General features: G+C 41.8%; 98 protein-coding genes and 6 pseudogenes (2 of these 104 cut by a window edge). 43 read left to right on the forward strand and 61 right to left on the reverse strand.

Features of this window, described 5'->3' with window-relative positions; translation table 11 throughout:
- From HWQ39_RS09050 to HWQ39_RS09075, 6 genes are all read right to left on the reverse strand, one after another.
- Positions 1 to 373, reverse strand: partial view of an RluA family pseudouridine synthase gene (locus tag HWQ39_RS09050; RefSeq protein WP_366932242.1) — the 5' portion only. Its footprint begins 641 nt before the window's first position; 373 of the gene's 1,014 nt are visible here — the first part of the coding sequence; its start codon is at positions 371 to 373; its stop codon lies beyond the left edge, outside the window.
- Between the two features lie 131 nt (positions 374 to 504).
- Positions 505 to 1,164 (reverse strand): Uma2 family endonuclease, encoded by a 660-nt coding sequence (locus HWQ39_RS09055; RefSeq protein ID WP_292843565.1) that lies wholly within the window; start codon positions 1,162 to 1,164, stop codon positions 505 to 507.
- Positions 1,165 to 1,473: 309 nt separating this feature from the next.
- A complete protein-coding gene (locus HWQ39_RS09060) occupies positions 1,474 to 1,824 on the reverse strand; it encodes a DUF952 domain-containing protein (protein ID WP_292843749.1) in 351 nt (116 codons plus the stop codon).
- Between the two features lie 153 nt (positions 1,825 to 1,977).
- Positions 1,978 to 2,514 (reverse strand): HAD family hydrolase, encoded by a 537-nt coding sequence (locus tag HWQ39_RS09065; protein WP_292843566.1) that lies wholly within the window; start codon positions 2,512 to 2,514, stop codon positions 1,978 to 1,980.
- Positions 2,515 to 2,695: 181 nt separating this feature from the next.
- Positions 2,696 to 3,118, reverse strand: a complete 423-nt coding sequence (locus HWQ39_RS09070; protein WP_292843567.1) for a KGK domain-containing protein — start codon at positions 3,116 to 3,118, stop codon at positions 2,696 to 2,698.
- Positions 3,119 to 3,405: 287 nt separating this feature from the next.
- Positions 3,406 to 4,923: a thioredoxin-like domain-containing protein gene (locus HWQ39_RS09075; protein WP_292843568.1), complete on the reverse strand. Its 1,518-nt coding sequence runs from the start codon at positions 4,921 to 4,923 to the stop codon at positions 3,406 to 3,408.
- 359 nt (positions 4,924 to 5,282) lie between these two features.
- Between HWQ39_RS09075 and HWQ39_RS09080 the strand changes: the two genes are divergently transcribed.
- From HWQ39_RS09080 to glsA, 3 genes are all read left to right on the forward strand, one after another.
- Complete coding sequence (locus HWQ39_RS09080; protein ID WP_292843569.1) at positions 5,283 to 6,155, forward strand: HAD hydrolase family protein; 873 nt, start codon at positions 5,283 to 5,285, stop codon at positions 6,153 to 6,155.
- A 140-nt stretch (positions 6,156 to 6,295) separates the two neighbouring features.
- The gene (locus HWQ39_RS09085; protein WP_292843570.1) at positions 6,296 to 6,994 is read left to right on the forward strand and encodes an HAD family hydrolase; all 699 of its coding nucleotides are present in this window, start codon (positions 6,296 to 6,298) and stop codon (positions 6,992 to 6,994) included.
- A 29-nt stretch (positions 6,995 to 7,023) separates the two neighbouring features.
- Positions 7,024 to 7,938 (forward strand): glutaminase A, encoded by a 915-nt coding sequence (gene glsA, locus HWQ39_RS09090; RefSeq protein WP_292843571.1) that lies wholly within the window; start codon positions 7,024 to 7,026, stop codon positions 7,936 to 7,938.
- Here the strand turns inward: glsA and HWQ39_RS09095 are convergent.
- Entirely contained in the window at positions 7,903 to 9,570 is a 1,668-nt protein-coding gene (locus HWQ39_RS09095) for a hypothetical protein (RefSeq protein WP_292843572.1), read from the reverse strand. The genes glsA and HWQ39_RS09095 overlap by 36 nt on opposite strands.
- A gap of 809 nt (positions 9,571 to 10,379) precedes the next feature.
- Between HWQ39_RS09095 and psaA the strand changes: the two genes are divergently transcribed.
- From psaA to HWQ39_RS09120, 5 genes are all read left to right on the forward strand, one after another.
- Positions 10,380 to 12,638, forward strand: a complete 2,259-nt coding sequence (gene psaA / locus HWQ39_RS09100) for a photosystem I core protein PsaA (protein ID WP_292843573.1) — start codon at positions 10,380 to 10,382, stop codon at positions 12,636 to 12,638.
- 127 nt (positions 12,639 to 12,765) lie between these two features.
- Positions 12,766 to 14,997 (forward strand): photosystem I core protein PsaB, encoded by a 2,232-nt coding sequence (psaB, locus tag HWQ39_RS09105; protein WP_292843574.1) that lies wholly within the window; start codon positions 12,766 to 12,768, stop codon positions 14,995 to 14,997.
- A 152-nt stretch (positions 14,998 to 15,149) separates the two neighbouring features.
- The gene (locus HWQ39_RS09110; protein ID WP_366932249.1) at positions 15,150 to 15,314 is read left to right on the forward strand and encodes an ATP-binding protein; all 165 of its coding nucleotides are present in this window, start codon (positions 15,150 to 15,152) and stop codon (positions 15,312 to 15,314) included.
- Positions 15,315 to 15,367: 53 nt separating this feature from the next.
- The gene (locus HWQ39_RS09115; protein WP_366932243.1) at positions 15,368 to 15,721 is read left to right on the forward strand and encodes a response regulator; all 354 of its coding nucleotides are present in this window, start codon (positions 15,368 to 15,370) and stop codon (positions 15,719 to 15,721) included.
- A 198-nt stretch (positions 15,722 to 15,919) separates the two neighbouring features.
- Positions 15,920 to 17,098 (forward strand): HAMP domain-containing sensor histidine kinase, encoded by a 1,179-nt coding sequence (locus HWQ39_RS09120; RefSeq protein ID WP_292843575.1) that lies wholly within the window; start codon positions 15,920 to 15,922, stop codon positions 17,096 to 17,098.
- A gap of 64 nt (positions 17,099 to 17,162) precedes the next feature.
- On the opposite strand, the gene HWQ39_RS09125 is transcribed toward HWQ39_RS09120, so the two are convergent.
- Positions 17,163 to 17,882, reverse strand: a complete 720-nt coding sequence (locus HWQ39_RS09125) for a DUF4079 domain-containing protein (RefSeq protein ID WP_292843576.1) — start codon at positions 17,880 to 17,882, stop codon at positions 17,163 to 17,165.
- A gap of 302 nt (positions 17,883 to 18,184) precedes the next feature.
- On the opposite strand from HWQ39_RS09125, the gene HWQ39_RS09130 reads away from it, so the two are divergent.
- Positions 18,185 to 20,425, forward strand: coding sequence for a glycosyltransferase (locus HWQ39_RS09130; RefSeq protein WP_292843577.1), 2,241 nt, complete (start codon positions 18,185 to 18,187; stop codon positions 20,423 to 20,425).
- Between the two features lie 52 nt (positions 20,426 to 20,477).
- On the opposite strand, the gene HWQ39_RS09135 is transcribed toward HWQ39_RS09130, so the two are convergent.
- Positions 20,478 to 22,076, reverse strand: a complete 1,599-nt coding sequence (locus tag HWQ39_RS09135; RefSeq protein WP_292843578.1) for a glycosyltransferase family 39 protein — start codon at positions 22,074 to 22,076, stop codon at positions 20,478 to 20,480.
- 59 nt (positions 22,077 to 22,135) lie between these two features.
- Complete coding sequence (locus tag HWQ39_RS09140) at positions 22,136 to 23,797, reverse strand: glycosyltransferase family 39 protein (protein WP_292843579.1); 1,662 nt, start codon at positions 23,795 to 23,797, stop codon at positions 22,136 to 22,138.
- A gap of 443 nt (positions 23,798 to 24,240) precedes the next feature.
- On the opposite strand from HWQ39_RS09140, the gene HWQ39_RS09145 reads away from it, so the two are divergent.
- Positions 24,241 to 25,002 carry a peptidylprolyl isomerase gene (locus HWQ39_RS09145; RefSeq protein WP_292843750.1) on the forward strand — a complete coding sequence of 254 codons (762 nt, stop codon included), beginning with the start codon at positions 24,241 to 24,243 and terminating at the stop codon, positions 25,000 to 25,002.
- Between the two features lie 8 nt (positions 25,003 to 25,010).
- Positions 25,011 to 26,429, forward strand: a pseudogene (locus tag HWQ39_RS09150) (ABC transporter transmembrane domain-containing protein); the annotation flags it as partial.
- Between the two features lie 479 nt (positions 26,430 to 26,908).
- On the opposite strand, the gene HWQ39_RS09155 reads toward HWQ39_RS09150, so the two are convergent.
- The 10 genes from HWQ39_RS09155 to groES all read right to left on the reverse strand — a co-directional run bounded on the left by HWQ39_RS09155 (position 26,909) and on the right by groES (position 36,554).
- Complete coding sequence (locus tag HWQ39_RS09155; protein ID WP_292843580.1) at positions 26,909 to 27,703, reverse strand: GNAT family N-acyltransferase; 795 nt, start codon at positions 27,701 to 27,703, stop codon at positions 26,909 to 26,911.
- A 380-nt stretch (positions 27,704 to 28,083) separates the two neighbouring features.
- Positions 28,084 to 29,004 (reverse strand): NAD(+) kinase, encoded by a 921-nt coding sequence (locus HWQ39_RS09160; RefSeq protein ID WP_292843581.1) that lies wholly within the window; start codon positions 29,002 to 29,004, stop codon positions 28,084 to 28,086.
- A gap of 6 nt (positions 29,005 to 29,010) precedes the next feature.
- Positions 29,011 to 29,316 carry an NADH-quinone oxidoreductase subunit NuoK gene (gene nuoK / locus HWQ39_RS09165; RefSeq protein WP_006199065.1) on the reverse strand — a complete coding sequence of 102 codons (306 nt, stop codon included), beginning with the start codon at positions 29,314 to 29,316 and terminating at the stop codon, positions 29,011 to 29,013.
- 59 nt (positions 29,317 to 29,375) lie between these two features.
- Positions 29,376 to 29,990: an NADH-quinone oxidoreductase subunit J gene (locus HWQ39_RS09170; protein WP_292843582.1), complete on the reverse strand. Its 615-nt coding sequence runs from the start codon at positions 29,988 to 29,990 to the stop codon at positions 29,376 to 29,378.
- Positions 29,991 to 30,087: 97 nt separating this feature from the next.
- Positions 30,088 to 30,672: an NAD(P)H-quinone oxidoreductase subunit I gene (gene ndhI, locus HWQ39_RS09175; RefSeq protein ID WP_292843583.1), complete on the reverse strand. Its 585-nt coding sequence runs from the start codon at positions 30,670 to 30,672 to the stop codon at positions 30,088 to 30,090.
- Between the two features lie 94 nt (positions 30,673 to 30,766).
- Positions 30,767 to 31,885 carry an NADH-quinone oxidoreductase subunit NuoH gene (gene nuoH / locus HWQ39_RS09180; protein ID WP_292843584.1) on the reverse strand — a complete coding sequence of 373 codons (1,119 nt, stop codon included), beginning with the start codon at positions 31,883 to 31,885 and terminating at the stop codon, positions 30,767 to 30,769.
- Positions 31,886 to 32,231: 346 nt separating this feature from the next.
- Positions 32,232 to 33,368 carry a citrate synthase gene (locus HWQ39_RS09185; protein ID WP_292843585.1) on the reverse strand — a complete coding sequence of 379 codons (1,137 nt, stop codon included), beginning with the start codon at positions 33,366 to 33,368 and terminating at the stop codon, positions 32,232 to 32,234.
- Positions 33,369 to 33,476: 108 nt separating this feature from the next.
- Complete coding sequence (gene sixA / locus HWQ39_RS09190; protein ID WP_292843586.1) at positions 33,477 to 33,971, reverse strand: phosphohistidine phosphatase SixA; 495 nt, start codon at positions 33,969 to 33,971, stop codon at positions 33,477 to 33,479.
- Between the two features lie 491 nt (positions 33,972 to 34,462).
- A complete protein-coding gene (gene groL / locus HWQ39_RS09195; RefSeq protein ID WP_292843587.1) occupies positions 34,463 to 36,100 on the reverse strand; it encodes a chaperonin GroEL in 1,638 nt (545 codons plus the stop codon).
- Between the two features lie 142 nt (positions 36,101 to 36,242).
- The gene (gene groES / locus HWQ39_RS09200; protein WP_012407590.1) at positions 36,243 to 36,554 is read right to left on the reverse strand and encodes a co-chaperone GroES; all 312 of its coding nucleotides are present in this window, start codon (positions 36,552 to 36,554) and stop codon (positions 36,243 to 36,245) included.
- 1,100 nt (positions 36,555 to 37,654) lie between these two features.
- Between groES and HWQ39_RS09205 the strand changes: the two genes are divergently transcribed.
- The gene (locus tag HWQ39_RS09205) at positions 37,655 to 38,332 is read left to right on the forward strand and encodes a response regulator transcription factor (protein ID WP_012407592.1); all 678 of its coding nucleotides are present in this window, start codon (positions 37,655 to 37,657) and stop codon (positions 38,330 to 38,332) included.
- A 103-nt stretch (positions 38,333 to 38,435) separates the two neighbouring features.
- On the opposite strand, the gene HWQ39_RS09210 is transcribed toward HWQ39_RS09205, so the two are convergent.
- The 5 genes from HWQ39_RS09210 to HWQ39_RS09230 all read right to left on the reverse strand — a co-directional run bounded on the left by HWQ39_RS09210 (position 38,436) and on the right by HWQ39_RS09230 (position 41,782).
- Positions 38,436 to 38,717 carry an NIL domain-containing protein gene (locus HWQ39_RS09210; RefSeq protein WP_292843588.1) on the reverse strand — a complete coding sequence of 94 codons (282 nt, stop codon included), beginning with the start codon at positions 38,715 to 38,717 and terminating at the stop codon, positions 38,436 to 38,438.
- 407 nt (positions 38,718 to 39,124) lie between these two features.
- Positions 39,125 to 39,466, reverse strand: coding sequence for an ATP-binding protein (locus HWQ39_RS09215; protein WP_292843589.1), 342 nt, complete (start codon positions 39,464 to 39,466; stop codon positions 39,125 to 39,127).
- Positions 39,467 to 39,558: 92 nt separating this feature from the next.
- A complete protein-coding gene (locus HWQ39_RS09220; RefSeq protein WP_292843590.1) occupies positions 39,559 to 39,903 on the reverse strand; it encodes a response regulator in 345 nt (114 codons plus the stop codon).
- A 122-nt stretch (positions 39,904 to 40,025) separates the two neighbouring features.
- Entirely contained in the window at positions 40,026 to 41,417 is a 1,392-nt protein-coding gene (gene asnS, locus HWQ39_RS09225) for an asparagine--tRNA ligase (protein ID WP_292843591.1), read from the reverse strand.
- A 2-nt stretch (positions 41,418 to 41,419) separates the two neighbouring features.
- Positions 41,420 to 41,782 carry a hypothetical protein gene (locus HWQ39_RS09230; protein ID WP_292843592.1) on the reverse strand — a complete coding sequence of 121 codons (363 nt, stop codon included), beginning with the start codon at positions 41,780 to 41,782 and terminating at the stop codon, positions 41,420 to 41,422.
- Positions 41,783 to 41,826: 44 nt separating this feature from the next.
- Here HWQ39_RS09230 and HWQ39_RS09235 point away from each other — a divergent pair, with 44 nt between their 5' ends.
- Entirely contained in the window at positions 41,827 to 42,102 is a 276-nt protein-coding gene (locus HWQ39_RS09235; RefSeq protein WP_041565907.1) for a DUF6439 family protein, read from the forward strand.
- Positions 42,103 to 42,164: 62 nt separating this feature from the next.
- Here the strand turns inward: HWQ39_RS09235 and HWQ39_RS09240 are convergent, their stop codons facing one another.
- The gene (locus tag HWQ39_RS09240) at positions 42,165 to 42,614 is read right to left on the reverse strand and encodes an anti-sigma regulatory factor (protein ID WP_179068619.1); all 450 of its coding nucleotides are present in this window, start codon (positions 42,612 to 42,614) and stop codon (positions 42,165 to 42,167) included.
- A 391-nt stretch (positions 42,615 to 43,005) separates the two neighbouring features.
- A complete protein-coding gene (rlmD, locus tag HWQ39_RS09245) occupies positions 43,006 to 44,412 on the reverse strand; it encodes a 23S rRNA (uracil(1939)-C(5))-methyltransferase RlmD (protein ID WP_292843593.1) in 1,407 nt (468 codons plus the stop codon).
- A 176-nt stretch (positions 44,413 to 44,588) separates the two neighbouring features.
- Between rlmD and apcD the strand changes: the two genes are divergently transcribed.
- From apcD to purF, 5 genes are all read left to right on the forward strand, one after another.
- The gene (gene apcD, locus HWQ39_RS09250; RefSeq protein ID WP_292843594.1) at positions 44,589 to 45,074 is read left to right on the forward strand and encodes an allophycocyanin subunit alpha-B; all 486 of its coding nucleotides are present in this window, start codon (positions 44,589 to 44,591) and stop codon (positions 45,072 to 45,074) included.
- A gap of 808 nt (positions 45,075 to 45,882) precedes the next feature.
- Positions 45,883 to 46,197: a hypothetical protein gene (locus tag HWQ39_RS09255; RefSeq protein WP_292843595.1), complete on the forward strand. Its 315-nt coding sequence runs from the start codon at positions 45,883 to 45,885 to the stop codon at positions 46,195 to 46,197.
- 5 nt (positions 46,198 to 46,202) lie between these two features.
- Positions 46,203 to 46,481 carry a type II toxin-antitoxin system death-on-curing family toxin gene (locus HWQ39_RS09260; protein ID WP_292843596.1) on the forward strand — a complete coding sequence of 93 codons (279 nt, stop codon included), beginning with the start codon at positions 46,203 to 46,205 and terminating at the stop codon, positions 46,479 to 46,481.
- Positions 46,482 to 46,621: 140 nt separating this feature from the next.
- Complete coding sequence (purL, locus tag HWQ39_RS09265; RefSeq protein WP_292843597.1) at positions 46,622 to 49,006, forward strand: phosphoribosylformylglycinamidine synthase subunit PurL; 2,385 nt, start codon at positions 46,622 to 46,624, stop codon at positions 49,004 to 49,006.
- A gap of 523 nt (positions 49,007 to 49,529) precedes the next feature.
- On the forward strand, positions 49,530 to 51,029 hold the full coding sequence (purF, locus tag HWQ39_RS09270; protein WP_292843598.1) for an amidophosphoribosyltransferase: 1,500 nt from the start codon (positions 49,530 to 49,532) through the stop codon (positions 51,027 to 51,029).
- 256 nt (positions 51,030 to 51,285) lie between these two features.
- Here the strand turns inward: purF and lysS are convergent, their stop codons facing one another.
- Complete coding sequence (lysS, locus tag HWQ39_RS09275) at positions 51,286 to 52,803, reverse strand: lysine--tRNA ligase (protein ID WP_292843599.1); 1,518 nt, start codon at positions 52,801 to 52,803, stop codon at positions 51,286 to 51,288.
- A gap of 337 nt (positions 52,804 to 53,140) precedes the next feature.
- Between lysS and HWQ39_RS09280 the strand changes: the two genes are divergently transcribed.
- On the forward strand, positions 53,141 to 53,374 hold the full coding sequence (locus tag HWQ39_RS09280) for an EF-hand domain-containing protein (protein ID WP_292843600.1): 234 nt from the start codon (positions 53,141 to 53,143) through the stop codon (positions 53,372 to 53,374).
- A 283-nt stretch (positions 53,375 to 53,657) separates the two neighbouring features.
- Here the strand turns inward: HWQ39_RS09280 and HWQ39_RS09285 are convergent, their stop codons facing one another.
- From HWQ39_RS09285 to HWQ39_RS09305, 5 genes are all read right to left on the reverse strand, one after another.
- Positions 53,658 to 54,083 carry a hypothetical protein gene (locus HWQ39_RS09285; RefSeq protein ID WP_292843601.1) on the reverse strand — a complete coding sequence of 142 codons (426 nt, stop codon included), beginning with the start codon at positions 54,081 to 54,083 and terminating at the stop codon, positions 53,658 to 53,660.
- A gap of 76 nt (positions 54,084 to 54,159) precedes the next feature.
- Positions 54,160 to 55,281, reverse strand: coding sequence for a geranylgeranyl reductase family protein (locus HWQ39_RS09290; RefSeq protein WP_292843602.1), 1,122 nt, complete (start codon positions 55,279 to 55,281; stop codon positions 54,160 to 54,162).
- Between the two features lie 133 nt (positions 55,282 to 55,414).
- Complete coding sequence (frr, locus tag HWQ39_RS09295; protein ID WP_179068605.1) at positions 55,415 to 55,963, reverse strand: ribosome recycling factor; 549 nt, start codon at positions 55,961 to 55,963, stop codon at positions 55,415 to 55,417.
- Positions 55,950 to 56,678 (reverse strand): UMP kinase, encoded by a 729-nt coding sequence (pyrH, locus tag HWQ39_RS09300; protein ID WP_069074277.1) that lies wholly within the window; start codon positions 56,676 to 56,678, stop codon positions 55,950 to 55,952. Before pyrH ends, frr begins: the two co-directional genes overlap by 14 nt.
- A 71-nt stretch (positions 56,679 to 56,749) precedes the next feature.
- Positions 56,750 to 57,304 carry a thioredoxin family protein gene (locus HWQ39_RS09305; RefSeq protein ID WP_292843603.1) on the reverse strand — a complete coding sequence of 185 codons (555 nt, stop codon included), beginning with the start codon at positions 57,302 to 57,304 and terminating at the stop codon, positions 56,750 to 56,752.
- A 471-nt stretch (positions 57,305 to 57,775) separates the two neighbouring features.
- On the opposite strand from HWQ39_RS09305, the gene HWQ39_RS09310 reads away from it, so the two are divergent.
- A complete protein-coding gene (locus HWQ39_RS09310) occupies positions 57,776 to 58,675 on the forward strand; it encodes an alpha/beta fold hydrolase (protein WP_292843604.1) in 900 nt (299 codons plus the stop codon).
- A 98-nt stretch (positions 58,676 to 58,773) separates the two neighbouring features.
- On the opposite strand, the gene HWQ39_RS09315 is transcribed toward HWQ39_RS09310, so the two are convergent.
- Both HWQ39_RS09315 and HWQ39_RS09320 read right to left on the reverse strand, forming a co-directional pair.
- Complete coding sequence (locus HWQ39_RS09315) at positions 58,774 to 58,953, reverse strand: hypothetical protein (protein ID WP_229486196.1); 180 nt, start codon at positions 58,951 to 58,953, stop codon at positions 58,774 to 58,776.
- A gap of 151 nt (positions 58,954 to 59,104) precedes the next feature.
- Positions 59,105 to 59,806 carry a diacylglycerol/polyprenol kinase family protein gene (locus tag HWQ39_RS09320; protein WP_292843605.1) on the reverse strand — a complete coding sequence of 234 codons (702 nt, stop codon included), beginning with the start codon at positions 59,804 to 59,806 and terminating at the stop codon, positions 59,105 to 59,107.
- 61 nt (positions 59,807 to 59,867) lie between these two features.
- Here HWQ39_RS09320 and yidD point away from each other — a divergent pair, with 61 nt between their 5' ends.
- The 3 genes from yidD to ychF all read left to right on the forward strand — a co-directional run bounded on the left by yidD (position 59,868) and on the right by ychF (position 61,626).
- On the forward strand, positions 59,868 to 60,104 hold the full coding sequence (gene yidD, locus HWQ39_RS09325; RefSeq protein WP_292843606.1) for a membrane protein insertion efficiency factor YidD: 237 nt from the start codon (positions 59,868 to 59,870) through the stop codon (positions 60,102 to 60,104).
- Positions 60,105 to 60,291: 187 nt separating this feature from the next.
- The gene (locus HWQ39_RS09330) at positions 60,292 to 60,489 is read left to right on the forward strand and encodes a hypothetical protein (RefSeq protein WP_292843608.1); all 198 of its coding nucleotides are present in this window, start codon (positions 60,292 to 60,294) and stop codon (positions 60,487 to 60,489) included.
- 45 nt (positions 60,490 to 60,534) lie between these two features.
- A complete protein-coding gene (gene ychF, locus HWQ39_RS09335; protein ID WP_292843610.1) occupies positions 60,535 to 61,626 on the forward strand; it encodes a redox-regulated ATPase YchF in 1,092 nt (363 codons plus the stop codon).
- A gap of 168 nt (positions 61,627 to 61,794) precedes the next feature.
- On the opposite strand, the gene HWQ39_RS09340 is transcribed toward ychF, so the two are convergent.
- The 3 genes and pseudogenes from HWQ39_RS09340 to HWQ39_RS09350 form a co-directional block, all read right to left on the reverse strand.
- A complete protein-coding gene (locus HWQ39_RS09340; RefSeq protein WP_292843612.1) occupies positions 61,795 to 62,706 on the reverse strand; it encodes a hypothetical protein in 912 nt (303 codons plus the stop codon).
- A 202-nt stretch (positions 62,707 to 62,908) separates the two neighbouring features.
- Positions 62,909 to 64,714 (reverse strand): annotated as a pseudogene (locus HWQ39_RS09345) (ATP-binding protein); the annotation flags it as partial.
- Positions 64,715 to 64,785: 71 nt separating this feature from the next.
- Positions 64,786 to 67,366: pseudogene (locus HWQ39_RS09350) on the reverse strand (GAF domain-containing protein); the annotation flags it as partial.
- Positions 67,367 to 67,473: 107 nt separating this feature from the next.
- On the opposite strand from HWQ39_RS09350, the gene HWQ39_RS09355 reads away from it, so the two are divergent.
- Complete coding sequence (locus HWQ39_RS09355) at positions 67,474 to 67,827, forward strand: hypothetical protein (protein WP_179068595.1); 354 nt, start codon at positions 67,474 to 67,476, stop codon at positions 67,825 to 67,827.
- Positions 67,828 to 68,707: 880 nt separating this feature from the next.
- Here HWQ39_RS09355 and HWQ39_RS09360 read toward each other — a convergent pair.
- The 3 genes from HWQ39_RS09360 to HWQ39_RS09370 all read right to left on the reverse strand — a co-directional run bounded on the left by HWQ39_RS09360 (position 68,708) and on the right by HWQ39_RS09370 (position 70,488).
- A complete protein-coding gene (locus HWQ39_RS09360) occupies positions 68,708 to 68,944 on the reverse strand; it encodes a DUF4327 family protein (protein WP_094347157.1) in 237 nt (78 codons plus the stop codon).
- Between the two features lie 795 nt (positions 68,945 to 69,739).
- The gene (rbfA, locus tag HWQ39_RS09365) at positions 69,740 to 70,159 is read right to left on the reverse strand and encodes a 30S ribosome-binding factor RbfA (RefSeq protein ID WP_292843615.1); all 420 of its coding nucleotides are present in this window, start codon (positions 70,157 to 70,159) and stop codon (positions 69,740 to 69,742) included.
- Between the two features lie 122 nt (positions 70,160 to 70,281).
- Positions 70,282 to 70,488: a DUF751 family protein gene (locus HWQ39_RS09370; protein WP_292843617.1), complete on the reverse strand. Its 207-nt coding sequence runs from the start codon at positions 70,486 to 70,488 to the stop codon at positions 70,282 to 70,284.
- A 165-nt stretch (positions 70,489 to 70,653) separates the two neighbouring features.
- On the opposite strand from HWQ39_RS09370, the gene HWQ39_RS09375 reads away from it, so the two are divergent.
- Entirely contained in the window at positions 70,654 to 71,511 is an 858-nt protein-coding gene (locus HWQ39_RS09375) for a DNA adenine methylase (RefSeq protein WP_292843619.1), read from the forward strand.
- Here the strand turns inward: HWQ39_RS09375 and HWQ39_RS09380 are convergent.
- The 3 genes from HWQ39_RS09380 to HWQ39_RS09390 form a co-directional block, all read right to left on the reverse strand.
- Positions 71,483 to 71,959 carry a PD-(D/E)XK nuclease superfamily protein gene (locus tag HWQ39_RS09380; protein ID WP_292843621.1) on the reverse strand — a complete coding sequence of 159 codons (477 nt, stop codon included), beginning with the start codon at positions 71,957 to 71,959 and terminating at the stop codon, positions 71,483 to 71,485. The genes HWQ39_RS09375 and HWQ39_RS09380 overlap by 29 nt on opposite strands.
- 451 nt (positions 71,960 to 72,410) lie before the next feature.
- On the reverse strand, positions 72,411 to 73,631 hold the full coding sequence (locus tag HWQ39_RS09385; protein ID WP_292843622.1) for a HetZ-related protein: 1,221 nt from the start codon (positions 73,629 to 73,631) through the stop codon (positions 72,411 to 72,413).
- Between the two features lie 405 nt (positions 73,632 to 74,036).
- The gene (locus tag HWQ39_RS09390; protein WP_292843624.1) at positions 74,037 to 74,696 is read right to left on the reverse strand and encodes an L-threonylcarbamoyladenylate synthase; all 660 of its coding nucleotides are present in this window, start codon (positions 74,694 to 74,696) and stop codon (positions 74,037 to 74,039) included.
- Positions 74,697 to 74,832: 136 nt separating this feature from the next.
- Between HWQ39_RS09390 and larC the strand changes: the two genes are divergently transcribed.
- Positions 74,833 to 76,119, forward strand: coding sequence for a nickel pincer cofactor biosynthesis protein LarC (gene larC / locus HWQ39_RS09395; RefSeq protein WP_292843625.1), 1,287 nt, complete (start codon positions 74,833 to 74,835; stop codon positions 76,117 to 76,119).
- Between the two features lie 51 nt (positions 76,120 to 76,170).
- Here larC and HWQ39_RS09400 read toward each other — a convergent pair whose 3' ends face one another.
- Positions 76,171 to 77,721 (reverse strand): NAD(P)H-hydrate dehydratase, encoded by a 1,551-nt coding sequence (locus HWQ39_RS09400; RefSeq protein WP_292843627.1) that lies wholly within the window; start codon positions 77,719 to 77,721, stop codon positions 76,171 to 76,173.
- 60 nt (positions 77,722 to 77,781) lie between these two features.
- Positions 77,782 to 78,771: a hypothetical protein gene (locus tag HWQ39_RS09405; protein WP_292843628.1), complete on the reverse strand. Its 990-nt coding sequence runs from the start codon at positions 78,769 to 78,771 to the stop codon at positions 77,782 to 77,784.
- A 272-nt stretch (positions 78,772 to 79,043) separates the two neighbouring features.
- Here HWQ39_RS09405 and mnmA point away from each other — a divergent pair.
- The 3 genes and pseudogenes from mnmA to HWQ39_RS09420 all read left to right on the forward strand — a co-directional run.
- Positions 79,044 to 80,111: pseudogene (gene mnmA / locus HWQ39_RS09410) on the forward strand (tRNA 2-thiouridine(34) synthase MnmA); the annotation flags it as partial.
- A gap of 86 nt (positions 80,112 to 80,197) precedes the next feature.
- Positions 80,198 to 80,542 carry a hypothetical protein gene (locus tag HWQ39_RS09415; RefSeq protein ID WP_292843630.1) on the forward strand — a complete coding sequence of 115 codons (345 nt, stop codon included), beginning with the start codon at positions 80,198 to 80,200 and terminating at the stop codon, positions 80,540 to 80,542.
- Positions 80,532 to 80,933 (forward strand): hypothetical protein, encoded by a 402-nt coding sequence (locus HWQ39_RS09420; protein WP_366932244.1) that lies wholly within the window; start codon positions 80,532 to 80,534, stop codon positions 80,931 to 80,933. Before HWQ39_RS09415 ends, HWQ39_RS09420 begins: the two co-directional genes overlap by 11 nt.
- Before the next feature lie 5 nt (positions 80,934 to 80,938).
- Here the strand turns inward: HWQ39_RS09420 and HWQ39_RS09425 are convergent, their stop codons facing one another.
- The gene (locus HWQ39_RS09425; protein WP_292843632.1) at positions 80,939 to 81,592 is read right to left on the reverse strand and encodes a Uma2 family endonuclease; all 654 of its coding nucleotides are present in this window, start codon (positions 81,590 to 81,592) and stop codon (positions 80,939 to 80,941) included.
- 192 nt (positions 81,593 to 81,784) lie between these two features.
- On the opposite strand from HWQ39_RS09425, the gene sat reads away from it, so the two are divergent.
- Complete coding sequence (sat, locus tag HWQ39_RS09430; RefSeq protein WP_292843634.1) at positions 81,785 to 82,963, forward strand: sulfate adenylyltransferase; 1,179 nt, start codon at positions 81,785 to 81,787, stop codon at positions 82,961 to 82,963.
- 156 nt (positions 82,964 to 83,119) lie between these two features.
- Positions 83,120 to 85,279, forward strand: coding sequence for a caspase family protein (locus HWQ39_RS09435; RefSeq protein ID WP_292843636.1), 2,160 nt, complete (start codon positions 83,120 to 83,122; stop codon positions 85,277 to 85,279).
- A 21-nt stretch (positions 85,280 to 85,300) separates the two neighbouring features.
- Here HWQ39_RS09435 and HWQ39_RS09440 read toward each other — a convergent pair.
- Positions 85,301 to 85,492, reverse strand: a pseudogene (locus HWQ39_RS09440) (hypothetical protein); the annotation flags it as partial.
- Between the two features lie 655 nt (positions 85,493 to 86,147).
- Between HWQ39_RS09440 and HWQ39_RS09445 the strand changes: the two are divergent.
- Positions 86,148 to 86,981 carry a DUF4114 domain-containing protein gene (locus tag HWQ39_RS09445; protein WP_292843638.1) on the forward strand — a complete coding sequence of 278 codons (834 nt, stop codon included), beginning with the start codon at positions 86,148 to 86,150 and terminating at the stop codon, positions 86,979 to 86,981.
- Positions 86,982 to 87,101: 120 nt separating this feature from the next.
- Here the strand turns inward: HWQ39_RS09445 and HWQ39_RS09450 are convergent, their stop codons facing one another.
- The 3 genes from HWQ39_RS09450 to HWQ39_RS09460 all read right to left on the reverse strand — a co-directional run bounded on the left by HWQ39_RS09450 (position 87,102) and on the right by HWQ39_RS09460 (position 91,664).
- The gene (locus HWQ39_RS09450; protein WP_292843640.1) at positions 87,102 to 88,370 is read right to left on the reverse strand and encodes a tetratricopeptide repeat protein; all 1,269 of its coding nucleotides are present in this window, start codon (positions 88,368 to 88,370) and stop codon (positions 87,102 to 87,104) included.
- A 533-nt stretch (positions 88,371 to 88,903) separates the two neighbouring features.
- The gene (locus HWQ39_RS09455) at positions 88,904 to 89,572 is read right to left on the reverse strand and encodes a 2OG-Fe dioxygenase family protein (RefSeq protein ID WP_292843642.1); all 669 of its coding nucleotides are present in this window, start codon (positions 89,570 to 89,572) and stop codon (positions 88,904 to 88,906) included.
- Positions 89,573 to 89,873: 301 nt separating this feature from the next.
- Complete coding sequence (locus HWQ39_RS09460) at positions 89,874 to 91,664, reverse strand: WD40 repeat domain-containing protein (RefSeq protein ID WP_292843644.1); 1,791 nt, start codon at positions 91,662 to 91,664, stop codon at positions 89,874 to 89,876.
- A gap of 331 nt (positions 91,665 to 91,995) precedes the next feature.
- On the opposite strand from HWQ39_RS09460, the gene HWQ39_RS09465 reads away from it, so the two are divergent.
- On the forward strand, positions 91,996 to 92,241 hold the full coding sequence (locus tag HWQ39_RS09465; RefSeq protein ID WP_292843646.1) for a hypothetical protein: 246 nt from the start codon (positions 91,996 to 91,998) through the stop codon (positions 92,239 to 92,241).
- Here HWQ39_RS09465 and HWQ39_RS09470 read toward each other — a convergent pair.
- The gene (locus tag HWQ39_RS09470; protein ID WP_292843647.1) at positions 92,238 to 92,633 is read right to left on the reverse strand and encodes a hypothetical protein; all 396 of its coding nucleotides are present in this window, start codon (positions 92,631 to 92,633) and stop codon (positions 92,238 to 92,240) included. The two genes, HWQ39_RS09465 and HWQ39_RS09470, sit on opposite strands and share 4 nt — an antisense overlap.
- A gap of 220 nt (positions 92,634 to 92,853) precedes the next feature.
- Between HWQ39_RS09470 and HWQ39_RS09475 the strand changes: the two genes are divergently transcribed.
- Together HWQ39_RS09475 and HWQ39_RS09480 are read left to right on the forward strand one after the other, a co-directional pair.
- Entirely contained in the window at positions 92,854 to 93,126 is a 273-nt protein-coding gene (locus tag HWQ39_RS09475) for a hypothetical protein (protein WP_292843648.1), read from the forward strand.
- Positions 93,127 to 93,137: 11 nt separating this feature from the next.
- Positions 93,138 to 93,815: an SDR family oxidoreductase gene (locus HWQ39_RS09480; protein ID WP_292843649.1), complete on the forward strand. Its 678-nt coding sequence runs from the start codon at positions 93,138 to 93,140 to the stop codon at positions 93,813 to 93,815.
- A gap of 1 nt (position 93,816) precedes the next feature.
- Here the strand turns inward: HWQ39_RS09480 and HWQ39_RS09485 are convergent, their stop codons facing one another.
- The 6 genes and pseudogenes from HWQ39_RS09485 to nrdJ form a co-directional block, all read right to left on the reverse strand.
- On the reverse strand, positions 93,817 to 94,866 hold the full coding sequence (locus HWQ39_RS09485) for an aromatic ring-hydroxylating dioxygenase subunit alpha (RefSeq protein ID WP_292843651.1): 1,050 nt from the start codon (positions 94,864 to 94,866) through the stop codon (positions 93,817 to 93,819).
- 288 nt (positions 94,867 to 95,154) lie between these two features.
- Positions 95,155 to 95,592, reverse strand: a complete 438-nt coding sequence (locus HWQ39_RS09490; RefSeq protein ID WP_292843652.1) for a secondary thiamine-phosphate synthase enzyme YjbQ — start codon at positions 95,590 to 95,592, stop codon at positions 95,155 to 95,157.
- Positions 95,593 to 95,669: 77 nt separating this feature from the next.
- On the reverse strand, positions 95,670 to 96,839 hold the full coding sequence (locus HWQ39_RS09495) for a pyridoxal phosphate-dependent aminotransferase (protein ID WP_292843653.1): 1,170 nt from the start codon (positions 96,837 to 96,839) through the stop codon (positions 95,670 to 95,672).
- Between the two features lie 53 nt (positions 96,840 to 96,892).
- A pseudogene (locus HWQ39_RS09500) lies at positions 96,893 to 96,979 on the reverse strand (RNA-binding protein); the annotation flags it as partial.
- Between the two features lie 100 nt (positions 96,980 to 97,079).
- Entirely contained in the window at positions 97,080 to 97,298 is a 219-nt protein-coding gene (locus HWQ39_RS09505) for a hypothetical protein (RefSeq protein ID WP_179068568.1), read from the reverse strand.
- A gap of 152 nt (positions 97,299 to 97,450) precedes the next feature.
- Positions 97,451 to 100,726: a ribonucleoside-triphosphate reductase, adenosylcobalamin-dependent gene (gene nrdJ / locus HWQ39_RS09510; protein ID WP_292843654.1), complete on the reverse strand. Its 3,276-nt coding sequence runs from the start codon at positions 100,724 to 100,726 to the stop codon at positions 97,451 to 97,453.
- Positions 100,727 to 100,945: 219 nt separating this feature from the next.
- Here nrdJ and tilS point away from each other — a divergent pair, with 219 nt between their 5' ends.
- The 3 genes from tilS (at position 100,946) to HWQ39_RS09525 (ending at position 103,474) form a co-directional block, all read left to right on the forward strand.
- Positions 100,946 to 101,938, forward strand: coding sequence for a tRNA lysidine(34) synthetase TilS (tilS, locus tag HWQ39_RS09515; protein WP_292843656.1), 993 nt, complete (start codon positions 100,946 to 100,948; stop codon positions 101,936 to 101,938).
- Positions 101,939 to 102,078: 140 nt separating this feature from the next.
- A complete protein-coding gene (locus tag HWQ39_RS09520; RefSeq protein WP_292843658.1) occupies positions 102,079 to 102,819 on the forward strand; it encodes a Uma2 family endonuclease in 741 nt (246 codons plus the stop codon).
- A gap of 319 nt (positions 102,820 to 103,138) precedes the next feature.
- A complete protein-coding gene (locus HWQ39_RS09525; protein ID WP_292843659.1) occupies positions 103,139 to 103,474 on the forward strand; it encodes a hypothetical protein in 336 nt (111 codons plus the stop codon).
- Here the strand turns inward: HWQ39_RS09525 and HWQ39_RS09530 are convergent.
- The gene (locus tag HWQ39_RS09530) at positions 103,464 to 107,768 is read right to left on the reverse strand and encodes a tetratricopeptide repeat protein (protein ID WP_292843661.1); all 4,305 of its coding nucleotides are present in this window, start codon (positions 107,766 to 107,768) and stop codon (positions 103,464 to 103,466) included. The two genes, HWQ39_RS09525 and HWQ39_RS09530, sit on opposite strands and share 11 nt — an antisense overlap.
- Positions 107,769 to 108,095, reverse strand: a complete 327-nt coding sequence (locus HWQ39_RS09535; protein ID WP_292843662.1) for a hypothetical protein — start codon at positions 108,093 to 108,095, stop codon at positions 107,769 to 107,771.
- Positions 108,096 to 108,414: 319 nt separating this feature from the next.
- On the opposite strand from HWQ39_RS09535, the gene HWQ39_RS09540 reads away from it, so the two are divergent.
- Complete coding sequence (locus tag HWQ39_RS09540; protein WP_292843664.1) at positions 108,415 to 108,816, forward strand: hypothetical protein; 402 nt, start codon at positions 108,415 to 108,417, stop codon at positions 108,814 to 108,816.
- Between the two features lie 53 nt (positions 108,817 to 108,869).
- Here HWQ39_RS09540 and hmpF read toward each other — a convergent pair whose 3' ends face one another.
- Positions 108,870 to 110,633 carry a pilus motility taxis protein HmpF gene (gene hmpF / locus HWQ39_RS09545; RefSeq protein WP_292843666.1) on the reverse strand — a complete coding sequence of 588 codons (1,764 nt, stop codon included), beginning with the start codon at positions 110,631 to 110,633 and terminating at the stop codon, positions 108,870 to 108,872.
- Between the two features lie 378 nt (positions 110,634 to 111,011).
- Here hmpF and HWQ39_RS09550 point away from each other — a divergent pair, with 378 nt between their 5' ends.
- From HWQ39_RS09550 to HWQ39_RS09565, 4 genes are all read left to right on the forward strand, one after another.
- Complete coding sequence (locus HWQ39_RS09550) at positions 111,012 to 112,190, forward strand: response regulator (protein WP_292843668.1); 1,179 nt, start codon at positions 111,012 to 111,014, stop codon at positions 112,188 to 112,190.
- A 318-nt stretch (positions 112,191 to 112,508) separates the two neighbouring features.
- Positions 112,509 to 112,874, forward strand: coding sequence for a response regulator (locus HWQ39_RS09555; protein ID WP_069073698.1), 366 nt, complete (start codon positions 112,509 to 112,511; stop codon positions 112,872 to 112,874).
- A 13-nt stretch (positions 112,875 to 112,887) separates the two neighbouring features.
- Positions 112,888 to 113,418: a chemotaxis protein CheW gene (locus HWQ39_RS09560; protein ID WP_194045023.1), complete on the forward strand. Its 531-nt coding sequence runs from the start codon at positions 112,888 to 112,890 to the stop codon at positions 113,416 to 113,418.
- A 14-nt stretch (positions 113,419 to 113,432) separates the two neighbouring features.
- Positions 113,433 to 115,343: the 5' portion of a methyl-accepting chemotaxis protein gene (locus tag HWQ39_RS09565; RefSeq protein WP_292843669.1), read on the forward strand. It continues 1,020 nt past the right edge of the window; 1,911 of the gene's 2,931 nt are visible here — the first part of the coding sequence; it begins with the start codon at positions 113,433 to 113,435; the stop codon falls past the right edge of the window.

Consider the following 115,343-nt stretch of genomic DNA (forward strand, 5'->3'; position numbering starts at 1 on the left):
AACCTGCGGGTTTGTTGAGAATAAGTAACTGGTCGTCTTCGTAGAGGATATCTAAAGGGATATCTTCTGCAAGCAATTCTAAGGGTTGGACTTCTGGTATTTCGAGAGTGATGCGATCGCCTAACTTGACATTGATCTTCTTAGATGTGCAGACTTGATCGTTAAGTTGCACATTACCCTGTTCAATTAACTGTTGGATGCGGGAACGAGATAAATCTGGTAATTCTTGGGAAAGGAAGCGGTCGAGGCGATCACCTTTAGTATTGACGCAGTGTATCGTATTACTGGAGGGAAGTAGGCTAGGTGCTGCATCCTCCATAACAGAAGACAAGCGATCGCTATTTTCTTGGATTTGTAAATTAAATTCAGTCACAATTGCTCTAGATTAATTCCCCTTCTTTAAGTAAAGCGCGGAAATGCTTTAAAAGAGGAGTTAGAAACTGCGTTTACACAAGCAAAAGCTTGATTCTACCTTACGGATGAGAGTTTGTATAAAGGCGAATTCTATTCGGCTTGACTGTCTTGTATTTGTTCTCTTACCGATTGTCGAAACGCTCTAAGGGCTGAACTCATTCCTGTAGTTCGCGCCATTTGCACAAACTGGGGAATGAGTTCCGTGATAGAAAAAGTAGGAAATGTGGGGCTGATGAGAGACTTCACATATTGCTCACCTTGCAGTAAGCTAATTTCTAGCTTTTTGCTTTCATATTGCCAGATTTCAGGTACTCTCAAAGCTTCGTAGGCACTAATTTGGGTTTTAGAGGTGACATCAATTTCAATCGCCAAATCAGGAGGAGGATCAACAGTTAAGTCGATCCTATCTTTCCCAATCATTAGCTTATAGTTTTGAATACAAAAACAATCATCGGGTTCAATACCTGCACTTATCTCTTTTCGCTTAAAGGTAGTTGAACCTAAAGATTCCCAATTGAGATCGAGTTCATCTAGCAAAGCTTTCACCAAGTCTCCGATGATTACCTTAGATCGCTCATGTTCTGGTAATGGAACCATAATTTCTAACGTTCCTTGGCTGTATGCTACTCGACTCCCGCGATGCTCTCCTAACTCGTTGAGAATTGCTTCAAATACTTGCCAACTCACATTTTTCAGTATTATTCTTTGCCCTGGTGGAACTCGAATTTGTCTGAGTTTAAGAGTAACCATCTGATGTTAGTTGTTAAATAATTTCATTTTTACTCAAGTTTCACATGAGCGAAAAGGGAATTTGGGAAAATTCGATGTAGCAAATGCCCTAGCCAAAAAGCGATCGCTTAAATTCCAATACAGTTCACTTAGAGGATGTTTGAAAAGTCCTGTTGTTGGTAGCAAAAAGTTTTAGATCCCCCTAAATCCCCCTTAAAAAGGGGGACTTTAAGAAGTTAGCCCCCCTTAAAAAGGGGGGCTAGGGGGGATCAATAAGTACCTAAAATCACACCTAACCACTTTTCAAACAACCTTTTAAGCTTGTCTACTTTATTCTAAATCTATAACTTCTTGCGGCAACTCAAATAAACCATCTTCCCCAGCTTCAAAATCAATCACCTGATACACAGCATCAATATTTAACTCACCATAAATATGAGGAAATAATTCGCCTATTTCAGCAGGTTCATAGCGAATTTCAGCTTGTACTTTTTCCGAATCAATAAAAAGTACTACCAATTCTTTTTGATTATCAAAAAACCTCTTAGCAACTTTGAGTATCTGCGTTGATTTTGAGCAATGTATAAAACCTTCACTCTCTAACGAATCAGCACGATATTTACCGAGATTTTTTGCTTGTTCCCATTGTTGGCGTTTGGTAATGTGGAGGATAGTATTCATAGGAAATCTAGGAATTTCTGCGGATTGTAATATTTTCGAAAAATCTTCTAAATTTGTAAAGTCTTTAATTACTTGGGTAGCGCCTACATTTGTTAATTTATTATCACCTATTCCAATAAAGGCAATATTCAACTTATAGGCTGCTTTTACATCCTAAACACCATCACCGACAAAAACAACTTTCTGAAAATTTTCAACTTGATAAGCATTCTCTGCTTTGATAATAGCTGTTTTAATAATATCTTCTCGTGAAAGTGCATCATTAGCTGAAGCCAACGGAATACCTTCTATTTGGATGTTAGATTTTTGAAGTTTTAGTTTAGCAGATTCACGCCAACCACCAGTTGCGATCGCAATGCGCCAATCAGATTCTAACTGCAACTTAGCTAATACATTTGCAGAACCAGAAATTTCGCTGAATAAATCTTGGTTGTTGATAAATGCTTCCTGAAGTAGACTAACAAAACGTGCTTTGAGTCTGACTAACTCTTCATTTGAAGGAAGACGTTCTAATTTTTCTTGGAAAATTTGCTGGGTAATTCCAGAATCCGTGGTGTATGCGTATTCAGCCCAGTTTGTATTTATACCAAAAATACCAAATTCAAGTGCAAAAGCACGTACAAAACAATTTTCATCAATTTTGTTGGTATTAGTCAGTGTACCATCAATATCAAAAATTACTAACTGCATACAAGCGATCGCTCTACAAGATTATTCTTAAAAATTTCATATCCAGAGGCTAAAGCTGTAATACAGCCTACTTAAGACTTACTTTATAAATTCTCTCTTAGAAACGAGTCAATCAGTGCGATCGCAGCCTATTTTTTTGCTTATTACCATTATTCGCGTTTCGTGATATGAAGGATAATATTCATGTTGCTTCTATCATTTTACGAATATCATCTAAAGAAGATTCAGGTTTAGCAGATTCATCAGGATAAAATTCCAGATATAATCTATATTTATCTATAGTGGCATTTGATATATATATTTTAATTTTTAGTTTGCCTTTTTGCCAGCCTCTACTGCTAATTTTAAGTATCTGGCAATCTATAACTAAATTTAATTTAACTTCATCTATTTTGATAATCTCTTGACTAACAGATAGTTGCTTGAAAAATTCAGAAATTTGAGTGTTAGCATTTTGAAGTGAGTATAAATAAGAAGCACTATGACGTTCCCACTTGCTGTAAATCTGTTCCTGAACTAATTCCTTTAATCTGCTGACTTTAAAAGTATCTTTCTCTAAAAGTACAACATCATCACAGTCTAGAGTAATGAATTTATTCTTCATATCAATGTAGTCAATTTAGAGTGGACAATAATGGCTTGATAATTTAAGCTTACTCCTAGCTTATTATGCAATTTTGTTTACATCAAGTTAGTGAAAATACTTAAGTAGCTTGTAGAAAAATATTGTTGAGTATTTATCTAGCGATCGCTCAACAACATTCCTAAATAAGTTACGAACAAAAAGATCCCCGACTTCTTCAAGAAGTCGGGGATCTGAGCCTCTGGATTTTTGCAAAATTACGCGCAGACACAGAGCTTTATTTTGCATCTTTGCGTGAGGTTATCATTCTATAAATTCTGCGGAATACAAACATCCGGCGCACATAAACCTGGAAATTGCAGCGTCGTCACCTCAAACGTATTCAAATCTACACGGCGAATAGCATGGTTATTAGTATCAGCAATATATAAATGTGAACTCAAAACACTCAATCCTGAAGGTTCAAAAAAGCGGCTATTCTTAGCTTTGCCATTTTGTAAACCAGCAGAACCATCTCCTAAAACTGTTTGACAATTCCCTGTACTGGGACTAACTAATTTAATTTTATGATTATAGGTATCTGCCACCCACAGAAAATTATCAGCATATTCCACTCCTAAACAGTGTTGTAAACGGACATCTTCACCTTGTCCATCTATATCACCAAAACCAAATAAACTCCCACTACCGCAAACAGTTCGCACTTGGTACGGTTCTACAATTCCCACACCGCGAATTGAACTAACTTCACTGTCAGCAATATATAACTCTTGTCCATTATTAGTAATACCGCTAGGTTGAGCAAAGGCAGATTCGGTAAGTGAACCATCAATACACCCTTCTGCACCAGTACCAGCATAAGTTTTGATGATGCTGGTTTCCAAATCCATTTGCCAAATTTGATGTGGCCCAGCCATTGCAATAAACAGAATATTTCCCACTTTTACTAAATCCCAAGGGGAATTCAGCGCGGTTTCTAAACCAGCACCGCTATGAGGATGAATATTGCGGCTTTGTTCACCAGTTCCCGCGATCGCTTCCACAACTTGACGCTTTAAATCAACTCGCCGCAGGGTATGATTTTCTGTATCAGCAACATAAAGAATCTGATTTTCAGCATCATAAGCCATTCCCTGGGGTGCAAAAAACTGCGCTTCGTTAAAAGCACCATCGGTTAATCCGGGTTTTCCAGTACCCATTAAATGTAGAATTTCTCCGTCGAAGCTACTCATAACTAGGCGGTGATGTCCAGAATCAGCAATGAATAAACCTGTTGGAGTAGCTAGAACTTTACCAGGAAAAGCTAGGGGTGTGATTAATGGTTGTCGTTGTTTTTCTAAAGTCAAGCTGATTTCTTGGAAATTAATTGTGCCTTTATTTTGGTGTTGTTGAATTAACTTTTGAATCAACTCGTCTAAAGTGTCACGGTTTCCTTCACCAGAAATCTGACCAATCACGTAACCTTCTGGATCAATAATTATTAATGTTGGCCAAGCACGCACAGCATACTCTTGCCAAATCTGAAAACCTCTGTCAACTACAACTGAATGTTCAATGTCGTAGCGCAGAATAGCTTGGCGGATATTTTCTGTTTCTTTTTCATTTTCAAATTTGGCAGAGTGAACGCCGATAATAGTAAGACTATCTTTATATTTTTGTTCTAAATATTTTAGATTTGGCAGAATATGCAGACAATTGATGCAACAGTATGTCCAAAAGTCTAAGATTACGACTCTACCTTTGAGTTTTTTAATAGATAAAGGTTTATCGGTGTTTAGCCAAGAGTAATTTTGTGGTAATTCTGGCGCTCTAACACGGGGAATCATAAAGTATCCTTTGCTAAAGTTAGCTCATCACTTTAACTTTAAATTCAGAGGGGTTTTTATGCAGATTTTACTGTCTTTATACACAATAAAAGGTAGACAATGCCTTATAGGTTGTTTGAAAAGTGGTTAGCCGTGATTTTAGGCACTAACTGATCCCCCCTAGCCCCCCTTTTTAAGGGGGGCTAGGGGGGATCTAGAACGTTTTGTTACCGAGAAGAAAACTTTTAAAACATCCTCTTAGATTACTTAAACTAAAGTCTGCAAATAGTCAAATTTCATTCTTCTATATTACAGTACATCTATCGATTTATCATAATTTAAAGTATAATTATCCTCTCAATCAATGTCAGCTAAAGTTTATGAACACTCTCTATGTTTCCGATTTAGACGGTACATTGCTTGGAGATAATGCAATTCTTTCTTCGTTCAGCAAAAAAATCCTTTCTGAACTCTTGCATCAAGGACTCCAGTTTACTGTAGCTAGTGCGCGTAGCGTTGTTTCTATGCAGGCTATTCTGAAAGATTTGAATCTTCGTCTCCCAATTATCGAATTTAATGGTGCTTTTATTTCTGATTTAGATTCTGGTAGACATGAAATCATCAACTCTATTTGTCCTTCTGTTGTTGAAAGCATCTACAAACTTATCTTGGAGTTTGGTTGTGTTCCGTTTATATCTAGTTTTAATGGCACGGAAGATTGTGTTTACTATAAAGATGTAATGAACGATGGAATGATTTGGCATATTAACGATCGCCTAGCCAGCAAAGACCGAAGGTTGCGATCAATTGAAGATTTGACGCTTTCTTTTAGCGATCAAATTGTTTGTTTAACAGTGATTGGTCACGCACACGAATTACTCGAACTTCAAGGCGCGATTATTGAAAGACATGAAACTAACGTAGAGACACACTTGATGGAAAACCAATACTCTCCAGGATGGTATTGGTTAACAATTCATGACTGCAAAGCGACAAAAGGCCAAGCTATTCGGACTCTGGTAGAAAATTATGGATTACAGGAAAGTGAGATTGTAGTTTTTGGCGATCAAATTAATGACATAAAAATGTTCAAGATTGCTAATCATGCTATTGCAGTTGCTAACGCAGATGCGAAACTCAAGCGTTACGCGACATTATTAATTGGTTCAAATATAGAAGATAGTGTTGTTAAATATATTCATCAAGATTGGTCAAATAGATATGCTTTGAAATCTGAGTTTGATATTGGCTAGTAGTCTGTCCCTTTAATTCCCACGGTTAGAGAGACACGATAAATCGCCGTCTCTACAGAAAATTTATTCATCAATTATTTATTGACAGACTGCTAGTAGTATAGGGATTGAAATTGCTTAGTTTCTTTTAGGAGTTATATATGCTTGGGGTAATATTTGATCTAGATGGAACTCTTTGGAATATATCTAGTATATGTGCAGATGCTTGGAATCAAGCAATTAAGATTGCTAATATTCCGAGAACTCCTATTACTGAGGATGATATTAATGGGGTAAGTGGTCTTCCATTTATAGAGTGCATAAAAAATATTTTTTCAGACATAGAAGAGGGAAATATTGATAAATTTTCTCTTTTAATAGAAGACTGTGAAAAGCAAGAGATAAAAACTAGAGGTGGAACTTTATACAAAGGAGTTTTAGAATATTTAGATACTTTGTCCGGTCAGTTTCCCTTGTTTTTAGTCAGCAATTGTGAATATTGGTACTTACAGGTATTTCTTTCTATGTCTTTAAATACTAATAATACAAACAAAACTTTTAGGGATATATTTGTAGACTCAGAGTGTTTTGGCAGAACTCAAAAACCTAAGGCTGAAAATATTATTGCAATCTGTCAGCGTAATAGCTTGAAAAAGGCAATTTATATTGGAGATACAGAAAGTGATAGATTAGCGGCTATGAAAGCAGGGGTTGATTTTATTCACGCCTCCTATGGATTTGGTTATGTAGAATCAGCAAATTTAAAGAGTGCAGCTTCTTTTAGTGAAGTTGTCGATATACTGTTAACTCTTATCAATCCACCATCAGTAGCGATAGAAAATATTACAACGAGTTTATAAACTAGAAATGGTTTTAGCGGATATCACTTTTGAAAAGACTTGACAGACTAACGACTACAGAGGTGTCAGCTTGGGTACAACAAGCGAAAAATAAAGCCGAACACGGAAAAGTTATCGATCGCATTCCGCAATTAGCTAAAGCTTATCCTAGTTGGTTTGCAGTTCACATCTGCTGTAAATCGGGCAAAACCATCAGTTTTGGGGATACAGCTTGTGTTTTCCCGCTAATGAGCGTGATTAAGACATTTTCCCTACTTTATCTGCTAGAACATCTCGGAGCAGAAACAGTTTTTGGCTGGGTTGGGGTGGAACCATCGGATGCACCCTTCAATTCTTTAGAACAATTAGTTAGCGATCGCGGCCGCCCCCGCAACCCTATGATTAATAGTGGGGCAATTACCTTGTCTGATAAGTTACCAGGAAAGGATGCTAATCAACGTACTTTTTTATTTTGTCAATGGCTTAACCAATTAGCCGGTTGCCAACTAAGCTTAGATGAGATAATGCTGGCTTCAGTGCGATTAACACGCTCAAAGGTTAATGAAGCGATCGCAAACTATCTTGGCGAAGCCGGTTATCTCGAAAATATTGAAATAGCACTTGACACATACGAGCAAATATGCTCTATGTCTGGGCGAGTTGAAGATTTAGCCCTGTTGGGAAAACTGTTAGCTTTTGACAATGGCTGTATATCACCACAAAACCGCCGAATTGTCAATGCTGTGATGTTAACTTGTGGATTGTACGAAGCTTCTGCCGAGTTTGCAGTCAGAATTGGTCTACCAATGAAATCAGGCATTGGTGGTGGACTTGTAGCAATAGTACCAGGTGAGGGAGCGATCGCTTGTTACAGTCCCGCCTTGGATAATATCGGAAATCCTGTAGGTGCGATCGCATTTGTTGAGGTTTTAGCGCAAGAGTTGCAGTTGAGTGTCTTTGGTTGATTTTGTTGTAGGTAACGGCGTTGATTCAGGAGTTGGTGTTACCTCTGGCTGTGCTTCTGGTGTCGGAGACTCAATAATCTCTGGCAGCGTGGGTGGCAAACTCGGAGATGGCGCAGCTGTTACTTGTGGGGTAGGAACTTTACCAGCCTCACGGTTGAAATATCCACTAAATCTAGATTTAGTTGATTTAGGCGCAACTTTTTCAGGTAACGGCGTTGACTCAGGAGTTGGCGTTACCGTTGGCTGTGGTTCTGGTGTTGGCGTAATTATTTCTGGTGCTGGAGACTCAATAATCTCTGGCGGCGTGGGTGGCAAACTAAGAGATGGTGTAACTGGTGTTTGTGGGGTAGTGACCTTACCAGCCCCACGGTTGAAAAATCCGTCCAATCTAGGTTTTGTTGGTTTAGGCGCAACTTTTTCAGATAACGGCGTAGATTCAGGAGTTGGCGTTACCGTTGGCTGTGGTTCTGGAGACTCAATAATTTCTGCTGGTGTCGGGGACAAGCTAGGAGATGGTGCAGCCGTTGGAACTTCTAATTTTGGTTTTTCTGGCTGTGTTTTGGATTCTTTGGGAATTTTCGTTTCAGGAATGGGCTGTTTTTCTACCTTGGGTTGTATTTGGGGTGTTTTTTCAACAGAAGGTGTAGGTATGGGTTTAGGTACAGGTCTATAATTCTGGTCTACAATAGGGCGCACTTCCGCTACTGTGAGTTCTCCTCTAATAATTCTCGATAGAGTATCTTTACCCTTTGGCTGGTAGTCAATTAATGTAACTGGGGTATTAAAGGCATTTTTGACAGCATTTCCCTGATTATCGAGAAATTCCAGTTTTACCCAATTTTTTCCTGGATGGAAGCCTTTAAGGTAAACTGCCTGCCAGCGATCGAAAATAAAGCTTTCACCATTAATTGTGACGCGAATCCGCCAATCACTAAATCCTTCGTTAGCGTTTTCCTTCAGGGCGAGATGTAGGGGCGCGTTAGTTAGGTAAAAGTCCAGTAAGATTGGTTCTGTTCCGTAGTTACCTTGAGGATTGCTGTAAGTTAGCAGAGGTAATTTGGAATCTGGATTGTTATCGTCAGTTTTTGTGAAAACGTGAAATGTTGTCTGGGCATAAGCGCCTTCATTTTTGAAGCTTTCATCCCAAGGACGAGAGGCAAAGACGCGCAGGGTATGAGTACCTGGAGACAAGTCTGGCAAAACCAAAGGCTGATTCAGGTCGTAAACAGCTATATGAGGTTGATTATCCAGAATTACGTGTAGATGGGGCCCTAGTTGTAATTGTGGATCTTTAAATATTGGTAGATCCTTTACCTGAAAACTGGCTGTAACTTCATTATTTTGGAAAACTTCATCAGGCTGTGGAGTAACAATTGTCACTTGTGGCTGATAAACTTCCAAAATTGGACGCAGTTCTTGGATAACATCTGGTGGGGAAACTTCCGAAAACTGCTTAGAAATTTGAGAAATCTGAGGAGAGTTTTCTTTATAGATAGTAGATACTTCCTGGCTAGCGACTTTCTCGCCGCAACTGGTCAAGCTTAATACCAGCACCAATGTCATTACCCACCTGAGAATCGAGAACCTCTCAGGGAGAAATTTCTCTAACACCCTTTTCAGCCACGAGTTCATGTGTTGTACCCAGTGATAGTCTTCGATAATTGACAGATTTATTTTGGCTCAAACTGTCCATCTGGAACTATAGCCCAAAAGGTGAAACCTGCCTCATATCGCATGGTTTTCTTGTGTATCTCAGGAAATTTTAACGGGTTGCGCTGATTCCTCTGGAACTTTTCTCAGATGAAGTTGGGGACTGGGAACTGGGGATTGGGCAAGAAATTCTTTTAAGATTCTCTGGGGGTATGAATCCCTGACTTTCCACATAACGTGAAAAGTCCACCAAAAACTTAACCCCCTAACCCCCAACTCGTCGCGGGAAGGGGGAAAATTCAAAGTCTCTCTCCTTTTTCCAGATGCCGTGAAAAGTCAGGTATTGAATCCACATACCTGTATTCCCAATATCCATTCCCGATTTTAAAAAAAGTCATATTACTTACAGCGTTTTACTTAATAAAATTGAAAGATGACATAAATGTTCATGAGTAATCGTAGTAAAAGCTGGAACATTGGCTATGTAGAGCCAAACCATAAATCTTACGAATTGTTATCCTTTGTAAATTAAATAGATAATCTATTGACTTTTGGACAAAAAGTTTGAAGTTAAAAGCCAGTTAAGGCAGGAATTCCAGCAATATTTGGGCAAGTTTGAATTATTGTTAAAATATCTCTAACAATGTACAAGTGAAGACTCTATAATTCAACGAGAAACAACTCTCCACATGGGGTCTTCATCGGAGCTTCAGTAAAATTCTGGAGTAGTCGGTAATGGTTCATTTTGTGGTATTAATGATTCCTCATTCCTTATCAAGAGAGGAGGTCGAATGACAATAAGTCCTCCGGAGCGAGAGGAAAAAAAGGCAAGAGTAATCGTCGATAACGATCCAGTTCCAACCTCATTCGAGAAATGGGCGCAACCTGGACACTTTGACAGATCCTTAGCCAGAGGTCCCAAAACCACCACATGGATTTGGAACCTGCACGCACTCGCCCATGATTTTGATACACATACAAGCGATTTAGAAGAGATATCCCGCAAAATATTCTCAGCCCACTTCGGCCACCTGGCTGTAGTGACCATCTGGTTGAGCGGGATGATTTTCCACGGTGCGAAGTTTTCTAACTACGAAGCTTGGTTAAGCGATCCGTTAAACGTTAAGCCAAGTGCCCAAGTTGTTTGGCCCATTGTCGGGCAAGACATTTTAAACGCTGATGTCGGCGGTGGTTTCCACGGGATTCAAATCACCTCCGGTTTGTTCCAAGTATGGCGTGGCTGGGGGATTACAAACTCCTTCCAACTTTACGTAACTGCGATCGGTGGCTTGGTATTAGCAGGCTTATTCCTATTTGCCGGCTGGTTCCACTACCACAAACGCGCTCCCAAACTGGAATGGTTCCAGAATGTGGAATCAATTCTCAACCACCACTTACAAGTGTTGCTAGGTCTTGGTTCCTTGGGATGGGCTGGTCACTTGATCCACGTGTCCGCACCGACCAACAAGCTTTTGGATGCAGGCGTTGCCATCAAAGACATACCCTTGCCTCACGAGTTCATCTTGAACAAAGACTTGTTGACCGAGTTGTATCCCGGCTTTGCTGCTGGTTTAGCACCTTTCTTCACCTTGAACTGGGGTCAGTATGCTGACTTCCTTACCTTCAAGGGCGGTCTGAACCCAGTAACAGGCGGCTTGTGGTTGACTGATATTTCTCATCACCACTTGGCGATCGCAGTTCTCTTTATCATTGCTGGTCATCAATACCGTACCAACTGGGGTATTGGTCACAGCATTAAAGAGATCCTAGAAAACCACAAAGGCCCTTTCACTGGCGAAGGTCACAAAGGTCTCTACGAAAACCTGACCACATCTTGGCACGCTCAATTGGCTACTAACCTAGCCTTCTTGGGTTCGCTGACCATCATCATCGCGCATCACATGTACGCGATGCCCCCCTATCCATATTTGGCAACTGATTACGCTACGCAGTTGTGCATATTCACTCACCATATTTGGATCGGTGGATTCTTGATTGTTGGTGGAGCAGCTCACGCTGCTATCTTCATGGTGCGGGATTACGATCCAGTTGTGAATCAAAACAACTTGCTCGATCGAGTGCTTCGTCACCGGGATGCGATTATTTCCCATCTAAACTGGGTGTCTATTTTCCTCGGCTTCCATAGCTTTGGACTTTACATCCACAACGACACAATGCGTGCATTGGGTCGTCCTCAAGACTTGTTCTCTGATACAGGGATTCAATTGCAGCCAGTATTTGCCCAGTGGATACAAAATATCCACGCCTTGGCTCCTGGTACAACTGCACCCAATGCCCTAGAACCAGTTAGCTATGTCTTTGGCGGCGGTGTCTTGGCTGTTGGTGGCAAAGTGGCAGCTGCACCCATTGTTTTGGGCACAGCGGACTTCTTAATTCACCACATTCACGCTTTCACCATTCACGTCACCGTCCTAATTCTGCTCAAAGGTGTGCTGTTCGCCCGTAGCTCTCGTCTGATTCCAGACAAAGCAAACCTGGGCTTCCGCTTCCCCTGCGACGGGCCTGGTCGTGGCGGTACTTGTCAAGTGTCTGGTTGGGATCACGTATTCCTCGGACTCTTCTGGATGTACAACTCCCTGTCTATCGTAATTTTCCACTTCAGCTGGAAGATGCAATCAGATGTCTGGGGAACCGTAGATGCAGATGGTACTGTGACTCACATCACTGGTGGTAACTTTGCTCAAAGTGCAATTACCATCAACGGTTGGTTACGGGACTTCTTGTGGGCACAAGCTACACAAGTCATCAATTCCTATGGCAGCGCGCTATCTGCTTATGGACTACTCTTCTTAGGCGCTCACTTTGTCTGGGCATTCAGCTTAATGTTCCTGTTCAGTGGTCGCGGCTACTGGCAAGAACTGATTGAGTCCATAGTTTGGGCGCATAATAAACTGAAGGTAGCTCCAGCAATTCAGCCTCGCGCTCTGAGCATTATTCAGGGTCGGGCTGTAGGGGTAGCTCACTACCTCTTAGGAGGAATTGCCACAACTTGGGCATTCTTCCACGCACACATCCTTTCAGTAGGGTAGCAATCAGTTGTGGAGTGCTGAGTGCTGAGTGCTGAGAAAATACTCAAAACTCAGAACTCAGGACTCAAAACTCAGGACTCTAGACGCTGGTATTTGATGGCTAAAGGTCAGAGGATTTATTAAACCTATGGCGACAAAATTTCCGAAATTTAGCCAGGATCTCGCACAGGATCCGACGACTCGTCGGATATGGTATGCGATCGCTACAGGCAACGACTTTGAAACCCATGATGGCATTACAGAGGAAAATCTTTACCAAAAGATTTTCGCTACTCACTTCGGTCACTTGGCAATCATCTTCCTGTGGGCATCCAGCCTCCTGTTCCACGTAGCCTGGCAAGGTAACTTTGAACAGTGGATTAAAGATCCCCTTCACATCCGTCCCATCGCCCACGCGATTTGGGACCCCCACTTTGGTAAACCAGCGATCGAAGCTTTTACCCAAGCGGGCGCTAGCAATCCAGTAAACATTACCTACTCTGGTCTCTACCATTGGTGGTATACCATCGGTATTCGGAATAACGGCGAACTGTACAACGGTTCAGTGTTCTTGCTGTTATTCGCAGCTGTACTGTTGTTCGCTGGTTGGCTACACTTGCAACCCAAGTACCGTCCTAGCTTGGCATGGTTTAAGAGCGCGGAACATCGCCTAAACCACCACTTAGCAGGTTTGTTTGGTGTTAGTTCTTTGGCTTGGGCTGGTCACTTAATTCACGTTGCTGTCCCCGAAGCTCGCGGTCAGCACGTAGGTTGGGATAACTTCCTGAATACCCCACCCCACCCAGCAGGTTTGACACCATTCTTTACAGGCAACTGGGGTGTTTACTCTCAAAACCCTGACACTCCTGGACATATCTTCGGGACATCGCAAGGTGCTGGAACTGCAATTCTGAGTTTCTTGGGTGGTTTCCATCCCCAGACAGAAGCTTTGTGGCTGACTGACATCGCTCATCACCACTTAGCGATCGCGGTTATTTTCATAGTTGCCGGTCACCAGTACCGGACTAACTTCGGAATTGGTCACAGCATCAAAGAAATGCTGAACTCCAAATCCGGTTTAGTACCTGGTACCACCAGTGAAGGTCAGTTCAACCTGCCTCACCAAGGGTTGTACGACACCTATAACAATTCGCTGCACTTCCAGCTGGGTATTCACTTAGCTGCTCTGGGAACGGTCACCTCTCTGGTAGCGCAGCACATGTACGCCATGCCTTCCTACGCATTTATTGCGAAGGACTACACGACTCAGGCAGCGCTATACACGCACCATCAATACATTGCTGGTTTCCTGATCCTTGGTGCTTTTGCTCACGGAGCAATCTTCTGGGTACGTGATTACGATCCAGAGCAAAACAAGGGTAACGTTCTTGAACGTGTACTACAGCACAAAGAAGCGATTATTTCCCACCTCAGCTGGGTATCCCTTTTCTTGGGCTTCCACACCCTTGGTTTGTACGTACATAATGATGTAGTAGTTGCTTTCGGCACTCCTGAAAAGCAAATCTTGATTGAGCCAGTATTTGCTCAATTCGTCCAAGCTGCTAACGGTAAAGTACTGTACGGTTTAGACACCTTACTATCTAACCCCGATAGTATTGCTTACACAGCATGGCCCAACTACGCTAACGTGTGGTTGCCAGGCTGGTTAGATGCCATCAATGCTGGTACTAACTCCCTGTTCTTGACAATTGGCCCTGGCGACTTCTTGGTACACCATGCGATCGCCTTAGGTCTGCACACCACCACCTTGATCTTGGTCAAAGGTGCTTTGGATGCCCGTGGTTCTAAGCTGATGCCCGATAAAAAGGACTTCGGCTATGCCTTCCCTTGCGACGGCCCCGGTCGTGGCGGTACTTGCGACATCTCAGCTTGGGATTCCTTCTACCTCGCTACATTCTGGATGCTCAACACCCTTGGTTGGGTTACGTTCTACTGGCATTGGAAACATCTAGGTATTTGGCAAGGCAACGTAGCTCAGTTCAATGAGAACTCTACATATCTCATGGGCTGGTTCCGCGATTACCTCTGGGCTAACTCTGCTCAGTTGATTAACGGTTACAACCCTTACGGCGTGAATAACCTGTCTGTCTGGGCTTGGATGTTCCTGTTTGGACACCTAGTTTGGGCTACTGGCTTCATGTTCTTAATCTCCTGGAGAGGTTATTGGCAAGAGTTGATTGAAACCCTTGTTTGGGCACACGAACGCACTCCTCTCGCTAACCTAGTTCGCTGGAAAGACAAGCCCGTGGCTCTGTCCATTGTTCAAGCTCGTGTAGTTGGTCTAGCTCACTTCACTGTTGGCTATATCGTAACTTACGCCGCATTCTTGATTGCTTCTACTGCTGGTAAGTTCGGTTAATTCGGCTGCTAGTTTTGTAGATAAGTAATAAAAATCCCCTGCCGGAAGGTGGGGGATTTTTTTTTGGTTTTGGGTGCAGAGGATGGGAAAAATAAAGAAGGGGCGGGCAAGATGCCATAGGTGTCAAGTTAAAGTCTTAGTATCTTGAGCGGATTTTTGAGGTTTTCCGCCGTCTTCATACTCGCCGAGAATTTCCTGGTACAGGCATTGGTCTAGCTATCTGCAAAAAAATCCTTGAGCGGTATGGTGGTCGCATCTGGGCTGAGTCGGAACCAGGCGTAGGAACAGTTTTCTATCTTACCCTCAACGCAAATTAAGGTATCTTTAGTATATATACTATATATCCGCCTAATAACTCTATAATAACTGCATGATTCCTCGTCAAGCATTGCGACCTATTGAAGTTTTGCTAGTTGAAAATTCTCCTAGTGATGCTAACCTAACCATCAAAGGCTTTTCAAATGCTCAAATCGCCAACAATTTGCACAGGCTTGAAGATGGTGAAAGTGCTATGAACTACTTACGGGAGCAAGAAGAGTTTACTAATGTTCCCCGTCCAAATTTAACCTTACTCGGTCTAAATCTTCCCGGAATGGATGGGCGTGAAGTGTTAACAGAAATTAAATCAGACCCAAATCTTAAGTCCATTCCTGTTGTCATAATTACTACCTCAAATGATGAGCAGGATATCCTACAATCCTATAACCTCAGTGCTAATTGCTAGGTCACAAAACCCATTGATATCTACCAGTTTATTCAAGTTGTGCAGCTGATAAAAGATTTCTGACTGATAGCAGCAAGATTACCACAAAAGTAATTGGGTTGGAAATTTTAACTGTTATTTATAAAACTAGACAATTAACCCCTGTCTAACAAATAGAAAATCAGGTGATTATCTAACAAATTGATATAACCCTGTACTATGGAAAAGCTCATAATTCACATTCTATTAGTAGAAGATAGTGCCAGTGATGCCCATCTGCTACACCAGATATTTTTACATGCAGATCAAGAACAATGGCAGATGTTACATGTTGAACGGCTATCTGAGGCAATAGATGCTAGCAGAGAAAACTCCGCATCCACCCTTGATAATTCTCAGATAGTGAGTCGAAGACAACGTAGATTCGACCTAGTTTTGTTAGACCTCAGCCTCCCAGACTCTATTGGATTGGATACGTTGAAAGAATTTCGGGCAGCAGTACCCGATATTCCAGTAGTGGTGTTAACAGGTCTTGATGATGAAGACTTAGCAATGCAAGCATTAGCAGAAGGCGCACAAGACTATCTAGTTAAAGATCAAATCACTATACAAAGGCTAGTGCGTGCTATTCGCTATGCCATTGAAAGGAGCGAAATTCTTAACCAACTACGGGAAAGTGAAGAACGCACCCGTCAAGCCCTAGCAAAGGAACAGGAACTCAACGAGTTAAAGTCAAACTTTGTTGCAATGGTTTCCCATGAGTTTCGCACCCCTATGACTACAATTCGGACGGCTGTAGATATCCTGGAATATAACAGTGATAAACTAACTAATGACCGGAGAACTAAATATTTTAATCGTATACAAAATGCTATAAACCAAATGCTTCATCTCTTAGATGAGATATTGTTTTTGAGTAAAACAGAAGCAGCAAAACTCGAATATAAACCTACACTTTTAAATTTAGAAAATTTTTGCAGCGAACTCACAGATATCCTTCAAATTAATGCAGGTAGTCAGCACACTATTATCTTTACTTGTGAAGGAGAATCTACCCAAGCCCAAATGGATGAAGACCTACTAAATTGTATCTTAACCAATTTGATTTCTAATGCCATCAAATATTCTCTTCAACATAGCACTATTTGGTTTGATTTAAATTGCAAAGATAGCCTTGCAATTTTCCAGATAAGAGACACGGGAATGGGCATTCCCCTCAAAGACCAAGCCCGTCTGTTTCAAACCTTCTATCGCGCCAGTAATGTAGGTGTAATTCAAGGAACAGGACTAGGCCTCACTATAGTTAAAAAATGTGTGGAACTACATGGTGGTCATATTCAATTAGAAAGTGAGCAGGGTATTGGCACAAGAGTAATTGTGACTTTACCACTGGAATGATTCGACATTGATCAGAAGTTTTTTAATTTTTAATTTTTAATTTATTTCTCCCCCATTCCGCACCCTATTTTCCTACTTGAGGATTTGACGTTGGACAAGTTTTATTAGCAAAATCGCACTGATAAATATAGGGTTCTTGCCAACTCAGAGGAATTTCTAATAAGTCTCGTGTGCCTGTCATTCCTTGTCCAATAAATAGTAACAAAGCAATACAGTTTAAAATCGTATGAATGATACGCCAGCGATTGGATTTATCTTGATAAATATCTTGAAAAATTGCTAATGAAAAAATCATCAGTAGTGCTGCGGTAATTCCAATATAATAATGTGACCAATACCACTCATTAGTACGGCGATAGACTCCATCCTGACAGCCTAAAATGACTAAACCTGCACCAGCTAAAGTTGCAAAAACTGCTCGCCATACGCGCTGTTTTGCCCGATAAAGAAATACTAAAGAGGCGATTGTGGCAGCAAATAGTAACAGTATAAAAACAACTTGAAAAGGTGTTTTATTCCACAATTGATTTGTGATAATATTTTTGCCAATAGGATAGCTTAATCCAATTAAAGTTAATCCAACAACTGCACTTGTTAGTTTTTCACCTAACTGCTTATGTTCTCCACCCACCACCGGAGGAATTTTGCTCTTACTCCCAGCTAACATTTGCAATCGGCGTTGCCGTGTTTGCCAAGCAAAATTCACTACTGTACCGATAAGTGGAAACACAAATATGATTGCGATCACTGGATGTACAAGACTAAGAAAATCTGTTATTTGCATACAACACCTTTAAATGAATCATTGAATTCATCTCAAAGGATAATCTAGGTCATCGTACCATCATTTAAATTAATTTGAGATGAGAATTTGTTTAATATTTATTTCTGTTATTTTTAGCTGATTTTAATCAAGCAAATATTTGAATATCTTATAAAAGATTATGACTCTAAAAAATATTACTGTGTATTAAAAAATACATTAATCAGCATTAAAAATGTTTTGTTACATTTTTTAAAAAAAATATGCTACAAAAATGGGTGAAATGCTTTTTCGCAGAATAGTTTTAGGTGGAAAAGGGCAAAATGTCAGGATCAAAGTTTAGCTATAAACTATCTCAAAATACTGTTTTTAAGAGAGTTATTCAATTCCACACAGCAACGCTAATTTTATTAGGCATTGTTTTATTTTCTGGCATCATTATAGCAGGATGGTTCGCTGGTGAAAATAGAATTAGTGGAATTTTTGCTCAAATCAATTACTGGCAAATGCACCCACCAATGTGGTTAGAAGTTCCAAGAATGGAGGGGAAATATTTACTACTACCCACTGTTGGATGCTTGTTAACTGTGTTTATCGTGATGAAAATATCTCCAATACCACGGATTTGGTCGCAACGGTTAATAGTGGTAATTTTAATCATTTTAACTTTGCGGTATGTTCTGTGGCGATCGCTCTCTAGCTTAAATTTAGTAGATCCGTTGAATGGGGTATTTAGTCTAGGGTTATTTTTTGCAGAGATGTTAGTGATAGTCAATAGCACTATACAGCTATTTTTTATGTTGAATATCAAAGAACGCCACCGAGAAGCAGACATGAAATCATTAGCTGTACTCAGTGGTAGCTTTGTACCAACTGTTGATATTTTTATACCAACTTATAACGAGCCAGTTCTTATATTACGGCGGACAATTATTGGTTGTCAAGCCCTAATTTATGCAAGTAAAAAAATCTATCTTTTGGATGATACTAATCGTTTAGAAATGAGGGATTTGGCAGAAGAATTAGGTTGTTATTATATAACGCGACCTGATAATAGTTATGCGAAAGCAGGTAATTTGAATCATGCGATCGCTAAAACTAATGGAGAATTAATAGTAGTTTTTGATGCTGATTTTATCCCTACTAATAACTTTCTCACTCGCACTGTTGGATTTTTTCAAGATGCAAAAGTTGCCCTTGTACAAACACCTCAAAGCTTTTATAATGCTGATACCATAGCCCGTAATCTAGGTTTAGAAAATGTTCTCACCCATGAAGCAGAACTATTTCATCGGCAAATTCAGACAAGTCGTGATTCTTCAGGTAGTGCCATCTGTGCTGGTACATCCTTTGTTGTTCGCAGAAGTGCTTTAGAGAAAGTTGGGGGTTTTGTAATTGAATCTTTAAGTGAAGATTATTTCACAGGAATTCGCTTATCTGCTCAAGGCTATCGTTTAGTTTATTTAAACGAAAAGTTAAGCGCTGGTTTAGCAGCAGAAAATATCGTCGGCTATGCAATTCAACGATTAAGGTGGGGACAAGGTACACTCCAGGCGCTATTTATTAAATCTAATCCTTTAAAAATTCCTGGGCTAACTCTTATGCAGAGATTAGCTTGTTTAGCAGCATTGCTATATTGGTTTGGCAATATATCGCGCATTTATTTTCTGCTTATCCCATTAGCATATTCATTTTTTCATGTGATTCCCATCCACTCAACAGCAGCAGAATTATTATTTTTTTTCTTGCCTTACTATTTAGTAAATTTAGCAACATTTTCTTGGTTGACTTATCGTTCCTGTTCAGCCTTACTCTCAGATATTTATTCACTAATAATCTGTTTTCCTTTGGCAATAAATACCCTACAAGTGATGATTTATCCTTTTGCCAAAGGATTTCAAGTTACACCAAAAGGTATAGTAAAGAATCGTTATACTTTTAATTGGAATTTAGCCATACCTCTCATAATTTTGTTTATTGCTACTGGTATTAGTTTGTGGCTAAATCTAAATATTGCACCAGAAACTACGCAAAAAATGACAGGTATTAATTTAGGTTGGCTGTGGAATATTTATAATTTGATTATGATTGGTATCACCATTTTAATTTTAGTAGATGCACCAAAAGCAGATATGTATGAATGGTTTAATTTGCGGCGAATAGTGCAGTTAAGAGTTGGCGATCAGAATTTGTGGGGTGTGACTACAATGATTTCAGAAGCAGGTGTTGAAATCGCTCTGACTCAGAAATTACCCATCTATTTATTTGCCCATCAGCTAATAAATATAGGAATTATAGAAGAAAATTTGTGGCTAACTGGTGAGCTTGTGAGTACTGGGTTTAAAGATGAATCTTTCACAGTGCGTCTTAGGTTTAAATCAGTAAGTTTAAATCAACATCGCCGCCTTGTAGAAATGCTCTTTTGTCGTCCTGGACAGTGGAAGCGCCAGAATGCACCAGGAGAATTACATTCGTTATTATTAATATTTAAAATTTTCCTGAAACCACGAATTCTATTTGATAAAAAAGTAGATGTAAGAGCGATGATAGTTTCTCAAATCTGAAATTTTAGTTTTCTCAAGTACTGAATAATTTTCCCAAACTTAGTATATCATGCTAGTGCAATGAGTGAGGGTTTTCTACTTTCCAGAGCAAGTAATGATTGTCACTATATAAAACATTTGTTTTATACTGGTAATTGCTTTCTATTTGCTTACGCCAGCTATCTGAAGGATTTAGTAAAAAAATATCAGTGAACTCATCAGGAATATTGGGGATAGTTTGGTCTTGTACTAATTGAAACTGTACCTTTGGTTGTAAAAGATAGCTGAGGGAAAAGATGTTTCCATAATTAATACCAGAATCATTACTAATCAAAAGTGGATGAGCAGCCTGATTAATAATTTTTGCAGCTTGTGGATTACCATAGCTAATCACCTTACTCCACCAAGTTTCAGCTTGGGAACTCACTCCATAAGAAACTAAGCCACAAATAATCACTAATCCTGTAATTGTCTGCCAAATGTTTCGGCGTACAAGACTCTCATTATATAGCTGCGTAGTCAGGAGATAAGCAACAGCTAATTGAATGCCTAAATAAGAAGGCAATAAATAACGCTCGGAAAGCGAGCGTATACCCCCCAAGATTAAATCTGGTAGCACTAAAGGTAGTGCAGGAATTATAATCAAGGTGACGACAAATAACCAGATTTTATAGTTAGTTGTTTGACAAATAAAATAAATAGAATATCCAATAAGTATTAAAAAAAATGGTGTAATTATATAGCTAATGGGATTTTCAAAAGCAAAGTTTAAATCAAGAAAAATCCGGTTCAACTGTAAAAGCCAAGATTTAATTAAAATCTCTAAGGGAAACTGCATTTTTGTCCAGGCTGTTGAACTGTCAAATTGCCAAAAGTTATCTATTACAACTAATATCCAAGGTGTGAAGGCGAAAAACCCTGTTAAAGATGCTAATATATATGCTTTAACTGTCCGATTTAACCTAAATCTGGCAGTCGCAATTACATAAATTGCATGAGCGAATGCTACCAATCCACTCAATAAAAATGTGTAGAGGCTGAGTGCTAAAGTGACTGCATAGATTCCCCAATTTAACATGCGTGGTGCTTTATCTTTTGATTCCAGCCGTAATGCTCGTAGCAATGAGGCACTAGATAGTAATATAGTTACTATCCAGAGAATGTATTCTCGTGCTTCTTGGGCGTATACTAGGTGAATAGGGGAGATTGCCATAAGTGCGATCGCAACCTCCGATACCCACACCGATGCTTTAAATAATTCTCGACATAGCCAATAAATACTCGGAAAAATCAACAAGCTAATAAAAGCAGATAAACTTCTGATTGCCGTCACCGAATTACCAAAGATTCCCACCCAAAACCGAGCGATTATATAATACAGGGGTGGATGCTGTGGATCTTCTGTTTTCAAAGACATAATTGTGTCAATTAAGCCCTTTTCCATATTAGGACTTTGGAATTTGGCAAAACTTTCTTTAGTAATTATGCGACCATTAAATATTTGCTGCTTTACTTCATCTGCCGTATAACCAGAAATCCGTAATGAAGTAAAAGTCTCATCATGCCAATAAACTTTGCCGTCAATGTTAAAAAAGCGAAAAAATATACCAACCATTAACAAAACGACAATGAGAAACCGCAACCTATTTGGAGTAAGTTTGAGACGCCGCATAACTAAATTTCACAATAACTTGTAGACAATTATGATGTACTCGAAACATCTGATGAAAATTAAATATTATTAGGCGACATATTACGTCGGCGCAAATTACGATTTTTAGTAAGTTTCCAGATCGAATAATAGTCATCACTATAAACGATATCTGTCTTTAGCTTATATTTGTTTTCAATTGTTTCGCGCCAAGTGTCTGAAGGATTAAGTAAAAACACATCAGTAAACCCATTAGGGATTTTAGGCGTTTTTTGATTATTCACCAACAGAAATCGCACTTTTGGTTCCAAAAGATAGCTGAGAGAAAAAACATCCCCATAATTATTGCTTAAAGAATCACTAATCAAAAGTGGACGATTCGCCTGATTAATGATTTGGGCAACTTGTGGATTGCCATAGTTCATACCTTTATTCCACCAAGTTTCTGCCTGGGAACTCACCTTAAAAGAAATTAGACCACAAATAATTACTAATACCATGATTGTGTGCCAAATGCTCCGGCGTGACACGCTCGCATTACATATTTGTGTAGCTAGCAGATAAGCAACAGCTAATTGGATTCCTAAATAAGCTGGTATTAAATATGGTTCGATAGATGATCGTATAACCCCAGCAATTAAATCTGGCATTATTAGGGGTAGTACTGGTACTATAATTAATGTGATGATAAAAGACCAGACTTTATAGTTAGTTGTTTGACAAAGAAAATAAATTGCATATCCTACCAAAGTTAAAAATATTGGTGTAATTAAATAGTTTAGAGAATTTTCTGAAGTAAGGTTGATATCAAAAAAAATCCGGCTTAACTGCATTATTAAAAATGGAAACACAGTCATTAAAGATGACTGTGAGGTTGTTTTATCTGCTGAAATCAAAAATTGAAAAAAGTTACCGATTACAACTGTTATCCAAGGCATGAAGGCTAAAAAACCTACCATTGATGCTATCAGATAAGCTCTGGCAGTTTCAGTAAACTGAAATTTGACGACGATCATCACATAAATGCCGTGAGCAAGTGCTACAAATACACTCCAAAGAAATGTATAAAGACTAATGGCTAAAGTTACTGCATAAATGCTCCAGATAGCAAATAAATCTGGTCTTTGTCGTTCTTTTGCTAGCTCATCTTCTACCCGCATAGCTCGCAACAGAGACGCACTGGATAGTAAGATCGTGACTAACCAAAGAATATATTCTTGTGCCTCTTGGGCGTATACTAAATGAATGGGAGAGATAGCCATGAGTGCGATGGCTACGCCCGCCGCAGGCATCGCAACACCAGAAACCGATAATGGCACATTAAATAATTCTCGGCATAGCCAATAAATACAAGGGAAAACCAGCAAACTAATACAGGCAGATAAACTTCTTATCGCCGTTACCGAATTACCAAAGACCTCCATCCACAATCTGGCTATGATGTAATATAACGGTGGATGCTGTGGATCTTGTTTTGCCAAAGACATAATTGTGTCATTTAAGTTTTTTTCTGGATTTGCACCTTGAAACTGAGTAAAACTTTCTCCACCAATGACACGATTATTAAAAAGTTGCTGTTTTACTTCGGTTTTTGTGTAACCAGAAATCCGCAATGAGGCATAAGTTTCATCATGCCAGTAAACTTTGCCATCAAGGTTAAAGAAGCGAAACAAAATACCCATCGCCAATAAGAAAATAATTAAAAATCGCAACCAACTCGGAGCAAATTTGAGATGGCGCATAAGTAGGTTTCCTAAGAATTTGTCTAAAATAATTCAGTCACGAGCAGATAAACACCGCCAAGTCAAGGCTTTTATGGTGATGGGTTAGACCCTGCGGTTAATTATGCTACAGCATCATGAATTCCCAGGCGGTTGTTATGACAGGTGTAAGACATCAGCTAACCGTACATTGAGGGTCATCTGATTTTGGAGATTGGCGATGAACACCTCTCCTCTATTAACTCTGAAAAGAATTGGGTAAGGTTGTATCAAATCCGGCAAAACTGGTTCAAACTGCAAGTTTTGTCAGCAGCCACAGACAATCTCTTTTAGTCAAGTCCGAAATTATGCGACTATATCTTGTAGGTACTTATATTACGCACTCACGAACAAGAGCAATATTGGCAAACAGACGACCTGCGGAAATCTGGTTAGATTTATAAGCTATAAAAATACCTTCAATGATCGAGTCTACTATATTTTTAACAGCCGATGACCAGCCTATTTCTCTAGGTCAAGCATTAAGATACCTGGAGTCTTCCGATAGACTTAACTCTGTCATCTGGGAAATTCTTAGCCAGTATATCATCGAGCAAGAACTACAAGCCATAGAAGAACTTGATATTGGTGGTGATTTAATCGATCAACTAGTAATGGATTTTCGATTAGAGCATCAGCTGACTGACTACAGAAGTTTCCAAGAATGGCTTGCAAATAAGGGTATAGATTATGCTACCTTTCGCAGACAAATCGGTTCTAACCTCAAGTTGGAAAAATTGAAAGCTCAAATTACTGAACCAAACCTTCAGGAATATTTTATTGAACGTAAGATATTTTTAGATAGAGTAGTTTTGTCGCGCTTAGTTGTAGAAGATCAAGCACTGGCTGAAGAATTGAAAAGTCAAATTGTCGAAGATGGGGCTAGATTTGAGCAGCTAGTCCAGGAATATTCTGTTGAAGATGACCGAATTTTTAATGGAATGATGGGAGCAATCAGTCGGGCTACAATGCCAGATGTACTCAGAGCAAGTCTTGATTTAGCCAATACTGGTGAGTTGATTGGGCCACTAGAAATTAATGGACTTTGGTATTTAGTCCGTGTGGAAAAACTTTTAGAAGCTTCGTTAGAAGAACAACTGAAGCAAGAACTAGAAGATGAGCTTTTCAATCAATGGCTAGAAGAGAAAATTCAAAAGATTAATGTCAAGCTTCAGGTAAAGTTCTAAGGTTAATTATGAACTTACAAATCTACTTAAAATGGGAAAGTTTGCCACTGTGCTTACTAACTACAGAGCAGCAAATTCAATTTAAAACCCAAAGCGAAATTCGTCGATATAAGACAGGAGAAATAATTTGGTCTACGGGTATTCCGGGAAAGCAATTCTTAATTGTTTCGGGTAAAGTGCGTCTCAAAGAAAATGGAAAACCTAATTCATTAGGAACTTTAGAAGCAGGAGATTGGTTTGGGGATTTACTAGAGCTTTCTGGAGATTTGAAAGCTGTAGCATCTAAAAATGTGGAGGTAATGCGCTGGGATGCAGAACTGTGGCAAAAAGTTTATTCTCTAGAATTAAATCACTTTTGGCAGCAAGAGCGATCGCGCTATCAGTCAATAGACATTAATTTACCTCAACCAGTATCAGGTTATCCATTTGTTTTGAGTCCTAATACTGCGGCTGCTTGCTTAACAATGGCGGCGCAATATCTCCAAAATCCGATCCCATTTGATTCGGTACAGCGTCAATTGCGGGGAGAACGCCCTCACGATGTCATGGAAGCCGGGGAAAAACTCGGACTGCAAGTGCGACAGCTACAAGTTACCTCGAATGATTTGCGCTCATTAACTTTCCCGGCTTTGTTGCTTTGGCGAAGGGAAGAGTGGATTGTTATCTATGGCGTTAGGGGCAATCGCTTAATTATCGCATTTCCTACCAACCTCAGTCAAACTTGCCAAAGCATTCCCCAAAAAATGCTTGAAGAAAATTGGGATGGACAACTTTGGCAAGTTGAATTAATTCAAGAGCAGGATAATCAGCAGAAGTTTAACCTGAGTTGGTTTGTTCCTGCGGTTTGGAAACATTGGAAGTTATTAGGAGAAGTACTATTACTTTCTTTGGCGCTGCAATTGTTGGGGTTAGCAACGCCAATTATCACTCAGTACATCATTGACAAAGTAATGGTGTTTGGTAGCCGTAATGCTTTGGATGTGATGGCGATCGCTCTTTTGGGTGTGGCGATTTTTGAAGCAATTTTGGGCATCTTGCGGCTATTCATTTTTACCCACACTGCCAATCGCCTTGATTTAAGTTTATCGTCTCAGCTATTTCGCCAACTGATGCGTCTACCCTTAACTTATTTTGAGTCGCGTCGGGTAGGCGATACTGTTGCAAGAGCGCAGGAACTCGAAAATATTCGCTCTTTTCTCACAGGTACAGCCTTAACTGTCATCCTTGACAGCATCTTTTCTGTAGTCTATCTCGTACTCATGTTTGCTTACAGTGTCACCCTCACTTGGGTGGCTTTGGCTGTAATTCCCCTGTTCGTCGTTTTAAATTTAGTCGCTACACCGATACTACGCCATTGCCTAAATGAAACTTTTAATCGCGGTGCCGATAACCAATCTTTTTTAGTAGAAACTGTTACCCTTTTATACCTGTTGACCTTCTTTTACCCTGGTTTCATTGATATCTTTAATTTTGCCAGCACTAAGCGATCGCACTGGCTGCACTTCATCACCTGGAATCAACTTACCATGAGCCTCAGCTACATCATCTACTTTACTCAACCCTGCCCAGGCGATCGCACCAAATACTGCCACACTTAAGATTATCCCTACTAATCTTGTATAAAGCGGTGGTAGTTCTTGCACTGCCTTACCCAATTCATAATCTAAGTAAGTATCTGGGTTAGCAAATTGCTCTCTAGTCTGCCTAGATTGAGTTGGAGATGAACTTAAAGGCAGTTTCATATCTTTATGTTTAGATTATTACTTTACATACTTTTACTTTATAGTAAAAGTATATTTCTACTTACAATTTTAGAATAAAAACCTATACTAAGTAACGTTTTTTGCCTGTGAGACGAACACCTGTCTAGCATCATCCAGACAATCGTTCGGACAAAAGTGAATTTTTACAAAATTTGGTAACGCCATCTAGCAAAGTCTTTACTATTAGATATAGTTAAAAAATCAATAGTCTTAAACTGCGAATCAATAGCTGGAACACTGCATATTTTAGCCCCAATATTCAAATATGCCTGCAAAATTTTAGGAATTTCAAAATTAGATGAATCTGGACAATCTTGAGGCAGTTGTAGAGAAGATTTTGAATTTGGATAGACCAAAATACTCGGATGCATCAAGCCATTCTGCCGAAAATAATCATAAGCGCAAGTAGCTTGCCAAGAACATTGTGTTAGTAACGATGCACATCCAAATAAATATTGGTTTTTACTCCAGATCAGATAATTTGCTAGACCTTCCCAAAGTAATAAAAGTGCCTGACTATTGCGATATTCTCTAGCTATACATGCACGTCCAACTTCTACAGATACTCGCAGCACAGAATCAGGAATTCCATTAAGATTAAATATATCAGCAGCATCAAAGCCTAGTCTTTGAGAAGCCATTGTATAGGTTTGCATCCGATAAGTTCCAATTGTTTTACCCGTTTGTTTAGAGAACAAGATTAAATGATGGCAAACCGCATCAAACTTATCTATATCCATCTGGGTAAAGTTAGAAGTAGAGAATCCTAAGCCTAGTTCAAGATTAAAAACTTCAAAGCGCAACCGAAAAATTGATTCTAATTCTTCTTCAGTTGACGCCAGCCGTAGGGTATATTTTTCAGTTTGAAGGACGGGAAAATCTTCAAGAGGCGGAAGAGGATTCAGTGGGTAATTGATGTGGCGTCCAGAAACTTCCATCTATCTTCCTACTTAGATTTGCGAAAATATCCTACTAGGATTTAGGTACTATAAAAATAGCTCACATTATGCATTAATGTGTCGAAGGATAATTGAGACGGTTTTCGATAAAAGATCCTTGAGAAAGCTTTTTTACTTTCTGGGATTAGAGGTAGAGTGCTTTTATTATGGGCATTAATTCCTAAAAAATCTGGCAATAAGATACAAAATTTTTCTTTGATATAGGCTATAAATGCAAGTCAGTTAAAAGAATTAAAATCAGGCAGAAAGCCCCCGGATGAATCCAGGGGCTTGGATGGTTTTGGTTGCGTTGGCGTAGCCCGTCGTAGACATTGCCAACCCGATCGCCATCTGCGGTAAATGCACTCTAAAATACTTAATTAATTACGATGATTATTGCTGTAGTGAACCCTTGTACCTGCCCACAGCAACTTCTCCCGTAACGTCTGATAGTAGGAATTGTTCTCGCGTAAAATAATAAATTTAGCCCGACACTCTGCCATCCGCACATCAACGCGGTGTCCTGGCCAAATTGAAGTCCCTAAAACCCCATCTGTCCACAGCTTGGTACTCAAATCGTAATCCCCCAAAGGCCAAATACTCACCACAGAACCAGGGGGTAAAACGAGAGGGCGACTAGAAAGGCTCATTGCACAAATAGGAGTGACGGTAATCGCCTCCATACCATCGTGCATAATTGGCCCATTAGCAGAAACAGTGTAACCAGTAGAACCTGTGGGAGTGGAAATAATCAACCCATCCCCGACGTATTGATCGACTACCTCACCGTCAATTTCCATTTCCAGAATTGAGGTAATCATTCGGTCAGCTGAGGCTGGTTTGACACAAAATTCATTCAAAGAGAGGTAACGCTCACTCACAGGTTCCAAATTAGACCCATGACCCTCATACACCGCAGCTTGTAACATCATCCGTCGTTGGATAGCATAGCGATCCTCAAACAGCCGATCCCAAACTTTCTCCGTATCCTGAAACTCTTCCACCGACTCAGTTAAAAACCCCAGATGACCTCCCACATTCACTCCCAGAATTGGGATGCCAGCTGGGGCTAAATGTCTGGCACTGGTTAAAACAGTACCATCGCCACCGAGTACCAAAGCGAGATCGATTGGTTGACTCGCCGAAGCCAAAAAGACTGGATAGGGATTGTCTTTCGGCCCGCTAGGCCCCATCAACACTTGGCAATCGCGACTTTCTAGTTGTTTCGCACAGATTTCTGCCCATTGTTTACTTTGGGCATCCCGCGCTTTATAAGCAATGATTACCTGCTTTAGTTGCACGCGCAATTACCATTTCAGGAGATTAAACTGCTCCATATCGACGGTATCGCGGTTGCGATAAATGGCCAGCACGATCGCTAAACCCACCGCCGCCTCGGCCGCGGCCACGGTAATCACAAATACTGTGAAAACCTGACCCTTAATTAATGTTGAGTCGAGGAAGTTGGAAAATGCCATTAAATTCAGATTAACAGCATTGAGCAGTAACTCAATTGACATCAGCACCCGCACAGCGTTGCGGCTGGTAATTAAACCGTAGATGCCGATGCAGAATAAAGCTGCTGCTAGTAATAAAAAGTACTGGAGTTGCATGAATCTGGGTATCCCTCCTGAAAAAGCTGCCTGTTTTTCTGCGATTTCGGTCGCAAATATTACTCTTTGGTTTCACTAGTTGTTGATACTAGTTCTCTGGGGCGTTCTTGCAAAGTCAAAACAGTTTGCCCCAGTTTGGATGGTGTCAACAGGTCTGGCAAATACTCGCGGCGTGCCAAAATAATTGCTCCTACCATTGCTATCAGCAGCAAAATGGAAGCTAGTTCAAAAGGCAGTAAAAAGTCAGTGAAGAAATGTTCTCCAATTAAAACTATAGAACTTTCGCCACCCGCCACAGGAGTAGTTGAGTAAGCCCAAGGAGTAGCCAGCACCATCGTACTTAAAAGACCAAACAATCCTACACTGACTACACCCGTCAGTACTTTTCGCACCCAAGAGTTGGGAAATGCGACAAAATTTTCTCGCTTGTTCACCAACATAATGGCAAACAAAATCAGCACGTTAACCGCCCCAACGTAAATTAGTATTTGTGCAGCCGCAACAAAATCAGCATTTAGCAACAGGTAGATTCCCGCTATGCTGATGAACACACCCCCCAGCAAAAAGGCAGAATAGACAATGCTGGAGAACAGCACCACACCAATGGCTGCCCCAATCATCATCACGCCCAGTATGCCAAGTGATACTAACTGTACTCCTTCTGCTAGATTCACTGTTTTTTGTCCTTAGTCAATTGTCATTGGTCGTTGGTCATTGGTCATTGGTCATTGGTCATTAGTCAAATAACAAAGGACAAATGACAAATGACATTTATTTTTCTGTTTGTTCTACCAAGTCTTCTGGACGCGCACCTGGACGCGGTGCATCCGCGGGTAGTCCGTGGGGTTCGAGGACGCCTTTGGGTAGATAAACTAGTTCGCGCAGTGGTGTCACCATTGGATCATCTGTTACCTTGTAGGGCAGACGACCTAGTGCCACGTTGTCAAAGTTCAATTCATGGCGATCGTAAGTGGCAAGCTCATACTCTTCTGTCATCGATAGACAGTTAGTGGGGCAAAATTCCACACAATTACCGCAAAAGATACAAACTCCAAAGTCAATGCTGTAGTGGTTGAGTTTTTTCTTTTTGCTGGCTTTGTCGTATTCCCAATCTACTACAGGCAGATTAATTGGACAAACGCGGACGCAAACTTCGCAGGCGATGCACTTATCAAATTCAAAGTGAATCCTACCGCGAAACCGTTCGCCAGGAATCAGTTTCTCGTAAGGGTACTGTACGGTAATTGGACGCCGCCGCATGTGATCGAAGGTGACAGAAAGCCCCTGACCAATGTAACGCGCAGCTTGTACCGTTTCTTTGGCGTAATCACCAACTTGTTTCAGGAACTTTAGCATTTTGTGTCTCTCTCTTTTCAATTTTGGATTTTGGATTTTGGATTTTAGATTTCAGACTTAATCTAAAATCTAAAATCTAAAATCTAAAATTGGCTTACCCGCCGAAGGCGAAGGGAAAGGCTAGTTTCAGGGCGGCGGTTAATAGGAGATTAACCAAGCCGACTGGTAACAAAAACTTCCATCCTAAATCTAACAGTTGGTCAATCCGTACCCGTGGCACTGTCCAGCGCAACAGGATGGCGACAAACACTAGTAAATAGGCTTTGAAGACAGTCATCGTGATTCCCAAAGAAGCAGTTACTATCTGGAACACGGGATTTAATTCACTCACCCCCAGCCAACCAGCGATGAGGTTGAGGGGAATAGGAAAGTCCCAACCGCCCAGGTAGAGAATTGCTACTAGTAAGGAAGAAAGGATCAAGTTAACGTAGGAACCCAGGTAGAACAGACCGAATTTCATACCTGAGTATTCAGTCTGATAGCCTGCGACGATTTCTTCTTCCGCTTCCGGTAAGTCAAAGGGTAATCGTTCGCATTCAGCTAGGGCGGCTATCCAAAAAATCAGAAAACCGATTGGTTGTCGCCAAATGTTCCAGCCCAGGATGCCGTAGCCAGATTGCTGATTGACGATATCAACGGTGCTGAGGCTATTAGACATCATAGCGATCGCTAACACCGCCAGAGCCAATGGAATTTCATAACTAATAGATTGCGCTGCTGCCCGCAAGCCCCCCAAGAGGGAGTATTTATTATTAGATGCGTAGCCAGCCATCAACAAGCCAATGGGTTGAATGCTTGACAAGGCAATCCACAAGAATACGCCCATACCCACATTACTAACTATGATATTCTGTCCAAAGGGCACAATCAGGAACGACAGAAATACCGGAATTACAACAATAATTGGCCCGAGGGTAAACAGCCAAGGGTCAGATTTGGCTGGTACTATATCTTCTTTAAATAACAACTTCAGACCATCCGCTACAGGCACCAGCAACCCAAAAGGCCCCTGGTATTCTGGCCCAATTCGCTGCTGTGCGGAGGCAGAAATTTTCCGTTCTAGCCAAGTAGCAACTAATACCCCCACTGTTGCCCCAATCAGCATCAGTATCATTGGCAAGGGCATCCAAATCGCTTTGGCTGTTCCTGCTGGTATACCTAAATCCCGGAGGGATTCAATAAAAGTTCCTTGGAGGTCAATTCCTGAATTCATGTTTCCGCTCTTTAAGACATCGAGTCATGGTGAATTACAACTATTAGTTAAATTAATACCTGTAAATTCACCCATTTTTAATTTTTGCCCAGATGACGCCCAATTGAAGATTTGTTGCCAATTCCCATGCCTAGTATATCGTTGGATGGTTTGACCACCCTGAAGCGCGATGAGAACTTCTACTTATGGTTGGCATTGAGATTGGCTATTGAGGGGACGGGGGGAGCCGGGAAGAAGCAAGGGGGCAGGGAGCAGGGAGCAAGGGAGAAGAGAGTTTGAGTTTTCCCCTCCGCCCCCCGCACCCCGCCCCTCTGCCTCTTTTCAATGCCCCATGCCCTATGCCCATTTACCGTTTGTCAATGGGAGTATAAGTAATTTCGTGCAGACCGTTGTAAACTTGGGTAGGACGGAAAATCCGGTTTTCTGCTAGTTGTTCTTTCCAGTGGGCTAGCCAACCGGCAACACGTGCGATCGCAAATATTGGTGTAAACAAGTCTGTAGGAATACCCATCTTTCTATACACCAAACCGGAGTAAAAGTCAATATTTGGATAAATCCCTTTGCTACCGAGTTTTTCCTCTACCACTAGTTCCATTTCTTGAGCAATGTCATAGAACTTGTCATGGCCAAACTTCTCAAACAATTGCTCTGCAAGATTTTGTAAAATTATGGCTCGTGGGTCTTTTACTTTATACACACGATGTCCAAAGCCCATAATCTTAGATTTACTTTGCAGACAGTCCTCTATGTAGGGACGGACATTTTCTACAGAGCCAATTTTTTCCAACATCTGAATTACTTCTTCATTGGCTCCACCATGCAGAGGCCCACCCAAAGTTCCCACAGCACTTGCAACCACCGCGTAAGGATCAGTCAAGGTGGAAGCTGTCACTCTGGCACTGAAAGTAGAAGCATTCATTGTATGCTCGACTTGAAGTATCAAGCAGATATCAAAAATCCGCGCCATGAGAGGATCGGGTTCTCGCTCATCGAGCATGTATAGAAAGTTGGCGGAATAGTCTAAGTCATCACGGGGACGCACGGGATCGTTGCCTTTCCGCATCAGTTGGAAGGCTGCTACCATTGTGGGAATGGTTGCTATCAGACGCACCACTGAATCTCGAATGTAGACAGGATTATGTAAATCTCGGAGCGAATAAAACAAACCTAAAGCCGCAGCAGAGGCTTGTAGGGCATCCATTGGGTGGCCGCTTTCTGGAAAGCATTTCATCATGTCCCGAATGCGGTATTTTATCCGCCGGTGGTAACGAACTTCATGCTCAAATGTTTCCAGTTCTTCCTTGCTTGGCAGTTTACCCCAGATTAAGAGATAAGCAGTTTCTAGAAATGTACTTTTTTCTGCTAATTCTTCAATCCTAATGCCACGATATTCTAGTATTCCCTTTTGCCCATCAACATAGCTGATACTTGATTGGGCGGCGGGAATGCCTTCTAAACCAGGCTTGTATTCGCACACCATCATGGCAACACCATTTGCTTTGTGAAATATCTGATCAAGTTAACTTACCAGAAATTTATTGCCGCCATAACAGTAGCCGTTCTAACAACAATCGAAAATGTTGAAAAACTGTTATAGCAGGTACTTGGGTGGTGTCAACCAAAACATCTGACTCCGACCCAGAGGAGAACCTGTTTCTGGTAGTTTTATCCCAATCATACCTGCTTTTTTCAAGACTAAGCTTGCTTTGGCTTCTCCCCACAGCAGAATTTCTGCCCAATTGCTCAAACTAGGTTCGTGTCCAACCAGCGCCAGTTGGGTATTTTGGGAATAATTTTTTGGTTCTAACCAGTCTTTGAGCCAACTAGAAATTTGACCATCGGGCGCGAGGTGGCTAGATTCCTCGAATTGAGAGCTTAGTTTTTCTGCTACGAGGATTTCAGCCGTTTGGCGGGCCCGCACTAAGGGACTAGTGAGAATTAAATCAAAGTTTAAACCTAATTTAACAAGTTTTTGGGCAACTTTCTCAGCTTTTTGCCTTCCTTCTTTGGTTAAGCTGCGTTCCTCATCCTTGATGTTTAATCCCTTGTCTTCGGCGATGCCATGACGAATTAAATATAGTTCCATACTTTTAGTTTTGTTAGCGTAGCCTGTGCTGAGTTATTAGTTACGCTTGTGTTATTGATCTATCTTAATCTTAATCATCATTACGTATTCGTGAATCTACCATCTGTCTGATGTAGTAAAGTGTTAGGCGTTTAACATGTTATGGATACGAGTAAAATGATAGTTGAGTTAGTCATGTGACTTTGACCACTCATTGGGTCACAAGCCCCTAAATTTATTTATGAAAAAAACAAAATATTTTTTAAAGGGACTCGCCATGCTGTGAAAAAATACGTCCAAGTTTTCAATCCCCTGGTTTTAACTATGGGGTTGTACTCAGCACGGGCTAAACGCCCCGCTTCCGCTAACAGCACTACTGAAGCTGCATAAAAGCGGCTTGGTAATCTTCCATTTCGTTATTTTATCGTTTGAAACATCTGAATCTTGATATAAAAAAATAGCCGCCTCCACAAGGGAAGCAGCTATTTTTACAAACACGGGATTACAAAGTATTAGTAATCAAAATCGCCGCCGCCGCCAGCACCAGCGCCAGCAGGGGCGCCATCCTTAGGCTCAGGCTTGTCAACTATAATACATTCGGTTGTCAACACCATACCAGCGATGGAAGCAGCGTTTTGCAGAGCAGAACGAGTCACTTTCGCAGGGTCAACAATACCAGCAGCTAACAAATCGACAAATTCGTTTGTTGCAGCATTGTAGCCAACACTAAATTCTTTCTCTTTCACGCGTTCAGCGATCACAGCACCATTCTGACCGGCGTTTTCAGCAATCCGCTTCAGAGGGGCAGGTAAGGCGCGAACGACAATCAACGCACCAATCAACTCTTCATCCTTAAGATTACTCTTTGCCCACTCTTCCAATTCAGGAGCAAGGTGAGCCAGAGTTGTACCACCGCCAGGAACAATACCTTCTTCCACAGCAGCTTTGGTGGCGTTGATAGCGTCTTCTAGGCGCAGTTTCTTGTCTTTCATTTCGGTTTCGGTCGCTGCACCAACTTTCACTACAGCAACACCACCAGAGAGTTTAGCAAGACGCTCTTGCAGTTTCTCTTTGTCGTAAGAAGACTCGGTTTCATCGATTTGACGACGAATCTGTTCGACACGAGCCTTAACAGCAGCTTCGTTACCTTCGGCAACAATTGTGGTGCTGTCCTTAGTGATGGTGATTCGGCGAGCTTTACCCAGGCTATCCAGCTTGGTGTTATCTAGCTTCAGACCAGCATCTTCGGTAACTAGTTGACCACCAGTTAAAACAGCGATGTCTTCTAGTAGTGCTTTGCGGCGATCGCCAAAGCCAGGAGCCTTAACTGCAGCCACGTTGAGTACACCGCGTAAACGGTTTACTACTAAAGTTGCCAAAGCTTCTTTTTCAATATCTTCAGCGATAATCACCAAAGGACGACCAGCACGAGCTACTTGCTCTAACACTGGTACAAGGTCTTGCACCAAAGCAATTTTCTTATCGGTCAGTAGTATGAAAGGCTCATCAAAAACCGCTTCCATCCGCTCAGGGTCGGTAGCGAAATATGGAGAGATGTAGCCTTTGTCAAAGCGCATCCCTTCAGTGATTTCCAACTCGGTGAACATAGATTTCCCTTCTTCTAGGGAAATTACGCCTTCCTTGCCCACCTTGTCCATTGCTTGGGCAATCATCTGACCAACTTCTTCGTCATTACCAGCCGAGATCGCACCAACTTGGGCAATGGCTTTGGAATCTTCCACTGGACGGGCGTGTTCTTTGATTTTTTCTACTAGGAAGGCAGTAGCTTTGTCAATACCGCGCTTGAGCGAAATTGCGTTAGCACCAGCTGCAACGTTCCGCAAGCCTTCTTTGACGATCGCATGAGCTAAAACGGTAGCAGTGGTAGTACCATCGCCCGCAGCATCATTAGTCTTAGAAGCAGCTTGACGAATCAGAGCTACACCAGTGTTTTCAATATGATCTTCTAATTCGATTTCTTTGGCGATCGTCACACCGTCATTGACAATTTGTGGCGCGCCAAATTTCTTTTCTAGAACTACGTTACGACCTTTGGGGCCAAGGGTAACAGCTACAGCCTCAGCCAGAATGTCAATGCCTCGCTCTAGAGCGCGACGGGCGTTTTCGTTGTAGATAATGCGCTTTGCCATAGGTGTCTAAATCCAGGGATTAGGTCAATTTTTTCTTGAATTGGGTATTGGGCACTGGGCATTGGGCATGGGGCATAGGGCATTGTCTTTATTTTTGACATTACCTGTTCCCTGTTCCCTATTCCCTGTTCCCTATTCCCCACTAGATAACAACTGCTAAAATATCTTTTTCAGAAAGCAGTACATATTCTTCGGTGCCGAGCTTGATGTCAGTGCCGGCGTACTTGGAGTACAACACCTTATCGCCGACTTTAATTTCCAATTCCTGACGGCTACCGTCTTCATTACGCTTGCCAGGGCCAAGGGCGACTACTTCCCCAACCTGGGGCTTTTCCTTGGCTGTGTCGGGCAAATACAGACCACCTGCGGTCTTTTCCTCAGAAGCGTTCACTTTTACGAAAACGCGATCGCTTAGAGGTTTAACTGTAGAAACGCTTAGAGATAAAGCTGCCATAATTATTTTCTCCAGAGTTTAGCACTCTCAACTCCTGAGTGCTAATTTACCTAAAAGTAGAGTCCAATAGCAAGAATCCCTTGAGTACGGGTTCCCGAACTAGAGGGTCATAAATGTACTTAAGTATAAATGCTTAATTATTTCTACCTTTCAGGTTTTGTTCTGTAAGCTACGAAGAGAGTAGAGAGTGGGGAGTAGAGAAGAGGAAACAGGGGAGCAGGGAGCAGAAGGAGAAAATATTACTTTATTATTTCCCTCATCCCCCAATCCCCAATTTTCAAAGCTTGGAAAAGGGATCTGCTCGATGAGTAACAACACAGCGATCCAGTCCAGGCATCAAATCCCAAAACCACTAAACCTCTAGAACATAAAACCCTAAGTAATTATGTAGAAAGTTTAGAAATTGCAAAAAATCTGCAACACATTTTTATTTGTGCTGACCAGACAATTGTTAATTTCTACTCAAAACGAGCTAGTCTGGAATCCTGGGAATGCTTAAAAAGCGACTTAAACAGTTCAAACTCAATGAGCCGCATACTAGAGTTATGCCATTTGCGTCTTTAGAACAAAAGCCAACTGCTTGCGTGTTTCTTGTTCTAGACTCATAATGGTGGTTTACACTGATGGTGTCGCCAAGTAAACCCGGAAGTTACCTTGCGGATGATCCAAGAACACTGAATAGGCAATAAGGTGGTAAAAGAATATGCGTTTTTAACCCATCCTTTGCCAAAAACTTCCCTAGTTTCTTGTGAACTCCTTATAGAGGCTTAACAATCGAAGGATATGTTATGGCAGTAAGCTTAAAGAAAGTGCGGGTTGATTTTGAGGTAGGGTCATCTTTAAGCCAATACTTAACTTGTAAGTCAGAAGGATTATTATTTTATCAGTGTTTTTTACCCCGCCCCTTTCAATGCGATATATAATAGCGCATTATAGATACTACTGCTATACGTATCCTTGCTGGACTTTTGCTATCGAGCTACTAGTCTGTTGAAAGTGTTCGGCATTTTTGAGACTTCGAGACAGCAAAGGCAAGTTAAGTAGGAAAAAGGACAACATCTCGAATAACCCACAATAGAGGATAAATATTCAAGACTTTGATGGACCGAAGCGCGACAAGTGCCACTGCTATGAAAGAGCCCAGCATGAAAGATCACAAACGACTTCTATTGATTGATGATGACCCTAACCTCATCTTGCTGGTGAAGGATTACTTAGAATTCCGGGGATACGAAGTCATCACCGCCGAAAATGGACGTGAAGCTCTGGAAATTTTAGAGCAAGATGTTCCAGACATGATCATCTGCGATGTGATGATGCCGGAAATGGACGGATATACTTTTGTGGAACAAGTCCGGCAAAACGAACGCACCAGTTGGATTCCGGTTCTTTTCCTTTCAGCTAAGGGACAAAGTGCAGACCGAGTTAAGGGTCTGAATAAAGGTGCTGATGTTTATATGGTCAAGCCCTTTGAACCAGAAGAACTCGTAGCCCAAGTTGAATCCTCGTTGAAACAAACTATCCGTTGGAAAGAACACCAAGCAAAAGGAGGCGAAAACGGTTCCCGTATCCAGGTTCCCTTCGATGTCCAGTTAACCCCAACTGAACTGAAAGTAGTTCAGTTTGTTGCTAGAGGTTTAGCTAACCGTGAAATTGCTGAAGAACTAAATGTTAGTCAGCGCACGGTTGAAAGTCATGTGTCCAATATGTTGGGCAAAACCAATCTCCACAACCGCACTGAATTAGCGCGGTGGGCGATTGAAAATCAAATGGCTTAAACAAAGTTAAGAGTTAAAAGTTAGGAGTTACGAATTATGAATTTTTTAACTTCTAACTCCTAACTCATAACTAAATCTACCAACCATCTTCTTCAGGGCTGGATTAGTGCAAAACTTCTAAATCCAGTTCATCCAGGTAAGTTAGGGCGCTTTCAATTTGGGAAACAGTACCTCGCAGTTCCAGATCGAAGCAGCTATATTGTGGCACGTTTGCGCTTACCTGAGCATCAGCAATAATGACTGTGATGCCATATTGAGAAACCAGTCGTGAAATGACTGGTTCCTCATGCAAGTCTTTAGGAATGCGAACCTGGATGCGAGTTTGGGTGCGTCTATTATCTAAAATATTAGTATTAGATTTTACTTGCTTATTTGGAATTGCCATTGTAGCTTCCTATTCGACTTCTTGGGTGAGGGTTTAGCTTTGGATGATTTCTTTTAACACTAGCGTTACTTATCCTATGCACGCAAATGGTAGCAAATGATTCATAATTCATCATGAAGGTTAGATGATATTAATTATGGATTCCTATAAACAAGTGCGATCGTATCTAATACAATACGGTTTGGTTAAGGTTTTTTGATAAAAATTATAGAGCGCAAAGATGCGATAAATTATTGTAGAGACGGCGATTCATCGCGTCTCTTGTCTTAACCAAATAGTATTAGCATCTAATGGATTCTGTATTTATTAAAACAGAATTCAGCATTCTTCTTTAGAAACTTATAAGTTAAATTTTGTTAGAAGATAAATCAACGCCCTAAAAAATAATTCTCCGGTGAAGTCTTAATTTAAGTGTCGCTTTTATGATTAACAGCTAATGCTATTGGAATTTCAATTGCAAATTCAGTTCCATAGCCAAATTCAGACTTTAGCTGGATATTGCCCTGATGTTTCTCAATAATTTGATGGCTAATTGCTAAACCTAGTCCCGTTGCTTTGTTGATAGGTTTAATTGTAAAGAAAGGCTCAAATATCTTGCTTTGAATCTCCGCATCTATTCCATCACCGTTATCTCTGAATGTAATTATCACTGTTTCTAATTCAGTTACTTCAGTTTTAATAACTATTTGCTTTTGGATCTGATTATCTAGCTTTAGTAAAGCATCAATGCTATTACTAAGGATATTCATGAATACTTGGTTTAGTTGTGCTGGATAACATTGAACTGGTGGGAGATTTCCATATTTTTTAATAATTTCAATTTTTGGGTGTAGCCGATGATTTAAGCTTCTTCTTTACTGGATAGCATGACGATCGGAATATCACGAGTTACTGGATGAGAGCGAAACCAACGCAGTAACATTAATCCATCGATATTTGGCATAATCATATCCAAAAAGATCACCGTTGGTTCTATGGCGATCGCATCTTGAATAGCTTTAGCTGGATTACTTGTGTAGTGAAGGGAAATATCTGTTTCTGTCGCAACCATCCGACGGAAGGCTTCGCCGATAATTACCTGATCGTCAATTAGTAGAAGCCTGACTGTGGATATTTTGGCTTTGGCATCCAGAATAAATGGCGCAGCTTGTGGAGTTTGTGGTTGACTCCAGTTTGGCGATAACAATAATCAATCCTTCGTCCTGACGGCGATTTATCGCGTTTTTTGGCTTAATCGAACCGTATTGAGCGCAGACAGACTTGGTTTTTGTCGACGCGATTTTTAATCCCCTTGTTTATTTAATCAAACTAAAACTCAGCACTTTGCGGTGTACGCGGGAAGGGAATCACATCACGAATATTTCCCATACCAGTCATAAATTGCACGAGTCGTTCAAAACCTAGTCCAAAACCAGCGTGAGGGACAGTACCATAACGACGCAAATCAAGATACCACCACAAGTCTTCTGGGTTTAATCCTTGCGCTAACACACGGCGTTCTAATACTTCTAAACGTTCTTCGCGCTGGGAACCGCCGACAATTTCGCCAATTTTCGGTGCGAGAATATCCATTGCACGGACGGTTTTTTCATCGTCGTTCAAACGCATATAAAATGCTTTGATTTGCCCTGGATAATCTGTAACAATTACTGGCTTTTTAAACTGTTGTTCAGCTAGATAGCGTTCGTGTTCTGATTGTAAATCTAAACCCCAACTCACAGGATATTCAAATTTAACATCAGCTTTTTCTAAAAGTTTGATCGCTTCCGTATAAGTTAAGCGTTCAAACTGATTATTAATAATATTTTCGGCTGTGGACAACACAGATTTATCAATGCGTTCATTGAAAAATTCCATATCTTCTGGGCAAGTTTCCAACACATATTTAAAAATGTGCTTGAGAAACGCTTCAGCCAAATCCATATCGCCTTCTAGATCGCAAAAAGCCATTTCTGGCTCAACCATCCAAAATTCTGCTAAGTGGCGGGAGGTGTTGGAATTTTCTGCACGGAAGGTAGGGCCAAAGGTGTAGACGTTAGAAAACGCCATCGCCATGACTTCCGCTTCCAACTGGCCGCTAACTGTTAAATATGTGGGTTTAGCAAAAAAGTCTTGGCTGTAATCTACTGCTTGGTTTTCTGTACGGGGAATATTCTTTAAATCTAAACTGGTAACGCTAAACAGTTCGCCCGCACCCTCGCAATCGCTAGCAGTGATGATGGGGGTGTGTACCCACAAAAAGCCTCTTTCTTGGAAAAATTGGTGAATTGCTGTCGAACAAGCATTTCTGACGCGAAAAACTGCACCAAAGGAATTAGTCCGCGATCGCAAATGTCCAATGGTTCGCAGAAACTCAAAGGAATGCCGTTTCTTTTGCAGGGGATATGTATCGGGATCAGCTTCACCGTAAACTTTCACTGACTCGGCTTTCAACTCAATTCGCTGTCCTTTACCCAGAGAAGCCACTAGTACCCCTGTCGCTTCCACAGCCGCACCTGTATTCAATTTTTTCAAGATAGCTTCGTAATCTGGCAAATCCTGATTGATGACGACTTGCAAATTAGCTAGTGATGAGCCGTCATTGACTTCAATAAAAGCAAACCCTTTAGACTCACGTTTTGTTCGCACCCAGCCTTGCACTTGGATGGACTCATCAGGTTGGCCACTTCGCAATATTTCTGCAATCCGTCGATTTACCATATTTACCCAGCATAAGACTTTAATATCCAGCCTATGATAACGCCCATTCCACCAAAGCGGACTATTTGCCAGAAAGGTTTTTTGAGGCTACGCCAAGAAAATAATTGGCTTTCTAAGTTTAGTTCTAGCCTTTCCAACTGCTGTTGAATGTGCCGTAACTCTGCTTTGATTTCTGGTGTCTGAGATTTATTGTGCTTTAGTTGATCCCGGCGCTGTTGCCATTGTGCCTGTTGTTGGCGATCGCGTTGCACTTGCTCGTAACGTTCTCTTAAGGATAGGAGCGATCGCTCTACTTCCTCTAATTCTTGTTCAAAATCCGGTTCGGGATTTTCTGCTGACGGCTGCGATTGTTTTGGCGGCTTCATTTACAAGTAGTAAAGTAGAAGTAAATGCAAATGTGCCAATAGTTATGTCCCAATCTACCCAGCTGCCGAAAACCAGTCAACTGAATGAACTTAGTACTCTGGAACTAGCTCAAGCCCTGATGGAAAGACTGAGCATTTCCCCTAACGATTGGCATCGCCTCAAGTCTAACCGCAATTCCCGCGCTAATGAACAAGTGGCAGCAGCTATTGTCTATCTTTTAAAGAATCAGCCACAAGAAGCTCAAGCGAGATTAGAACAGGCAATTGGTTGGTTAGATCGCTCCATTTCTGCCCCTCCCTGTCCAACTCACGGTAAGTAGGGAATGGGGAATAGGGAATAGTTAGTAAGAAACAACTAATCAATAACTTTCCCACTCCCCTCTTATCGCCGCAGAGATAGTCCCCGGCGATTTTCCATTTGTTTACAAAGCCTCAATTCTGTGCCTTTGCGGTTCCACTGCACCTGATCAAAAATTTGATGCAGAAGACATAAACCACGACCATTTTCTGACTCATCTGGTGGAAGATAGTCTGTTGGTTCTTCATTAGTAGTAGATGAAGGAGTAAAACCACTACCCTGGTCTGAGATTATCCACCAATATTGATTATCTATTACGGAAAAACGAACTACAACTGTTTTGCTTGGATCGAGATTATTGCCATGTTTAGCTGCATTTACTAGGGCTTCTTGAAGTCCTAGCCGCAGTTCTGCTTGTAATTTTGCTGGAATTTCTGCCAACAATAAATCTAATATAGGACAAAGGTAGAGGGTTGAGGCAAAACTAATAGTGCCCCAATAACGTCCAACTGGACGGAGTGAAATAGTAATCACAAGAGAAACCCCATAGCTTTCAGTTAGCTAGACATCAGTTTGCTATTACAGTCACCCTGATAAAACTTGAGGTGGTCATGCTGCCTTCAAACTTGCGTCTTTAAAACTAAATTTTGAAAATGCTAGGGAGCATTGGCTTTATAACTATGAGTTGGAATTGTTTAGATATATATCGGTCAGAATCACTTTGATAATGATGTCAGCAAATTAAGAACATGCTGCTAATTTGAGAGAGTATTGGCATACTCTAGTTATTTGCCGATTTATAATTCATACAATCCACTTCATCTTTTTAATAACCTATGCAACTTGAATTTATTTAAACAAAATGATTTTTTATTTTTGCCTTAATTCAATTTTAGCATCTTTAGTATGCACTAGACTAAAAATTTCAAATTTCAGTTTTTGTAAAGGAATTACCATCCTTGCTCAAATGTGACAGCACAAGAAAGGCGGCAACTTCAACATGAGCAGTTTGAGGGAAAAAATCAGCAGGTTGTACCCGTGTGATGGTATATAGCCCATCTTGACAAAGCAATTTCAGGTCACGGGCGAGGGTAGCTACTTTACAGCTGACGTAAACGATCCGAGATGGTTTCAATTGCCGTAAAGTGTCGATGACTGCGCGATCACACCCCTTACGTGGCGGATCGAGTATTACTACTTCTGGTATTGTGCCCATCTTTGGCAGCAATTTCTCTACTGCCCCTACTTGGAATGTCACATTATCAATTCCGTTGCGGTGGGCGTTCAAAATTGCTTGTTCTACTGCTGCTGATTGCACTTCTAATCCTGTAGCAATACGTACTTTTTTGGCGAGGGGTAAAGTTAAAGTCCCAATACCACAGTAGGCATCAACTAGCAACTCATGCCCTTGAAGATTGAGTTCTGATTGAATTACCTGTAATAGTGCCTCTGCTGTTTCGGTATACACTTGGAAAAATGTATCTGGGCGTACTTGAAATTCCAGTACAGCAAAATATTCACGCAGGTGAGGTACTCCAGCGATGCAACGGGTTTCTGATCCAAAGATAGCATTTGTGCGATCGCTATTGCGGTTGAGCGACACTCCTACTAACTGCGGATAACGCTTTAACCATTCCTGCGCTTGGGTTTCAATTCCTGACAAATTCCAGTCTTTCACCACCAAAGTCAGCAACATTTCTCCAGTGTGTCGCCCAATGCGTAAACCAAGATGGCGAATTTGTCCAAGGTGGCGCTGTTCGTCATAGATTCGCCAACCTTGTTGTTGAATATCCTGCTTAACTTCGGCTAGTATTGGATTTAATCGTAAATCTTGGACTGGACATTGATTTAAGTTAATTAATTGGTGACTACCTTTTTGATAGTAACCAGCTTGTACCTGTCCCGTTGCCGATATACCCAAGGGATATGTAGATTTATTACGGTAGCCGAAAGCAGAAGGGGCGGCGAGTACCGGATCTACCGGGGGTTGGACAAAACCGCCAATCCGTTCCAAAGCTTGGATAACTTGATTTTGCTTGGCTACTAGCTGGTAATCATAATTAATATGCTGCCACTGGCAACCACCGCACTTATCCGCCACAATACAACTGGGTCGAATCCGGTGGGAGGATGGTTCTAATAGCTCTTGGAGCTTACCGTGAGCGTATTTGGGTTTAACATGTACTAAGCGGACAATGGCGCGATCGCCTGGGACGGTATCTGGGACAAACACTACACGCTCATCAGCGCGTCCCACACCATCGCCTGTATCACTCAGATTAGCGATCGTCACTTCAATTAATTCACCCTGTTGCCAAATTATTTTAGTCATTAGTCATTAGTCATTAGTCATTGGTCATTGCCTTCTTCATTTCCCCCAATCCCCAGTCCCCAGTCCCCACTCTCCCCAAATAGATAAATTCAATACATAAGTAACTCCGATCCCTTCACTTGTGTACCTCCAACTCGGTAAACTAACAGATAATATTTCAGGTGATTTCAATAATCATGACTGTAATTAGCCAAGTTATTCTCAAAGCCGACGACGAACTGCGTTATCCCAGCAGTGGTGAACTTAAAAATATCAAAGACTTTTTGCAAACCGGCGTACAACGGACACGGATTGCAGCTACTTTGGGTGAAAACGAAAAGAAGATAGTTCAGGAAGCAACCAAACAACTTTGGCAGAAGCGTCCTGACTTTATCTCCCCCGGAGGTAATGCTTACGGAGAACGCCAACGCTCTCTATGTATCCGTGACTTTGGCTGGTACTTACGCCTAATTACCTATGGCGTGCTTGCCGGTGATAAAGAGCCAATTGAAAAAATCGGTTTGATTGGGGTGCGGGAAATGTACAATTCATTGGGTGTTCCCGTGCCTGGAATGGTAGAAGCGATCGCTTCCCTCAAAACAGCCTCCCTTAGCTTACTGAGTGCAGAAGATGCTACCCAAGCAGCACCATACTTTGATTACATCATTCAAGCTTTGTCGTGATACAAAGTGTGTGCGAGTTCTAGGAGTATACTTCCGGTCTACTTAGGCATAAGATACCCAATTTGATCATACCTTCCCCACATTTGGTAGTGGCTGTGGCAAAACCTTTGTCAAGTTACTAACCAGTTGTGGGGAAATTTTATAGATATGGGCATTAGGCATGGGGCATTTTACTAATGACCAATGACAAATACAAAAAACCGACAGTCCTTGAGTAAGGCTGTCGGTAATTAAGTGTGTTCCCTATTAATGACTCGGCTAGAGTTCAGTTGTCACTAATTATGCCTAGTTAGCGATCGCAGGGAGACGATCCTAATCATCGATATGTGTGATTCTCGTCACTTGATTGTTACATCTAAACTGCATATACCCGAATAATCTCTGAGTGACACTCGATTTATGCAAGTTCAGGTGCTAGAAATTTCACTGAGATTAAAAAATCAAGTTATCTTTAAAAACTAAAGCATTTGGTGTATAATTACCATTCATCTTGTGTCTCTCACTATCGGGATAATTCTGTTGAGCGTATTCTGAGGTTGTCCTACTCCTCCATCCAATAAAAAATTACTGGTAAGTAAGGCTGGTCAAGCACCTTCTGCTAATACTTCCCAAGATCCAAGTACAGGTATTTAGTTAGAGTTTAATTGAACAGCGATCGCGCTTCAATCTACAGAAAAGTAAAAGTGCGTAGCTTGTTGGCGTAAGCATCGTGTTTTGCAACATAATGAGTAAATCACAATAGGGCGATAAGCTAGAGTTAGCAGAAGAAGTGATTTACAACTGGCGAAAAACCTAGCTTGGGGTAACAATGGCAACAGAACAAAAGCACAGCAACTATTTATCAGAAGCCGAAAGCCGTTTGCGTCAGCTTCCTCCTGAGAGGTTGCGAGTAGCAGTTGCAATGATTGCTTATTTACAAAAAACAGAAGAAAGCGAAGCTACTGAAAAACTATTATTAAATATTCCTGATTTTGCCGAATATTTCCGCGAAATTGAGCAAAACGAAGAGGAATTACAAAATACTCCCTCAAATCAAATTGCCTCAGATGAAGAAGTACTCCAGGCTTACTTAGCAGTTGAAAAAAAATGGGAAGATGTATTCCGTCACCTTGCAGACTCCTAAAATTCTTGGCTATTTCTCAAGTCTTAAATATTCACCAACGCCAAATTAAAAGATTTGGTGGAACATCAGGTGTTAGAGACGAAGGTTTACTAGATTCAGCACTGGCACAACCTCAAGCTACTTTTGGCGGTGAATTTCTCCATCCAACAATTTGCGAGCAAGCAGCAGCGTACCTGTACCATTTAGCAATGAACCATCCGTTTCTTGATGGCAACAAGCGCACCGCTTTCGCTGTTATGCTCACTTTTTTGAACTTAAATGGCTATGCTCTCAACTTATCTTAAGAGCAAGCTTACAACTTGGTGATTCAAGTAGTCCAAAAAGAAATATCCAAAGAAGAATTATCTGCATTTCTCGAACTGCACCTAGAGGGCAAGTAAATCGATAGAATAATGCTCTGTCCCCCCAGAGTGCATTATCTTCCATGACTGCAACCTCAAAACCAGCCTTTTCCCCCCAAGAAATTGCGGCTGTTGGTCTTAAACCAGAAGAATACACAGAAATTGTCCGTCGGCTAGGCCGTCATCCTAACAAAGCTGAACTGGGAATGTTTGGCGTGATGTGGTCAGAGCATTGCTGTTACAAAAATTCTCGACCTCTACTCAAACAATTTCCTACCGATGGCCCCCGCATCCTCGTGGGGCCTGGTGAAAATGCTGGTGTTGTAGACTTAGGTGATGGACTCCAACTAGCTTTTAAGATTGAATCTCACAACCACCCTTCAGCAGTAGAACCATTTCAAGGTGCAGCAACGGGTGTAGGAGGCATTCTCAGAGATATCTTTACAATGGGTGCGCGTCCCATTGCTCTATTAAACTCGCTGCGCTTTGGTTCTCTAGAAGATGCCAAAACTCAAAGGCTCTTCCAAGGCGTAGTCGCAGGAATTTCTCATTATGGTAATTGTGTGGGAGTACCCACCGTTGGCGGTGAAGTTTACTTTGACTCTGCTTACTCTGGCAATCCTCTAGTGAACGTTATGGCACTGGGGTTGATGGAAACAGCAGAAATCGTCAAATCGGGAGCATCTGGATTAGGCAACCCCGTGCTGTATGTTGGTTCTACCACTGGGCGCGATGGTATGGGAGGCGCAAGTTTTGCTAGTGCAGAATTGAGCGATCAATCCATAGACGATCGCCCTGCGGTGCAAGTGGGCGACCCATTTTTGGAAAAGTCTTTAATTGAAGCTTGTCTGGAGGCGTTTAAGACGGGTGCAGTTGTCGCCGCCCAGGATATGGGAGCCGCGGGAATCACCTGTTCTACCTCAGAGATGGCAGCAAAAGGCGGTGTGGGAATTGAACTAGATTTAGATAAGATTCCCGTCAGAGAAACGGGAATGGTTCCTTATGAATATCTACTTTCGGAATCTCAAGAACGAATGCTGTTTGTTGCCCACAAGGGGCGTGAGCAGGAATTAATCGACATTTTCCACCGTTGGGGACTTCAAGCCGTTGTGGCTGGTACAGTCATCGCTGAACCGATTGTGCGGATTCTCTTTCAGGGTGAAGTAGCAGCAGAAATTCCCGCAGAGGCTTTGGCGGAAAATACCCCACTGTATCACCGAGAGTTATTGGCAGAAGCGCCAGAATATGCGCGTCAAGCTTGGGAATGGACTGCTGATTCCTTACCTGCTTCTACAACTTCTGGAATAGAACTCCAAGGACACCTGCAAACCTGGAATGATATTCTCTTAACTTTGCTTGATACACCCACGATCGCATCTAAAAATTGGGTATATCGTCAATATGACCATCAAGTACAAAATAATACAGTAACACTGCCAGGTGGTGCAGATGCGGCTGTTATCCGTTTACGCCCCCTTGAAGAAATCCCCAATCTCAAATCCAAAATCCAAAATCTAAAATCAGGAGTGGCGGCCACAGTAGATTGCAATCCTCGTTATGTTTATCTTGACCCTTACGAAGGAGCTAAAGCAGTGGTGGCAGAAGCAGCCCGCAATCTTAGCTGTGTGGGTGCTGAACCTCTAGCGGTGACGGATAATCTGAATTTTGGCTCTCCAGAAAAACCCATTGGTTACTGGCAATTGGCAGAAGCTTGTCGCGGTTTAGCGGAAGGTTGCCGAGAATTGGCGACACCAGTCACAGGCGGAAACGTTTCTTTGTACAACGAAACCTTTGATTCTCAAGGCATTCCACAACCCATTTATCCCACTCCTGTTGTGGGTATGGTGGGTTTGATTCCCGATATAAGCAAAATTTGTGGTCAAGGTTGGCAAGCAGCCGGCGATGTGATTTATCTTCTCGGATTGCCTCTGACATCTAAACTCAGTTTGGGAGCATCTGAATATTTAACCACTATCTACAATACTGTTGCTGGAAAACCACCAAGGGTAGATTTTGACTTGGAACGCCGCGTCCAGAAAGTTTGTCGTGAAGGAATTCGTAATGGTTGGGTACGTTCAGCCCACGATTCTGCTGAGGGAGGAGTAGCGATCGCCATAGCCGAAAGTTGTCTTGCTGGGAACCTTGGGGCTGAAATCAATTTAGAAATAGCCCCAACCCAATTAAATCGCTGGGATGAAGTGCTGTTTGCCGAAGGTGGTGCCAGGATTTTAGTTTCTGTAACATCACCACAACAAGAAATTTGGGAATCATATTTACAGGAACATCTAGGTCAAAATTGGCAAACATTAGGTACAGTTGGCAATTTGGAAACGGGTTTGGGGGTTTTCACCACTGATAACCAAACCTTAATCAAAGTTAGTATCGAAGATATGAGCGATCGCTATTTCCATGCGATCGCTAGACGTATCGCCGTCCACACCACTACCCCCGAAGAAGTTAGGAGTTGAAAGTGAGGAGTTAAGAATAAAAAGCATAACTCCTGACTCTTTTGTTAACTCTTGAACATAATTACGGTACTGTTTTAATGGATGGTTAAAGATTTATTAAGAACTCTACCACCATCTATATAATCCCAGTGACTTGACTACCGATTTTGAATTTTAGATTTTGGTGAGGTAGTGCGGTCTTCTCCCTTGGCGCTAGCCTCTCCCTTTGGGAGAAGGGGAGAGGCTAGCGCCAAGGGCGATAGCGCAGCGTTAGCGAGTCCGCGAGCGTCTGGGGGTTTCCCCCATGAGCAACTACCGAACCCAGAGGGATTAGGGGCATTGCTTCTATTTCATGTCTTGCTCTTACTAGGCTAAACAAATCTAAAAGAGCCATTCTCAAATCCTAAGCCGCATCCTTACTACGGTGCGATCAATCCAAAAGACGCTCTCTACGAGACGCTGCGCGAAGGCGGACTCGCTAATACTCCGCCATCGCCAATCTCAAATCCCAAATTGATTGACCCCCACCAGGAGCAAAGCTAGCATGATTTCTATTCATTCTGTCACTTCGGATGAATACCCCGACCCAACCAACAACCCAATCAATAGTCATGAAAATCAGCCTGACAAGCCCGAAGAAGCTTGTGGTGTTTTTGGCATCTACGCCCCAGGAGAAAACGTTGCTAAACTGACCTACTTTGGATTGTATGCCCTCCAGCATCGGGGTCAAGAATCAGCTGGTATTGCTACTTTTGAGGGTACACAAGTACATCTCTACAAGGATATGGGCTTGGTGTCTCAAGTTTTCAATGAATCCATCTTGGATCAATTGCTCGGTAGCCTTGCTGTTGGTCACACTCGTTATTCCACTACAGGTTCTAGTCGCAGAGTTAATGCCCAGCCGGCAGTGCTAGAAACCCGTTTAGGTTCATTAGCTCTAGCACATAACGGTAATTTAGTCAATACTGTGCAACTACGTCAAGAGTTGCTTGAAAATAAATGTAACTTAGTCACCACAACAGATTCAGAAATGATCGCTTTTGCGATCGCCGAAGCCATTAATGCAGGCGCAGATTGGCTAGAAGGTGCAATTAAGGCATTTCACCGTTGCCAGGGAGCCTTTAGTTTAGTTATTGGCACTCCCATCGGCGTTATGGGTGTCCGCGATCCTAATGGCATTCGCCCTCTGGTAATCGGGACTTTGGCTGGTAATCCAGTTCGTTACGTTTTGGCTTCCGAGACTTGTGGTTTAGACATCATTGGAGCCGAATACCTGCGAGATGTAGAACCAGGAGAATTAGTTTGGATTACTGAAGAAGGTTTAGCTTCCTATCATTGGAGTCAAAAATCTGAGCGGAAATTGTGTATCTTTGAGATGATTTACTTTGCCCGTCCTGATAGCGTCATGCACAACGAGAGTTTGTACAGCTATCGAATGCGATTAGGACACCAGCTAGCTAAAGAATCTTTTGTAGATGCCGATATTGTCTTTGGTGTTCCTGATTCTGGTATACCTGCTGCGATCGGGTATTCCCAAGCGTCTGGTGTCGCTTACGGCGAAGGACTGATTAAAAATCGCTACGTTGGGCGAACCTTCATTCAACCAACCCAAACCATGCGGGAATCGGGTCTGCGGATGAAACTCAACCCCCTCAAAGATGTGCTAGCAGGTAAACGAGTAATCATCGTAGATGACTCGATTGTGCGGGGTACTACCAGCCGTAAACTAGTCAAAACCTTGCGTGACGCGGGTGCAATCGAAGTACATATGCGAATTTCTTCTCCGCCTGTAACTCATCCCTGCTTCTATGGCATCGATACCGATTCTCAGGATCAGCTGATTGCTGCTACCAAATCAGTAGCGGAAATTGCCAAGCAACTGGAAGTAGACAGCCTCGCCTATCTGAGTTGGGAGGGAATGCTAGATGCAACGCGAGAAGACACTAATAGTTTTTGTTCTGCTTGTTTCACTGGAGATTACCCCGTGGTGATTCCCGATCAAGTGAAGCGTTCTAAACTGATTCTAGAAAAAGTAGTGGTATAGGGGCTTGGGGCATTAGGGACATGAGAATCAACAAAGAGGCAGGGGGCAGGGAGCGGGGGGAAATGACCCCTGACTCTGCGGTGGAATGAAGGGGGGAATATGTTCTTACGTCCCCCAACAAGAGTTAAGTGGTTCTCGTACCCTGCGGGAAGCTAACGCAACAGTTGTGGTCGAATCCCCATATTTACTATCTCCCCTGCTCCCTGCTCCCTTGCCTCTTTCTCAATACCCAGTCCCCAGTCCCTAATCCCCAGACTTAATCTGGGGATGATTCTAATTTGTCTGGCTTGAGTAAGGGGAAAGCGATCGCATCTCGAATACTGGCACAATCAGTTAATAACATCACCAAGCGATCGATCCCAATCCCTAAACCACCTGTAGGCGGCATCCCATATTCCAAAGCTGTCAGAAAGTCTTCATCTACACCTTGGGCTTCTAAGTCACCGGCAGCTTTCCGTGCCGCTTGTGCTTCAAAGCGTTCTCTTTGATCGATCGGATCGGTAAGTTCTGAGAAGCTATTCCCAGTTTCTCGCCCGACTATAAATAACTCAAATCGTTCTACCAAACCAGGTTGAGAACGGTGAGGTTTTGCTAGGGGTGAAATTTCTACAGGGTAATCAATTACAAAGGTAGGTTGAATTAAATTAGCTTCTACTTTCTCTTCAAAGGCTAAATTTAGTAACTTACCAATTGATTGGGCTTCATCGATACCAGGAACACCAGCATTTCTACTTGCTGTTTTGGCATCTTCTAAAGTTTGGAACGAATTAAAATCCAAGCCTGTAAATTCTTTAACTAAATCGTGCATTGTCACCCGTCGCCAAGGTGGTGTTAAATTTATAGGTTCCCCTTGGTAGGTGATTTCCAATGTGCCGAGTACCTCTTGGGCGACAGTGGTAATAATCCCCTCAGTCAGCGCCATCATATCGTTGTAGTCAGCGTAGGCTTGGTAAACTTCAATCGTTGTAAATTCGGGATTGTGTCGAGTTGAAATTCCCTCATTGCGGAAAACTCGCCCCAATTCAAACACCTTTTCAAAACCACCCACAATCAACCGTTTAAGGTGGAGTTCTGTAGCAATTCGCAAATACAACTCCATTTCTAAAGTGTTGTGGTAAGTGATAAATGGACGTGCATCTGCACCTCCAGTCTCACTTTGCAAAACCGGTGTTTCAATTTCCAGAAAATCTCGCTGTTCTAAATAGCGGCGAATACCGGCAGTAATTTGAGCGCGACGGCGGAAAGTTTGTCGCACTTCTGGGTTTACAATCAAGTCAACGTAACGCTGACGGTAGCGCTTGGCAACATCCGTTAATCCATGCCACTTGTCGGGTAGGGGCAGCAGAGATTTAGTGAGGATAGTATATTGTTTAACGTAGACAGATAACTCGCCCTTTTCAGTCCGTTTAATAGTACCTTTGGCTCCCAGGATGTCGCCTGCATCTGTAAGTTGTTTTAAGTGATTGAAAGCATCGGCATCAATATCTGCCATACCTTCTTGAATGCGATTTTTATCCAAATAAAGCTGAATTGTACCGGTTTCGTCTTGCAAAGTGAAGAAAGCTAATTTACCAAAAACGCGACGCGCCATAATGCGTCCAGCTATGGAAACTTCTAAATCAACTTCTTCACCACTGACTAAATCGGCAAACTTTTCTTGCAACTGCGCTGCATGATGGGTAGATTCCCAACGATAGGCATAAGGGTTAGTCCCTAGCTGCTTGAGTTGTTCTACTTTCTCCAGCCTGGCGGCTCGGATATCTTCTTCCGACATGGTAACGAACTAAATAGGGCAAGATTAATTATAGATGCTGCAAAAGTTGGCAGTAAAAGATATTTGTCTTTGAAGGCGCGTGCGTAGGCGTAGCCTGCCGGAGGCATCGCTACAGGAAATATACAATGACACAAACTAGCCTTAGTTCGGGTGCAAAATCCCATTCAGTTGAGCCAATACTCCTAACCTGAGCCAGATATCGCTGTTGTCTGCATCGATTTGCGAAGTATATCGCGATCGCCATCCCGCACTCAATAAAATCTTTTTATTAACTTTCCTTGCGTATTTGTCAAGATTTTGAGATATTAAATTGAAAAATCAATTCAGATAGAAACTTATGACAACCGAGCAAGAGCTTCAATCTCTTTTTAATTCCTTAGATGGCGATCGAGACGGCAAAATCTCCATTAATGATCTTTTTTTAAGTCCTGGCTTAAGTGCAATCATCTCATCAGAAACAAATACTACTAGTCCCCAGGAGTTACTAATACAGTATGATTCGGACAAAGACGGTAGTATTACCTTTGAAGAGTTAAAGCAAGCAGTTGAGAAAGCAAATAATTTAAACTAGCAGTCAAAAAATCAACGCCACACTCACCCCAAAATCTCTCTCTAGCCCACACTAAATCCCTCTCTAGGCAACTCTTGAGGGATTTGCCTTTATTTGTGAGACTTTTCTCTCCTCTACATTAGCATCTAGTCGATTGGGTTTTATTCTGCAACAAAATTCTATAAATCTAAATTTGTTTGGTTTTACTCTATTCAACTCAGACTCATGATATATCGTATTCTTTGATAAAATTGGTATGAGACAGGTAAAATAAAAACTGCTTGCGATCGCTTAGTTTAAGCCTTTAATCCTTTCCTATTTTTAACAAATGTCTAGATGAAATAGCCTTCATTTTCAAGTTAGTAAATTGCACGATCGCTTTTACTAAATTTTGCTGATCTGGTTGCAAATTTATTTTTTCTAGCGCTTGCTTGATATTATTACCAGCCCGGAGATTGTGAGTAAGTTGGGCACGCTGGAATGAGGTTAACACTGCCTCTATTTCCCTGTTTCTTCTCTGACGCACAGCCTGAAGTTCTTGCCGTTGTAAAGGAGTCAGGTTAATTTCCGACGAGGTGGAATAGCTTGCAGTTTTGGTAGTTTGGGCGAAAATAATATCAGAAGTCGTATTGATTTGAACGGGTGCAGCGAAGGCAATTCCCGGCATAAAGAGGACAAGAGCAAGAATATTAGCGAACACAGATAGCCATTTTGTCAAGTAAATTGCCATATTGAGAAATGTCTAGTACACAGTGGCGGAAGTTTGCCTGCTTTTAACAAGTTGCTTGAGCAATTTGTCTAGTTAATTAACCTCCAAAACCAGAAATTAAACGCTTGAGGGCACGACCGGCAATGTCGCCATAGCCCAGTTCTCCACACATAATCTTACCCATGACTTGGGGAGCAGAGGGGTGCTTAACACCAACTTGGTAGGCAATGTTGGAAAACCGATAAAACGCCCCAGCTAACTTTTTCGCCCAAGCCATCTCAGTACCCCATTGTTCATTCATGGCTTCGCTATATTTTTCTAAAGCGTTCGCATCACCAGAAAGTGCCTCATTAATGGCTCCTGCTGCAATTAAACCGCTAAAAATTGACGGACGAATGCCTTCTGCTGTCATGGGATCAACTACACAAGCAGCTTCCCCAACCAAAACCGCATTTTGAGTGTGCAGTTTTTGATTACCATCCCAAATAGATATGGGATAACCATACTGCTTGCTAGTTTTGATATCTAGATTAAACGATCGCGCGTACTCATCTAAAATCTTCTTAAAGTCTTGGCGTTCGCCACCGACAAATGTACCGATACCAATGGAATAACCGTCCGCCTTCGGGAAGTTCCAAATGTAGCCATTTTTCACCAAGCCTAACTCGATGTGCATTGTGGATTTATCCTTGACAGTTGCCGTAACTTCTGACTCTAAAGCTCCTGCTAAACTGCGTTTACGTTCTTTGAAGCCTAGCCATTTTGCCATTGGCCCTTTGACACCATCAGCCGCGATTAAGTAGCGGCCTGTAACTGGGCCATTGGCTGTGTTAACTTGCCAATAGTCGTTTTGAAATTCAATACCCGTTACTTCCGTATTATCTCGTAGTTCCGCCCCTTGCTTCTGTCCTTGCTGCACTAAGAAATGGTCAAAAATATCTCGTCGCACCATCCAGACTGGTTCTTTTGTGGGGATTTTTGCTTCCACCGGATCGCCCAATTTCCAGGTAAAGCGAAAGGAGTCGGCTTTTACAGAAATTACTGGGCTAAAATCAAAGTCAAACCATTGAGCGATCGCTGGAGATACACCACCACCACAAGGTTTATATCTTGGCAGGGATTCTTTTTCTAACACTAATACTGAGCGGCCTTGTTTGGCTAAATGATATGCAGCTGTTCCACCAGCTGGCCCCGCGCCGACGATGATGCAGTCGTACATATTGAATTTTTGCTCCAGAATTAGTTTATTTTCTCTTGAAATAATTAATCAATTTTGTTAAATATCTCAGAAATGATAAAGGCTGAAGAATTTATCCATCATCCTTCAGCCTTTATGCTTCAGACATTAAACTTTAAACAGTCGTAATGTCCTTTTCTTTTTCTGCCAGTAATTCGTCGATTCGGGCAGTATACTTGTTTGTCAGTTTTTGCAATTTATCTTGCTGATCTCGTGCTTCATCTTCAGGAATTTCAGCATTTTTTTCCTGTTTGCGAATGGCGTCTATGGCATCGCGGCGGATGTTGCGAATACTAACACGACCCTCTTCAGCATACTTAGATGCTAATTTGACGAGTTCTTTACGGCGATCGCTTGTCAAGGGCGGAATATTCAGCCGAATCACGGAACCGTCATTACTAGGGGTTAAACCGACATCTGACAAAGAAATCGCTTTTTCGACTATATTTAAACTGCTGCGATCGTAGGGTTGAATTAAGATCGTCGTAGCATCCGGTGTGCTAATGTTTGCCAGTGATTTCAAGGAAGTGGGCGAACCGTAATAATCCACCAATACCTTATCTAATAGGCTCGCATTGGCGCGACCAGTGCGAATTGAGTTAAAAGATCGTTGAGTGGCCTCAACGGTTTTTTGCATCGTACTTTCAGCTTCAGCTAATTTCACAAGAACCTCCCACAAGGGTGCCGATGGATTCTCCCAAGACTGCTCGGTGGATGTTACCTCTCACCGTTAGGTCAAAGACCAAAATTGGGATATTATTTTCTTTACATAAGGCGATCGCAGTACTATCCATCACCCGCAAATCTTTGGCTAAAACGTGTGCGTAGGTTAGGCTATTGTAACGCTTGGCGTCAGGATAAATATGAGGATCGGCATCATACACTCCATCTACCTTGGTGGCTTTAAAAATCACCTCGGCATCAATTTCTGCTGCTCTTAATGCCGCAGTCGTATCTGTAGTAAAGAAGGGATTTCCAGAACCAGCGCCAAAAATTACCACCCGCCCTTTTTCAAGATGACGGATGGCACGACGACGAATATACGGTTCTGCTAATTCTTGCATAGCGATCGCAGTTTGCACCCGCGTCTGTACTCCTATGCGTTCTAGCGAATCTTGCAGCGTCATGGCATTCATTACCGTGGCAATCATCCCAATATAGTCAGCTGTTGCCCTGTCCATTCCCGCCGACGCTGCTTTGACGCCACGAAAAATATTGCCGCCGCCAACAACTATGGCGATTTGAGTACCAGTGGCTATCACCTCTGCTAATTCTTGTGCTATGCCTTTGACCACCTCTGGGTCAATGCCATAGCCCATGTTGCCCATTAAGGCTTCACCGCTCAGTTTGAGTAAAACCCGTCGGTAATTCGTTCCCATGAAGTTCCGCTTTATCAAAAAAGTTGCAATTGCCTCCAATTTAAGATAACAGTTACAGGGACTATCTATGTCTAGTTACGCCAAATCAATGTAGTACCTATTGCTTCTGTTTGTTGTATATCTATTTCTCGACCATCAAAAAGAGAAGCGATCGCTGTTCTCAAATAATCCTCTCCCACTGATGATGGCTCGTGAGGATGATTATCAATTTTACCTTTATAGCGGACTATACCATTAGTATCTATTAGAAAGGCTGTTGGTGTTTTTCTTGCACCAAAACTACCTGTTACATCTTGGGTTGAGTCCCACAGGTAGGGGAAGTTCAACTGGTGATGCCGGGCAAAAGCTTTCATATTTTCAAAGCTTGACCTAGTATCGTAGTCAACATTACTACCATTCAATCCAATTAGTGTGAAGCCTTTTGAGGCAAATTCGGCTTGAATGTTTTTTAGCCTGCCTAGATACCACTCTACATAAGGACAGTGGTTGCACATAGAAATAACGCCGACTGCTCGGAACTTTTCAAGATAACGCCTGAGATGGTGTACTTGACCATCAATTCCGGGCAGTTCAAAATCTGGTGCGTAGCTCCCAACGGGAGTATCGATTGTTTCTAGTAGATTCATGATTTCTGGCTCGCAGAACTAGGAACAAGAAAAATATTGTTAAATTCAGCGTCAGTTTCCAGTTGCAAACCACTCCTTAGCCGATGCCTCATATTCGCCAATCTTATAGACCAAAGTTGCGATCGTAAATTGTGAAACTACTGAATATAGCACTGATGCTAATTCGCTCATATCTAAAAAATAGCCAAAATATTACTCACATGACAAAACTTATGATTCATAATACTTACATAATCTTCATCTATAAAGTAAATCACCTTTATAAACCAAATTAAAACTTCCTATACTGGATAAAACTATCATCTTAATGCTAATGTTATTAGCCGAGAATTTTTCATGGTATGTGTATAGGTTATCACCATAGGAAAAGATTTATTTTGAAAATCTGGTAAATTTTATTCAAATTCAAAACAATTTTACTTACGCCTGAGAGCTGATAAGCTTTTTACCCTTGTTATCATCAAATTTCCCATGACAACCTCAAGTTCACAAACAGCACTTCCCTCTACAAAAACCTGGATTTGGCAAGATTTTCCGATCTGCTATCAAACCCAAGGAAGCACTGGGCCAGCTGTTGTCCTGGTGCATGGATTTGGCGCTTCTTGGGGGCACTGGCGGAAAAATATTCCCGTACTAGCACAAAGTTGCCGTGTTTATGCGATCGATTTAATTGGTTTTGGTGCTTCTGCAAAACCTCAACCTGGTGAAAAAATTGCCTATACGCTAGAAACCTGGGGACAGCAAGTAGCAGATTTTTGCTGTGAAGTAGTGGGTGAGCCAGCTTTTTTAGTCGGAAATTCCATTGGCTGTATTGTCGCCATGCAAGCAGCAGTAAACAACCCAGAAATTGCCTTGGGAGTTGCATTACTCAACTGTTCTTTACGGCTGTTGCACGATCGCAAACGGGAAACTTTACCCTTATCTCGTCGTTACGGAGCGCCTGTACTGCAACGCCTGTTATCTATTAAACCAGTTGGTGATTTCTTTTTCAATCAACTCGCCAAACCGAAAACGGTGCGGAAAATTCTGCTGCAAGCTTATGCCAATACTGAGATGGTGACAGATGAGTTGGTAGATATTCTCACTTCACCAGCAAGCGATCCGGGGGCTGGGGCTGTGTTTCTTGCCTTTACTTCTTATTCTACAGGGCCATTACCAGAAGACCTTTTACCACTGTTACAGTGTCCGGCAATTATTTTGTGGGGAACGGCTGATCCGTGGGAACCAATTAAGTTGGGGAGAGAATTAGCTAATTTTCCCCAAGTAGAAAAGTTTATTCCTTTAGAGGGAGTGGGGCATTGTCCGCAGGATGAAGCGCCGGAGTTAGTCAATCCGATTTTACTCGATTGGATTTTGGAGCGATCGCGGTAATAGACTGGGCTCAATTTTCACGTGATGGGTGGTGTTGAATATATTCAAAAAGATTTATTTTTTGTTGATTGAGCCGATACGAAAACAATAACTTTTAACTACTTCTCCCTATCTTCATTTAGTGCTTTTTGGATAGCTTGGCGACAAAATTCAGGTGGGTCGTCCTTAGCCTTTACCTCTTCCTTCATTTCTTTGGTGACTCGGAAGTTTAATTGTTCGGTTAATTCCTTGCTCGGTTGGTTTCCAAAATTTTCAGGTTTACCCTTAGCTTTAGCCATTTATGTATAAACGTAAATATAGCTTAAAGTCGATGTTAACAACGGAATAGAGTTATTTATCGGTGAGTACTTGCTACGAAATTGCTTAACCGTATTGGACTCAACTAAAAATCACTATATTTATAAACTAACAATGAATTTTTGCAAATTACTAATTCAAAACTAACTGACTTAAAAAGAAGGCAAGGGCTGCACTACCCAAAGGAACTGTCAAATTGTCAATACCCAAAAATGAAACAGCTTCTAAAGCCGTAGCTATAACTGCTACTAACAGTGATACTGCCCAAGTTTGCCAACTGTTTCCTCGAGTTCCAACCAAAATCAAACTACTGACAACATAGCTAACAAGCATCATAGTTAGGGAGCCTTCCCAACTTTTTTCTGTACCAAAAACTTTATACTTATGTTTACCAAAGCGTTGCCCAATTAAGGCTGCTAATCCATCTCCCCAAGTCATGATCAAAATTCCGAGTGCTGCGTACTGGGGTTGTTGCAAGTACCAAAACCAGGCAACTAAAATACCGAAACTGACAGAGTAAAAAAATGTCCCTAAGCTTTGCCGTCCAACGCTATTAATACCAGGAAGGATGGGCAATCGGTAGGATAATAAGGTGATTGCACTCGCTAAAATAGAAGCTGTAATCCCTACACTGGCGGGAATATCTAGCCACCAGGCGATTAAAATCACATTACCAGTGCCAATATGAACTATCTTCCGCACGATTTCTGGCTTGTCGGCAAAGCGGTTTACCACCCATGCAATCAAGAGGATCAGTAACACCCAAATTGCAGCTGAAGCAATTTGCAGCCAGAAAACCGGAATTGAGGTGAAGTCAGAAAATGTAATTAACAAAGATGCGACAAAATGAAAATTTTTACCCCTGTTACTAATTTATAAGATTTGGGTAGCTGCAATGAAATTATTATTTATTTGGCTGATTCGAGGCTACCGAATGTTTATCTCGCCGTTGTTTCTTCCAACTTGTCGCTTTCAACCAACTTGTTCGATGTATGCTATTGAAGCTATTGAACGATTTGGAGTGTTGCGTGGTAGCTGGATGGCAACTCTGCGAATTTTGCGCTGTCATCCGTTTCATCCAGGTGGTTACGATCCAGTGCCAGATCTGGTGGAAAAGGTGAAGGAGGAGTAGTTTTGTGCAAATGGTGGTGAATTGAGGATTGGAGTTTAAACGCAAAGGAGCGCGGAGGGACGCAGAGAATGAGAAGACGGGTAGATTATTAAAGGATGTGTTCGTGGGTATAGCTATTTGGGGAGATGTCAATAGATGAGGTTGTCATCTAGCGTGGAAAGGTTGAATAATTTAATTTAGACTTACGATGAGTAATCCCACTGCGATTTCTATACCAGAACCACAAATTCCTACTCCTGGCCCGAGTCCGCTACCTAGCCCCAATCCTGAGCCGGGGCCAGCGATTCCTCAACCGTTACCGGGGCCTGTACCAGAACCAGTACCTACTCCTATTCCTCAAACAGTTCCAGCACCAATCCCCCAAACCATACCGGAACCTGTTTAGATTACCTTGGTAATGTAATCCAAAATCTCAAATCTAAAATCTAAAATGCTAAGAGCCGGAATTGTCGGACTTCCCAACGTCGGAAAATCTACTTTATTTAATGCTGTAGTTGCTAATGCCAAAGCTGAAGCAGCTAACTTCCCTTTTTGCACGATTGAACCGAATGTCGGTGTTGTCGCAGTACCGGATGAACGGTTAAATGTTCTTGCTAAGATTGCCAGTTCGGCACAAACTATCCCGGCGCGGGTTGAATTTGTAGATATTGCCGGTTTAGTTAAAGGCGCAAGTCAGGGTGAGGGATTAGGGAATCAATTCCTGTCCCACATCCGGGAAGTTGATGCGATCATCCATGTGGTACGTTGTTTTGAGAATGATGATATTATCCACGTTGCTGGTTCTGTTGATCCAGCGCGAGATATTGAAATCATTAATATAGAACTGGGTTTATCAGATTTATCACAAATTGAACGACGAATTGACCGTACTCGCAAACAAGCTCGTACCAGCAAAGATGCACAGTTTGAAGTCTCAGTCTTAGAAAAGTTAGCTGCGGCTTTAAATGAAGGTAAATCGGTGCGTCAGGTGAGCTTGAATGAAGAAGAAGCAGTAATTATTAAAGGACTGGATCTGCTTACTTATAAACCGATTATTTACGCTGCCAATGTCTCTGAGGATGAGTTGGCAACAGGTAATGATTTTGTAGAAAAAGTACGGCAAATTGCAGCTACAGAAAATGCTCAAGTTGTGATAGTTTCGGCTCAAGTTGAAGCAGAATTAGTGGAATTGCCAGAGTCAGATAAAGCTGATTTCCTCAAATCTTTAGGTGTGGAAGAAGGCGGTTTGAAATCATTGATTCGGGCAACTTACACACTTTTAGGTTTACGGACATATTTTACTAATGGCCCCAAAGAAACCCGCGCTTGGACAATTAATGCGGGAATGTCTGCACCTCAAGCTGCTGGTGTAATTCACAGTGATTTTGAGCGGGGATTTATTCGCGCCGAAACTGTCGCTTATAAAGATTTGGTAACAACTGGTTCGATGAATGCTGCAAAGGAGAAAGGATTGGTTCGCAGTGAAGGAAAAGAGTATGTTGTACAAGAAGGGGATGTAATGTTGTTCCGATTTAATGTGTAGGGTTAATTAATGAGTGACCGTTATCGATAAGATAATGGTCAACCTACATTAAGTTGCATAGGCTTTGCCCGCCGTAGGCATCGCCACCAATCAATAACTTGACAAAATGTTTAATATATGTATCTGTGACGCGATCGCCAATAAACCAACAATTCTCAAAATTATTGTTCAGCTACTTCCACCCACAATGTATACATAAGAACCTAAATTCTCATCATCTGTACCAACAACCACACCGCCTTCTGCACCAGGAACAAGTTCTATACCTTCAATTTTGTGGTAATCAGAGCGGTAGAAAGGAATGAGTTGAGGATTTGGTCGCCATGTAATTTTGCGATCGCATAATCCCAAGTAACCAGCAACATATACTGCTGACTGAAATGGCCCATCATCCCCTGCATCACTTGCTGAGGTGATGTAAACAATTCCTACTCGGTCTACTTTTAAATCAGAAATATGTCGTACATTTCCCAAGGGAAATGGCACTTTAAAGTTAGCATAACCGGAAAAGCTAATTTCATAAGTATTTGAGTTAAATTCCCCAAAATAAATAGTTCCTGTTTTTTCTCCCTCTCCACGATTACCCCAAATAGCCACTAATTTACCATCTATATATTGCAAGCCAAATGCTTCAAAGTTACTTTTTGGGGTAATTACTGGTAACTCAAATTCTTTGAGGATAGAGATATTTTTTGTTAATATGTCTAATTTTAGATAATAAGCTTTACCAGAACTACTTAAAGCGATAAAATCAGAATTTGATTTGTTGGGAACGGATGTTAAAGATTCTAAGTCGATGGGTAATTGTGTGTTATTTGGCCAGTTCAATGGAAAATATTCAGGTTGACTTTTACCCTTGATACTAACAATTGCCATACGTCCTTGATTTGGTTTTTTGTTGTCATGGACAATCAAAAAATCTAGTGAATTGCTTTGCTGCTCTATCAAAGCCATACCACTGATACCGAAAGGGATGCCACCGCGAACCGGACGCCAATCTTGTGCCGAAACTTCATGGGATATGAGTAGGAATGCAGCCAAGATTACTATGTTTATGATTAACTTGAAAAATAGAGGCATATTGATTTAGTCAAGCTGTGAGTATTAGTAACAGAAGTGTGTTAACTGATGCTCAATTAGATGAAACCCACCTCTGTAGGTTTTGTTTGTATAGACGCGGTTTCTAACCGCCCGTTTCCTGTTAAGTTGACACCAATGAGCAATGCTGTGCCCCTACAACAGATGTGGTTCAAATACATGAAAACTGCTGTAATTAATTGACTCAAGATAGTACTTTCTGTAGAGAAAGCAATAATTCGTTGATTGTATAGGGCTTCGACAAAAATGTATTGATACCAATGGCCGCTGCTGCACTGAGCTTATTGTCAGACATAAGTCCACTGCTGGCGATAATTTTGACTTGGGGGTTGATTTTTCGCAGGGTACGGATGGCAGTTAAACCATCTAGCGAGGGCAGCATAATATCCATGAGTACGGCACTAATTTTGTCTCTATTTTGAGCGTATAGTGCGATCGCTTCAATACCATCACTGGCAACTAAGATTTTGTAGTTGTGAGCTTCTAGTGATGTTCTGGTAATCTCTTGAATGGCAATTTCATCATCCACAACCAAAATCAATTCTTCGTGTCCTATCTGTGGTGGTAAATCTTCCGGGCTGAGTGTTTCCATTCCCTCCACGGCTGGTAAGTAAACCTGAAAGCTAGTGCCAGTTCCCGGTTCGCTATACACGTTCACAAAACCGCCGTGACTTTTAATGATTCCAAGTACAGTGGAAAGTCCCAATCCTGTGCCTTTGCCCACATCTTTTGTAGTGAAGAATGGCTCAAAAATTCGATCTAATATTTCCCCAGGAATACCAATTCCTGTATCGGAGACAGAAATAACTGTGTAAAATCCCACCTTGGCTTCCAAATTCATGCGGGCATAATTTTCATCAATCAACAGATTCTCGGCAGAGATACTCAAAGTACCGCCATTAGTCATAGCATCGCGGGCGTTAACGCAGAGGTTCATCAGTACTTGATGCAGTTGGGTGCTATCTCCAGAAACCATCCACAAATTCTGTGGTACATCAATACTTATTTCTATGGATTTTGGGAATGTCTCTTTCAGAATCTTGCCAAGTTCCACAATTATATGTCTGATCTGCAAAGTAATCCGCTTCCCTTCCACACCCCGCGCAAAAGACAGCACTTGTTTGACTAAATCAGCGCCGCGTCTAGCGTTTATCTGTAAAATTTCTAGTAGATGGCGAGTCCGTTCATCTGCACCAGGAAATTTCAGCGGTAGCAGTTGCGCTCCGGCCAAAATCGGTGTCAGGATATTGTTGAGGTCGTGAGCAATGCCGCTAGCTAAAGTACCAATACTTTCCAGGCGTTGGGCGCGAAATAATTGGGCTTCTAAGTGTTTTTTCTCGGTAATATCTGTGTCAACGGTGAGAATTGATTTAGGTTTTCCTTGTTCATCGCATATCAGACTCCAGCGACTAGCAACGAGGATTTCTTTGTCAGTTTTGGTAAGTTTTGTTAATTCACCCTGCCATTTACCTTGACTAATAACTTGCAATAGAGCCGCTTCAATTTCTGGTGAAGGTTCGTCATACAAAAGCTCACTAGCATTTTTGCCCCAAGCCTCTGTAGCTTGCCAGCCATAAAGTGTTTCTGCGCCTTTGTTCCAAAAGATAATTTGATTGTTTAAGTCTTGTACGCAAATGGCATCTGTAGTGACATCTAGTAATGCTGCTTGTTCGCGGATTTTTTCTTCTGCCAATTTGCGTTCGCGTAGCGCAGCTTGTCGTTCGCTAATATCTATACTGGCGCATGTCACCCCGACAATTTCTTGGGTTTCATTCCGCAATGGCTCGATAGTTAAATCGTAATATCGAGTTGTATCTTGGATGGTAATTGATACTTCCTCTCGCGTTCCTATACCTGTAGTCAGCACTCCACGTTTAATGGTGATGAGATGTTGAGCATCTTCTACTGGGATGATATCTAAGTCTTGTTTGCCCAATATCTTCTCAACCGTCAATCCAGATGGAGGATTGTAAACCCAGGTGTACCGTATTATTGCTTACTTGCTCTATCTGGGATTATGAAGTAGAAAGTCGAGCCTTGACCCGGTTTCGACTCAACCTAGATTCGGCCGCTGTGGCGTTCTATAATTTTCTTACAAATTGCCAGACCAATTCCAGTACCTTGATACTTGTCTCTACCGTGCAAACGCTGAAAAATTATAAAAATACGTTCAGCATACTGGGATTCCAAACCAATTCCATTATCACGCACCCAGAATAAATATTCGTTTTGAGTGGGGATTGGGGGGATGAAGAGGCAAGGGAGCGGGGTGCGGGGTGCAAGGGGGATGAAGAAAAATCTCCTTTTTTCCCACCCAATTTCCCCTGCTCCCTGCCCCCTGCTCCCTGCCCTCTGCCCCCCTGCTCCCTGCTCCCCTGCTTTCCCTTCCCCAGTCCCCAATCCAATATGAATTCGTGGCTGTTGATTCTGGCAAAATTTAATCGCGTTGGCAATGAGATTTTGAAGCACTTGTGTCAATTGAGTAGCATCAGCCATCACTTGAGGTAGGGGATCATAGGTGACAACTGCTCTACTATCTGCGATCGCTAGTTGGAGATTAGCGATCGCCTGCTCTAAGATTACATTACAATCAACCAGCATAAAGGGTTGTCCACGAGTGCTGACGCGGGAATAGTTCAACAAATCGTTGATCAAGGTCTGCATCCGCCGCGCCCCATCTACTGCGTAGGTGATAAACTGATCGGCATTGGCATCTAGTTGATTTTTGTATCTTCGCTCTAGTAGTTGTAAATAACTAGTTACCATTCGCAATGGCTCTTGCAAGTCATGGGAAGCGATATATGCAAACTGTTCCAATTCAGCATTAGAACGAGCAAGTTCCTGAGTTTGCTGGGTTTCTTTTTCTAATAGTTGCGCTTGAGATAAGGCAATCCCAATTTGGTTTCCTAATTGCTGTAACAACTCCGTCTCAAAGTTATTCCACTGTCGAGGTGCAGCACACTGATGAGCTAGCAACAAGCCCCAAATGCCATCTCTGATCAGAATCGGCACTACCAGATTCGCTCTGACAGCAAATTGCTGAAGAAATTTTCGATGGCATGGTTGGATATGAGCGGCTTCAATGTCTTCAATCGCACTGACTCTTCCCTGACGATATCTTTCTAGATATTGTTTTTTAAAGCAGGGATCAAAAATATTTTCTTCCAAAATTACTGGCCAACTAGACAGCACCGCTTCTTGTACCACTGTTCCTGAGCCGTCAGTCTCCAGTCGAAAAATTAACACACGGTCAGCTTGTAGTAATTTTTGTACCTCTGTCACCGAGGTTTTAAGAATTTCATCTATTTGTAAAGATTCTCGAATTTTCAGGGTGATTTCAGCAAATAATTGCGATCACAATTATTTGCCGTTTTAATTCTTCATCTGCCCGCTTGCGATCTGTGATATCAGTATAAGAACCCACCATCCGCACCACATCACCCAATGCGTCCCAAAGTGCCTGTCCTCGATCTAGAATCCATTTATAGCTGCCGTCTTGGCACTGGACTCGATATTCACAGACGTAAAACGGTGTTTTCTTGGCAAAGTGGTCTTGGAAAGCTTGAAGTACCGAATCTCGCTCATCGGGATGGATTCGTTTTGTCCATTCATCCCAACAGTTGGAAACTTCGTGGTCTTTATAGCCGAGCATTTCCTTCCATTGAGTTGAGAAGAACACTTCATTAGTCTTGAGATTCCAGTCCCAAATACCATCATTATTACCATGTAATGCTAATTGCCAACGTTCTTGACGTTCCCGTAGTGTTTCCGCTGTTCGCCGTCGTTCAGTAACGTCTTGAAAATAAATAGACAATCCCTCTTTTGCAGGATAAGCGTGGACTTGAAGCCAGCATTGCTGTGGCAGATAGAACTCCTCAAATTCGACACTCACCTGCTCTAAGATTGCCCTTTGATACTCACAATAGAATGTTGTGCCAATAATTTCTGGAAACATCTCCCAGATGTTTTTACCCAAAAGTTCATTCTGGGTTTTTTGCAATAACCGTTCTGCTTGACCATTAATGTAGGTGAATCGCCACTTTTTATCCAAGGCAAAAAAACCATCAGTGATGCTTTCAAGCAAATTAGTAATGCGGGTTCTGGCAGCTTGCTCGTGCGCCATTAGTTTTTCGGTAATTTGAGATACCTCAGCTACATGACGCCTGAGTTCTAGTTGGTCGATTACTAGGCGACTTAGAGCTACAAGCGCCTCTATTTGTTTTTGGCTTATTTGCCGTGGGATTTGGTCAATCACACATAGGGTTCCTAGCATATCTCCCATTGGAGTAATTAAGGGTACACCTGCACAAAACCGTATATATGGATAGCCAGTCACTACTGAATTGCTTGTCAATTTTTCATCAGCTAGGGTATCAGGAACTACCACAACATTACGTTGCTCTTGACAAAGATAAGATAACCCAACACTCCGGGGCATTTCTGATACATCTAAACCTACTTTTGCCTTAAACCATTGACGGTTTTCATCAATGAAATTTACCAAGGATATAGGAGTACCGCAAAGAAATGCCGCTAACTGAGCAAGATTGTCGTAGGCTTCTTCAGGTTCAGTGTCAAGAATTTGATACTGGCGGAGAGCTTCTAACCTCACCGTTTCTGTATCAAGATGTCTAGCTTTCATTAACTTTTTTTAATAAATCTAGAAAATACGGAAAACTATGAGAATGGGATTCAGACCCCTTCTTCCGGTAATATTAGTACTTATCAAGAAGTTTTAATAAAAAAGATATGTCTTCAACTCCTCTAACATTAAACCTAATTGAAGGTTCAGTCTCCTTTAGTTTTTCACCCCAAGCAGCACGAGAATTAAAAACAGCAACAGATCAACTAATGGAGCGCTTGAAAGCTGTCGCCGCTAAACCCACTCCTGGCGGTGGTAGAGTCACTCCCCAGCCTCCCCTAGAATATCGCTATACGGGTGAAGTATTTTTAGAAGTTTTTTGTAATCCTAATATTTGGCCAACGCCCTTCGCAGCCAAAGTTTTGCTGACTGTCCGCAACATTAATATCCGCTTGACTACCGAAGCTGAACTTACTCGCATCATTGAAGACATTAATCAGTATTTAGAACAAGTAGGTTGACAACTCCTCGCCCTAAGAGGTTGTTTGAAAAGTCCTATTGTAGGTATCAAAACGTTCTAGATCTCCCTAAATCCCCCGATCAATTGGGGGACTTTAATTCCGGTTCCCCCCTTTATAAGGGGAGCCAGCGCGGTCTTGGGGTCTCCCCAAGTAGAGCGACTGGCGTGGGTTAGGGGAGATCAACAAGTGCCTAAAATGACAGTCAAATACTTTTCAAGCATCCTCTAAAGGTACGAGGATTCTTCCTTCATACAACATTACCTTTAAAAGCAGTGCTTTTAGACGGTCTTACACGTTGTCCAGAAGCGGTAGCGAGATGCCCTCCCGCCAAAAGTCGTAAACCTATCCTTCAAGAACGCTTCTGATATTTTCTGATATTTATAGCTGCGCTAATGTCTCTGTCATGCAGCGATTTTGGATTTTGCGAAAGTTGAGCCAGTTGCTTGCGGAGGTTCCCTGTTTTGTCGCAACTGGTGACGATTAGCCTGACTTAGACAAACTTTTTAAGGCGGATTTTGGCTTTATAACAGCAAGCAGACTATCGCTTCCCTCAAGTAAGGGATGCTATAAATAGCGAGTCAAAATTGGAGTTCCTACACTTCTATCAGAGCAATGTAGGAACGTCACAGAATCTACATACTAAGCTCAAGCAAACACACCAGATGTACAGAACAAATGGTTCTGATGCCTTCTTTAACTTGAAAAGCTGTATAAATTCAGACTCAAAGGCTTCTGTGTTAATCAAAAACTCAAGATTCTGTATAGGGCAATGCTCATCAAAAACCAGAGATTATCCCCCAGATTGGTTGTCGAATCGTTAATGGTGACATTCACACATCGAAAATAAGCTCCCAATCCGAAATCCGAAATCAAAAATTGATTAGTCGTTGTCCCACTGTTCACGACCAATTAGGTCGCCAATGCGATCGCGCAACAAAAAGTCACATTTCTCTAATTCACATTCAACGCAAACCCACTCTCTAGCTGGAATGTATTGGCAGAGGCTATATATTGGCTGTTGCCGGCTAACCATTCCCTTTTGCACCAGTCGGCGTGCTTCGTCTTGAATCACATCTAGAGAGTAGTAATTGATAGAAGGCACCGTATTCACACTCATGTTTTTTACTCACAAATTAACACTTACGATAGTGTTCCCGTTAATAATTAGGAACAAACATTACAGAAATTAGACTTGTGGCTAGGATTTTGTAGTTTGCTATACGGAACTATTTTTATTTTGACGCTACATCTCCTGAAATTATCTCAAGAAATGTTAAGAAAGTCAACAAATCCTGACATTTTCTTTAAATCCGCTTTACAAAAAAAATTCTGAGTAGTTAACTTAACCTGCTTATGTAACTGTATGACTTTGATGCCACAAGTCTGAAAGTCTTGCCATTACTGTATTTAGGCAAGATTTGGTAGGTGGGAAGAGTTTATATCGCGATTCGCTTACATATCAAATAGTTACCTTAAAGCTTGATCTCTAACTGCGGGTATTCATCTAAGGGTAAACAACACAATAATATTTGTCAGTTACTAGGGTATAAATTGTTGCAAAACATAACGGCTAAAGTATACTACAAAGGCTTTTACCCTAGCATCTGTTAAGAATTTCTTAAGTAAAACCGTAATTATTTTAGGTTAATTTCAGCACTTACACTAAACAGTTTTCCTTAAATAAACATCTGCAAAAAGCTGGAGTCAGGCAATTCCAAATCAAACAATATCTAATCGCTGTGGGAGTAGGAGAAGGGAGAACACTAGAGTAGGACGAAAGCCAAGACAAGTACTGAAGCCCTGAATTAAGTTATGGTTACATTAAAACAGACGCGATCTCGTCACGTCTGTAAAGTGTTTGGCGGATTTGCTGAGATTAATTGTTCTGAAGTTACATTGTTGTTTTAGTTACTTATTCGGAGAATTCATCATCATTTTGATCGGTGCTATCTTCTACTGCTACGAGATTTTCTGGCGGGCGATCGTGATTAAGTTGATTTAGCAGTGCCAATACTTTATTACCGCGTTCTATAGAGCGATCTTCGAGAAATATCACTTCTGGTGTACGACGTAGCCGTACCCGCGCTCCAAGTTCGCTACGGACATAACCTGTGGCCGACTTTAAGCCTGCCATTGTTTCTACTTTAGCTTCATCTGTTCCATAGATGCTGACGTAGATTTTGGCGTGTTGGAGATCGCCAGAAACATCAACATCAGTAACACTAACCATTCCAGTACCCACACGGTCATCCTTAATGCCGTTGAGTAGCATTTGGCTAACTTCCCGTTTGATCAGTTCAGCAACGCGGGAAACCCGACGATTTGTAGCCATAAAAATTTCGCCTCATCACAGAGGTTGTACGACAAAAATAGATGCAGGTTGGGTAGACAGTACTTAGCGCGAACAACGCAAGAGCAACCGTCTGTGGGGCACAGCCCCGATATAACACTAGTCTAGATTGCACTCAAGCCCAGCATTGCCCGTAGAGTGAAAGTCAGGAAGACTAGACTGCTCACCAATAAACCCAAGATAGCGATCGAGGTGACAGGGCGTTTCAACAGTGGCACTAATGGCGCAAAGGTGTTTAAAAACAAGCCTAAAACGATAGTAATTAAGTACCGAGGGTAGCGAAAGACGTTATCCCAAAATCCGTCAAACATCTGAATTTAAACTGCCTTGTTATATACTTACGTTTGTTTTGATATGCTTTACCTACTCAATTGTAATATATGTGGCTAGAAATTTAGCCAGTTAATCTAAAATTTGGCTCTTCGGTTATATTGGCTTTATTTAGTTGTGATTATTTTTAGTTAAATCGGAAGTAAATGGTAATTCAAATCTCCAAGGAAATTAGCCCGCGTCCATTTTTGAAGTGGGCAGGGGGCAAAAGTAGGTTGATACAGCAATATATTCCTTATTTTCCCAAGAATTATAAAAATTACTATGAGCCATTTTTAGGTGGTGGCGCAGTTTTTTTCTATCTCCAACCAAGTGCAGCAATGTTAACTGATATTAATGCCGAATTAATTAACACTTATTGTTGTGTTAGAGATCATGTTGAGGAATTAATTTCTCTGTTGAAGGAGCATAAAAAACGACATGACAAAGATTATTATTATAGTGTTAGAAATAACTCTGGCGGTACTGATATAGAAAAGGCTGCTCGTCTAATTTATCTTAATAAGACTTGTTTTAATGGTCTTTATCGAGTTAATTCACAGGGTAAATTCAATGTGCCTTTAGGCAGATATGAAAATCCTAATATTTGTCATGAAAATTTGCTGATAGTAGCCTCAGAAGCACTTTATTATGCAGAAATTAAACAAGCAGATTTTACAGAAGTCTTAAACCATGCTACTAGCAGTGATGACTTTGTATTTTTTGATCCGCCCTACTATCCTATCAGTGACACTAGCTATTTCACTGCTTATAGTCAAAATTGTTTTAGTAAAAAAGACCAAGAACTTTTAAGAGATACTTGTGCAGAGTTAGCAAGTCGTGGTGTCAAAGTTATGGTATGTAATTCTGATAGCGAATTTATTAAAAAAATTTATACTGATATCAATTTTGAAACCTATAAAATTAAAGCAACCCGTTCAATTAACTCAAATACAAAAAATAGAGGCATGATTGATGAACTACTAATTACATCTTTTAAAGATTTTTATTTGCCCAAGCAATGAATCTGTCTAGACTATAAACTGCTAATAAATTAGGGTTATCATTAACTCTTGCTTTCAGCCATTTGCTTGCGCCTTCTCGCATACCTTCACCGCCTAAAATTACAATAGTTGGTGCAGGATAATAATTCTCGATGTTCATATTCAAGTAAGGAAACTTTTCATCAACCGAACCGGGGCTTTCTTGCCATTTACACTCGAAAATTAAACCAGATGGCATTGCAGGTGAGCCGACAACATAAAAATCAACCTTCAGATAGGTATGATAAATTCCAGTTCCAATATAAACTTCTTTTCCATAACGTTTTGGTAATAAAGCAGCATTTAATATAAATTCTTTTTGGACATAGTTCCCTACTTGGAAATAATTATATCCATTTAAGATTGCTTCTACATTTCCTTCTAAAATATTCCCAGACTTATTTGCCCGTCCGCCTTGAGTCAGAGCCATCTTCAATCCCTCTGCCAAAAGTCCTGCTTATTATAGGATTTCACAGAAGTAGTAAAAAAGGGTCAGTTGCTTAATATGAATTTTTGATTTTGACTAAACAAGGTTGGATTAATAGGTAAAAAATTCGATTTTATTGGTATTTTTGTACTAAAAAAATACAAACGTATTAATAATTTGGATCGGGAACGAGTTACTAATTGAGGACTGAGGTAAAATAATGAAAAAACGAACCGTATACTCCTACGGAGAAGTAAGCTACGCACAGCGTCTCGTAGAGAAGGACGCAAAGGAATAAGAGTTTCAGATAGTTATTGCGTAAGTTCTACCATTCAGGGGAATATGAAAGGAATGGAGTTTTCCTTTTCTCTTTGCCCTTTAACCTTTTTTTTAACTTCTCTAATGACTGGGATTGAGCTTGGCTTAGATAAATATTAGTAATTTCGCCTTGATCTCAACCCGTCTGGGCTTCAGTATGACCGTTGCGGATAGACCATGCTATTTCTAAAAGTTGAGTCCAGCGCTTTTGCAGCTGTTTGGGGGTGCATTTGATGGCTTTGGCGATCGCAACGTCGTTTTCCCGTGCAGTTTTTAACTCTAATATTTGCTGTTGCTGTTCTGTGAGTTGATTCACAAAGATTTCCCACTGCTGGGAAGATAAACCCAACTTTTGCTCTAAACCCGCGCCTAACCATTGATGTACTAATTGCCAGTGGTGTTGTTTGGCAAACTTTTCGACGTGGTATTTAAAGCGTTGTTGGAGATAATCACGCTGACGGCTGGTTAAACCGAGAATTTGGTCAATTTCGGGGGCTGAGAGGTCTTGAAGTTTCAAGCTGAGGTAGTTCATACAATCAGATTGACCTTGAGACTCCAGGTATTTCATCAATTCTGTAATGACGCGATCGCGTTCTGATTCTTCAGATGGATCGAAATTAGTTTGGGCAACCATTTGCGATCGCAGTTGTTGCACCGCCGAGTTACGCTGGTAAGACTCTGCTTCTTCACCCTTAGCAGACTCTACCGCCAGTTCAATATCCACAGTCGTTTCTTGGGGCTGACGACGAGCAAAACCTTGGGCGCGCAAGATAATCAATTGCTGATTTGCACCACCAGGTAAATTGATCCGGCGTTTGGCATACTGTTCTGTAAAAGCCATGTATTCAGCTAATTGCAGCTGAGTACGCGGCGTGTGATTCTCTGGTAGTTCGTTTTCTCTACGGAAAGCTTTGATTGCTTCGATATAAAATGCTTGTAAAAAATCTTCAATCAGGCTGTAACGAGCATCAAAGCCCAACTCAGAGCCGGACATAGTTACATGACGGTAAACCATAGCACCCAAATTGCTATGTAATTCTACCCGCCCTTGTTTGGAACCCAGTTGGTAGTAACGTAAGCATTTTTGCATCCGATGCCTTCCCAACGTCATCTGCCAGGACTTGATTTCCCCAGATGTTTGAATGCGGGAGCTTTTATCGCAAATGCGTTCTACTTCTACGGCTATGCGCTTTGCTAATGCTTCTACGCACTTGGGTGTTGCTTTCACTTGCGCTTGCATTTCCTCAGACAGCAATTGAATCAAGCGATCGCTGCTGCTATCTGAAAATTCTTCAGTCGAAACGTGGTTCTCAAAAATGGGTGTAGAGTTTGGTAGATTGACGACGTTAGATTTCATGACTTTTCCAGTAGTATTGCACCGTAATTACAACGCAGACACAGCAATCAAGGCTGTCCAAGGCTTGTGAATCTTTAGGCATTCATCCATCAAGACTTGCCGTATATAATGCTCACATCTAAAGCTCATATATCAAAACTATAGGAAATACGAAAGAGTTACAGTTATGGCAATGTGTCGGTTTCCTTCACAAGCCACCATCTCAACGCTGGCACACGAGTACCCGCTATTTTCTTAAAGTTGTCAAATACCTTACTGTGCCAAGTTTTGCCACCATCCTCTGATATCGACTGCCTCACCGAGCAGCCCATTCTAGACATCGCTTTTAAATATGACAATTTTAAAACTGGAGTTATTTTTATCACAATTTCCGAAACGGAAAGGTGCGCCTGTGAAGTGGAATTTTTATACCCATGCGGCTGCTGTTTCCCAACCTAAACCCCTCCGTATAATTGCTGCTCCGTCTCCAGTCATATCTAAGATGGTAGATACTTCATAAGTAGGTTCCTCGCCAGTGTCTACAATTATGTCTACCAACTTGTCCAAACGATCGAATAGCTCTACCCGCGACTGAACAATTTCTGGATCTATCCGAACTATGCCATTATCTGCTTCATCTGGTGGCAGATGTGCTGAAGTTGAAATAATCGGATTGCCCAATGCTGCCAGCAACTCCAAACATACAGTATGGTTTGGTACTCTAATTCCAGTTGTTTTCCGCTTGGGGCTTTGCACCAATCGCGGTACTAACTTCGTAGCTGGGAGCAAAAACGTGTATGGCCCTGGAATCAGGCGTTTCATAATCCGATAAGCTGTGTCACTTACGAAGGCATAAGTTGCCACATTTGAAAGCGAGGGACATAAAAATGTCAATGGTTTATCGTTTGCTAGCTGTTTGATTTGCCGCACTCGTTCTACCGCCGATTTGACATTCAAATCACAACCGATGGCATAGACTGTATCAGTAGGGTAAAGCATGACTGCGCCACTAGAGAGCGCCGACTTTATTTCCTCTATTCGGCGAGTTTGAGGATTATCCGGATGAACTGGGAAAATTTTTGCCATAGGACGGGGATTGGGGAATGGGGGCAGGGGAGGCAGGGGAGGCAGGGGAGGCAGGGGGCAGGGGAAGCAATAATTAATAAATAACCAATGCCCAATGACTAATGACTAATGACTAATAACTAATGACAAATTTATTATGAATAAAATCGCTTATCTTCAATGTCCGACAGGAATTTCTGGTGATATGTGCCTGGGTGCTTTGGTCAGTTTGGGTGTTCCTGTGGAGTATTTAATTGAAAAACTTAATGGGTTGGGTATTGAACAGGAATATCAGTTAAGGGCAGAACTTGTCCAACGGAATGGTCAACAGGCGACTAAAGTCCATGTGGATTTAGTACACGATCGCCATCACCACCATCACCACGATGGCGAACACAGTCACCATCACACACGCCACTTGCCAGAAATAGAGCAAATGATTCTCAAAGCGGGGTTGCCATCACGGGCAGAAGCTTGGAGTTTGGCGGTATTCCGACAGCTAGCGGTGGCAGAAGGGGCAGTGCATGGCATTTCACCTGAAAAAGTTCATTTTCATGAGGTGGGTGCTATAGATGCGATCGTAGATATTGTGGGTACTTGCCTGGGGTTGGATTGGTTGGGCATTGAGAGCAATAACGAAGGATTGCCCCTACTTTACTGCTCGGCGTTTCCAACTGGTGGCGGCACTGTTCGGGCTGCACATGGTCAGATGGCAGTACCAGTCCCAGCGGTATTAAAGCTGTGGGAAATGCGGGGTTGTCCAGTTTATAGCAATGGTATTGATAGAGAATTAGTAACACCAACAGGAGCCGCGATCGCCACTACTTTGGCAAGAGATTTTGGTTCACCACCTGCGATCGCTATCAAGCAGATAGGACTGGGAGCAGGAACCATAAATTTACCCATTCCCAATATTTTACGTCTCTGGTTGGGTGAAAGTGCAAGTTTACAGTCAAATTTCAGTGATTCTGAAGATCCTAGCTCAAATTTGGAAACTATCTCGGTACTAGAAACCCAAATTGATGATTTGAATCCACAAGCGATCGGCTATGCGTTTGAGGCGTTGTTTGCGGCTGGTGCGCTGGATGTTTTTACCCAAGCGATCGGTATGAAAAAGTCCCGTCCGGGGATTTTGCTAACTGTGATTTGTCATCCAGAAAATTTACTCAGTTGTGAAGCCATTATCTTCCGCGAAACTACAACTTTAGGCATTCGGCGAACAACTCAGCAACGCGCCATTTTACAACGGGAAATTCAACAAGTGGAAACGGAATATGGCAAAGTGCATGTGAAAATAGCATGGAAAGGACAATCGCCAGAAAAAGTTATTGCAAATGTGCAGCCAGAATATGAAGATTGTGCAGACTTAGCCCGAAAACATAATATTCCCTGGCGCGAAATTCAACGTTTGGCGCTACAGCGTTGGTATTTAGTCAATACCTAAATCTCCTCGTTCTCCTCGTTCCTAGTCTCCGACTGGGAACGAGGGATTTGACTAAGTTAAAGCTTTCATCAAATATTGTGTCAATGTAAACGCATCTACACCTAATTCGGTACGCTCTTGGGCGGCTATTATACCTGCTTGGGAATGCCACCAAGCGGCAGTTGCGACAATATCTTCAGGAATCTGTTTAGTTGCGGCTTGCGCTAACAGTCCGCCAAGTAGCCCAGTTAACACGTCGCCGCTACCGCCACGGGCTAAGGCAGGTGTGCTTTCAGGAACAATCCAAACGTCACCTTGAGGGTTGGCGATCGCAGTTCTTGCCCCTTTCAACAACACTATCGCCCCACTTTGGGCGGCTGCTTCTTGTACAGCTTTCACTCTGTCATGTTTGGCATCGGCGACATCAGGAAACAATCGTTCAAATTCGCCAGTGTGGGGTGTGAGTATGGTTACTGCTTGGCGTTTTTTTAATGTGGCGATCGCTCCCATCTGTGCCAAGATATTTAAACCATCGGCATCGAGAAGCAAAGGGCGTTCGCTCTTAATTACGTCTTGGACAATGGGCGTAGCATCTCGTGTTAAACCGGGGCCACAAGCGATCGCATTAAAGGAACTCAGATCGGTGTTTTCTGGTAATTGCAGGTGGGCGATCGCTCCGGTTTCCGTCTCTGGACAACCGACAATTAGCGCTTCTGGCAAGTGTGACACCAAAAGAGATTTCAGCGATTCGGGGACGGCAATCGAAAGCATCCCTACACCACTCGCCCGCGCCCCCAAACCAGTTAAAATTGCTCCACCTGCATAGCGCCGCGAACCACAAATCAGTAGTAAATGTCCTTGCTTATATTTGTGAGTAACTGCTGGATGGGGTAAAGGTAAAGTAGCAAGTGCCGTTGCTGGTGTAATACGTTTAATTCTGGGTGCATCTTTTAGAACAGCTTCTACATCAGCTAAAGGAATATCAAAATCGATTAACTCAGCTTTACCGAGATATTCCAACGCCTGATCTTGGAAAAAAGCTAGTTTCCATAAACCTAAGCAAAATGTGTGAGTAGCGCGAATGGCAGTTCCTAATACTTCGCCTGTGTCGGTGTGTAAACCTGAAGGTAAATCAATACTATAAATCGGCACAGATAATTCATTTAGCTGATTAATTGCAGAGGCGATGGGAACAGTCAGGTTTCTTTCTAAACCAAGTCCAAACAAGCCATCAATTAACAAATCAGAATTTGGCAGTTGCTCAATTGTTTGACAAATTGGAATGCCTAGACTCTGAGCATATTGCAAGTGTTGCGAAGTTAATTCTTTGAGCTTAGAAAAAGGTGAATAAATCCAAACCTCATACCCACGAAAGTGTAATTCACGGGCTACTACTAAAGCATCGCCACCATTATGACCGGGGCCGACCAAAATTCCCACACGAGATCCCCTTAAAAAGAGGGTATTTGAAAGAATCTCTGGAATGCGACGGACAATTAATCCCGCCACCTTTTCCATCAAAGCAACTACAGGCATTCCTGCTGCAAAGATTTGCTTTTCAACATCCTGCATCTGCCCAGCAGTCACTACGACTTGCGAAATTTGTTCTTGCCTATCTTTCATGAGTCCTGAGTGCTGAGTTATGAGTTTAATTTTACTCCTCAATCCCCAGTCCCCTCTTTTTTACTTCCCATAGTAAACTCTGGCATTAGCGTATCCGATATTTCGCAAATACTTATTCCATTCTTCGGCTTGGAATCGATCGGGGAAAGGCCCTACTGCTACGTGTGGCCCTCGTGGTTGCGTCCTTTCGAGGACTCCGCCAGATCGGCCTAAACCTTGACTAAATTGCGCTATATTCTGCCTAATTTGTGCTGCGATCACGGGTAACTGTTCTGGAGTGGTGGGAATGGCAACATAATATCTAGAGGCTGGCCGATTAGCAGCATTTATATTACTTGGATCTCTTAACGAGCCTCTATTGCCTGCATCTATTTCCTGTCCGTTAGTAAAGCTAATAATCCGGGCGTTATATACGCCTCGTGACTGTAGTTCATTTACCCGTTGTTGGGCGTTAGATACTCTGTTAAAAACTCCTGACTGAATTACACTCCGTCCTTGGTAATTGCGAATGTAAGCACTGGGTTCAATCTGACGTATTGCTTGTAGTGTCTGGAAATCACTACCATCAACGTAAACTAAATAGCGCTCAAAGTTCTGGTTATATTGACTAAACTGTGCAGGTTGAGAGGGCTGAAAATTCTGCTCTAATTGATTGTTCTGTAATGGTTGAGAGGGCTGAAAATTCTGCTCTAATTGATTGTTCTGTAATGGTTGAGAGGGCTGAAAATTCTGCTCTAATTGATTGTTCTGTAATGGTTGAGAGGGCTGAAAGTTCAGTTCAGATTGATTGTCCTGTACTAGTTGCGTCGGTTGTAACTGCGGTGATGGCTGTTGACCAAAGGGAATTGGCGGTGGCGGTAAAGTTTCACCAGTTTGTTGAGCTAGTAGCACATTGTTGTGGATTTGTGCTTGTGCTGGGGTAGAGTTAGGAATCAGCACTAACCATCCTCCCACTAAGAAGGAGAGAAGTCTAATCGTGGGCTTCCAACCCTCAGAACTTCGACGCAGCAGTTGAAATGGGATAAATTGACTGGATATTTCTCTCGACATAATAGTTAGAAAGTAGTCAAAGTATTTTTAGGCAATTTCCATCAGGAACTAATTAGTTCACCGTTGTAGCAACTATATAGCGTTAACGTAAAATTAGTCATCTGCGTGGCAAAAAATACATCTGTCACTAATTTTAGATAAAGGTGATGACAGAGTGAATAGCGATATTTACAACGGGCTACGCCTACACTAATTCAATTGCTTTAAAACTGAAGTGCTTTAGTAGCAAGGCAATGAAAGAGTGTGTGCTACAATTGGACAACCACGCAGCTTGTCGTGCTTTTATGAAAAAAGTCGTCGTTGGTCTTTCTGGTGGCGTTGACAGTTCCACCGCCGCAGCTATCCTGCACCATCAGGGCTATGAAGTGATTGGTTTGACTCTTTGGCTAATGAAAGGCAAAGGTCAATGTTGCTCTGAAGGTATGATCGACGCGGCTGATCTCTGTGAACAATTGGGCGTTCCCCATCAGGTTGTCGATATTCGGGATCTCTTTCAGACGCATATTGTCGATTACCTGGTGACTGGTTACAGTGCTGGAATCACACCTTTGCCTTGCTCTCAGTGTAATAAAACGGTGAAGTTTGGGCCAATGGTGCAATATGCTCGTGAAGAATTGGGATGCGATCGCATTGCCACTGGTCATTATGCCCGAATTAGCTATGACGAAGCAACTGGACGTTACCAATTATTAAGGGCTGTTGACCGCAACAAAGACCAATCATACTTTCTTTATGATTTGTCTCAAGATTTACTTGCAGCAACCATATTTCCTCTAGGCGAACTAGAAAAAACTGATACGCGCCGCATTGCAACTGAATACGGACTAAAAACTGCTGATAAGCCAGAAAGTCAAGACTTATGCTTAGTGGAAAGTAACGGTTCCATGCGGGCATTTTTGGATAAATATTTAGCTCCCAAAACAGGCGATATTGTCGATACCACAGGCAAAATTTTGGGACAGCATGATGGTGTCCATCACTACACTATTGGCCAGCGCAAAGGCTTGGGGATTGCTGCTGCCGAACCGTTGTATGTGATTGAATTAGATGCAGAAAATAATAAAGTAGTAGTAGGCGATCGCACTAAGGTAACTCAGCCAGAATGCAGTGTAAATCGGGTAAATTGGGTTTCTATTGCCGAACCATCAACCCCAATTCATGCCGAAGTGCAAATTCGCTATCGTTCAACGCCTACACCAGTAACGGTGATTCCGTTGGAAAACTCCCGTGTGCGTTTGGTGTTTGATGAACCCCAAATCAGTATTACCCCCGGACAAGCGGCGGTGTGGTACGACGGGGAAAAAGTATTAGGTGGCGGAATAATTGAACAATTTAGTTAATAATAACTCCTACCCTGTTTTGGCATAAACTAAAACCACCCTGTCCTGACAAACAAGGAAGGGTGGTTTTAGTTTTCAATGGATATATGTCGAAAGAACCTATCTCTGACGAGTTTTTGATAGAGTTATTAAAAAGCTATACCTCTGCTGAGGCAGCAGAGATTCAACAGTACATAAGTGAGTGGGATGCTGCTACCTATATCAGTGTTGCCCAAAGTATCTTAGACCATGCTAATAGGAAAGGAATTGACCCATTAAGGTATTTACGCAAAGCTCATAACTTTAATAAAAAAGGAGCGATTAGAGTTCCGAAAACTGGATATCGTGGAGATACTTCGGCTGTATACCGTAAAGGCAATGAATATCTGATTGTCAGGTCTGACCAATATGGTACTGAAAAGATAGTTACTTATGGAGTCAATGATGACTAAAGCAATTTTAAATCAGCAAGAATTTATTAAGAAAAATATTAGTCAATTATTAGCACAATTGACTAATATTTATCAAAATACACGAGGCGAACGACAAGAAATTTATATTCAGTTTCCACCAGAAGATGAAGAATTTTCACTTTTAGAAGAACTTGAACTTTTAACAGTAAATCTCAGAGGTTATTCAAGTCAAATTCAAAGCACAGGTCAAATTTTCAATCAAGACCAGGCAATTGAGCAATTACAAGCTATGCGAATTTTAAATATACCTCAGATTGCGAGTTTTTATTTTGGCAGTAATGGCAATTATGATCAGATAAAGAGTTATATTAGAACGTTAGATTACTTACGGTTACTACTATTGGAGTATTTGCAGTTTCAGAGTGACTAAAATAATCAAAAACTACTTCTATCTAATGCACATTCAAACTCTTTCAAAGCCTGTACGGTTCCTACTTGCCAAGCGCGTTCAATTGTAGCGGCAATAATTTGAGTTAGAGGAATATTTGGAAAGTTAGGACTGTGATCGGATTCGATGTAATGTCCATCCCTGAGTAAATAAATCCTCAGCTTTTTACTATCGTAAATCCATAGTTCTGGAACTGCGATCGCTTCGTAAGCATCAAGTGTGGTTTTTGATGTCACATCTGTTTCAATTGCCAAATCAGGAGGCGGATCGTTTGGTTCTAGTTTGCGACGACCGATCATTCTTTGATAATTTTGGATGTAGAAGCAAGCATCTGGTTCTACCCCCGCTATATTTTCCCGTTTGAAGGTGGTTGAACCGAAGGGTTCATAACTTTTCCCGGCGATCTTCAACAATATTTTTACAATATCCGAAATTAAATCCTTTGATTTTTCGTGTTCGGGTAGAGGAACCATTATTTCTAACGTAGACTTGCTGTAAGCAACTCGTAGCGATCGCTTTTCACCCAGTTCTTGCAAAATAGACTCAAATTCCTCCCAACTTATATCCTGGATACTGACTGTACTACCAGGCGCTAACCGCATTTGGCTAACAGGTTTAACAACAAGGGATACAGCAGTCATAAGCATTTTCCTTATAAAGGAACTATTCTGAAACTTGAGCCGGGATTAACTTTAGCGTAACCTAATCAGATCGCTTACAACTAGTTGCAAAATTTTCTTCCATTCCTTAAACTCTTTTTCTCTACGTACCAGCATTTGATAAGTTAGTACATAATCTGAAACAATAACAGTAAAAGCAAAGAGGGGATTACGTTGAGTCACAATCCAGATGCCATAGCCCCGCACGGTGGACAGTTGGTTAACCGTATCGCCACACCAGAACAAAGGGCAGAGTTTCTCTCAAAAGCTGACTTTTTGCCACGAGTGCAACTTGACGATCGCGCCGTTTCGGATGTAGAAATGATTGCGATCGGTGCTTTTAGTCCGCTGACGGGTTTTATGAACCAAGAAGACTACGATCGCACTGTGACAGAAATGCGATTAGCTAACGGTCTTGTGTGGTCAATCCCGATTACACTATCGGTAAGCGAAGAAGTAGCTTCCCCGTTACAAGAAGGCAGCTTAATCCGTCTGGATAACTCCAGAGGCGAATTTATTGGAGTTTTGGAACTGACGCAAAAATATAACTACGACAAAACCCGCGAAGCAATCAAAGTCTACCGCACTGATGATGTCAATCATCCCGGCGTACAGGTACTCTATAACCAAGGTACTGTACATCTGGCGGGTGATATCTGGCTGTTGCAACGCGAACCTCATCCCCAGTTTCCCACTTACCAAATCGATCCAGCTGCCTCACGGCAACTATTTAAAGACAAGGGTTGGAAAACCATCGTCGGCTTTCAAACTCGCAACCCCATCCACCGCGCCCATGAATATATTCAAAAGTGCGCTTTAGAAATCGTTGATGGTCTATTTTTGCACCCATTAGTTGGGGCGACAAAAGAGGATGATATTGCTGCTGACGTGCGGATGCGTTGCTATGAAATTTTGCTGGAACATTACTACCCCTTAGACCGGGTAACTTTGGCAATTAATCCTGCCGCAATGCGCTACGCTGGGCCTCGTGAAGCCATATTCCATGCTTTAGTCCGCAAAAACTACGGCTGTACTCACTTTATCGTCGGACGGGATCATGCTGGTGTGGGTGACTATTACGGCACTTACGACGCACAGTATATCTTTGATGAATTTGCGCCAAGTGAATTAGGCATTGTGCCAATGAAATTTGAACACGCTTTCTACTGTATGCGTACTAAGCAGATGGCAACATCTAAAACCAGTCCCAGCCGTCCAGAAGAACGCATTCACCTATCAGGGACAAAAGTCAGGGAAATGCTGCGGCGCGGCGAATTACCTCCGCCAGAATTTTCTCGTCCAGAGGTGGCGGCAGAGTTGGCGCGGGCAATGCGGATAGAAGTGCCAGCTTAAGGCATTGGGCATTAGGCATGAGTAAACAGTCAAGAGTAAATATTGGTTTTCTAACTCCTAACTCCTAACTCCCTACTCCCCACATTTTTGTAACTTTACAATACAGAGTTCAGCCCTGTAAGCTGCTAACTGATAGCTGAGGGCTGATAGCTAACTATGGAACGGCGCACGTTTTTACAGAGAATTGGCTCAATACTCGCGGTATTGGGGATGACTGAAGCTGAGTGGTTGTCTTTGGGAAATCGCTATTATCAGGCTTTGGCACAACCCAGTCCGCGCAAATTGGCATTGTTGATAGGTATTAACCAATACCCAAAAATTCCAGCCCTCAGTGGTTGTCTGACGGATGTCGAATTACAAAGAGAACTTTTGATTCATCGCTTTGGTTTCCAAAGGTCAGATATCCTAACTTTAACTGAGGAACAAGCTAGTAGAGAATTCATTGAGGCGGCTTTTTTGGATCATCTGGATAAGCAAGCTAAACCCAGTGATGTAGTCGTCTTTCACTTTAGCGGTTATGGCAGTCGTGTAAAATTGGAAACATCGCCCGATATAAGGCAAAATGCTCTGGTGTCAGCTAATTTTATTCAAAGTACACAAAATGAAAAAATAGTCAACTATATATTAGAAGAAACTTTACTGCTATTATTGCGATCGCTCCCCACAGAACAGGTCACAGCAGTATTAGATACTAGCTATTATGCTCCTAACACAGTCTTAGGATTAAAAATTCGCGCCCTTCAGGAATCAGTAGATGTAAAGCTAGCAGTAGAAGAAATTGACTTTCTCCAACAACTTAAAACTCAGAAATTACCCAACACTCCGCTTGTTTTGGCAGCTACCTCAGAACCAAAGCAGCCGGCGAGGGAAGGACTCTTTGCTGGTTTTAGTGCTGGGTTATTTACCTACGCCTTGACGCAGTATTTGTGGGAATTCACCCCAGCCAACACAATTCAAGTCTCCCTTTCCCATGTAGAAAATTCTCTATCCAAATTGGGTAGCAAACAGCAACCAGCGAATCTGGAAAACCTCTCTCCTCAGAAGAGAGAGGCTTTGAATTCTCCCCCTCAAGGGAAGGGGGCTGGGGGGTTAGGTTTGCCAGACAGCATGATTGGTGCAGAAGGCGCGGTGACAGCTATTGAAGAGGATGGCAAAACAGTCCATCTGTGGTTAGCAGGATTACTGCCACAAGTGCTGCTATACTACGGGGTGAATTCTCGATTTACCCTAGCAACAACAACAGAAGAATTAGTATTGCGATCGCGGACTGGATTAACAGCAAAAGCCCAAATTTCCCAAACCGAAGGTGCAAATTCTCTACAAATCGGGCAACTCATCCAAGAAGCAGTCCGGGTTTTACCCCGAAATATTAATTTAACCATAGCTCTAGATACTGGATTGGAAAGAATTGAGCGGGTAGACGCTACAAGTGCCTTCGCTGCATTTCCCCATATCTCCACCGTAGTAGTGGAAGAAAAACCCGCTGATTACGTATTTGGTAAACTACAGGAAATTCCTAGTCGTTATGGTCTATTTTCTCTCGGTGGCGAGCTAATTCCCAATACCACGGGGGAAGTAGGAGAAGCAGTAAAATTAGCAGCGCAAAGATTAGCCCCAAAATTATCAACCTTGCTAGCAGCTAAGTTGTGGCGACTCACAGAAAATCAAGGTTCTTCTCGCTTGGCTCTCAAAGCAACCTTAGAAATAATTAATAATATATCGCCTCGCGTTGTTATGCAGCGCGAAACAGTCCGAGCTTTTAAAACTGAAACTCCGATTAAAAAATCAGTACAGACGCCATTAATCGCGTCTCTCCCCACACTGATTGTCCCTATCGGTAGTCGAATGCAATATCGAGTGGAAAACCAGAGCGATCGCCCAGTATATTTAATTGTGCTGGGATTAAATAATAATCATACAGCGATCGCCCTCTACTCTTGGGAAATTCCGCAAGAACCAAACACCGAGGACACCAAGCCCCTCCTAAAAGAAGTCGTCATCGCCCCAGGTGAAACCCTTACCTTACCCCAAACTAATGCTGCTTCCGAATGGGTGATTTCAGGCCCAGCTTTCTTTTGCGAACAACAACTGATTTTTAGTACTACTCCCTTTACGGCAACTATCGCCGCTTTGAACGCTGCTAAATATTCCTCAGCTGAACAACGGCCGATTGCCCCATTGTTGAATTCCTTAGACATTGCACAAGTCTTGCTCCAAGACTTGCATAAAACGGAGATGAACGGCACAGCAACCGACTCATATATCTTAGATGTGAATAATTGGGCAAGTTTTAGCTTTAGTTTTCAAGTGGTTTGACGAATCCACCGCACATTTTTTCTAAGTCCTTCCGACAAGGCTAGCAACTACAGTTGCTAACTCAGCGGCTTCAATCGGTTTAGGTAAATGTACCTGATAACCTTCTTGTATAGCTCGCATCCGATCTTCTGCTTTAGCATCAGCTGTCAACGCTGCGGCGGGAATATTTCCTCCTAGTTCTGGTGGTTGCGATCGCAAACAACCCCGCCGTATGTAAGGCCATTGATGTTGTATGAGGGGCAAGTCCATAAAGAACTTTCACTTTGTAGGCATAGCCCATTAGCGCCTGAAAGGAAATTAAAGTCGCAATCATAGCCAGAATTTGGGCATACCAATAACTGCGGTGGTTTTTTGAATGAATCAAAATCTGTAGTATTTCTTACGGGTTAATCATTTATATTCTTGTGTATTTTAGGCTACCTTTTGAGTGATTTTTCATCTACCTTTATGCATATTTTTTCTTGCACAATTTAGAGTAGGAAGTAATGGTGGCTCAAAAAACAACCTTTGAGAGGATTTCAAAATTGTCGAGTATCCTCAACGGAACTTATACAGTTTGAGATTTTGGGTTGAGATTTTGGACTTTAAATATAAAGATATACAATCTTATTTTAATAAAAGTATAAATCACCCATAAATATATCATCATAATTTTCAGTTGAAATGCTGAACGGTCGTGACAGAAATTAAGTTAATTGGATATTCCTAAGTAGAAATACATTAAATAAAGAGCTATTTGAATATACAAACAAAAGCCCAATTAAAGATTGACTTTGATAAAGGATAGCTGTTAGAAATTAACAAGTAACACAGACATATTGATAAAAAATACTGTCTAAACTATTTTCCCTACTTAATAACTCCTGACATGAAAACGATTTTTATCACTGCTTTAATTGCCGCTACAGCTACCTTGACTGGATTAATTTCTAAAGTAGAAACTGCATCTGCTGCTGATTTTAGTTGGGATAGTTCTTGGACTCAATCAACAGTATATAGTAAGTCTCAAACTGGTTTTAACGACGCTCCTTTTCAACAATTTGTCCAAGCAGAAAGCGCTGCCTTGCCAAATAGCGGACAATTTAAATTAGACCCCAGTAAATTAAACCTAAAATACGACCACGATGTTTCTGTTTACTTTATCAATGAAGGCGCTTCTTTTAGAAACCAGCTAGCCTTCGATGCCGCAGGAACTACTAACAAGTCTGGGCTACTTTTTAATGATATTTCTTGTGAAGGAGCCGGGTGTGTTGGTGACTGGGGCGGTAATGCACTAAAGCTGGGTGATGGGGTCAATATTGGTAATATTACCGCAGGTACTCAACTCGACTTCTGGTTGAGAGCTGATGGTTTGAGCCGTGGTACTTATGCCAATATCTATGGTACTAACACTGCCTCTAATGCTGATGGATTACAGCACGCAGTTGCCTATGCTTACAATAACTACATCCTCCTGGCGTTCGAGGATTTATATGGAGATTTACACGCTTCTGGGGTAGATTCTAAAACTGGTAAGTGGAACGAAGGTTCTGACCGTGACTTTAACGATGTTGTCGTTGTTCTTGATATCGGCGAGGCAAATGTTAAAGCGTTAATTGGTGCTAGCGTTCCTGAACCATCTGTTACTCTGTCAATGTTTGCGGTGGGAGCAGTTGGTATGTTTGGATTGCGCCGCCGCCGTCAAACTTGTACTTCTAACTAAGCTTTAAAATGTGCTTAATATAGTGTGCATTTAGTTTCATTGGAAAACGACAAGTGATTGATTGCATTTTCACCCGTACACTTATACGGGTGAATTTACGTTTGTAGTAGTATTTATATTTTATCTACCGCGATCGCGTTCTAAATCATCAATCACTTTTTGCAAATACCACTCATCTGACATCCCAGGATGGTAATTCTGCTTTTGCTGAATCAATCGTTCGGCTATTTCCCAGTATCCTCCAACCATCCGCAAAATTCGCTGACGTAACAGGTTATACTTTTGCTTTTTCGACTCTGGACTAAATTTCTGGATTTTTTCTAGGCTACTTAAGACTTGTTGATAATTTCCCCAGTCTTCTTGTTCACAAAAGATACTGGCCGCCCGTTGATAATCTTCCACGGCTTTTTGTATTTCTTCTAAGCAAGTATAGGCAATGCCGCGATTGTAGTAAGCTTGAGCATCATCGGAATTGATTTGCAGTGCTTGGGTGTAATCTTGAATTGCACCAAGATAATTGCCTGTTGTTCGATAGGCATTACCTCTAGCAATATAGACTAAGGCATCTTCAGGCTGTATTTGGAGTGCTTGGTTAAGGTCTGCGATCGCTCCTTGATGATCTCCCAATATAGAACGTGCTTTACCTCGGTTACGATAGACAATGGCATCTTGAAAGTCTAGTCGCAATGCTTGATTAAAATCTGCGATCGCTTCTCGATAATTACCCATTTTACAACGCACAACCCCACGACAGCAGTAAGCTTGGGCATCTTGCGGATCGGCTTTTAATACCCAGTTTAAATCGGCGAGTGCCTCTTGGGTATCTCCTTTTTCAGCCTTTTCTAATAGTTGCGTGAAATAATCATTGGTGGATAAGATTGGCGCACTTATAGAATGTGATTGCTCAATGGCTAGTTTTTCTGGGGGTTGTAGCTGTTTAATTTGTTCCAGACACCGACGACAATTCTCTTTGTCTTGTTGCTCTAAATATAGTTGTGCAGCTTTTTTAAAGTTAGCGATCGCATCTTGAATATAACCCTGTTTGCGCCGCACCATCCCCCGCAGATTATAAGCAGCAGCATAATTGAGATTGAGACGAATAGCGCGTTCTACATCCTCCAGCGCCCCCGGCAAATTTTTCAGCGCCACTCTTGCTAATCCCCGACAATAATATGCCTCTACACTCTCAGGATTCAGCTTCAAGGCTTCGGTATAATCTGAAACAGCCTTCAGGATTGCTCCTGAGTCATAATGTGCCAAACCCCGTTGTAAGTAAGCTTCTATGAAGTAAGGTGTCAGTTGTAAAGCATGGTTAAACTCTTCAATTGCTCCAGCGTAGTCTTTTCGCCTAGCCTTTTCCAATCCTCTATTGTAGAATTCGTCATTCATGGTATTTATTTGGTTGATTCACTTAGTTGAATTCCAGTAGGCTTGTTTTGTAGTCTAACTTATGCGCTCACACTTAATATTCTAAGTATCCAGCGTGGCTTTGCTGAATTTCGGATTTTTGATGAAATAAAGTAAATAAGGGAGTAGGGAATCAGGATTTTCGAGTTCTACGGAGTTTTTTAAAAATCAAATAGGAGTACTAAGTAGCTGGACAAAAATATTTACAGTCATTGCGTTGCCTTTGGCGTTCCCGTAGGGTAAGAAGTGTTCGCGGAGCGTTTCTAAGAGTTGCAATCCCAAGCCTTTGCGATTGCTTTACTTCGCTCTGCTCCATTCGCAATGACGTTATGTAATTAATTCTATCTAACTACTTATATAACGATAAAAAATTACTTAATATGGCAAATTTAGCCATGATTTAGATAAATAAATATCATCATGATTATTTCCAATTAAAAACAAAAAATAGGGTAATTGAATAGATTCAATTACCCATATCTCGTAGATTATAGAATATTTCCAGGTTGCTAAAGTTATTCCGAAAGTAAGCTAGGAGAAGTCAGTACAAAAACATCCCTACTTCCTTGAGCATCAATCTGTGGTTTTATCGGAGTAGTAAAATGGAAAAAATCATGATCGTTGACTAATAAGAGTTCTCCTGGATTTAGAACTTTGCTAAACACAGGCTTTTCTCTTTTGGCAGTATATAGATCTGTTTCTCCACCTTGAATATTATCTCTATCTACTGAAAATATACCAATAAAATCAGTACCATCTTGATGGATACCTTCAGGTGCAGGATTACCCAAATTATCTGCCGAACAAATAGTTCTAATTTGATGAACTCCGATTTCTGCTTCTGGATGAAGTTTACAAGAATCACTAAATGCCAAGACAAGATTTCTAAAAATATCAAGTTCTATGAGTGCATCGTCTAATTCTGCAAACTCTCTTTTTATGTCACCTACTAATGGATTATATTCTTTACTTTGATAAAGGTAGCCATGAGCTAACTTGATTAACTGATTTCCAAAGACTGTGAACCGAGATAATCTTCTGGAACGATAATCGCCTTTGATATAAGGGTCAATAGGCATATTATTAAAAAATGGCTTGAAACCTTCTGGATTGATCGAATTTACTTTTCTTAGGGTAAACAAAAAAGCATATTCTAATTCCGTTGATGTCCACACCTCTTGCATAGGATTTACCTCCTTGCACTTAAAAATTCTCCCGGATTTTTTATGGGAGGCTAATAACACTTAGTATATGCTACTTTTTGTTAATATGTTGTCAATTTGACTACAGAAGTTGACAATCCATGATATATAAAATTACTCAAATTCTTTCGCAGGCCGGAGTAGCTGCTGAAAGGATTTACCATACTGAGTGCTGAGTAAACATACTAGTCCCCAATCCCTAGCCTTCAGTTATTCTTTCATCCAAGGCTTTTGAAATTCGTTTCATCGGGAATGCCTCATGCCTCTTCAACACGAATTACTATTAACTCCGTTGCCAAATTTTAATTGTCTTATCTAAACTCCCACTAACCAACATCTCACCGGATGCTGTGAAGGCTAAGGCTGTGACTATATTCCCATGACCTGTAAATGTACTCAGCAATTCTCCGGTTTGGAGATGCCACAATTTGATGGTTTTATCAGCACTACCGCTGGCGATAATTTGTCCATCGGGACTTAAAGCGATCGCATATACTCTATCTCTATGTCCTTTAAGAGTATGAAGTAATTCTCCAGTCTCCAATTGCCAAATTTTAATTGTTTGATCCCAGCTACCACTGACAAGTAGTTTACCATCTGCACTGATTGCTAAGGAACGAACGATATGAGCATGACCCATGAGGGTATGTAGCGGTTGTGCATCTTTTAAACTTTTGATTCCTGTCTGCGGTAAGGTGCGCCAAACTTTGATTTTGCGGTAACTACCCGTCACCAGAGTTTCCCCATCTCGACTTAAAACCAGGGAATGAGCAGCTGTATCATCTAAAGAAAGTGCGATCGCTACCTGACGTTGCATCAAATCCCAAAATAGAATTTTTCTGTCATCTCCGCCTGTCGCTAGCATTCTGCCATCGGGGGTAAAGGCAGCACACCGCACTACCCCATTGTGTTTATGCAAAATATCTATCAAGTCTAAAGCACCTACGTGCCAAAGCTTAATTGTGGAATCTGCACCGCAACTCACTAAAGTCTGTCCATCTGAACTAAAAGCTAGGGAATTTACTTCATCCACCAGCCCAGATAGTACCCAAGGATACTCTGATAATGTCTCTATTAATTCACCCTTACTTAAATCCCAGAGTTTCGTCTCGCCACGACTACCACTTGCCAAAATGGGTAAAGCTTTGCCATTGTTACACCCGGAACTGAAAGCTAGGCAATTAATTCCTCTGGTGTGTCCTTGCAAAGTCTGCCAGCATTCCCAGTCACCGACTATATCCTTGAGGTAATGCTCTGATGGTAAAGTCTGTATTGTATCTGCGATCGCTCTCTCATTAATTACTGGCGACGCATTTTTTTTGCCAGTAAGTGATTCTAAGTACCAACTCAATCCCCCTGCATACAACAAGTTACTTGGAGTTACATACAGTTTTGGTTCAGCAAATTCAAGTTGATTTGTCGGTAAAAAGCCTGTTATTATGCTTTGCCTCTCGTAACCTAAATTACCTGTAGATGGATAAAACAAACATAGAAAAATTAATACTTGGTGATTTTTCAAATCTTCTTGAGTAATCGACCACCTAATTTTGTCTTTCTTAATACCATTAAAACTTTCTCCATCAGCAACGTAAACTTGAACACTTAGCTGAGGATGATCTTTAAGTACATAAGGAAATTTACTTTCGCCACCCAAATTTCCTTCATCATCTAAAATAATATTTTGTAAGGTATCTTGTGACACCTTTTTTACCAATTTGCCCAACCGTTCAGTTATTACTCGGTCAACAATATGCTCGCGTAAAAGATAATCTTGGGCTTGTTGTTGGAAGTATTTCGGGAAAGGTATCGTCCAGTCAGGAGGCTCAGGATATTCAGGTGGCGTTGGCGGCGGGTTTTTGGCGAGAACTTCTGCTTGTTGGCGAGAAAGTTCTTGGAGTCTAGCCAATGGCTCACCCCAAAAGGCAATAACTTCAGTGTGACAACCTTTAACTTGACTTTCTAGCAAAGATAAGTCGTAAGTTTTAGGTTTTTTGACACGTTGAAGAAAGTCTGTTTGTTGAGCTTTGAGTAAGCTAATCCAATCCATCTGCATTCCTGCGGCAAACTGTTGCATACCTACGGTAAGCTATACCAATGCAATTACTCAAGTTTATAACCTAGTTAATTAAAAATTCAGTAATGTTAGCAGTCTAATAAAACACAGCCATTGGCAGATGTTTCCGGGGAAGAGATAGATAAACAGCACTTAGACGTTTCATGAATTGATGCAGTTGAAGTGTATAGAATTTAGATGATGTCAGTCAATTCTAACGGACATGGACAAAGAGATACTGTTTTCCTAGAAACACTTCTAGCTGTAAAAGAAAGTTTAATTGGAGACGGATTTCCAAGATTGCAGATACGTTAAGTCAACAAATACTTACACAAAAATAACCTAGTACAGCATGGCGGAAGTAAGCTGTTGTGATTATAGTTTGCACATTGAGGTGGCAAGGGAGCAGAGTGCAGGGAGCAAGGGAGAGAATTTACAGGTTTTGCCTAATCATCCTTGTGATGCAATTTGTAAGCGCAACAGCTTAAACCACCCATTGAAAATCAATGAAACTCTTGCGGTATTGGAATTACGTAGTTTACTTCTCGCCTTCTCTACGAGACGCTACGCCAATGGCGAGTATGACGAATTATTTTAACTTTTACGTTTTGGTTGTCTGGGTGTAGTACTGACATCAGAGGAGTTGCCAAAAGTATCCCTTGCTTCGATTTGTTTAATTTTCATTTGCAAGTTCAAGTCATCACTGCTAACAATTGTTTCTAAATTCGCTAATCTCTCCTCTAGCAGTTCTATTTGCTGCTGTTGCAAATAGTTAGTTTTTGATTTTTGCTCATCAGAACGCCAAACAGCAACAGTACCAACAGCTGCACCACCAATAGCAACTAAAGGAAGAATAGCACCGCTTCTAGTAATGGCTGACAGTGGGACGCAAACTCCGAGAATTGCTACTGTAATTACCCAAATTCTGGTAGTAGCAGATAATCTGACATCATGATATTGCTCTAGATTGGGTTGAGATTTTTTAGCCATAGGTAAATCCATTGAAAACTTATTTGCTAGATTGACACAATTACCTATTACAATACCTCCTACTATTGGGTTAAGTATAATTGCCATCCTAGTATTTATGTAATTATAGTTACTCAGTTATTTGCGATCGCTAGATTGGAATTGTTAGGAGCATCTGTACCTCGCCAATAGAAAAATTTGCGGACAAGTTGCAGCATTTTTTGGTTATGGTTTACACAGTATGGCAACGTTATCATTGTGGTACGTGGCAGCGACTATCTTATCCTTACCCGACTTCCTACCACTTCTACTGATGGGAGGAACTTGTGATAGAGTAATTGCGAACAACAGCGATCGCTATAGTGTAAATTATAGAAATGCTACTACCTCAGTCATACGTACATTCCAAGCAGTAATTGACACTCACGTTCGTCACCAATCAGAAGCATCTCAGTTGCTTGAGCAACTATTAAGTGCTGCCAATCCTCTGATAAAATCCTTTGAGCGTAAGTAGTTAAGTTTATTATGACAAGTGAATCTTATATTTTTCTAGCTGGAGCAAGTCGCGGTGTTGGTCGAGAAATTGCCCAATATCTCAGGGCGCAACAGCTAAAGGTTAAAGCACTCGTGAGAACAGCAGCAGTTGCAGACGAACTAGAGAAAACAGGTATTCAAGTAGTTGTGGGAGATGCCTTGAATATTGAGGATGTAGAAGGCGCAATCCTCAAAGATGAACCTATTCACACCGTTATCAGTACAATTGGTGGTTTACCGACAGATGGAGAAAGAGCAGATTACCCTGGTAATAAAAATCTGATCGATGCAGCAGTTAAAGCTGGAGTGCAAAAGTTTATTCTTATATCTTCCATTGGTGCTGGCAATAGTGTTGTTGCTTTGTCACCCCAAGTTTTAGCAGCACTGGGAACAGTTTTAGTTGAGAAAGACAAAGCTGAACAACACTTAATCGCCAGTAAACTCACCTATACAATCATCCGTCCTGGTGGACTAAAGTCAGAACCAGCAACGGGTAATGGTGTTTTGACTGAAGATCCGCACATTATTGGTAGCATCAATCGTGCAGATGTCGCGCAGTTAGTTGTCCGTTCTTTAAATAGCCAACGCGCCAATAATAAAATCTTGTCAGCCGTAGACCGAAATATGCTGTTTGGGCCAAGAGAATTTGCAGAATTTACCTTGGAGTAATTTAAGCACGCCAGCGTAGTATTTGACCCTTAACAGGATTCACAAATTCTCGTCCTTCAGCAATAGAACGAGCATACTCCCGCTTCAACTGGTAGTACCACTGGGCCTGCACATCTGAGTCTTTAATTAGTCGCAGTATGGGGTTATACTTGAGGCCAATCTGCTGCTTTTCCACAACTGTTCGGTCTTGGTCGATAAAAGCCCCTGCTAGCAGATGTACTAGTGGCTTGAAAAATCCTACCCAAGGGAGTGTCCAGTAAAGAGCAAAAGTTACCTCCGTTTCTGTGTCTGAAATCGGTGTAACAGCCGTTATATTAACGACTCGATGATTGGCAATTGTGGTTTCTTCGATTCTGACTCCAGGTAAACGAAAAGAAATTTCCGTTTCTGGCACACCACCGCCAATCAGCCAGTATAATCGACCCCCATTCGCTGGTAATCGGTGTCGTCGCATCGTGAAGCCGTAGGGTGAAGCATCAAACTGCTTTACTTCTTCATGTAATTGCTCATTTCGCCACCACCAAGCGCGATGAACATAAGGTGAATGAGCCGGGTCCATCAAACCTACCACTGCATGATCTATAAAACAGGGAAATTTCACGACTTTTACGAACTGGGGCGGCTCATCAAACCCAGGAATCACCGGAATTTCTATCTCGGAAGCAGGTTGAGGGTTATCTGGATCGGCCATGTATATCCAGATATTTCCTTGAGCTTCACGAACTGCATAAGACTGTACGTCGAAGCGACTCAAATCCATCTGTTGTTCTTTTACAAGAGATGGTATTGTAGTGCAGCGTCCACCCTCGTTAAAGCGCCAACCGTGGTAACAGCATTCCACTTCCTGCCCATTGAATCTACCGCAACTCAAGGGCACACCACGATGAGGGCAAATATCCCGCATCGCCGAGACTTTGCCATCCTGACTACGAATTAGCAATACTGGTTCTCCCAAGAAAATGCGGCTGATCATCATACCTGGCTTGATTTGATTGCTAGGCAAAGCATAGTACCAAGTATTACGTAATACAAAATTATCGTTATTTTTCATAACTAATACCAAATTCAAATAGATAGGATGTTGGACATTACTGGAACAGACTTTAGGTAAAAACGTTTAATCTAAAATCCAAAATCTAAAATCCAAAATTGGTATAATTGCGTCTACCTTTGACACAATAAAAGTCCTGCTTTGTGGAAGGGAAGGCTATGCTTGAAAACATTATTTCAGATTTTTAATTGCTGTGAGGAAATTCAACTGATACCTTTGTTGGTCATGTTCGTGATTCTCTTCGTTTTGGGTTTCTCTGGAATCCTTACAGGTGTAAAGTTGCATTATTTATTCGCCAGAAATTTGCACAAATATCGTTCTTTTACGCGGGCCGTCTAACTCAAAAAACAAAACAGATTGCCAAGTTCCTAATACTAATTTACCATCCATAATGGGAATTATCTCACTCGTGGTCAGCATCATTGCGATTAAATGAGAGTGAGCATTTATTGGCTCATTTTCTGGAACATCTCTTAAATGCAAATCATTATGCAAATAGCTGGCTGATTCAGGTGCTAGTTTTTGCAAGAACACTTTGACATCTTCTAATAATCTGACTTCATTTTCGTTGATAGCTAATGCTGTTGTTGTGTGTTGAGAAAATACTAAAACTTGTCCATTTATAATTGATGTTGAGGCAATAAAATCTTGAATTTGTGGGGTGATATTATGAATATTAATTTTTGGCTCAGTTTCAATTTCAATTAACTTATTAATAATCGGCATCTGTTTAATTTTATATTTGCAATTGCGGACGAGGTATGCTAACACAGCCTTGAAGAAGGCAGAAATATGGATGACTTCTAACTCCTAACTATAGTTTCCAAACCTTGCACTAATCTTTCTATTCCTTCTTTTGCCGTCTCTTTTTGCAGCGCCCCATAAGCAACGCGTAGATAGCATCCGTCATCTATGCCAAAGGTTGTACCTGGAATAACTGCTACTTTATATTCCTGGATTAGTCTTTTAACTAACTCAAAAGCATCCATTTGGGTATGAACTTTGAGGAAAAAATAGAAAGCACCATCGGCGGGGATAATGCTACACAAGCCTTGTAGGCGATTAAGGGAGTCTAATACTAATTTGCGTACTTGAGCAATAGCTCCTATATGACTCTGTAAATACTCCTCTTTTGCCTGCAATGCCCCTAAAGCTGCATATTGAGAAATGACTGGCGGACAAATCAAAATTGTATCCTGGACTTTTTTAACAGCGACAAGCAAGTGTTTGGGAATCACCATATACCCAATGCGCCAACTGGCAAAACCGTATGCTTTGGAAAGGCTATAGAGAGAAATGGTGTACTCGCTATTATTACCAAATGAGCCAGGTGAAATGTGTTTTATTCCGTTATAGGTAAAGTATTCATAAGCTTCATCGCTGATGTGGTAAATATTACGATCGCCACAAATTTGATTTACTTGGCGTAATGCTGCTTCTGAATAGACAACTCCAGTCGGGTTATTTGGTGAAATCGTCACCACAGCCCGTGTTTTGGGAGTAATTGCTTGAGCGATCGCATCTTGTCGCAGCTGGTAATTTTCATCTGTCGCCACTAACACCGGATGACAACCAGCCATTGCGATCGCCATTTCGTGATTGAAATAATAGGGCGTATTCAGAATAATTTCATCGCCTGGGCTAGCGATCGCCAGAATGGCATTCATAAATCCCATATTGCTCCCTGCTGTCACGACGATGCAGTTTTCCTGGTTGATTTCAATGCCGTTGAAGTCTTGCAATTTTCCTGCAAGCGCTGTTAGTAATGGGGGAATTCCCTCAACTGATTTGTATAAATTATTGTCTGGTTCGGCTAAGAATTTGGCTAAAAATTCTATGGCTTCCGCTGGTGGGTTGTAAGAAACTACACCTTGTCCTAGAGAGATTGTTCCCGGAGAATTTTTAATCAGTTCCCCAACCACAGGAATAATCGGTGACTGTACCGCTTGCATACGAGAGGTTAGGGATTCCATGTTTTCTTGCTTATGTACCTGACTTTAGTATCTAATACGCCAAAAGATAAGCGTTAAAAATCTTGTTTTTTCGACCAACTACCACGGGGATTATCCTCTCGCGGCTTGGCTTTATTAACTTTGAGTTGACGACCCATCCAAAAAGTAAAATAATCATTGGAGAAAGTAGGGTTCAGTGCTGCCAAGGGTAGCACTGACTCCCTGTTTTTGAGTAAATTCAACTATGTATGGTTGGAGTTTTTAGTCAATGGAAATCTGCTGAGGGCCATTGGCTTTGCCATTATGGGCATCAGTTGTGGTACGGGTGTAACTATTTGAGCGGATCTGTTTATCTAGCCAGCCTTTAACGGGATCGTCTGCGAGATTGAGCCGAAGTACACCAGAGAAGAACCCACCCACAAATGAGACTGGATGCTGAGTAAATTCCCTGAATATAGGTGACAATTCATCAATGAACATTAAGAGACTCCTGGCACTGCCGTAAAAAATTATTACTTCTTAATTGATCGTAACGTGTTTGGGCATGGGGCATTGAAAAGAGGCAGAGGGGAAAACTCTTCTCTCTTACTCCCTGCTCCCTGCCCCCTGCCCCCTTGCTTCTTCCTCTGTCCCTAGTCCCCAGTCATTGGTTGCTGATCGGGAAACATACACTTATCAGAATCACAACCACTAGGGCCGGCCTCTGACATTTCGCCTAAATCGTAGCGGCTTAAGACTGCACAGAAGTCATCTGTTTTCCGCCGTGCTTTCACCTCTTGATTTAAGCGATCGTAGGTGGATTTGTCTATTGGTTCAAACGGCAAACGCGGGAATGATTGCAAATCGTCAAAACGGGCTAAAAGAGCCGCTGAAATATATCCCTCATCATTCTGGATGGTTTCGTAAATGCGCTGTCCCAAAGGCTCGATTTCATCAGAGCGGAGTTCCAAAGTAGCCGATGTGTTGTGAGTCACATACCAACGTTGAACTTGAAGGACAAAATCAAATTGGGCTAAGGCTGAAAACTTAGAAACATCAATTTCATCAGCTCCCAGTAAATCAGCCCAAGTTACAGAAACAGGGATTTCCACTAGCCATTCACTCACCCGTGGATCAAAGGGATCGTTGAGCAAATTGCCCTGTTCATCTTTGTCTGACTGAGAGGGAATAACGTTGTAACCATAGTCAATACAAGCTAAGGCTACTGGGTCATTTTTACCGAAAGTAATCCGGCGAATAAATCTTTGGGCTTTCGGGGGATGCCAGCCGGAACTAGCATTAGTTAATAAAGCTTTAGTACCACTGGGTTGCACTGTGGTACAACGATTTGGACGCTTGAGATTGTGGCGATCGCAATAATCCCAAACTACTCGATGTACAATATCTCTCCAAGAACTAAGGTATTTCTCTTCCTCACGCTTAAAAGCTAATCCTTGTGGAGTTGCAGGCCTACCTGCTTCCCACCAGCGCAGCCAATCAACACCAAAAGCATGGACAAAGAAATCAAATAAACCTGTAAAAGAAACTCCCACAATCGGGTCTAATTCACGGCTGTATTGATAGCGTGGTTCCAGGAATTTATGATTTAAAAGTGCTGCTACAGATAGGGCCCCAGCAGTGAAAGCTTCCTCTTGTTCTTTGTAGTTACGTGGATCGATTTGATTGAGGTGAACCTCTGACAAATTGCAGTTGCCTGTTAGGGTATTACCAAATACTCCTTTGTGATGTTCTGGTTCATTGAAGCAATAAGTATCGTGCAAACTTGGTAATTCTTCTACACCTCTGACTATTTGCCATTTACCTTTGTATTTGGCGTCACATCCTTTGCTTACATCCAACCGCTGGCAAGGAATTTGTCCACAGTCAGTAATTTGCAAGTAGTATAAATCTTGACTGCGAACACCATAGTTAGTTATTGACCCTTTATGAGCGCAGAGATTTAAAGAAGAACGGATACCGCATTTAGTTAGTAATAACTGCACTCGATACGCACGTTCGTAATCAGAAATGTAAATCCTAATGCCATTGCTATGTGTATTTGTGCCATCTATATCGGCTAAACCAGCGATAAAATGCAAAATTGCTTGGCGATTCCAACTAGCAATTACATTCAGTGACTCTGGATTTGTTTTTAAACTCTTTAAAAATTCTCCAGAAAAACCTAAGTCTGTTACATCTATAAAAGTTGGTAAGTAGTCATAGTTTCTTTCAGGAGACTTACTTCCGATTACAGATAAAGCTGCTTTTTGTTCATAGAGCCTAACTTTGGCATTACCATTTTGGTCTGTAGTTCCATCTCCTACAGCTATCCCCAAAGTATAGGCATAACTTGGATCGATATTTAACCCACTCTCATACTGAATCATAAAAGGCTCAGTATGAATGGCGTATCTACTAACATCCATCAAATCCTTGGTTTGTACTTCTTTGTATTCTTTATCAAATCTATCTTTTACAAAGAAGCGATGATATTCAGTTGCATCCAAGTAAGTACCATCTGCAAATTTGACTCGATACAGCTTGCGTTCGCTACCAGTTTTAAATGGCGTTACTTGGCTCCATTTTTCACCATTCCAAATCTCAATTTCATCTCCAACAACATCTTTGATTTTATGCATTCCATCTCTAGTGATGAGCAAGGTATCACCACTCACACAATGGAAGTTAGCGCCAATTATCTCACCACACGGATTTAAACCGTAGCGAGCTAAACGATGTTCTAACTCATTAGCATCAAGATTTGAATAACGTTCTTCTAACCACTGTTTTGCTGTTCCTTGTTCATAAGCTTGTAAAAACTCAACTTTCAAAGCTTGTGTTGGTAGCAAATCAATATTTGATCGCGCGACGGCTTCACCAGCCCATTGAATCGCTCCCTCGCCACTATAATATTGTTTGCGGACGGCATCAAGACATTCTTCTAAAGTTGGCTTGCGGTGGAAAACTCTCGTATGGTTTGCCATCCTGAGTGCATCACGCTCTGGATCGATTCGCCAGTTGCCATTTTCATCTTGCTGCCATAGATTATCTTTGGCGGTGGCTGCTAGGTTATCGCCAGAATCAAACTGACGCATCCCCGCGCTTCTACGTATATTTCCAGCAACAATTGTTACTGCCGCTTGATCGATTAACAGACAGCATTCAACTGAATTTAATTGTCGTCCTCTAGCTTTATTCAGAATAGATGCACAACGCTGATACAGTCCGGGCAATTTCACCGGATTTGCAACTCCTCCAAAGCCGTTGAGAGTTTCTCCTGCTTTTCGGACATCGCTGATATCAACTAATACTTCAACTGCTGATGAAAATTGTTCATCAGTAGAGAGTTCTAATAAGGCTTGATATGATTCAACCCAACCTTCACGGCTATCTCCAACGTGAATAGTGACGTTATTGCCTTCTATATGAGTTTCAGTATATTCACGTCGCAGTTGGACAGGAGTGCTGCCAATTTCACCTTGAACAGTGACATTCAGTTGATTACGGATGGGGGGCAACTGGTTAATAAATTGTGGTTCTAAGACGGCTCCAGTGCCACAGCCCATCATTGCCAAATCCATCATTAAACCGAAGGCACTCCAGTCTTCGAGATTGGTAGAGGTGCAATTATATGCCCCGGAAAAGTTCTTGGGCTTGGTTATCCAGTCTGTACCACCAACCCATAGCCAGCGCCCACTGGGCATAGCTTTCAAGTTGCGCTGCATCTTATCCAAGATGAGAGCTTCTTCTGGAGTTAGCTTTCCTAACTCGACTAAGCCTTGTAGAGTGCGATCGCATACTTCATCCCATGTTTCCCTTAGTCCCGCCTTTGTCCGGCGGCTATAGGTTCTAAAAAATACGGGATTTGCAGCCGGTGCTGTTTCTGGAAACCTTGCACTCTGGCGTGTTCTTTCGAGATTCTGAACCATATATTAAGTGTCTTGCGTTCTTCTTGCGTGCGGACAGATTATGACTATACGCCAAGTAGTTTTAGTATTAAAGATTGTCAAATTGTCCACTTTACGCTAGCTCTACCCTGCACTAATTACAACAAAAATTTATGATGTATAATGTATCTCACCCTTGGGGAGGAGATATATAAATGGTTTTAATTAGCACATATTCAGTCATGAGTAAATTATTTCTATATGGTATGGACTCCCCTACACGCAAAAATCCATCGCACCATCCGATCGCGCCACTTATTTGAGCGTAACCAACGGCTACTAATCGCTGTCTCCGGCGGACAAGATTCTTTGTGTTTAATCAAATTACTTTTAGATTTACAATCCAAATGGGGATGGTATTTAGGTATTGCTCACTGCGATCATCGCTGGCGTTCTGATTCCGAGGCTAATGCTAACCACGTCGAAAATTTAGCGAAAACTTGGGGTATATCCTTTTATTTAGAAACAGCGAACAAACCGATAAATAGTGAAGCTGCTGCACGCGATTGGCGCTATCAAGCTTTAAGTGCGATCGCACAAACAAATAATTATCAATATATAGTTACAGGACACACGAAGAGCGATCGCGCCGAAACTCTCCTCTACAATTTAATTCGCGGTACTGGTGCTGATGGCTTACAAGCCCTGACTTGGCAACGCCCTCTAACTACAGACATTATGCTAGTGCGTCCACTTTTAGAAATTACTCGCACACAAACAGAGCAATTTTGTCAAGAATTTAAATTACCAATATGGGAAGATTCCACCAATCAAGATTTGCAATATGCCCGTAACCGCATTCGCCAAGAAGTAATACCATATTTGCGAGATAATTTCAATCTCCAAGTAGAATCAGCCTTAGCCCAAACAGCAGAACTTTTACAAGCGGAAGTGGAATATTTAGAAAAAGCTGCCCAGGAGTTGCGGGATAAGGCATTGGGCATTGGAGATGAGGAAAATTCCCTTACTCTTGTTCCCTTACGGTTAAATCGTCGGGTATTGCAGAAAGCACCACTAGCGTTGCAACGTCGGGTGATGCGTCAGGTGTTGCAGCAAATATTGACTGATGCGCCCAGTTTTGAACACATTGAGAAATTAACGGCTTTAATTATAGCGCCCAACCGATCGCAAACCGATCCATTTCCTGGTGGTGCGATCGCTCAAGTAGAAGGCGACTGGATCTGTTTGAAATAGTTTTGAACTATTGCTATTGCAAAGCAGGGAGAGGTTTGTTGAATTTACGTTAAATCACACTCTCGCATTCTTCTAAATTGCTATCAAAATTTATTAATAAAATAAAGACGTACTAACCATCAAAAAACAGTAAGCCCATCATGCTAAATTACGATCCATTAGCTTGTTTGCCCTCATCAGAGGAACTACCTGACTCTGACGACACCCCAGTGGATAACGAATTACAAGATTTGATTCCCGGTTTACTTAAAGCGCTTTTGGCAATGGCTTGGCCTGAACGTATGGATTGGTATTTTGGCGTTGATATGGGTATTTATTACGATCCAGACTTACCGCCAATAGTACCAGATGGGTTTTTGAGTCTGGGCGTAGAGCGATTTTATGATGAAAACCTCCGCCCTAGTTACGTGCTTTGGGAAGAGAAGAAACTACCGATATTAGCGCTGAAAGTGGTATCTAAGACATATCGCGGTGAGTATTCAACCAAGAAAGCAGAGTATGCAAGATTGGGATTTTTGTATTATGTAGTTTACAACCCATTTCGTCGCCGTAAGCCACGTTTAGAAGTTTACAAATTAGTTAACAATGTTTATGAATTACATGATGGTAATCCAGTTTGGTTGCCAGAGATAGGTTTAGGAATTGGCATCGAACGAGGAACTTATCTAGGCATACCACGGGAGTGGATGTATTGGTATAACCAACAAGGACAACGGTTTTTAACACCAGAAAAAGACAAAAAACTTGCTCAACAAGAAGTTCAGCAGGCAAAACAAGAAGTTCAGCAGGCAAAACAAAAAGCTCAACAAGTACAGCAAGAAATCCAATTATTACGAGAACGGTTGCGATCGCTCGGCATAGATCTTGATTCTCTGTCCTGAATTGCTATCAAAATTCATTAATGAAATAAAGCATAACAATTGCGTAGACGCGGAGCGCCTTGTCGTTAGACATCGCTCGGTATAGATCCTGATTTAATCTAAGAGGATGTTTTAAAAGTCCTCTGCTCAGTAGCAAAACGTTTTAGATCCCCCTAAATCCCCCTTAAAAAGGGAGACTTTGATTGATTCCTGTTCCCCCCTTTTTAAGGGGGGTTAGGGGGGATCTAGAAGTGCCTAAAATTACAGCCGACCACTTTTAAAACATCCTCTAAAAACATTTTGCTACATTAACAAAGTCCACAACGAAGCTCCGAAGTTCATGACCAAAGCTCCGAATTTCATTAACGAAGCTCCGAGGTTCATCAACGAAGCTCTGAGGTTCATTAATGAAGCTCAAAGGTTCACGACCGAAGCTCCGAGGTTCATTAACGGAGTTCAAAGACTCATCCGCGAATATCAAAGACTCGTCCGCGAATATCAAAGACTCTCGCACGAATATCAAAGACTCGTCCGCGAATATCAAAGACTCGTCCACGAGTATCAAAGACTCGTCCACGAGTATAAAAGACTGATTACAGCAATTTTCATTTATTTAAAAACACTCTCGCGTTCTTCTCTGCGACTCTGCGTGAAACAAAAATCTTTCAGTAATTAGAATTACGAATTACCCTATCAAGACTTGCACTCACACTTTCAGCATCCGGTGACTGCAATCGCTGCAAAATCTCTAAAGCTGGTTGCAAATAGGATATCGCTTTAGTGTATTCACCCTGCTGTTCTGCCAAACCTCCTAACCACCACAGAGTTATTGCTTTGCCTTGGACATCACCAATGCGTTCAGTTATTTCCAAAGACTGGTTGAAAAGTGCGATCGCTTCATCCACTTCCCCTTTGTAAGCGTAGATATATCCCAGTTCGTACAACGTCGCTGCTTTGCCTCGGATATCTCCAATGCGTTCTTTTATTTCTAAAGACTGATTAAAAAGTGTGATCGCTTCATCCACTTCCCCTTTGTTGGCGTAGAGATTCCCCAGTCTGTCCAACGTCGCCGCTTTGCCTTGGACATTTCCACTGCGTTCATCAATTTCAAGGACTTGATTGTAGAGTGCGATCGCTTCATCCACTTCCCCTTTGTAGGCGTAGATATATCCTAGACAGTGCAACGTCGCCGCTTTGCCTTGGACATTACCAATGTGTTCAAATATTTCCAAAGACTGATTGTAGAGTGCGATCGCTTTATCCACATCCCCTTTGTTGGCGTAGATTATTCCCAGATTGTTTAACGTCGCCGCTTTGGCTTGGACATCACCAATGGGTTCTTTGATTTCCAAAGACAGATTGTAGAGTGCGATCGCTTCATCCACATCCCCTTTGTCGGCGTAGATACCTGCCAGTTGGTGCAACGTCGCCGCTTTGCCTTGGATATTACCAATGCCTTCTTCTATTTCCAAAGACAGATTGTAGAGTTTGATCGCTTCATCCACTTCCCCTTTGTTGGCGTAGATACCTGCCAGTTGGTGCAACGTCGCCGCTTTGCCTTGGACATTACCAATGCGTTCTTCTATTTCCAAAGACTGATTGTAGAGTGCGATCGCTTCATCTACTTCCCCTTTGTTGGCGGAGATACCTGCCAGATTGTGCAACGCCGTCCCTTTGCCTTGGATATTACCAATGCGTTCAAATATTTCCAAAGACTGATTATAGAGTGCGATCGCTTGCTCCACTTCCCCTTTGTTGGCGTAGATAATTGCCAGAGAGTGTAACGTCGCCGCTTTGCCTTTAACATTACCAATGCGTTCTTCTATTTCCAAAGACTGATTGTAGAGTGCGATCGCTTCATCCACTTCTCCTTTGTTGGCGTAGAGAATTCCCAGTTGGTGCAACGTCGTCGCTTTGCCTTTAACATTACCAATGCGTTCTTCTATTTCCAAAGACTGATTGTAGAGTGCGATTGCTTCATCCACTTCCCCTTTGTTGGCGTAGATAGTTGCCAGAGAGTGTAACGTCGCCGCTTTGCCTTTAACATTACCAATGCGTTCTTCTATTTCCAAAGACTGATTATAGAGTGTGATCGCTTGCTCCACTTCCCCTTTATTGGCGTGGATACCTGCCAGACATTGCAACGTCGCCGCTTTGCCTTGGACATTGCCAATGCGTTCAAATATTTCCAAAGACTGATTGTAGAGTGCGATCGCTTGCTCCACTTCCCCTTTATCGGCGTAGATACCTGCCAGTTGGTGCAACCTCGCCGCTTTGCCTTTAACATTACCAATGCGTTCATCTATTTCCAAAGACTGATTGTAGAGTGCGAGCGCTTCATCCACTTCCCCTTTATTGGCGTAGATAATTGCCAGACATTGCAACGTCGCTGCTTTGCCTTGGACATTACCAACGCGTTCATTTATTTCCAAAGACTGATTGTAGAGTGCGAGCGCTTCATCCACTTCCCCTTTGTCAGCTTTCAGTATCCCTAAAAAATAATAAATTGCTGCTAATTCTTGTTCGTCTTCTGCGGGACAAAGATTTAAAGCTTGTTCGTAATAATTTAATGCTCGCTCAACCTCACCCATCTGGTGTTCACAATAAGCAATTTCTCTGAGTACACTATAGTTTTTAGTAATTTCTAAGGTTGATTTGCACAGATGTATTGCTTCCCGAAATCGACTTTGATCCCGCCAATATCCTGCCAATGAGATAGCTATTTTCCCTGCAATGTCTTCATCCTTCCCCAACAACCCCAAGCGATGAATTTCTAACTTTTGTGCTTCCGTCGCACTTCCCGCCTCCCACCAGAGACGATACAAAATCTGTGCAGCTTGTTTATACAACTCTTCACCCTTGGGGTTCTCTAGCAACGGTGACAAAATGCGGGGAACACGATACAACCTCTCTGTGTTGTTGGTGAGGGTAACTTCCAACAAACCCAAAATTTCAGCGCGTTGAATATGACTTTCCCAACTTGAGATATCCTCACAAATCGGCGAAATCGCAGCTAGAACAACAGGTAACTCATACACCAACAACTTCCCCAGCATTTTCCGTAAACCTGGAGTTTGCTGCTTCAGCAATTCCTGTGCCAAAATATCCTCACGAAATTCCTTTTCCTTCTCTGCCATCTTTTGCAGAATTATCTCAACTCCCCTCTCGGCTTCTGGCGACTTCGGGGAATTTTGCAAAATCTTATCTAACCATTCCAACAGCCGAGGATTTCCATCAGCTGCTTGCTTGGCACGTTCGGGCAAATCTGGCTGAAATTGCCAACTGCCATTAAACGAATCCAGACGATTATACTTTTTAATTAAATCTGCCCCACCCAAAGCCCCCAGAGGTTCGCGGTACAGACGATGATTCAGTTCCGACAAAGTGAAATTGTAGCGACAGGTAATAATTACCTTGTGGGGAAGTTGGGAATTTTGCATCGCCTTCAGCAACGCCAGCAGTACATCTACAACTTGTGGTTGCAAGACATAAACCCCATTTCGTAAATCCAAATTAGCCTCAAAGTCATCCAGCACAAAGGCAAAGCGCTGTTCTTTGGTATTCAGTCCTTCTGTAAAAAACTTGGTGAGGCGCTGCATCAAGGGTAACTTGCCATTGAGAATTTCATGCCCCCGTTCCGAGGTACATTGTTCAGCAAGGGTTTTGAGCAGTTTGTCCTCATCCAGTTGCCGAAAGTTCACCAGCCTGTCATAGCCAACCATCCTTTCCAGAAGTCGCGCCGTCACAGTACTCTTACCCACACCCCCCAGTCCGTGAATTAGTACCCCTAATGAAGTGCGAATTGCTTTGAGACAACGTTGCAAAGTCCGCCGTCTCCCAACAAACTCAGAGGGTTTCGCCACCCGCACCAGTTGGGTATCGGGATCTAAAAACTGTTGGTATGCAGGTTCCGGCGCAGAGGGTGGCACATCTCCCAACACTTCCACCAACGCACCCGGACATTCTCCCTGGACATATAACCGCAACAAATGCCAGTCACGCACATTCTGTTTAAACAACTGCTGGTAAGTGCTAGCGAGTGCTTCAGCTAATTGATATCCGGCTGCCAATTTGCCGTAGAGGTGCGCGGCGGCGGCTGTGGCTGTCCGATCTTCCACAGGCCGTCCCCAACTTAAAACTGCGATCGCCCCTTGTGCAATTAGTGCCTCAGCCATTGAAGGGACAGCGCCTTTATCTGGTGCTTGTCCAGTCCGACACCCAGACAAAAACACCAACTTGGGAAAGCGAAACCGGAAGACTTCCGCCAGTTCTGCGGCTGTGGTTTCGTGGCGATCGCCAATTTCCGTCTCAGTGATAAAGTAAGGCGTGTAAGGTGCTTCATCTTTAATAGAAGCGTGTCCTGTCAGGTGAAACACATCAAAGTCATTAAGATAGCGACTCCAAACCTTACCCAACTCGCTAACGCAACCGCTTTCTTCCACCCGCAAATCGACAGCAAAATCTTGCGTATCACCCAGAATTCTCGCCTCTTCCTGTTCAAACTCTAACTTTGGTTCTACATCTTCCGGGTCGGTTGCCATAAACAATACTCGCAATTGTCGTGGTTCCACAGAAAACGCTTCCGTTTCTTTCTCAATCCAGCGCAGAGGTAACACCACTGGATTAACCCGCTTGACCAAAAAATCCTCACCATCATGCAGCACTTCCCAAGGTAGATGTGCCAATTTTTGATCGGTATCAATGGCAATTACCAACCCCTCACCGCGACAGTTAGCAATTCCCCGACTCAACCACCGTCCATCCCCATCCAACCAAAAAAATAACTGCTTCCCGATTCCTGGTAAATTGGGCAGCAGTCTATAGTAATTTCGTTCGCCTTGCTTCAGGAAATCAGCGATTTCTGCTAATTTCAGGCGACGTGATTCATAGTGCTTTATTTTAGGTAGCCAATACCTGAGTTCAACTGTTTCCTGCGTACTTTCCCGAAGTTGAATGCGGATAGTTTGCACTTATTTGCTGATAGATTTGAGGATTTCCGTGATTTCCTCTATAGTAGCTTCTTCGAGTAAAATCCTGTTTCCAGTATCAGGGTCAAGAATTACCACATCAAATTGCTTCCCAGGATGAGATTTATGCCATTCTTGATACCATTTGCGAATTTGTTCAGCTAAAGCCGCAACACCACCCACAATGCCAATAATAGTAGCAACAGCCGCCAAAGTTCCCTCTCTCTGCGTCGGCACTTCATAGCTTCCCGATATTCCCGGAATTTCTAGCAAAGCCTCGGCGGCTGCTGGTGCGCCTTCACCTTCGATTCCGACTTGAATTTCTGCCATAAAATTACCTGCGAATTTATACAAGATTCTGTAATATTATCCGTAAATAGTGAAGCTGCTGCATGCGATTGGCGGTATGAAGCTTTAAGAGGTTGTTTGAAAAGTGGTTAGCCGTGATTTTAGGCACTAACCGATCCCCCCTAGCCCCCCTTTTTAAGGGGGGAACCGGAATCAAAGTCCCCCTTTTTAAGGGGGATTTAGGGGGATCTAGAACGTTTTGTTACCGAGAAGAAAACTCTTCAAACATCCTCTAAGTGCGCTCAAGAAAAAGGCGACTGGATCTGTTTGAAATAGCTAGGAGTTAAGACTTATAGGAAAGATGACCCTTACTTTTAATCCAGATAAATACAAGGACTTATTAACAGCCTATCTTCCCAAGCTGATAAAAACTGAAGCTGAAAATGAGCAAGCTTTAGGTATAGTGGAAGATTTAATGCACCGAGAGCGCACCCCAGAAGAAGATGAGCTTTATCAGCTATTAATTACTTTAATTGAAAAGTTTGAACAAGAATATTATCAGCCGATCCAGCAGAATAATCCTCTATCTATGTTGTTATTTCTTTTAGAAGAATCTGAGAAAAGTAAAGATGATTTAGTATTAGTTTTAGGGACAGAAGATTCGGTTAATAATATTTTAAATGGACAAGAGAAGATAAATACAGAACAAGCGCGTAGGCTGGGAGAGTTTTTTAATGTAGAATCTAGTTTATTTATAGAATAACTAAGCTCAGAGTTTGTACTTGGGCTAAAGCCTAGCTAAAGCCCCAGAACTTTTTAAGACGCTAGTAATTCCGGTTGAGGCATTAAACCTTGGAGAGTATGACGCAACTGAGCGATCGCTTGGATTTGATAATCACCAGTTTCCTGAAATTGATCCAAAGATTCTCCAATTCCTTGCAGTTTTTGCCGTAATCCATCTAGACAATCCTGAATTGGTTGTAGCGCTTCTTGATAAAGATTCACTCGACCAGAGAATTCAGCAGTTGTTCTTCTTAGAGATAACAAGTTTTCCTCGAGCGCTTTCAGTTCTTGGCGCTTTTGATCGAGATCGTGAGTTTGATTGTCAATCATTCCCTGATTTAGCTCAACACCAGAACGAATTTGCTCAATCTCACGTTCCAGCTTTTGGATTTCCTGTGAATATTGTTGTCGCTGGGTTTCAATTTGTAGCAGAATCGGTTCTAAATTAATTTTGTTGTTACTTTCTTCTTCATCAGTGACAGCATGTCCTTGGCGTCGCAGCATTAGAGCTTTGTGTTGCTTGAGAAACTTCTGATGCTGTAGCATATTGCGGCGTTGTCCCACCAAGCTGGAATTTAGCATCTGATAGAGGTCTTTTTCATCCGTTAGTTCCAGTTCCAAATTGATATGGTCATTGTCAGATGCATTATTTAATTTAGTTTGGAGTTCTTCTATAGCTTCTTGTTTATATGTCAGTTCTTGTTCTTGATCGTGAACAAAGCTAGCATCTATTTCTAACTTATGCTCCAAGTCTTGTACGATCTTTTGCAGTTCTTCTAAAGGCATTTTCTCCAAAGCCTCCACATCAGCTTGCTTGCCAAGAACTACATCACCAGATGTTGCAGCTAAAGAATGCATCAGTTGATATAACTCTTCGGCATTTCGTAACTGCTCTTTGATAATCTGAGCGTACTCTTGCTTGCTGGTCAGGTTTGCTGTATTGATCTGCAATTGGGCTGTTTGCTGAACTAGAGAATTTTGTGCTTCTTGTAATGCGTTTTGGCGATCGCTAAAAGTTTGTGACAAACCCTCTATTTCTTGTTGCTGTTGTGCGATCGCACTTTTATGCTCCTCCAGTTTTTGCCAGTGCGGCGTCAGAGTCGCTTGCTGCTTTTCGACCAATTCAAAGGCTAGATGTAAATGTTCTCTAACTGTTTCTGTGGGAGCAACACGACTAGACAAGCGATCGAGTAACTCACTCATTACCCGACTTTGTTCCTCATCCAAAACCGTCCCTTGTTTAAAATCCGCTTGACGTTCCTCTAGGCGACGCTGCTCACCCCGCAAATGCTCCCAAGCGCCTTCCAACTCTTGACGGTTGCGCTCTATTTCTCCTTGCAATCGTTCAATTTCCTGGCGGGAGGTGTCAACTTCCTGTTTTTGCTCCTCCAGGTGTTGTAACTCTTCCTCCAGTTGTTGCAACTGTTCTGAGCGTACCTCCATATCCATTTCACGGCGATTCAACTCTTGCGCCTGAAACGTTAACGACTGTTTCCACTGATCGATTTCATCTTCCTTGAGCTTAAATTTCTCCAGCTGGCGGGAAAAATTCTGCAAAATGTTGACGAGTGGACGCCCTGCTTCTTGAATCCGTTGTACTTGACGATTCGGATTCAGTTCAGCTAGTACTAAAGCGCCGTCATTTAATTTGCTTGCATCCTCAGCAGCAATCACTTCTTCCGACACAGGACTCCAATTCTGGTCAGTTCGCTGACAAGCTAGCAGTTTCAGTTCGGTTTTAGCACCGCCACTGAGTAAACCACCTTTCTGTTTTTGTACTTCTGCTAAATACAGCACACCGTTAGTCCTTTATTGATGCACTTAAAGTTCGTGTTTTGAGATATACCTTAAATAATTCTGTTAACTTGTCTCACTAAACCAATGCTTAGAAGGACAAGACAGACAAAACTATAGACGCGAGATATTACGTCTTGATACTTATAGAAGCGATCTGGTCGCGCCTTTATATTTTGTACTGATGACAGTGATGATGACTTCCGTGTTAACACTAGCTTTGTCGAAGTGTATTACGAAAGATGAAGGTTTATAGTTTAATGTATTCCCTAATGACAATAAGAATAGAGTAACAATCTTTCCAATAATCCATAATCAATACTTAAAGAAGAGGTCAGAATTCAGCAATACTTAAATACTTAAGGAGTACTTTTTAGCTAAATGCAGGGAAATTTAAATGAAATTGATATTTGCAGTATCCTGCAATTGATTGAGTTGGGACAACGAACTGGTCAATTATGGGTTGAAGCTCATAGCTCTCACCATAACAACAAACTGGGTGGAGAGGGAGCAAACATTCATCGCCCCAAACAACAGTCTTGGTTTGTCTTTTTCTTAAATGGTCAAATTATCTATTGCCAAGAAGGCGAGAGTAGTTTATCTAGAATTAGCGATTATTTACGTCATTACCGAGTTGAGACGCGACTCACCCACAAACAAATTGCCTCCCTACCACCAACCGACGCGCCAGAGTATGCCTATATTTGGGCACTCTTGGAGCGGAATATTATCAACCCAAAGATCGCTGGTAGTATCATTCAGGGCTTGGTGCATGAAACTCTCTTTGACTTGCTGAGTTTACGCCAAGGTAACTTCATTTTCCATCAAGGTGTGGCACTTGCTCCGCAATTAAACACTTTTGAGATTGCTCCATTTGTGGCAAAAATTACGAAGCAGGTGCAAGAGTGGAAGCAACTCTATCCACACATTCAGTCTCCAGAACAATTACCACTGCTATCTGACAAAGTTCAGCTACAATCTTCCCTACCAGAAGCAACTGTAAATAAACTACAACATTGGGCTGATGGTAAAACATCCTTGCGTCAACTAGCTCGCCATCTCAATCGAGATATTTTGACAGTCGCTAAGGCAATATATCCTTATGTGCAACAAAGTTGGCTACAACTAGTATATTCAAAAACAAATAAACCGGATACCCACACGGATAGCCGAGAATTGAAAGGAAAACCGAGGGGGCGGGTAGTATGTATTGACGATGCGATCGCCATCGGTGAGACTATAAATTCCATCTTACAACCACAGGGCTATGAAGCGATCGCTCTCACTAATCCTTTAGAGGCACTGAGTTTGGTTTTTCAACTCAAACCAGATTTAATTTTATGCGATATTGCCATGTCGGAATTGGAAGGATACGAGGTTTGTTCCATGCTGCGACATTCAACAGCATTTCGGCTCACACCGATTATCATGCTTACTGGTAAAGATGGGTTTATCGATCGAGTCAAAGCTAGGATGGTCGGGGCAACAGATTATTTAACAAAACCGTTTACAGACAATGAGTTACTCATGCTTGTAGAGAAATATATCGACAAACAATGAAAATTGGGCATTGGGCATTGGGAAAGAGGAAGCAGGAGGCACAAGTTCTTTAATTTTGAATTTTAAATTTTGTTAGCGCACGTGAATTGATTTCTCCCTCATCTGTGAAGCGTATAAAGAGATCAAAAAAGATCAAAGATTTGTTGATCTACTAAAAGATGAGTTAAAAGATGTTATCACAGAGTCAGCTAACTCAGGGAAACGTCAATCTACGGGAAAATAGTGAAGACATAAAATTAATTTATACAGTTAATACTTGCGGAGGAATCAGGGAATGTTCCAATTAGGAACGTCTAAATCAGGAGGTAAATGACATTTATGAGCACAGTTCTGATTGTGGAAGACAGTATCGCACAAAGGGAGATGATTACAGACCTCCTGAAAGCAACTGGCCTAACAGTTACCCACGCCAGTGACGGATTAGAAGCATTAGAGGCAATTCAAATAGCACCTCCAGACTTAGTGGTATTAGATATTGTCATGCCCCGGATGAACGGCTATGAAGTTTGTCGGCGGTTAAAATCCGATCCTAAAACCCAAAATGTTCCAGTGGTGATGTGTTCTTCCAAAGGTGAAGAATTTGATCGCTACTGGGGCATGAAGCAGGGTGCAGATGCTTACATAGCCAAACCGTTTCAACCAACCGAGTTGGTAGGAACAGTCAAACAACTGCTGCGAGGATAAGGATAAAAACAACATGGTCAGCAAACCGGACTTTTTAAGTGGCAGCGGTCAAGACCACTTCCGACCAGAATTACAAGTAGAAAGTCCTGAAGGTGAGTTACATTTGAGGTTTTACATTCCCTCGCATCAGGAGTTTGCACTACAAGCAACTGGCATCCGGGAGGTAATTGAACTAAGTCCTGATAGAATCACCCCGATTCCTAATGCTTCTCCTTTACTTTTGGGTACTCTAAATTTACGAGGTCGAGTTATTTGGGTGGCCGATTTGGGTCAATTTCTGGGAGAAGCAAGTGCATTAAACACGGATAGAGCTGAAATTTCGGTGATTGCCATTGAAGAACAAGACACAATCGTGGGTTTAGCAGTAGAGGAAATCGGTGGTATGGATTGGTTGGATGTCCAAAATCTCATGCCACCAACTAGTGTTCCAGATACTATGGCGCCCTTTTTACGTGGAGAGTGGTCATTAGGTGCTAAAAATAATCAGTGTCTACGACTACTCGATCAAATGGCAATTGTACGGAGTGCTAGGTGGGCAGGATGAAATTGGAGGAGGAAATGGCAGCAAGTATTGATAATTACGAGCCAACATATCAACAGGCGATGACCGCCTATGTTCAAAGGAATTATGAGGTTGCAGCCACTTTAGTTGACCAAGTGGTGCAAAATTTACCAGATGACCCTAACTCCCATTTGTTAAGGGGTCACATCTACTATGTTTTACAGCTGTACGATGTAGCAAAAGAAGAATATCAACAGGTATTGGGCTTGACTAACGATCAAGAAATTATTGGTTTTGCCAATAATGGAATTGAGAATATCAATCAATATTTACAGTCATTCGGTGGGCAGGTTGATACATCAGAAAGTCAAGAGCAAATAAATTCCTCAGAGATATCCGATCCACTGGCATATATTGAACCAGAATTAGAAGATTTGGGCGCTAGTGAGGAGTTTGACAGCAATAACCTTGACTTGAACTTTTTTGGAGAGCATCAAGAAACTGTGAATGGCGTTGAAGAGATATCTTCAAAAAGTCCATTTGACATCCCCACAGAAGATAGTATTGGAACAGTAAAAATATCAAACTCTTCTACTCCTTTTGGTGATGATCCTTTTGCTTTAGATGAAGAATTACAGCAACAAGAGTCAAATAACAAATGGCAGGAAAACACAGAATTAGAGTTGCCTGCTTTTTGGAAAGAAGATACATCAGAAGATATTCTGGAAGAATCATTAGTAAATAGTCAATTTTCAGATAATGAGATAGATTCTCATCATGGAAATTCAACTATTGACAACAATAACTTTTCAGCTTCTAATCCACCAACTGATAATAACGAGAATAATTTCACTGATTTGTTGAGTGAGCCAAAGTCTCCAGAACAGAATATTGGAAATTTAGAATATAAAAAATCTAGTTTTCGAGACGAAACTTTACTGATTGTCTCAGAAGAGCTGGGAAATGATTCGCCAATAGCAAATAATGTGGAATACGGCAGTCAAGAACATTTGCCGGAAACAGAAGCACAGGGTTGGTTAAAATCAGCAGATTTAGATTCAAAGCCAGCTTTTCAACCAGATTTATCTAATAAATCTTCATCTTTTGGTAGTAACTTACCTCAGAAAGAAAAGCAGTTTAAATCAAATGAATTCAACAGTCAAAATAGCTTTGATGATAATGAAAATTTTGACATGGAAGCATTTGAATCTGCCTTTGGTTCAGATGGTTTAAGCTCTTATGAAGACTCAGCTACTATACTGAATGGAGAGAATTCTAAGAGCAATATCGAGTTTTTAGATGATTTTGAGGAATTTGACGATTTAGGCAATATTCCAGGGTTTGACATGATCGAAGGAGATTCTAACTTCGGCGATCTAGCAAGGCATTCTGCTCCAGCAGAAACTCGTGACAGTGGACGCTCTCAAGTAGCAGCAAGTACTACAGCCGATCGCGAAGAAGAACTCTTCTCGATGACTGGTTCTCATGAAGCCGTTCCAGTCTTTAGCCAAACAGATGTCTCGAAACTAGAACCCAATGTCAGCATTGAGCAAGGATGGTTAGCACCATTAGAAAATGCTTCCATCGAACGGAAGCAATGGTTAATTGCTGGCAGTGTGGGCATTGTTTCAGCGCTGGTTGTAGCCACAGTTAGCTTTGTCGCTACCACATTTTCGCCAGCCCAACAGCGAGAATCAGTCAGAAACACCGGTTGGGCAATGTCATTAGCTGCTGGTATTGCAGGTTTTGCTACCGCAGGCTTCATGGGAAATCTGGCACTGAAACAAATTCGGCGCACAACTGACGATCTCCAAAATCAGTTTGAGGCTGTACGCCAAGGAAATCTGAATGCTCAAGCCACAGTGTTTTCTGAAGATGAATTGGGGCATTTAGCTACTGGCTTTAATGAAATGGCGCGGGTAATTTTCACAACCACAGGTGAAGCCCAACGCAAAGCCGATGAACAA

The organism is Nostoc sp. NMS8, assembly GCF_017115045.1.
In the GTDB taxonomy this organism is placed as follows: domain Bacteria; phylum Cyanobacteriota; class Cyanobacteriia; order Cyanobacteriales; family Nostocaceae; genus Nostoc.

Excerpts from the sequence above, each read along its gene's own strand:
- HWQ39_RS09095 (WP_292843572.1), bottom strand. The coding sequence starts at position 9,570 with ATGAACTCGTGGCTGAAAAGGGTGTTAGAGAAATTTCTCCCTGAGAGG.
- HWQ39_RS09445 (WP_292843638.1), top strand. The coding sequence starts at position 86,148 with ATGAAAACGATTTTTATCACTGCTTTAATTGCCGCTACAGCTACCTTG.
- HWQ39_RS09115 (WP_366932243.1), top strand. The coding sequence starts at position 15,368 with ATGATTCCTCGTCAAGCATTGCGACCTATTGAAGTTTTGCTAGTTGAA.
- HWQ39_RS09455 (WP_292843642.1), bottom strand. The coding sequence starts at position 89,572 with ATGCAAGAGGTGTGGACATCAACGGAATTAGAATATGCTTTTTTGTTT.
- HWQ39_RS09075 (WP_292843568.1), bottom strand. The coding sequence starts at position 4,923 with ATGATTCCCCGTGTTAGAGCGCCAGAATTACCACAAAATTACTCTTGG.
- HWQ39_RS09540 (WP_292843664.1), top strand. The coding sequence starts at position 108,415 with ATGACCCTTACTTTTAATCCAGATAAATACAAGGACTTATTAACAGCC.
- groL (WP_292843587.1), bottom strand. The coding sequence starts at position 36,100 with ATGGCAAAGCGCATTATCTACAACGAAAACGCCCGTCGCGCTCTAGAG.
- HWQ39_RS09255 (WP_292843595.1), top strand. The coding sequence starts at position 45,883 with ATGGCAACAGAACAAAAGCACAGCAACTATTTATCAGAAGCCGAAAGC.
- HWQ39_RS09330 (WP_292843608.1), top strand. The coding sequence starts at position 60,292 with ATGAGTAATCCCACTGCGATTTCTATACCAGAACCACAAATTCCTACT.
- HWQ39_RS09080 (WP_292843569.1), top strand. The coding sequence starts at position 5,283 with ATGAACACTCTCTATGTTTCCGATTTAGACGGTACATTGCTTGGAGAT.
- HWQ39_RS09375 (WP_292843619.1), top strand. The coding sequence starts at position 70,654 with ATGGTAATTCAAATCTCCAAGGAAATTAGCCCGCGTCCATTTTTGAAG.
- HWQ39_RS09525 (WP_292843659.1), top strand. The coding sequence starts at position 103,139 with ATGACCAAAGCTCCGAATTTCATTAACGAAGCTCCGAGGTTCATCAAC.
- HWQ39_RS09360 (WP_094347157.1), bottom strand. The coding sequence starts at position 68,944 with ATGAGTGTGAATACGGTGCCTTCTATCAATTACTACTCTCTAGATGTG.
- HWQ39_RS09550 (WP_292843668.1), top strand. The coding sequence starts at position 111,012 with ATGCAGGGAAATTTAAATGAAATTGATATTTGCAGTATCCTGCAATTG.
- nuoK (WP_006199065.1), bottom strand. The coding sequence starts at position 29,316 with ATGCAACTCCAGTACTTTTTATTACTAGCAGCAGCTTTATTCTGCATC.
- nrdJ (WP_292843654.1), bottom strand. The coding sequence starts at position 100,726 with ATGGTTCAGAATCTCGAAAGAACACGCCAGAGTGCAAGGTTTCCAGAA.
- HWQ39_RS09485 (WP_292843651.1), bottom strand. The coding sequence starts at position 94,866 with ATGAAAAATAACGATAATTTTGTATTACGTAATACTTGGTACTATGCT.
- rbfA (WP_292843615.1), bottom strand. The coding sequence starts at position 70,159 with ATGGCTACAAATCGTCGGGTTTCCCGCGTTGCTGAACTGATCAAACGG.
- HWQ39_RS09385 (WP_292843622.1), bottom strand. The coding sequence starts at position 73,631 with ATGAAATCTAACGTCGTCAATCTACCAAACTCTACACCCATTTTTGAG.
- HWQ39_RS09290 (WP_292843602.1), bottom strand. The coding sequence starts at position 55,281 with ATGTACGACTGCATCATCGTCGGCGCGGGGCCAGCTGGTGGAACAGCT.
- yidD (WP_292843606.1), top strand. The coding sequence starts at position 59,868 with ATGAAATTATTATTTATTTGGCTGATTCGAGGCTACCGAATGTTTATC.
- HWQ39_RS09405 (WP_292843628.1), bottom strand. The coding sequence starts at position 78,771 with ATGTCGAGAGAAATATCCAGTCAATTTATCCCATTTCAACTGCTGCGT.
- HWQ39_RS09305 (WP_292843603.1), bottom strand. The coding sequence starts at position 57,304 with ATGAATCTACTAGAAACAATCGATACTCCCGTTGGGAGCTACGCACCA.
- HWQ39_RS09055 (WP_292843565.1), bottom strand. The coding sequence starts at position 1,164 with ATGGTTACTCTTAAACTCAGACAAATTCGAGTTCCACCAGGGCAAAGA.
- HWQ39_RS09205 (WP_012407592.1), top strand. The coding sequence starts at position 37,655 with ATGGACCGAAGCGCGACAAGTGCCACTGCTATGAAAGAGCCCAGCATG.
- HWQ39_RS09490 (WP_292843652.1), bottom strand. The coding sequence starts at position 95,592 with ATGCCGATTATTAATAAGTTAATTGAAATTGAAACTGAGCCAAAAATT.
- HWQ39_RS09140 (WP_292843579.1), bottom strand. The coding sequence starts at position 23,797 with ATGCGCCATCTCAAATTTGCTCCGAGTTGGTTGCGATTTTTAATTATT.
- HWQ39_RS09285 (WP_292843601.1), bottom strand. The coding sequence starts at position 54,083 with ATGGCAATTTACTTGACAAAATGGCTATCTGTGTTCGCTAATATTCTT.
- sixA (WP_292843586.1), bottom strand. The coding sequence starts at position 33,971 with ATGGAACTATATTTAATTCGTCATGGCATCGCCGAAGACAAGGGATTA.
- HWQ39_RS09340 (WP_292843612.1), bottom strand. The coding sequence starts at position 62,706 with ATGCCTCTATTTTTCAAGTTAATCATAAACATAGTAATCTTGGCTGCA.
- ndhI (WP_292843583.1), bottom strand. The coding sequence starts at position 30,672 with ATGCTAAAGTTCCTGAAACAAGTTGGTGATTACGCCAAAGAAACGGTA.
- HWQ39_RS09120 (WP_292843575.1), top strand. The coding sequence starts at position 15,920 with ATGGAAAAGCTCATAATTCACATTCTATTAGTAGAAGATAGTGCCAGT.
- apcD (WP_292843594.1), top strand. The coding sequence starts at position 44,589 with ATGACTGTAATTAGCCAAGTTATTCTCAAAGCCGACGACGAACTGCGT.
- asnS (WP_292843591.1), bottom strand. The coding sequence starts at position 41,417 with ATGGTAAATCGACGGATTGCAGAAATATTGCGAAGTGGCCAACCTGAT.
- lysS (WP_292843599.1), bottom strand. The coding sequence starts at position 52,803 with ATGTCGGAAGAAGATATCCGAGCCGCCAGGCTGGAGAAAGTAGAACAA.
- HWQ39_RS09380 (WP_292843621.1), bottom strand. The coding sequence starts at position 71,959 with ATGGCTCTGACTCAAGGCGGACGGGCAAATAAGTCTGGGAATATTTTA.
- HWQ39_RS09210 (WP_292843588.1), bottom strand. The coding sequence starts at position 38,717 with ATGGCAATTCCAAATAAGCAAGTAAAATCTAATACTAATATTTTAGAT.
- HWQ39_RS09125 (WP_292843576.1), bottom strand. The coding sequence starts at position 17,882 with ATGCAAATAACAGATTTTCTTAGTCTTGTACATCCAGTGATCGCAATC.
- ychF (WP_292843610.1), top strand. The coding sequence starts at position 60,535 with ATGCTAAGAGCCGGAATTGTCGGACTTCCCAACGTCGGAAAATCTACT.
- HWQ39_RS09520 (WP_292843658.1), top strand. The coding sequence starts at position 102,079 with ATGCTAAATTACGATCCATTAGCTTGTTTGCCCTCATCAGAGGAACTA.
- HWQ39_RS09185 (WP_292843585.1), bottom strand. The coding sequence starts at position 33,368 with ATGATGGTGTGCGAATACAAGCCTGGTTTAGAAGGCATTCCCGCCGCC.
- HWQ39_RS09560 (WP_194045023.1), top strand. The coding sequence starts at position 112,888 with ATGGTCAGCAAACCGGACTTTTTAAGTGGCAGCGGTCAAGACCACTTC.
- HWQ39_RS09390 (WP_292843624.1), bottom strand. The coding sequence starts at position 74,696 with ATGGCAAAAATTTTCCCAGTTCATCCGGATAATCCTCAAACTCGCCGA.
- HWQ39_RS09070 (WP_292843567.1), bottom strand. The coding sequence starts at position 3,118 with ATGAAGAATAAATTCATTACTCTAGACTGTGATGATGTTGTACTTTTA.
- HWQ39_RS09065 (WP_292843566.1), bottom strand. The coding sequence starts at position 2,514 with ATGCAGTTAGTAATTTTTGATATTGATGGTACACTGACTAATACCAAC.
- HWQ39_RS09535 (WP_292843662.1), bottom strand. The coding sequence starts at position 108,095 with ATGGCAGAAATTCAAGTCGGAATCGAAGGTGAAGGCGCACCAGCAGCC.
- HWQ39_RS09495 (WP_292843653.1), bottom strand. The coding sequence starts at position 96,839 with ATGGAATCCCTAACCTCTCGTATGCAAGCGGTACAGTCACCGATTATT.
- groES (WP_012407590.1), bottom strand. The coding sequence starts at position 36,554 with ATGGCAGCTTTATCTCTAAGCGTTTCTACAGTTAAACCTCTAAGCGAT.
- psaA (WP_292843573.1), top strand. The coding sequence starts at position 10,380 with ATGACAATAAGTCCTCCGGAGCGAGAGGAAAAAAAGGCAAGAGTAATC.
- HWQ39_RS09235 (WP_041565907.1), top strand. The coding sequence starts at position 41,827 with ATGTCCCAATCTACCCAGCTGCCGAAAACCAGTCAACTGAATGAACTT.
- HWQ39_RS09450 (WP_292843640.1), bottom strand. The coding sequence starts at position 88,370 with ATGAATGACGAATTCTACAATAGAGGATTGGAAAAGGCTAGGCGAAAA.
- HWQ39_RS09315 (WP_229486196.1), bottom strand. The coding sequence starts at position 58,953 with ATGGCTAAAGCTAAGGGTAAACCTGAAAATTTTGGAAACCAACCGAGC.
- HWQ39_RS09480 (WP_292843649.1), top strand. The coding sequence starts at position 93,138 with ATGACAAGTGAATCTTATATTTTTCTAGCTGGAGCAAGTCGCGGTGTT.
- HWQ39_RS09400 (WP_292843627.1), bottom strand. The coding sequence starts at position 77,721 with ATGAAAGATAGGCAAGAACAAATTTCGCAAGTCGTAGTGACTGCTGGG.
- HWQ39_RS09475 (WP_292843648.1), top strand. The coding sequence starts at position 92,854 with ATGGCAACGTTATCATTGTGGTACGTGGCAGCGACTATCTTATCCTTA.
- tilS (WP_292843656.1), top strand. The coding sequence starts at position 100,946 with ATGGTATGGACTCCCCTACACGCAAAAATCCATCGCACCATCCGATCG.
- psaB (WP_292843574.1), top strand. The coding sequence starts at position 12,766 with ATGGCGACAAAATTTCCGAAATTTAGCCAGGATCTCGCACAGGATCCG.
- HWQ39_RS09085 (WP_292843570.1), top strand. The coding sequence starts at position 6,296 with ATGCTTGGGGTAATATTTGATCTAGATGGAACTCTTTGGAATATATCT.
- HWQ39_RS09420 (WP_366932244.1), top strand. The coding sequence starts at position 80,532 with ATGATGACTAAAGCAATTTTAAATCAGCAAGAATTTATTAAGAAAAAT.
- HWQ39_RS09155 (WP_292843580.1), bottom strand. The coding sequence starts at position 27,703 with ATGGAAGTTTCTGGACGCCACATCAATTACCCACTGAATCCTCTTCCG.
- HWQ39_RS09130 (WP_292843577.1), top strand. The coding sequence starts at position 18,185 with ATGTCAGGATCAAAGTTTAGCTATAAACTATCTCAAAATACTGTTTTT.
- purL (WP_292843597.1), top strand. The coding sequence starts at position 46,622 with ATGACTGCAACCTCAAAACCAGCCTTTTCCCCCCAAGAAATTGCGGCT.
- rlmD (WP_292843593.1), bottom strand. The coding sequence starts at position 44,412 with ATGACTAAAATAATTTGGCAACAGGGTGAATTAATTGAAGTGACGATC.
- HWQ39_RS09460 (WP_292843644.1), bottom strand. The coding sequence starts at position 91,664 with ATGCAACAGTTTGCCGCAGGAATGCAGATGGATTGGATTAGCTTACTC.
- HWQ39_RS09135 (WP_292843578.1), bottom strand. The coding sequence starts at position 22,076 with ATGCGGCGTCTCAAACTTACTCCAAATAGGTTGCGGTTTCTCATTGTC.
- purF (WP_292843598.1), top strand. The coding sequence starts at position 49,530 with ATGATTTCTATTCATTCTGTCACTTCGGATGAATACCCCGACCCAACC.
- HWQ39_RS09415 (WP_292843630.1), top strand. The coding sequence starts at position 80,198 with ATGTCGAAAGAACCTATCTCTGACGAGTTTTTGATAGAGTTATTAAAA.
- nuoH (WP_292843584.1), bottom strand. The coding sequence starts at position 31,885 with ATGAATTCAGGAATTGACCTCCAAGGAACTTTTATTGAATCCCTCCGG.
- larC (WP_292843625.1), top strand. The coding sequence starts at position 74,833 with ATGAATAAAATCGCTTATCTTCAATGTCCGACAGGAATTTCTGGTGAT.
- pyrH (WP_069074277.1), bottom strand. The coding sequence starts at position 56,678 with ATGGGAACGAATTACCGACGGGTTTTACTCAAACTGAGCGGTGAAGCC.
- HWQ39_RS09310 (WP_292843604.1), top strand. The coding sequence starts at position 57,776 with ATGACAACCTCAAGTTCACAAACAGCACTTCCCTCTACAAAAACCTGG.
- HWQ39_RS09370 (WP_292843617.1), bottom strand. The coding sequence starts at position 70,488 with ATGTTTGACGGATTTTGGGATAACGTCTTTCGCTACCCTCGGTACTTA.
- HWQ39_RS09060 (WP_292843749.1), bottom strand. The coding sequence starts at position 1,824 with ATGAATACTATCCTCCACATTACCAAACGCCAACAATGGGAACAAGCA.
- HWQ39_RS09465 (WP_292843646.1), top strand. The coding sequence starts at position 91,996 with ATGGCGGAAGTAAGCTGTTGTGATTATAGTTTGCACATTGAGGTGGCA.
- HWQ39_RS09230 (WP_292843592.1), bottom strand. The coding sequence starts at position 41,782 with ATGAAGCCGCCAAAACAATCGCAGCCGTCAGCAGAAAATCCCGAACCG.
- HWQ39_RS09470 (WP_292843647.1), bottom strand. The coding sequence starts at position 92,633 with ATGGCTAAAAAATCTCAACCCAATCTAGAGCAATATCATGATGTCAGA.
- HWQ39_RS09555 (WP_069073698.1), top strand. The coding sequence starts at position 112,509 with ATGAGCACAGTTCTGATTGTGGAAGACAGTATCGCACAAAGGGAGATG.
- HWQ39_RS09505 (WP_179068568.1), bottom strand. The coding sequence starts at position 97,298 with ATGTTCATTGATGAATTGTCACCTATATTCAGGGAATTTACTCAGCAT.
- HWQ39_RS09215 (WP_292843589.1), bottom strand. The coding sequence starts at position 39,466 with ATGAATATCCTTAGTAATAGCATTGATGCTTTACTAAAGCTAGATAAT.
- HWQ39_RS09355 (WP_179068595.1), top strand. The coding sequence starts at position 67,474 with ATGTCTTCAACTCCTCTAACATTAAACCTAATTGAAGGTTCAGTCTCC.
- HWQ39_RS09425 (WP_292843632.1), bottom strand. The coding sequence starts at position 81,592 with ATGACTGCTGTATCCCTTGTTGTTAAACCTGTTAGCCAAATGCGGTTA.
- HWQ39_RS09280 (WP_292843600.1), top strand. The coding sequence starts at position 53,141 with ATGACAACCGAGCAAGAGCTTCAATCTCTTTTTAATTCCTTAGATGGC.
- HWQ39_RS09435 (WP_292843636.1), top strand. The coding sequence starts at position 83,120 with ATGGAACGGCGCACGTTTTTACAGAGAATTGGCTCAATACTCGCGGTA.